The organism is Bacteroides sp. 14(A) (genome assembly GCF_000526555.1).
Taxonomy (GTDB): domain Bacteria; phylum Bacteroidota; class Bacteroidia; order Bacteroidales; family Bacteroidaceae; genus Bacteroides; species Bacteroides cellulosilyticus.
Genome location: NZ_JAGH01000005.1, coordinates 1 through 115,343, shown reverse-complemented (window position 1 = coordinate 115,343; position 115,343 = coordinate 1). Strand labels below are relative to the sequence as shown.

The following is a 115,343-nucleotide window of genomic DNA, read 5'->3' as shown; positions in this document are numbered from 1 at the left end:
AGAATAGCATATGATAAATATAGTTTATTGGTAATCTTCTTTTTTCTAATAATAATAGACAACACTATAAAAGGGAGAAGCAAAATTGTTACAATGACAAGTGATATTATTGGTTCAGTAATAATTGCCAATTTCCAAAATATGTATTGTGAACACCTGTTATTAAATACAAATTGAAAATTCTTGGGAATTCTACTATAAAAGAAATCTAGATTTCTGTTTTTTTTCTTATTAATATAGGCAATTATATTTGCATAGTGGCTAATGTACAATTTTATTGGATGTGAATTAATAAAATCAATTATTTTTCTATTTTTCAAAATATTCAACATATTCATTATATATGATTTACTAAATATATATTCGTTTCAACACATTCACAAAAACAACAATTATTCATTAAAGTACATCTAAAGTAAATTAAAAATAATTCAACCGCTTGTACTCTATTATAGGATCAAATACAGAATGATAGGGATAATATTGATCAATATACCTCATTGAAGATCCCTCATAGGGAATAAGATAATCGCTTAAGAAAAAATAAGAAATTATACAAATGACAGCTATTGACATCCATTTGGAAAAACACTTTAATTTAGGAATTTTAAATTCCTTAACAAATGCAGCAAGTATAATTAGATAACTAATATCAAAATAAATCCTAAAACGCCAAATAATTGGGAAAATACTCACTAAAATATTTATTACCAGATATGCAAATCCCATATAGGCTAATGGAGTATCCTTTGATTTAAAAAGAAAATATATCAATACAAAAGCTATACACAAACGTCTTATAGAAAAAATAGAGAATTCATCTCTTACTCCCAGATCCTCACTTTGCATATATCCTAAACCGATAGAAGAGATATTCGAATTAACAGATCCAGATGTAAAAAAGTCTGCCAAAAGTATACCTACATCTACAGTAGAAAGAAAATAAATAAATATAATTATCAAACTTAAGGTCATCCATAGCGTGATTTTATTAAATTTCAAGAACTCAACAAGCAATGGAAATATCAATATAAAAGCAGAATTATGAAACATAAACGCAGCAAACACACACAATAAATACTTAGCTATTTGCTTACTCCTTAAATAGGAATAACCATATAAAGCAAAACCTAAAGCAAAAGACTGGCGCAATAAATTAAAGTTTAATACCAAGTAGCTAATAAGTGCATAAAGAAATATACATAAAAAAACATTCTTGGTTTCCCTCCTAAAAAATGAGAAAACAGCCATATTTAGGAATACGGCTTGGATTATTTTAAAAAATACAAACTCACCAGTGAAGAATCTGCACACATACATCAAAAGAATCCATCCAGGCTGCCGTCTATCTTCTCCTCCTTCAAACAAATCGGAAAATCTAAAGTTATCGACATCAAACAGCTTATATTCCTTCATATAATGAGGAACATCAGTACCAACTTGAAACTGCAATGCTGATATGGTAATGAACCAAAATAATAAAATATGATACCAAGTATTTTTATATTTTGATTGACCTAAAATATCATACCATATCGCAATAAAAAGACAAAAAAGTAGAGAAAAGGTATATAACATTGGCTACCTAACAAAGCTTTTTGTGTATCTAAATAAGTCATTCACCTCATGTCTGAAAAATAACGCCGCAGTAAACGCAGCACCCAATAAAAGAGTATATTTTACACAAACATTTTCCACGAATAAGGTTATGATAGCACTGGCAGTAATAACCGTCACCGAAAAAAACATATACTTATACGAATCCACCACATGATAGTGTTTCTCGCCAAGGTATGTTTTTAGAATCATAGAGACTATAGCCGCCATTGATGTAGCAATAGCAATTCCAGGAATTCCCATCGGAATACGTAGCAACATACAGAAAAAGAGATTGACAAAAACAGAAACAATAAACACAGCTATATTCAAATAAGTCTTTTTTGAGATTCCAATACCCATCCCTGTCGTCTCACCGATAATATAACAGACCGGAGCCAAAATCAAGAAGGGAAAAAATGTCTTGGCAGCCCTATACTTCTCTCCAAGCAATAAAAAAATAGCATCTTGAGAAAGAACAATAAACAAGCCAAATAGAGTTAAGACACAAACTAAATAGCGATGAACTTTAAAAAATTGTCCGGTTTGTGTCTTATAATTTTCATAAGTATAAGGTACCCAAAAAGTATTAAATCCAGCTTGCACAAGTAGTATTATGTTTGCCAAAGCAACGGCAGAAGTAAAAATACCAACACTGTGATAGTCCATTGTATTTTGCATTACAATCTGCGGAATAGAAGAGTTAGCCCACATCAATACAGAAACAGGTATTAATGGAATAGCAAAAGAAAATATTTCTTTTGTAGCCTCTTTATCATACTTTTTTATTTTTTCAAAACGCTCTCCCTGTATAAATAAAAATGCTAACGCAAGAATAAGATGAGAGATCGTCAACACTATTAAAGCTGGCTTATAAGAAGAATCCCAAAAACCAACCCCGATGTAGAGAACCTTAGAAACTAAAGCCATTAAGACACCTTGTATAGTATACAACTTGATATCCTTCTCCATCCGATATGTCAAGTTCAAATATCTCAATGTAGCAGTACAAAAAACACTCAAAAAAAATAGCCACAACAGCAAATTGTCTTTCTCCTGAAACATCACTCGAGACAAAAAATCTCTAAATGGTATTGCAAGAATAACAAACAGTAAAATCAAAGAATAAGTCACTGCAAAACAAAATGTAAAAAGATATCCAATAGTTCTGTTATTAGGTCGTTCATAATAAAATCGAGCATAAGCCTGATCCAATCCTACTAAAATTAAAATCCCCCAAAGATTGGTATATGTATTAAATATATTTATCTTACCTAACACAGAAGGATCAAATAGCCGCGTAGATATAGGTGCAGATAAAAAACTTATAATAAAAGAAATCCAGGTCACAACAGAAAAACCCACAAATTTCTTAACAAAAGACTTACCAGTTTCTGCCATTAATCCACTATGTTTTCCTTAAGAGACCGAGCTATTCTTTCCTCATTATAACGCTCCAAAACAAGCTCCCTGTTTCGTTGCTTATCTTTAGTGGACAATGGAGTATCCAAATCCTCTCCTTTTGCTGTCTCTATTGCAAAAATGTTAAATCCACAATCCACAAACCACTTATATAAAGGACTTCTTTCTGACATAAAAACCTTAATACCCAGGTAAAGTCCCATAATTATCGTTCCTATAGACTCCTGCCTCCAGGCAGACATTACCATAGAGCGTACTTTAAGAAATATCTGATTATAAACCTGGAGTGGAAGATAATTTGTAAGTACTTCAACGTTTTGAGGAAAAGAGGAATTATAAGCATTTTCAACTTCACTCACATATTGTTTGCTACCACCATAAGACAAAACAAGAGTAAATTTCAGTTCATCTTTCAAATCCATTCTCTTCAGGAGATTCAGTACATACAAATGATTATTAGAGTAAGAAGCTGAGTTACCCACCATAATCGTATCACCGTCAAAAAAAGGAGTATCTATCAATTTTCCTAAGACTTCTGATAATGAATAATTAAAAACCTCATAAGAATGGATCTTTCTTGAAGCATACTGTTCTATAAGCGCTGCATCATAATAACAACAATGTTGAATACTATTTATTCGATGAGAAATATATTTAAATTGTCTATTAATTTGAAAGTTAAATTGATACTCATACCCTTTAACTTCAAGAGCCAGTTTAAATAAACATGGCAAATACCTCCTAAAGACTCTATATTTGTCATATCTCACAGGATTTGTATAGTATAATTTAAAACCATTTGGCTCCAAAAATTGATTATACAAATCAGCTCCATACACCTCCCAGCAAACATGAACATCTATGGGTGCTGACTTGATAAAGTCAATCATATCCATTGTTAAATAATGAGCAATGATATGAGTATAATCAGAAAAATCAAAAATTTTTCCTTCTTTTTCACCTTGATTTCGCAGAATTACTGGACATTCTTTATACTTATGCAAATGTTTGAAATTAGTAGTCAAACTAAATATAATAACATCATTATGATATGGAAAAACATTCTCATATACCCCAAGCATCCTCTCAATCACTTGATGATCTATAATTAAATGAAGTATTTTCATTAATCAATATTTTTAATATAATACCTACAGAACAAATTTGTTGTCTTTATGCCAAGCCAAAGTTTTAGAAATACCTTCTGCTAACGCTACAAATCTCACATCTCCTATTATAGATAACAATTTACTTATATCCAATGTAAAATCGACTACATCGCTTTGGTGACAACATGTATATTCCCATCCAAAAGAAGGCAATTGTTTATGAATGGTTTCAACTATATCATTTAAAGAATATACAGACCCAGAGCCAATATTAACAATCTCATTCTTGTAATTCATATTTATTAAAATAAATAGTATTCTGCAAAAATCTTCAATATAGATATAATCTTTACACCCTGTCCCATCTCCCCATATAGACAGTTTTTCACCTCTCAAAGCTTTTTGTATAGCAATATTTATAACTCCCTGCTTCGTTGAATAATGATATGGACCATATGGATTTGACAACCTGACAATTAGATAATCTAAGTCAAAGAGTCTTTTATAAAGATACATATAATTTTCAACAGCCAATTTGGTTATTCCATACGAAGATATCGGCTTAGCTACCTGATTTTCCGAATGAGCATCCGCCATGTCACCATAGATAGCCCCCCCAGAAGATAAATAGATTATTTTATGTGCCTTATATTTTTTGCACATTTCTAATAATTGAATAGTAGAAATCAAATTAGTTTCTATGTCATATCTATAGTCATTTGATGCAGCAGGAACTGTTGTGGTAACTAAATGCAAAACAACATCAAACTCAGCTTCATTCCTAAATATATTTTCTATGTCCAAAGTAGATGTTATATCGCCAGTATAAACCTTTGAAATAGAATTTATTTTCACTCCCTTAGGATGCTTATTTGTCCTATCAAATACTACAACTTCATACTGTCCAGAAAGATAATCATCAATAAACTTTAAAATATTTGTACCAATAAACCCAAAAGCTCCCAAAATCAATATCCGTATGTGCTCACCATGACTACGTAATCCACCAACAATAGAAAATTCTTGGTTTGGATTGACTACTTGTGAATAAATAGAATTCATTGTCTTACAATTTTATCCGTGAAAAATAGATAGAACTTTTCATTAAATCTCCTTGATAATATGAAATATAAAGTATTCCATCTTTTACAACTGCGCCAGGATACGCACTATCCATATCTGATGATAATTCAAGCAACATCACTAACTTGCCACTAGTTTGATCAACCTTAAATAGAGCTGTGCAATTCATTTTACCATTATAGGCACGCCCAACTGTATAAACGTTATCCTTATAAGTAAATAGTTTAGGACATCCGATCCGTATACCTCCATCTTTCCATTGCCATTGATCACCATCATTACTTATTCCCACATAAGCATTCTGTTTTCGCCGCACAACGGAGAAAAATTTATCCTTTAACTTCACCACCGATGCCTCTGTCGGAGAATTATCAATTGCAGGTTTATCTACAAGTTTATAGTTAATACCATCAGAAGATTTTACAAAAGCAAAATAAGGTGCATAAATATAGCCATAAGCTATTCCATCTATCCATGACACATCCCATAACCAATTCCAATCCATATTAGGTTTAAAACTTATAGGGACCAACTCTGTATGTGATTTATTGGAAGAGAAAAAGCTGACACATGATTTTCTTAAAACAGCCACTTTATTCTCATATTTTACTTCTTCTACCAACAGCATAACTTTTCCTTCCGGCGTTACTGTGAGTTTTGGATCCCGTAAATCTATACCATCTACACTATACGATAAAAAAGGCTGCCAACGTTTCCCGTTTTTTGAGTGTAAAATTCTAATAATCCCAACATCTTCTCCACTAGGATCATAATGTTTTTTTGCCTCTCGAAATGCACAATAAAAGCGTCCTTTATAATTAATCAATGATGTAAATGAAGCATAGGGTTTTCCCGTATATATTTTTTTTGTAGAAATGATGTATGGGGAAGAATCTTTCCCAGCACTAATACTCTCAGAATTCAAAACAATCATCAATAACAAAAGGAGTCTTACCATGTTATTCTCTACCATATTCTACGCTTCCATGACCAGGATATAAACTTAAGTTACGAGACAATTGTATTATTCGTTGCTGAGAGATTTCTGCATCAACTCGACTACTATTAGGAAAAGAAGCAATCACTTTCAAGCCTGGTATATATGAATCACCACTGAAGAAACAGCCACTTACTGTATAGCATAAACAGCTTTTATCATGCCCCGGAGTCGCATAAACCGACACAAAACTATCATTGTCAGTAAAGAGCCTCAATTTTTCCCCTTCATTAATAGTAATAATATTCTCTGGCCGACAGCAAACGATATCTTCTGCCTCCATGTGATAACGTGAACAATTCAATTTAGGTGACAATAAAGCTGTTTTTCCAAATTCATTTGTATAGAGAATCAACTCAGGATATTGCCTCAACAGTTCATTAATACCATAAATATGGTCATAATGAGTATGAGTAAACAATACACCAACTAACTTTTTTCCTTCGGGAATAGCGTCTATCACTTTATCCGCATCTCCCGCATCAACAAGCCAGCATTCACTACTATTCTTCGTGTAAAGCAGGAATGTATTGGAATTGTAAACAGAGTTAATTATCTGTTTTATCGCCAGCATATCTTATCAATTCAGGAAAAACCCCGTCCGTAGATGTATCCATAACCATAGTTCCCCATGCCAAACCTGTACCAAAGGCACTACACACAATTTTCTTCCCATTAAACTTTTCTCTAAGTTTACTAATGATCATTAATGGTATGGATGTAGATGATGTATTACCAAAATCTGTGATATTATATATACACTTAGAATCATCAACTTTCAGCCGCTTTTGAATAAACTTATTAATCATTTGATTTGCCTGATGAATCAAGAAATAGTCTACATCAGCCTTATCTACTGCTAGTTTAGATAAAAGTGCATTAATCTCTTTAGGAGCAGTATTTACTGCAAAAGAAAAAATACTATCTCCTTCCATATTCGCTTGAAGTCTATTTCTCAAAATATCATCCTTACACATTACATACTCAAAAGATTCTTTAGTTACAGGGTTTCTATATCCACCATCAGGAATAATCAATGATTTAAAATTACTTCCATCAGTATGCATATCAAAGATGATCGGTGAAGCTGATGTATTAAATTCAAGAGCCGTAGCTGTTCCAGCATCACCAGCCAACAAATTTACTCTGTCATAAGGAGATTTAGCTTTGGTAGATGTTTCCCCTACAAGCAATAGCCCTTTCTTAATTTTCCCAGCACTCAAAATTGCAGAGATTGCGGAAAGTCCGTAAATCCAACCAGGACAACTCATCGTGATATCAAAACTCATACAGTTAGAAGAAAGCTTTAATCTGTCTTGAAGGACACATGCTGTAGCTGGAAAAATATAATCCGGGGTTTGAGAGACAAATATCAAGCACTCAATTTCTTCCTTTTCCCAATCCAATTTCTCAATTAATCTTTCTGCTGCCTCTAAACACAAATCAGAAGAACAAATTCCCTCTTCGGCAATATATCTTCTTTTGACTCCGGTGGTTTCTATGTATTTCTCTAATTCTTTTTTATCTTCTATGAGAATAGAATCTATATTCTCAACTTGCTTCGGAGGCACGCAAGCAGAGATTCCTGCTATTTTTACATTATCTATCTTAAAAAATGCCATATTCGTTATCTAATTTCCGATAATTGATCTTGCCAGACTCATTTCGATAAATTTCATCTACACATTTTACAGTAAAGGATGTTAAAGGGAGCCCTGTTTTTATTGAAATGAGTTTTTTAACTTGTTCTTCTTTTCCTGCCTCTGTTACATACACAAACATTCTATCATCATTTCCACTACATGCACAATCAATAAATAATCCATCTGCTATTATTTTCTCACATTGGTCTAAACTAACTCGCAGTCCGAATAACTTTAAGAAACGTTTTTTCCTACCAATAATAAAATAACAGCCGTCCTCATCCCTAAAGGCTATGTCACCAGTACAATATTCACCTTTAAACTCATCGCCTTTCACCAGATCCTCTACAGACTCCGCATATCCCATTGTCACATTAGGACCTTGATAACACAATTCTCCCTCTACATTAGAATTGACTACAACTTTACCTTGGTCATCTTTTAATACAATAGTTCCTCCTGGAATTGCGAAACCTATACTAGCACATTTTTTAGTTGCCAACTCAGCTGGAAGATAAGCTAATCTAGCAGATGTTTCTGTAGTGCCAAAAGTTGCAATGAACCGCTTACCGTTATCAGAGGCATATTTTGAAAAATACTCAAATAGAGAATTTGAAAGTTTCCCCCCGCCCTCAGCCATTGTCTTGAGATATGGCAAATCCATTTGAGTAAATTTCATTTTCTTCAGGATTTCATAGCTATATGGAACTCCTGTAAAATTAGTTCCCCTTTGTTCCTTAATAAAATTCCAAAAGAGCGGGCTTAAGAGATGATTAGAAAGAAGCAAAACTGTTGCGCCAGCATATAAATGACTATTGATAACATTCAGCCCCATAGTATATTGCATTGGCAAATCACAGATCCCCCTTTCAGTAGTATTCCATCCAAATACATTTGCAACATTTTGAGCATTAATTTCTATGTTGCCATATTTATGACGTACTAATTTAGGACTTCCAGTAGTACCTGAGGTGGTTAATAACAAAGATAAATCAGGATTTAAAGCAGGTGTATCATTAGTTGTTCTATATAGTACATAGCCTAAATATTCTTCAATAATCTCCGTTTCCCCAATCCCTTCCATATTTGAAGGACACCATATATACTCAGGCTTATAGATATTATAAAGATTATCAAGTAATCCTTTCTCTATACTAGCATTAAGTAGTAAAGAAACATCTTTATTGTCATACAAAGCCAAAAATCCCGCCAATGATGGTGCAGTGTTTTTACATAAACAAAACACTAATTTTCTTTCAGGAATTTTCCTTTTCAAAGCATCACAAAAGATTGTTAAGTCTCCATATGTCAATCTATTCCCACTATCATCAATAATAGCGGTTGATAGCTTATTTTTTTTGTCTATATCAAAAATCATATAAACTAAAATTCGATATTACGCTTCCTCAAAATGTCCAAACCTGCCTGATAAGAAGTAAAAGCAATGATTTCATCAGGTTCAAATTCAATTTGAAACTCATCCTCAATAATTGCCATCAAACTCATTTGTCCAATAGAATCCCAACGTTCAACAGTATCCATCGTTGCACTTTCCACACTTTCACAGGGAAGTTCCAAACCTTCCACAAACGCATTTTGATATTTCTCTAAATTTGTCATAACTGATTATTTTAACAAAAACTCAATTTTACTAGCTATCTGTTCAGCTGTTAATCCATGCTGTTTCCAAATATATCTCAAAGAACCAAGTTCCCCGAATCGATCATTTACACCTATTCTTACTAATCTAGCATGTAAATTATTATCACACTTATATTCGGCAATGGAACTACCCAATCCTCCAATAATATTATGCTCTTCAACAGTAACAACCAAACGATGAGTAGAGAAGATAGTATCTAAAAGTCCTGTATCTAAAGGTTTAATAGTATACATATCCACCACAGTAGCATTAATATTCTTTTCTTTTAACATTTCAGCGGCATCCATAGCCTCTCGAACCATTAAACCAGTTGCAAGGATTGCAACATCTTCACCTTTTTTAATTATATTAGATTTACCAATGGTAAAATCACAATCTTTTTCATAAACAATAGGGCAATTTAATCCACCAGACAACCGTACATAGACCGGGCCTTTAATCAAAGAAGCAGCAATAACTAACTTAATTGCAGCCAAACAGTCAGAAGCTGAAAGAATAATTATATTAGGCAAAGCTCTTACAAGTGCAATATCTTCTGTAGCCCAATGAGACACAGCTAAGGTCTCCATTGCAAAACCAGCAGAATTTCCTATTAACTTAACATTAAATTGATGATAAGAGAGATTTTGACGTATCATCTCAACTGTTCTTGCAATAATAAATTCAGCATAAGTACAAGCAAACACATTACTACCAGATTCAGATGCTATACCAGCTGCAATACCTATCATATTTTGCTCGGCAATGCCCACATTAATGACTTTATCCGGATAGTTTGCATAAAATCTATCCAAGCTTGCAATAGCAATACTATCTGCAACTACAACTCTCAAATTAGGATCGCGTTTAGCTACTTCAAGCATACCAATGCCGGCAGCTGCTCCTTTTTGCCCTAATCTTGCATAAGCTTTTATAAGTGGAGTACTAATAACCATATACTCTATGAATTTAAAATTTCTGCGTAAGCTGTTTTATATTGCTCTTCTGACAATACAGCCTGATGCCATAATTTATTATTCTCCATAAACGAAACGCCTTTTCCTTTAACCGTTTCAGCTATCAAAGCATAAGGCTTATCAATTGGTCTATATTGTAATGAGTCTATCAACTGCTCAACACTATGTCCATTCACCGTTTTAGATTCCCAACCAAAAGATTTAAACTTAAGTTCCATATCCATTTGTGCCATCCAATCTTCTGTATTGCCATCTACTGCCATATAGTTCCTATCAACAATCACAGTTAGATTATCCAATTTATAATGTCCGGCTGTAAGGACAGCTTCCCAAATAGAACCTTCATTACATTCTGCATCTCCCAAAAGAACATATACATGATATGGAAGATTATTTTGTTTAGCATAAATAGATTTACCTACCGCAAAGGAAAGCTCCATACCCAGACTTAAGGAAGCATACTCTAAGCCTAAATCCAAATTCCTTTGATGACCAACTAACAAACCATTGTCTTCTTCATATGAGTTTAACTCTTCAATTGGGAAAAAACCCATTTCTGCCATTACAGGAAATTCAGCCAATCGAGCATGCTCTTTACCTGCAATAAAACGATCACGTCCTTCCCATCTTGGATTTGAAACATTATACTTTAAAATAGAACCATAAAGTACCGCATAGATTTCAATACAGGACAAGCTACCACTCAAATGGGCTCCTCGTCTTCCAGCAGCCAACGCCATATCTAAAGCATGAAGGCGCATTTTTCTACAAAGATTTATGAGTTCTTTAGAATCTAACTTACCACTTTCCATAATTATCGTCCTCCATCAACTTTAATAATCGCACCATTAATATATGAAGCTCGTTCCGATGCCAAGAATAAAGCTACTTGAGCAATTTCTTCCGTTTTACCCAAACGTCTTAACGACGACTCTACTGATAACTGCTTTAATTGCTCAGTATTATATTGTTGAATCATTTCAGTTTCTATCGGTCCAGGAGCTATGGCATTTACCCTAATTCCAAGAGGCCCCAATTCTTTCGCCAAACATTGGGTCATAAATAATACGGCAGCCTTACTACTTCCATACGCAATCTTACCTGGCTGTGGTTCAATACCTGCAATAGAGCCCATATTAATTATTACCCCACTCTTTTGTCTGACCATTTTTTTTGATATTTTCTGAATCATATTAAGCATTGAAAAATAATTAACATTAAACAACGCTTTAACCTCCTCAAGTTTACTTTTATTTAATAATTTCACAGTAGAAATACCAGCATTATTAATAAGTACATCAATTTTTATATTCTCATCAAGTATACTCTTGATTCCAATATCAAATGACTCACTATCAGTTATATCAAAACAGACCGTCTTTATCCAAACATTGTGTATGTGTTCCAGCTCTGATTTCCATGAAATAAAATCCTCATTTTCTTTTCGCATACAAGCCCAAATATTAGCACCAGCTTCTGCGAATACCTTTACAAGCTCCTTCCCAATACCACGGTTAGCCCCTGTTATGATAATATTTTCACCTTCCATTTACATGTTTTTCCTGTTCGTTTTTTAGGTAATTATTTCACTTTAAATTACGTCCGCCATCAATCACTAAATTGGTACCAGTAACCCAAGCTGACGCATCCGAGAGTAAATAAATGATAGCATAAGCAATCTCTTCCGGATTGCCATAACGTCTTAAAGGATATTGTTCTATATCTTTAATTACATCTTCTTTTGTTAACCAAGAACTTGAAATTAAAGGGGTATTAACCCTACCCGGATGTACAGCGTTACATCGAATGCCCTTTCCAGCTAATTCTAAAGCTGCAAATTTCATATAAGCACTCAACGCACTCTTTGAAGTTCCATAAATACCATTAGCAAGAGCTATATTATTATATCCAGAGATTGATGCAGTAAATACTACAGAAGAGGGATTTCTAAGTTTTTTTTTCTTCACTAAGTACTTCAACAGTAACATAGGAGAAAAACAATTAATTTGAAATACTTCATTTAAAACATTTGAAGAATAATATTGCAACGGTAGCATTTTACTTACCCCTGCATTACTAACACATCCATCTAACAATGGTAATTGAGCTACCAAATTTTCACAAGCCTCTTCATTTGTCAAATCAGCAACAATTATAGTATGTTCTTCATTTTGAATAGTTAATTGTTCTTTGGTCTCTTGCAAAGACAACTCCTTCCTACCAGTCAAAATCAAATTTGCTCCAAGTTTTGAACATTCTATAGCAGTAGCTCTTCCAATACCAGATGAAGCTCCCGTAACAAGTATCGTTTTTCCTTCTAAAGAAAATGGATTATAGCTCATCACTTAGATTTAAGAATCATATATAACTCTTCAATAGTCTTTGCCTGCTTAATTTCATCACTTGTGATAATAACACCATATTCCTCATCCACCATAGCTATTACAGATAGTGCCAGTAACGAATTCCACTCATCATTATCTTTAAAATCAGTCAATGCTGAAAAGTTACTAGTGTCAATGTCATCAAACAAATCTACTATGTTTTGAATAAAATTTTGTAATTCCATATTCTTAAATTATTTTATTATTAATATCAATATCACTTAACTGCAAAGGTTCTCCCATAGGAATGTATCTCTTTGCTATTTGCCCTAACATCTGTTCATAATAAACAGGCGATAAGCCATCAGCAGGTCTAAATGATTTTGTATTCTCAACGGTAAAAATATCACCTGGATTAATATCCACAATGGCATAAATGGCTCTTCTTTTAGCCCGTTCTCTATCCGAGATTTCTCTTTTTATCCCTCCTAATGCACTTTCCACATCTCTTACATCATCCACCATTTTCTTAAATTCTTGAGGTTCCATCGAAAAAGAAGAATCTGGTCCACCCAATGATCTATCTAAAATGAAATGCTTTTCTACAATTCTTGCACCTAACGCAACAGAAGTCATTGGAACCACACTCCCCATCGTATGATCTGAAACCCCAACTACAGTCTTAAAAGTAGCAATCATATCAGGAATTGTCAGAAGATTGGCTTGTTCTAACGACGCAGGATATTCAGACGTACATTTCAACAATGAAACATCTTTATTCCCCATTTCATAACAAGCATCAAGAGCGATCTTTATATCATTGTAATCGGCAACACCTGTAGACATAATTATAGGTTTGCCTACTTTAGCCACCTGCTTGATAAGAGGTATATCATTTATCTCAAAAGAAGCAATCTTATAGATAGGAATTTCCATCTTTTGCAAAAAAGCCACCCCTTCTAAATCAAATGGTGTAGAAAAGAAATCCAAACCTAACCGTTCTGATATATTCTTTAATTCCGGTTGCCATTCATAAGGCATATAAGCATCAGCATATAATTGATAACGGGTAACTCCTTTCCAAAGACCTGATTTTATCATACCGAAATGTTCGTTATTTATATCCATAACAAGCGAATCCGGCTTATATGTTTGTATTTTAACTGCATCAGCACCTGAAGCTGCCATCGCTTCAATCGTTTTCACAGCCAAATCAAAATTATGATTATGGTTGGCTGACAATTCAGCAATAATATAAACTCTATTCTCTTTTAGTTTCATAGAATCACCATTTAACGGGATTTTGTTTGTTGAATTTAACAAACTGATTTATTAATTTATCTCCTGATAGTTTTCGAAACTCAGTTGCAGGCGTATGCATTTTCACATATTTCCGACCATCAATTTCTATAATCTTATCCTCTATTGCTCCAAAGAACCTGGAAAGTTGATATGCATTAGTATTACCCCACAAAAGATGCCCAAAAAGATTTTCAAATCCCAATTCGTCAAAAAACAATTTTTTATAGTAATACTGCATTTCTATGCCTATACCAGAATTTGCCATATACGGTGAAAGGTAGTATCCAGGTTCTCCTTCTTTATGTTCATAATCTACGTTTATGATACTCAACACCCCTATTGGTATATTATCCCTATAAAATAGCCAATAATATGCATCATTCCTTTTTGACAAATTACGTACAAAAGTACAATGATTTTCAAACGGAATAATATCTTTTGTTATCATCCACTTACGTATATCCTCATGATTTCTCCACTCCCAAACTAACTTCACTTCTTCAAGAGTAAGACCTACAAAGTTTTTATACGTATAGTCATTTATTTGATAAATTTTATTTCGATCTATATTCATAACAAATGAAAGATTGAGATATATTTTTCTTTTTGTTTTGAATAATCAATAAAAGATGCTACGTTCAAATTATCACATGTTAAAGCCTCAGCCAACGAGTTTAGATAATTTTCATCAAGTAGATTTCCTAATGGTATAATGGAATTAGTCTTTAATAAAGCATTATACACACCTAACTGGTTATCAACATAATATCCAGAAAGAACCTTTGTCCCTCTTGATAACGCCTCATAACAAATCATACTACTTGATAATATCGCAAATTTTGATACGTCAAAAAGGTTAGCTATTTCTTGTGCGGAAGCATCTATGTGGACTGCTAACCCTTCTGACAAAAACTCACGAATTCTTTCAGTACCAATAACACTAGAAGCTATGAGATGAATTTCATATTGAAGTTTACAGTTTTTCAAATACCTAAATGTTTTTTCCGTCAGTAAATATTGATCTGTACCTCCAAAACATATTGTGATGATATTAGATGATATTTTTTTTTCTGATTTATATTTCCTAAATGGTGCACGAAGAATAACCCACTCAAACCCACATAATATTTTAGTATATGGTTCAACAGAATACTTTGAAAAATCCTCTTCTACATAATTAATTAGAACATCTGAATAGTGATGTATATTATATGGAGCCAAACAAACCAATTTACATCCCTTTCTCTTTATTTGTCTCTCATATTCAGATGTAAAGAAATAATTATCCAAAAAAACTATTTCATTACCGGAAAGACAAGAAAGAAATACATCAAATTTAGTTTCATCAGACGGAAGAGCTACAAGATCACAAACTTCACCAACTGCTCGCTTTTGATATTCTGCCGGTTCTTGAGTATAAAATACACACTCAAAATCATCTTTTAGCATATCTGCTAAAGCCAATGTACGAACAAAATGACCATAACCTATTTGGACATTAGCATCTGCTCTAAATAATATTCTTTTCTTCAATCTTTTATTATATAACAGTAATATGAATTAAGATTTCAGGCATTTACCCGCGAACATACAGCATTTTGTACTTAATTTCTGCCATCTTCCAATCTTGTTCTGTATCAATATCTTGCACTCGATCTTCGTCAACCACTATCCCTCCTCTTTTAATGTCACCAGAGAGCCAACGGTCAATCTTATGCCAATAGAATGTGCCTGAATCATGATAGGCAGATTCCAAATCCTGACTACGAGTTTTAGCATATTCCGGCCAATTGAAATAGATTTCCCCCTCACTGTTCATACCATATGAACGCAATATAGGATATGAGAACTGTACAATAGGTACTATAGACGAAAAATCCGAGTGAATCAATCTTTCATAGCCAACAACAATATCCTCATTCAGAAGTAATGGAGAAGTTGCCAGAATACAGCACATATTATCAAAAAAATCTCCTTGTTCTTTATATCTATCCAATACTTCTCGAATAACATCTGCTAATGTAGCATAATCATTTGCCGTTTCTTCTGTTCTCAAGAAAGGAACTGAAGCTCCATATTGTCGTGCCACTTCTGCTATTTCTAAATCATCCGTTGATACCATTACTTCATCAAAGAGATGCGTTGAAAGAGCTGTTTCAATGGAGTAGGCAATGATAGGTTTCCCCATAAAAGGCTTGATATTTTTATGAGGAATACGTTTGCTACCACCACGAGCAGGTATAATTGCTATGTTCCTCATCACCTTACAAATTCTAAAACCTTTTCAATAACCCAGTCCTGTTCTTCATTAGTAAGCGAAGGAAACATTGGTAATGCCAAACAGTTAGTGTAGTATTCCTCAGCAACAGGACAATCTCCTTCTTTCCATCCAAATTGTTTATAATATGGCATCAAGTGTGCCGGTGCATAAAGAACTTGGGCAAAGATGTTATTCTCACGCAAAAAGTCATACAAGGCTTTTCTATTATCAACCTGAATAATATATAAGTGAAACGCATGAAGGACATTATCTGCTCTAAAAGGAGTTTTAATAACGGTTCCTTCAAAAGCTTTATCATACTTCTTTGCAATCTCCCCACGACGAGAAATACTCCAATCCATCCTTCCTAACTGGGAGATTCCCAATGCTGCTTGAAATTCGGTAAAACGGTAGTTATAACCAAGCTCTTGCATTTCATAATACCATCCGCCATCATGCCTTGTTAACTTTTCCGAATCACGAGTAATACCATGAGTTCTATAAAGACATACTTTTTCGTACAGTTCTCTATTGTTAGTTGTAACAGCTCCCCCTTCACCCGTAGCAATATGCTTTACCGGATGAAAAGAAAAGACTGTAAGATCCGCATATGAACTATTACCAACTCGGTTTATTATCCCTTTACTATCAGTAAAGGTGGCTCCCGGAGCATGGCAAGCATCTTCCACAATAGCAAAACCATATTGGTCTGCAAGTTGCCTCATTCTCTCCCCATCAATCGGGTATCCAGCAAAATCTACAGGAACTACAGCTTTATACGTTCCTTTAGGCGAAGTTTTCAGAATAGTTTCCAATTTATCTAAATCCATCAAGAAAGTTTGAGGATGGATATCACAAAAAGTAATTTCCGCTCCTTGATAGCGAAAACCATTGGCACTAGCTACAAAAGTATTTGGGGTAGTAATAATCTTATCACCGGGCTTAATACCCAAAGCCATAGCACACAAATGCAAAGCTGCGGTACCATTACTCACCACACAAGCATATTTACTATTACAGAATTGAGCAAATACACTCTCAAATTTATTAATTTTTGGCCCCTGAGTAAGATAATCAGATTTAAGGGCCTCTACAACAGCCTGAATATCCTCGTCAGTAATATACTGGCGACCATAAGAAATAGTATGGTCTATCATATCATTATTTTACTTTAAAACTTGAACTTACATATTTACGTATCTTATCTCTCAATGATTCAACAGTCTCCCATTCTGTATTCGTATCTGAACCATAAACAAAATCTTCTGAAACTAATTCAGCATTGTAATGAGCAAGATAAGTCTCCTTGTTACGGTTATCGGTAAATGCTATTGCAGGAAGGATTGCATACGAATTACCTAAATCAATCGTATTTATTGCATCATCTTTCGTTATCATCTGTTCGTGCAACTTTTCGCTTGGACGAACACCTACTTCATTTTGCAAAAGATTAGGAGCTATTGCTATAGCCACATCAGTAATACGATATGACGGACACTTCGGAATAAAAATTTCTCCTCCTAAATGATTTTGTATAGCGAACATTACCATATCTACTGCAGATTGCTGTGTAACATTAAAACGGGTCATACGTTTATCCGTAATGGGAAGCTCCTTTGCCCCCATATCCCTACGTGCAATAAAATATGGAATAACAGAACCTCTTGCCCCCATTACATTGCCATAGCGGACCACAGAGAACTTAACATCTTTTCTTCCTTTTATATTATTGGCAGCCACAAAAAGCTTATCGGCTAACAACTGAGATGCTCCATATAAATTGATCGGTGCACATGCTTTATCTGATGATAATGAAATTATATTTTTTATATTACAAATAAGAGCTACATCTATCACATTTTGTGCTCCGATAACATTCGTCTTTACACACTCTTCCGGATTATATTCTGCCGTATCAGGTTGAGATATAGATGCGGCATGAATTAAAATATCAACCCCATCACACGCCCTTAACAAACGATCCTTATCTCTTACATCTCCTATAAAGAAACGCAACTGAGGATATTGTTTGTGGGGATATTGCTGCTGCATAGTATATTGAGCAGATTCTCCCCGAGAATAAACAATAATCTTTTTTACACCGGGATAATCCCGAAAAACCGTTTCTACAAACTTTTGTCCGAAAAAGCCTGTACCTCCAGTTATAAGTATAGATTTACCATTCAGCATATTTATTTTATTCTACAGGTTCAAAATATGTATCAGGACGATTGGGATCAAAGCAATCATTACTCCAAATAATAGTAACCATATCTTCTGTTTCAGAAAGATTAATCAAGTTGTGAGTGTATCCCGGGAGCATCTCTATTACTCTTAAATTACTACCATCCACACTATAACTGATAACTGGATATTTATTACCGTTCTCATCTACACCAACTTTTCGCAACTGAATAAGACCGCAGCCACTTACTACTAAAAAACGTTCAACACTATTATTATGCCAGTGTTGTCCCTTAGTTATGCCAGGTTTTGAAATATTAATAGATATCTGCCCATGATTTTCTGTTTTTATAAACTCTGTAAAACTCCCCCTTGTATCTATATTCATATTCAGAGCAAAAGATATTTTGGATTCCGGTAGATAAGATACAAATGTTGAGTAGAGAGCTTTCTTAAAAGAATCACTTACATAAGGCACTTGAAGAGAAGTTCTTCCTCTTTCAAAAGAATTCAACAAATCAACAATATCTCCTAATCTCACCCGATGCACGTTAGGCACATAACAGAATCGCCCTTCCCTATATTCGTCACCAGTCAACGCGTTAATTAATTCATCCACTACATCATCTATATAAACAAGATTCAGCATCACATTAGGATCATTTACCTGAATAGGCAAATCATTGGCTATGTTATTACAAAATGTTGCTATAACAGAATTATAATTAGGCCGGCACCATTTACCAAAAAGATTCGGGAAACGATATATTAACACTTTTGCACCTGTCTCTTCTGCATATTGAAACATCAAATCTTCTCCAGCTTTTTTCGACTGTCCATACGGATTATCTAATGCAGCTTGACTTGACGACGAAATCATAACAGGGCATTTATTTCCATATTTTTTCAAGGTATTAAGAAGCGTGAAAGTGAAATCAAAGTTCCCTTTCATGAACTCACTAACGTCTTTCGGTCTATTAGTTCCGGCCAAATTAAACACAAAGTCCGCTTTTTTGCAATAGGCTTCAAGTTGTTCAAATCCTGAATCAATATCATACTCCATTATGGTGATATTAGGATCTACTTTATACCAACGAGCTCTATTAGTAGCAATATTATTTAATTGCGCACAGAGATTCTTTCCAATAAAACCTTTAGCGCCTGTTATAAGTATATTCATTCTTCACACAATTATAAGATAATCTTTATCCAGATAAGCATTACTTACTTCATTTTAGGGTACACATTACTCTATTTAAAATCGTCAGTAAATTCTTCCCAAGGATAAGGATTTTCTTCTATATTTTTTAGCTCTTTCATTATCTCAATTTGATCCAAAGTCAAAGAAGACTTATCCCAAGAATTGATTATGCAATGAGCTTCTTGAATGAGTTCCTCATCATAAATTTCCCCATAACAATAAGTTAACAAACGCACCTTCAGCAATGACGCAGAAAGCTTCGGAAGCACCTCCCAGCTACGATCCAGAACATTCTGAATATATTCCTGCTTGCAGCCATTATCATAAATCGTTGCAGCGAAAGCCACTAACAAAGCAAGGCAAAGTTCAGCCTCCTCTTCGGCCGTAGCTCCATGAATGTTATAAAGTTCGATAGCCCGTTCGTAAACATCACGGTTCAAACGTGTAAATTGGTCCGCATAAATGGGACTTCCATCAAGCCCGTAGGTTAGAAGATCATGGGCTAAGGAAAATAATGATGAAGAATTAGAATTCATATTATTAAATGTTTTATTTCAAAAAGAGAAGATACTTCGAAAGATTTAAGAGGACACAATATTTATGTATCAACTAACGATTATTATCAACAACAATGCCAATCAATGATTAATGTCAATCAACAGAGTGTCAATCAACAGTTAACGGCTCAACAAGCGAAGGCGGGATAAAGGTAGTAGCTACAGCCATGACACCTTCAATATTGACTACCACACGGCGATCATGGCGAATACGGACAAACTCACCGATTACGCCCTTGAAAACACCATCAGTGATACGAACCTTCTGACCTTTTACCAAATTCAGTTCGGCTGCTTCCATATAAAGAATTGGCTCATCGTGACTACCGGCTACCAAAATAAAACTGCGCATCTGCACATCAGGAATAACTACCGGACGGCAATGTTCACGATTCATAATGAAACGTATAGGCATCGTTCCCTCAAGTTCGTCCTTCAAAGCATCAATACGTTTGCGCGTAGAATGAACGAAGACAAGATTATGTATGGCGGGCACCAATCTACGGACACGCTTACCACCTTTCATCACCATTCCATAGCACATAGGAATAAAGCTCTCTATGTTCTCTTTATCAAGAATAGACTTAAGAGTCAGTTCACGACTATAAGAGACACGAACAGCAAACCAATGGAGATTTTGAGAGTTGAAAGTTGAAAGCTGAGAGTGAGTACTTTCAGTCATGATATTTTCGCAAAGCAACTTCGCGTAAGGACATTTTTTAGGGACACCGGAGTAGTGAAATACCTACCGGTCAAATTATGTAATGCGATTATTTTTAATAACTTATGCTGCATTCATTTCATTTCAGAACTTCCTACCATCGCGGAAAAAGAAGCTGTGAAACATCTATGTGGAGCTTCTGGAGCCAAAAGCTATAAACGGGTGATTAAGGAAGATTAGTTGTCTTTTAATCGTTCGTTTAATGGGCGCAAAGGTAAAAGGTATTTTTTGAATGACCAAAATGTTTGATAAAAATATTTTTTCAGGCCCTCTTTTCCTCATGTAAGCATCTCATATATAAGATTTTATATTCTAAAAAAATATCATTAATATCTATTCAACTTGATGTTTTTATAAGAAACATTTTCTTTACAAATATTGGTGTCCATTAAACGAACGTTTTTTGAACACCTATCCGTTTTCACTCCAACAAATTATATATCAGTCAATTAAGCGTCGTAAAACAGTATATAAAATCAATATTATCCCAATTTTCTTGTCCACTCTTCTTTTTACACTTACCTTCGTAACTTGCAACATATTTTTTCATCACTAATTCTGACATAAAATCATTAGAAGTATGAAAAATAATAAAGCCAATAAAGCAGCAAAAAAAAACTGCAAAAGAGAACGAAAACAACAGTAAACAATCAATTAGACAAAGGATTAGGTTGAAAAGAGGCCCCAAAACAGGAGCTACCATTACGAGAATAATCGACCGCAGGGATATTATAGAAAAAGCATATTTGGAACTCTATATAACAAACTGTCTGGACGTATCTCCGGAAAACGGATTGACAACGCTTGCACGTTTTTTATATAAAAACGAAAAGTTTTTGAAAAATAATGGTAAACAGATAGCTGTCAATACCATAAGACAGGAATTGACAGATATTGCCAAAGAATGCGACTTCAAAAACCCAAGAGGTAAAAAGAGAAAATAATAACAAAATACAGGTATGAATTAGTGTTGAATAACATGTTGCAAAAGAGCCTATCTTTGCTCTCGCTTTAGCAAAGATTAAGCCCCGCTATGAGAAGATGCCGCTTTATCCCAAAGTGACATCTTCTCTTTTTTATGCCCGACAGACTGCCGAAGTAAATAAAAAAAATGAAAGTTACTCAACTAAGAAACAACGCAATGGAAAACATTTTCAGAATGTCGCTATTCATGCCTCCTATCTCACCGATAAGAGATAAAATTTCCGGAAAAAACCTGAGAAATGCCACACTAACCCCACTACGCACAGTGGATGTGAACGAAGTACACAAACTTATCACTTCAAACGCGAAACTTGCCGCACTCACCCACGAAGTACGAAACGCCGCACTGCTGGGTGATGACAATACCTGCCGCCTCCTGAAGCAGCAGACACTGCCCTACGTGACTCCCTGCGGAGTCTTCACCCGCCGGCGAAGTGACTGCATAGAAGAAGCCTCCGGACTGGTAGTAGTGGACATCGACCATCTTGAATCTACCGAAGAAGCCGAAAAACTGCGCCAACTGTTATTCGACGATCCCTATCTGTGCCCTGCCTTAGTGTTCGTCAGCCCCACCGGACAGGGTGTGAAAGCCTTCGTGCCCTGCGCCATAGGGCAAAGTGCTACAGATGGAATCCGCTGGGCCATGAACTATGTGCACTGTATGTACGACACCGACCACCAGCAATCGGGAAAAGGAGTGGATACGTCGGGAAAAGACCTCGTACGCTCCTGTTTCCTATGCCATGATCCGGGAGCGTTGATCAGAATTACAAATGGCGAGTAATAAATTACGAATTACAAATTACAAATTAAGCATTCAATGGAACCAATATCTTCATTACATCTCCTGACCGAAGCCGTCAGGAATGCGGGAGCAGACATCGCTCCCAGTTATCAAGAGTATATACAACTTGCCTTTGCCATCGCCACGGACTGCGGAGAGGCAGGCCGTCAGGATTTTCTCGCCTTGTGCAGCCTTTCATCAAAGTATGACCCGCAGGCAGCCGAAAAACTATTCAGCAACGCGCTGAAAACCGGACACAACGACGTACATATAGGCACAGCCTTCCACCTGGCCGAGTTGTGCGGCGTAAAAATTCAAGCCGAAATTCCATCCGGTGTTGGTACACTTGGTACACAAGGTTCACCCTCATCTTCCGCTTCACACACACGCGCACGTAAAGAAGGAGAAGAAGTAAGCATATGCGAAGAAGACACGGCAACGGGCAGCGACCCGATATCACCTCTACCCACTTTCGACGAACGCACCCGGTGGCCTTATCCCCTGGGACGTATCCTGAGCTGCGCTACCTCCCGCACACAATACGATATTCTTCTATTGGGAACGGTCACTGTGCTGGGGGCAAGTATGGGGCGGAACGTCCGGTGTGCTTATGGAGGAAAAATGACGTCGCCCTGCCTGCAAACTTTTGTCGTGGCACCATCCACATCGGGCAAAGGTATACTATCACTGGTACGCCTGTTGGTAGAGCCCTTTCATGATGAGATCCGAAAGCAGACGGCTGAAAGTATGGCATGCTACCGGCGTGAAAAATCAAAATACGAAGCGTTGGGCAAAGAACGGGCGAAGACCGAAGCGCCCATGATGCCTCCCGACAAGATGTTCCTCATCCCCGGTAACAATACGGGAACCGGCATCCTGCAAAACCTGATAGATTCCGACGGAACAGGCCTGATATGCGAAAGCGAAGCCGACACCATATCCACCGCTATCGGCTCAGAATACGGACATTGGAGCGACACCATGCGAAAGGCTTTCGACCACGACCGGATCTCCTACAACCGACGCACCGACCGGGAATACCGTGAAGTGAAAAAGGTGTTTCTTGCCGTACTCCTGTCCGGTACCCCCGCACAGGTAAAACCACTGATACCCACTACCGAAAACGGGCTATTCTCCCGAGAACTATTCTACTACATGCACGGTATACACCACTGGCAAGACCAGTTCGATCTCAACGACAATAATCTCGAAGAGACTTTCAACACGCTGGGCATGGAATGGAAAGAAAAACTAAAGGCTATCGTCATGGGCGGAACTTTCACACTACGCCTCACCGACGGACAGAAGAAGGATTTCAACCAACTGTTCTCCAATCTATTCACCCGTTCAGAACTGTCAAACGGCAGTGAAATGTCGAGCAGTGTGGCACGTCTGGCCATCAACATCTGCCGCATCATGGAGGTAGTGGCAATGCTCCGCGCATTGGAACAAGGGGAGATAACCCGTTCACCCAATGTATCGCCCGATCCCGGCACCAATCCCGACAATCTGAAAGACCATATCATCACCCTATGGGATCTCAGCATCACCCCCGACGATTTCCACGCTGTGCTGTCGCTCGCCGAAAGCCTCTACAGCCACGCCATCCACATACTCTCCTTCCTGCCCGCCACCCAAGTGACCAGTCGGGGAAATGCCGACCGCGATGCGCTTGTGCAATGCATGGGGGAGAGATTTACACGAGCTGAATTCATACATAGAGCCGAAGAGATGGGTATCAAGCCCGAAACCGCCTCCACCTGGCTGAAGCGCCTGCAGAAGCACGGTCTGGTGGAAAGTACGGACAGAAACGGCACTTATCGCAAGCCGGGTAAGCGGTAAGAAGTGGTGAGTGGTGAGGGATTAGTGATTAGCAGGGGGACTCACACATTATATACGCGCACGTGTGTGTGAAGCGAAAGGGAAGGGTGAACCTCTGTACCAAGTGTACCAACCTCACCATTACAAAGCCTCATCTCAGCTTTGTATTTCTCAATCTCAACCTTGCATCCCTCAACCTCAGCCTTGCATCTCCCAACCTCAGCTTCACACCGCTAAACCTCAGCTTTACGCCCCCAAACCTTAGCTTTAAGGTTCCCCCAGTGCGCCTACTATCAGGCTCACCTGGGCGGGCGTATAGGAGCGTGAACGGGGAGAAAGCCCCAGGGCGGACAGACTGGCACGCAGACCGGGATAAAGATCGATCCAATGTTTCAACTTACGGTAGGCAGACTCCGGACAGAGATCGGGACAATAGAGTTGGGCAAGTTCAGTACGCCCATAGGTACGGATTTCAAAAGAGTTCATATCTGATATTCATGTGTTATATTTCATCAAAGATAGACATAAATCATGACATTATCAAAGATATATATGTAAATAACAGACTAAAACAGACCTCAATCGACTCTAACAGTCTGAAAGTGACAAACGCCTATACCGACAATATTACCTTTGCATTGTTGAGTTCAACATCGTGAATCTTTTAAATTATAATTGTTTAATCTTTTAAATTATTTATCAAATTATGATTCGTTACAAAAAGTATCAAGTGACAGGCGAAAACAGCCTACTGAAAGGTCTCTGGTATGCGCGTCCCGTAATTGAAGAGACGTTCGACATTGAGAGACTTGCCAAACACATGTCCAACCACAATACTCCCTACTCAAGTGGCGTCATCAAGGGAGTGTTGACAGACATGGTTTCCTGCACCAAGGAACTTATTCTGGATGGCAAGAATGTAAAAATGGATGATCTGGCAATTTTCTCCGTAGGGATTGTCAGTAAAAAAGGCGCAAAATCTGCCGCCGACTTCTCATTGGCTAATAACGTAAAGGGATTGAAACTCCGCGCCCGTGCCACGGGTGAGCTGAGCAATGCTCAGATTAATCTGGAAGGGCAAATGAAGGAGGCTTCCATGTACACCGTGGGAGGAGGCAGCTCATCCGGTGACACTCCCGGCGGTGGTTCCGGAGGAGACGGCGGTGGTCTCGACGAAAATCCGTTGGGATAACTCCTGATTCACATAAATTATAAATCATCAATCATTATGAATGAAGAAAAGAAGTCAAAAAACGTGTGGGGCATTGTCCTCAAAGTAATCATCACCGTAGCCACCGCCATTGCGGGAGCTTTAGGGTTAGGCGCCTGCCAGTAGACATGCGCACGATTACCCTACTCATTATTCACTGCTCGGCCACGCCTCAGGGCGTGGGCCTGAGCTTCGAAGATTGCCGCCGCGATCACATTCGCCACCGCGGCTTCAGTGACATCGGCTATCACTTCTACGTGACTCGTGACGGTGAGATTCACCGTGGCCGCCCACCGGAAAAAATCGGAGCGCATTGCCTCAATCATAACCGACACTCCATCGGTATCTGTTATGAAGGAGGTTTGGATGCCGACAGTCAGCCATCCGACACTCGCACCTTAGAGCAAAAAGCATCGCTGCTTGCACTGCTCCGCGAATTGAAGCGCATCTTTCCACACGCTCTGATTGTAGGTCATCATGACCTGAATCCCATGAAACCTTGCCCTTGCTTCAATGCAGAAAGGGAATATAGGGGGCTGTAAGAAGGCTCCCTTTTTGGGGTTCGAAACGGGATAGAAAGGAATAAGACTCACCACAGATTACACAGATTGACACAGATTTTATTTTACTGATTATTAGATTAATAAATCTGTGTGAATCTGTGTAATCTGTGGTGAATTAATTCATAACGGAAAAGAAAAGAACAAAAGTGATTAGTGTTTGGTGATAAGTGATTAGCGCCATTTGGTATATTATTTTTTAGACGCGGATGACACGGATAACGCGGATTTAAAAGGCTGCGCTATAAAAGTGGATAAAAAAAGATCCGCGTTATCCGTGTCATCCGCGTCTAAAAGATTATTTATCATTTAGTTCATAACCCGTCCAAAAAGAATTAACCCTTCCTGGATTGATTCCTTTATTTTTCGTATCTTTGGCCCTCATTATTCAAAAAAACGACTCAACATGATACAGTTATTCCATCGCATGATTTCCGCCGCCCTCGGCATTTCCGAGAAGCAAATCGGCCATACACTTGATTTATTGGAAGACGGAGCTACCATTCCCTTCATCAGTCGCTACCGCAAAGAAGCTACCGGCGGACTGGATGAAGTGCAAATTGAAGCCATCAAAACACACTATGAGAAGCTGAACGAAACAGCCAAACGGAAAGAGACCATCATCAACACCATCAGCGAGCAGGGGAAAATGACTCCCGAACTGCAAAAACGTATTGATGAAACATGGGACAGCACCATTCTTGAAGACATCTACCTACCCTATAAACCCAAACGCCGCACACGTGCGGAAGTAGCCCGCCAGAAAGGACTGGAACCACTGGCGACATTACTGATGCTGCAACGGGAACCCAACCCCGAGAAACGTGCGGAAGCATACGTCAAAGGAGAAGTGAAAGATGCCGAAGACGCACTGAAAGGGGCACGAGACATCATTGCCGAACAGGTCAGTGAAGACGAACAGGCACGCAACACCGTGCGTTTTGCCTTCTCCCGGCAAGCCGTCATCACCGCCAAAGTAGTGAAAGGAAAAGAAACTGAAGCAGATAAATACCGGGATTACTTCGAATTCAGTAAACCACTGAAGAAATGTACCTCGCACCAGTTGCTCGCCATCCGTCGTGCCGAAGCCGAAGGTCTGCTGAAAGTCAGCATAAGTCCTGATGACGAGGAATGTGTAGAGCGTCTGGAACGCCGCTTTGTCCGTAGCAACAACGCTTGCGGAGAACAAGTGGCAGAGGCCGTACAAGATGCCTACAAACGCCTGTTGAAGTCGTCCATCGAAACTGAGTTTGCCGCACAAAGCAAGGAGCAGGCCGATGAAGAAGCTATCCGGGTATTCGTCCAGAACCTGCGCCAGCTATTGCTCGCTTCCCCGCTGGGACAAAAACGGGTAATGGGCATTGATCCGGGCTTCCGTACAGGCTGTAAGGTAATATGCCTGGACGCACAAGGCAATCTGCTCCACAATGAGAACATCTATCCGCATGCTCCGGTGCACAAAACCGCAGAGGCTGTATCCAAAATACAAAAAATGGTGGAAGCTTATCAGATAGAAGCCATCGCCGTAGGCAACGGAACCGCAAGTCGTGAAACCGAAGATTTTCTGAAACATCAAACTTTCAGACAGGACATTCAGGTATTTGTGGTGAGCGAACAGGGCGCCTCTATCTATTCCGCATCCAAAATTGCCCGGGATGAGTTCCCTGAATACGACGTCACGGTACGTGGAGCCGTATCTATTGCCCGCCGCCTGATGGACCCATTGGCCGAATTAGTGAAAATAGATCCGAAGTCCATTGGCGTGGGACAATACCAGCATGATGTGGATCAGACGAAATTAAAAAAATCACTGGATCTGACCGTAGAAAGCTGCGTAAATCTGGTTGGTGTAAACCTGAATACGGCAAGTAGCCACCTGCTGACGTATATTTCCGGTTTAGGCCCTCAGCTGGCACAAAACATCGTGAACTATCGTGCGGAAAACGGTGCATTTACCTCCCGCAAGCAACTGATGAAAGTACCGCGTATGGGAGCCAAAGCATTTGAGCAATGCGCCGGTTTCCTTCGTATTCCACAGGCTGAAAACCCCTTGGATAATACGGCCGTACACCCTGAGAGTTATTGCATCGTAGAGCAGATGGCAAAAGACCTGGGATGCAGCGTAGCAGAACTTATCGCCAGCAAGGAGCTCCGCCTGAAGATAAAACCGGAGAAATACCTCACTCCTACCGTGGGTATGCCGACATTAAAAGATATTCTGCAAGAATTGGAAAAACCCGGACGCGACCCGAGAGGTCCGATAAAGATTTTCGAGTTCGACAAGAATGTACGCACCATCAACGACCTGCGCGAAGGTATGGAACTCCCCGGTATTGTAGGCAATATCACCAACTTTGGCGCATTTGTCGACATAGGTATCAAAGAGAATGGTCTGATCCATCTTTCGCAGCTGGCCGACCGTTTCGTTTCAGACCCGAATGAGATTGTCTCTATTCACCAGCATGTCCGGGTCAAGGTGCTGAGTGTGGATATGGACCGCAAGCGGATTGCTTTGAAATTGGTTAGTGACGCTTCATGATACAATCATATCCAGATCACGCTATCTAATAAAATAGTATAATTCTCTATTTTTAAACCTTCTCAATATTGTAACCATTACAATATTAATTATCTTTGTTCCCGAATTGGTTCCGAATGGCTCTTCTGCCATTCGGATTAAAAGGGAATCGGGTGAAAGTCCCGGACAGTCCCGCTGCTGTGAAGCTCTATACAACTTTTCAATAACACCATAGCCACTGAATGTCTTGCAGTAGAAAAGAAGACATCGGGAAGGCATTGAAAACAAAGAGTCAGTCAGAAGACCTACCATTCATCAAAGGCTGTTTCTACTCGTGGGATTAGGGAAACAGTGCGAAATAATACAATAATTTTATACATAAACATCTCATGGAAATAACCAAGAGAAATGGAATGGCAGAGCCTTACAACAAGGAGAAGGTAGCCATTGCCATACGAAAAAGCTTCGCCAGCACCGGACAAAGTGTTACGGATGAAACAATACTCACGCTGGTAAATGAAGTGGAAAATTTCATCCTCAGTGACACCGGCAATCGCCACGTAGAACGGATCCAGGATGAAGTGGAGCGGTCCCTGATGGAACATGGCTTTTATGCCGAAGCCAAAAACTATATCCTTTATCGCTGGCAACGGACAGAACGGAGAAAAGCCCTCAACCACATAGTAAATGAAACTGGCGACGAAACAATAACGGACACCCTGAAAGGTATCGGGCAAGACTTCCCGCGCAATGAATACAGCCTGACCCTGCTTGCCGAAAAATTCTCCAGTTTCTACAAACCGGAAATGACACCGAACGAACGGTTAACGGCTCTTATAAAAGCGGCTGTAGAGCTAACTACCCAGGAAGCCCCCGACTGGGAGTTTATTGCCGCCCGATTACTCAATTTTCAGTTAAGCAAGAAATTGACTGAACAGGCAGAGTTCGCCGGTGTCCTGTCTTTCTATGAAAAGCTGCGTTATCTCACGGACGAAGGATTATACGGCAGTTATATTTTAACCTCCTATTCACCGGAAGAAATAGAAGAAGCAGCAGGATTTATATGTCCGGAGCGTGACAAGCTCTTCAACTATTCCGGACTGGATCTGCTTGTCAAACGCTACCTTATCCGTACACGCTCCCATGAACCGATTGAATCCGTACAAGAAATGTATTTGGGTATTGCCCTTCATCTTGCAATGCCGGAAAGGCACAGCCGTTTGCAATGGGTAAGAAAATTCTATGATCTGCTGAGTAAACTGGAGGTAACCATGGCTACCCCTACACTTGCCAATGCCCGAAAACCTTATCATCAATTGTCCAGTTGCTTCATCGACACCGTGCCCGACAGTCTGGAAGGTATATACCGAAGCATTGACAACTTCGCCATGGTCAGCAAGTTCGGTGGAGGTATGGGAATGTATTTCGGCAAAGTACGTGCGGCCGGTGGAAACATACGGGGTTTCAAAGGTGTGGCAGGAGGAGTTATCCGGTGGATGAAACTGGTGAACGACACAGCCGTTGCCGTAGATCAGTTGGGAATGAGACAAGGAGCGGTAGCCGTATATCTGGACGTATGGCACAAGGACCTGCCTGAATTTCTGCAACTGCGCACCAACAACGGGGATGACCGCATGAAAGCCCATGACATATTTCCGGCGGTATGCTATCCGGATTTATTCTGGCGGATGGCGAAAGAGGATTTGAACCAATCATGGTATTTATTCTGTCCGAATGAAATAATGACTATCAAAGGATATTGCCTGGAAGATTATTACGGAGAAGAATGGGAGAAAAGATATTTGGATTGCGTAAACGATTCCCGTCTTTCCAAACGCAGCATGAGCATTAAGGATATCGTCAGACTGGTGCTACGGTCAGCAGTAGAAACAGGCACACCTTTCACTTTCAACCGTGATGCCGTGAATCGCGCCAACCCCAACAATCACCGGGGAATCATCTACTGTTCCAACCTTTGTACGGAGATTGCACAGAACATGTCGGCCATAGAGACAGTTTCTACTGAGATACGCACGGAGGATGGGGATATGGCAGTGGTGAAAACAGTCCGTCCCGGCGACTTCGTGGTATGTAATCTCGCCAGTCTTTCATTGGGACATCTACCGTTGGAAGACGAGCAACAGATGAAAGAAAAAGTGGCAACAGTGGTCCGTGCACTCGACAATGTCATCGACCTCAATTTTTATCCGATCCCTTTTGCACAGATAACCAACCATCATTATCGCAGCATCGGTTTAGGAGTCAGCGGATATCACCATGCACTTGCCATCCGTGGCATACGCTGGGAAAGCGAGGAACATCTTAGCTTCATGGACAAGATCTTTGAACGTATCAATTACGCCGCCATCGAAGCGAGTGCCGAACTGGCCAAAGAAAAAGGACGGTACGACTACTTTGAAGGAAGCGACTGGCAAACCGGAGCTTACTTTACAAAACGCAATTATGACTCACCCGCATGGAAAGCACTGGCCGCAAAGGTTGCAGCATCCGGAATGAGAAATGCCTATCTGCTGGCCATAGCCCCTACCAGCAGCACCAGCATCATAGCCGGAACCACCGCAGGAACAGATCCGGTGATGAAACGCTTTTTCCTGGAAGAGAAGAAGGGAGCCATGTTGCCACGTGTAGCCCCGTCACTGTCTGACAAAACATTCTGGCTATACAAAGGTGCCTATCTGACGGATCAGCAATGGAGCATCCGTGCCGCCGGTGTCCGCCAGTTGCATATCGACCAGGCACAAAGCCTGAACCTTTACATCACCAATGAATTCACCATGCGCCAGGTGCTGAATCTCTACCTGCTGGCATGGGAGTGTGGAGTGAAAACAGTCTATTACGTCCGTAGCAAATCTCTGGAAGTAGAAGAGTGTGAAAGCTGCGCATCATAAAAACTTAAAAACTAAAATAATATGGAAGCAAAAAAACTAAAGAGAAATGCCCTGTTCAACCCTTCAGGTGATACGGAAATCCGCCTCAGAAAAATGATCGGTGGTAATACGACAAACCTGAATGATTTCAATAATATGCGATACAAATGGGTAAGCGACTGGTATCGCCAGGCTATGAACAATTTCTGGATTCCCGAAGAAATCAATCTCACTCAGGATACGAAGGATTATCCCCTGCTGGATGAAGCCGAACGGACTGCTTACGACAAAATCCTGAGTTTCCTGGTATTTCTGGATTCCCTGCAAAGCAACAATCTGCCCACTATCAGCGAATACATCACGGCCAACGAAGTAAATCTTTGCCTGCACATCCAGGCTTTTCAGGAATGTGTGCACAGTCAGAGTTACAGCTATATGCTCGACACAATCTGTAGTCCGGAGAAACGCAATGACATTCTTTACCAATGGAAAACGGATGAGCATTTATTAAAAAGAAATACCTTTATCGGCAACTGTTACAATGAATTCCAGGAAAGTCAGGATGGCTTTACGCTAATGAAGACTTTAATTGCCAACTATATTCTGGAGGGTATTTATTTTTATAGCGGTTTTATGTTTTTCTATAATCTGAGCCGGAACGGGAAGATGTCCGGCTCCGCTCAAGAAATCCGTTATATCAACCGGGATGAGAACACGCATCTCTGGTTGTTCCGCAGCATCATCCTGGAACTGAAAAAAGAAGAACCGGAATTATTTACCCCCGACAAAGTGCAGATATACGAGAATATGATGCGTGAAGGAGTGAAACAGGAAATTGAATGGGGACAATACGTTATAGGCGACAACATACAGGGACTCAACCGGCAAATGATTGCTGACTATATTCACTATCTGGGCAACCTACGCTGGAGCAGTCTGGGAAATCCTCCGCTATACGAGCACAACCGGAAAGAACCGGAAAGTATGCACTGGGTGTTGCAGTATTCAAACGCCAATATGGTGAAAACCGATTTCTTTGAAGCCAAAAGTACGGCTTACGCCAAGAGTACAGCGCTGGAAGATGACTTATAATCGTTGATTCACTTTCCGGCTTTGTATCTTCAGAATAATCGCAATAGCAATAATCATCAACGTGGTGCACAGGACAGAACCTTCGAACCCGAATGCACCGCCGTTGATGATATTCTCTTCCGGTAATTCTAAAGACAATAAAGTACCGCCCAAGCGTCCTCCGCTTACTTCGAAACCAAGAATCGGACCTTGCAGCCAATTCCAGAAAAGATGAAGAGCGATAGGAAACCATAAATTACGCGTATATATGTAGGTAGAACCTATTAAAATCCCTGCCAACAAAATATTCAGAAAAGCAATCAGAGAAAAGTTGGGATTAAAAATATGCATCAGGGAAAACAATGCAGACGAAAGAAACAATGCCACAAAACGATTGACACCTGCGGTCAGCAAATGCCCCAGGACAAAACCGCGAAAGGCAATCTCTTCTGCAAGGGCAACCAGCAACATTAATATCCAAGACAGCAGAAAATCGTACGCGCTAAAGTGTACGGCAGTAATTTCAATCTCTCCCAACCCATATAATATTCCAAATCCGACAGTATAGATAGCCAAGGCAACGAATGTACCCCAGAAGATGTCTTTAGCCCGCCCTTTCAGGGATAAACCCAAGTCTGTAATCGGAAGGTGGTCCCAATTCTTCAGCAGCACCCAAGCCGCCAGGAAAGTTCCCGCCAGAAAACTACTTTGCATGACAACTTCTTTCAAAATTCCATCTATCTTAAAAAAAGAGACCGCTTTGATGCAAACAGCCCCCAATACTCCGGCAAATCCCAGCATCAAAAGCATATAAACGATAACTTTTGCTGCAACAACCAGATAAATGACAAGTTTCGACTCTTGCGGGGCAATATTTATATTTTCGTTCATTGATTCCATATCCTTAGTTTCTATATGTTAATACCCCAGCAAAAATACCTATAAAATTAAAAATAGAAAGCAAATTCCTGCAAAAAGCGTATATTTGTCTAAACATATCTATTACTGTCATGAAACTAAAACAAACATTAGCCACTATAATGCTGGCTGCATGTACTTACGCAGCAGTTGCACAAAATGCAGGCACACCAGCTAATAATAAAACTTTTTTTGTAGCCAAGCCCGGCACTCTGGTATCCATGCTCACTGAGGATGAAGCCAACAGCGTCACCCATCTTACATTGACCGGAAAACTAAATGCCATTGACTTCAAACATCTGCGCGATGAATTCAAGAATCTGAAAGTGCTGGATATCTCCAACGCATCCATCAGTACATACGCAGGTAAAAGCGGCACTTACCCCGACCGTTTCTATATTTATCCGCCCAACTGTGTACCGGCTTATGCATTCTGCCAGCAGACCAGCGACAGTACTTTCACCGGAAAAGCAACTCTCCAGAAAATTATTCTTTCAGAGAAAATCAAGAACATAGAAGACGCAGCCTTCAAGGGTTGCGAAAATCTGAAAATATGCCAGTTGAGAAAGAAGACTGCTCCCAACCTGTTACCGGCCGCTTTGGCGGATAGCATAACGGCCATTTTCGTTCCGTTGGGTAGCAGCGACTCCTACCGTGGCAAAAAGCATTGGGAAACCTTTGCCGTGATAGAGGGAGAACCTGTAGAGGCTTTCGTACAAGTAGGCTTAATGGGAAGTCTTGCCAGTGAATTAGTGGCTGCGGGCTTGCAACCGAAAGATGTGAATTTCCTGACCGTAGAAGGGAAACTGGACGAAGCTGACTTCACCGTAATACGTGATTATATGCCCAATCTTGTGGCTGTTGATCTGAGCAAAAGTAACACTACGGTTATTCCCGAATATACATTTACCCAGAAAAAATATCTGTTGCGCATCCAGCTTCCCAAAGGTTTGAAAAGCATCGGACAACGTGCATTTAGTGGATGCGGTCGCTTGTGCGGTACGCTTGAATTGCCAGCCGGAGTGACTGCCATCGAATATGGTGCGTTTATGGGATGTGACAACCTGCGTTATGTTGTAGCTACAGGAAACAAGATTACGACTTTGGGAGATAGCCTGTTCGGAGAGGACGGGAGGAATAAGCTGATTTATAAATAAACATGGAAAAAACATCGCCTTGCAATATTCGGTTATTGCAAGGCGACATTTTTTTATTGAAAGAGCAGATATTTACTGTGCATACATCTTAGCTCTTAATTCCTTAATATGGTCAGAAGTGATGTATTCATCATATTCCATCATCTTATCAATAATACCGTTCGGAGTCAGCTCGATAATACGGTTGGCAACGGTCTGTATGAACTCGTGGTCATGAGAAGAGAACAGGATATTCCCTCTATACGTCTTCAGGTTATTATTGAATGCCTGGATGGACTCCAAATCAAGATGATTGGTAGGAGTATCTAAAATCAGACAGTTGGCATTGCGCAACTGCATACGGGCAATCATACAACGCATCTTTTCACCTCCCGACAGCACACTTGCTTTCTTCAAAACCTCTTCACCGGAGAACAGCATACGACCCAGGAAACTCTTCATATAAACTTCATTTCCTTCGCCAAACTGACTCAACCAGTCCACCAGGTTCAGATCCGTATTGAAATACTGAGTATTGTCCAGCGGCAAGTATGCAGTGGTAATAGTGACACCCCAACTGAAAGTTCCTGCATCCGGCTTCATTTCTTCATTTATAATCTCAAACAATGAAGTCATGGCACGGGGATCGCGGGAAAGGAATACCACCTTATCCCCTTTCTCTATATTGAAGTTTACATCGCGGAAAAGCACAGTGCCGTCTTCCAAAGTTTTGGTCAGCCCGGAAACTTCCAGAATCTGATTACCCGGTTCGCGCTCGGGAGTAAAGATAATGCCCGGATACTTACGCGAAGAAGGCTTGATTTCTTCCACATTCAGTTTCTCCAACATCTTCTTACGGCTGGTAGTCTGCTTGCTCTTTGCCACATTGGCACTGAAACGGCGAATAAATTCTTCCAACTCTTTCTTCTTCTCTTCTGCCTTAGCCTTCTGGTTCTGCTGCTGGCGCAGAGCTAACTGGCTTGATTCATACCAGAAACTATAGTTACCGGCAAACAGGTTAATCTTACCATAGTCAATGTCCACCGTGTGCGTGCAGACAGAGTCGAGGAAGTGACGGTCGTGACTCACAACCAACACCGTATGTTCAAAATTAGCCAGATAATCTTCCAGCCACATCACGGTTTCCATATCCAAGTCATTGGTAGGCTCATCCAGCAACAAGTTATCCGGATTACCGAACAAAGCCTGTGCCAACATCACACGCACCTTCTCCTTACCGCTGAGGTCACCCATCAGCACATAATGCTTATCTTCTTTAATGCCCAGACCGCTCAACAAAGCCGCCGCATCGCTTTCTGCATTCCAGCCGTCCAGTTCCGCAAATCTTTCTTCCAATTCGGAAACCTTCAGACCGTCCTCATCCGTGAAATCTTCTTTGGCATAGAGCACTTCGCGCTGCTTCATGATATCCCACAAAACAGTATGCCCCATCATCACGGTATCCATTACCGTAAGTGCATCCCACTTAAAGTGGTCCTGGCTTAATACGGAGAGGCGTTCGCCCGGACCTAACATAATAGAACCGGTCGTAGGGTCCAAATCACCGGATATGGCACGCAGGAAGGTAGATTTTCCGGCACCGTTGGCACCGATAATACCATAGCAGTTTCCACTTGTAAACTTCAAGTTTACATCATTAAATAACACCCTTTTTCCAAACTGTACGGAAACATTAGAGACTGTAATCATTGATTTATTTACTATTTATCGATTTACAATTTATACGAATGAATCGCTTTTTATTCACCACAGAGTGGCACAGAGTTTCACTGAGTCAAATTGAAATCAAATAAATAAGGCTCTGTGAGACTCTGTGCCACTCTGTGGTGAAAACTTCATTTGCGGGTGCAAAGATAGGCATTTTTCCATGAATACTCGTAGAAATGCGCTGTCAATCTGACATAAAAGTATTACCTTTGCGGCGTTTTAGACAAATGCTGCTTATTTGGCAAAGTTTTTGTTAGTAGAGCGATATACTAACTTAAACCCTTGACAGCAATGAAAACAAATCCTTTTTACAAGTATAATAAGAATAGAAATATGGACCCGAAAGAAAAAGAAAACATCAACGAAGAAGAGTTAATGTCCGAAGCTACGCAGGATGAAGCCGCGGAAAATGAAGAAATTCAAGAGGAGGACGTACAGGACAGTGCAGCTCCGGCAGAAGAGGAAAAGCTTGCCCAGGAACTGGAAGAAGCAAACAAAGTGATAGAAGAGCAGAAAGATAAATATCTGCGTCTCTCCGCCGAGTTTGACAACTACCGCAAACGCACCATGAAGGAAAAGGCCGAGCTGATTCTGAACGGTGCCGAAAAAACCATCAGCAGCATTCTTCCTATTGTAGACGACTTCGAACGCGCCCTGAAAAACATGGAAACTGCCACAGACGTAGCAGCCGTGAAAGAAGGAGTGGAATTGATTTATAATAAATTCATGTCTGTATTGGGACAGGACGGCGTGAAGGTGATTGAGACCAAAGAAAAACCTCTTGACACCGATTTTCACGAAGCAATTGCCGTTATCCCTGCACCGGACAAATCCCTGAAGGGAAAAATTCTGGATTGCGTACAGACCGGCTACACGCTAAACGACAAAGTAATCCGCCATGCCAAAGTGGTGGTAGGAGAATAACATAATATATATGGAAAAAAGAGATTACTACGAAGTACTGGAAGTCGAAAAGACAGCATCGGTAGAAGAAATTAAGAAAGCCTACCGCAAAAAAGCCATTCAATATCATCCTGACAAGAACCCGGGTGACAAAGTGGCGGAAGAAAAATTCAAAGAAGCGGCAGAAGCCTACGATGTACTAAGCAATGCGGACAAGCGTGCCCGTTATGACCAGTTCGGTCATGCCGGAATGAGTGGTGCTGCCGGAAACGGTGGACCGTTCGGTGGTTTCAGCGAGGGCATGTCTATGGATGATATCTTCTCTATGTTCGGAGATATTTTCGGTGGACGTGGCGGTGGCTTCGGAAGCGGATTCAGTGGTTTCGGAGGCGGATTCGGCGGTGGAAGTTCACAACGCCCGCGTTTCCGTGGTTCGGATTTGCGCGTAAAAGTAAAACTGAATCTGAAAGAGATTTCTACCGGAGTAGAAAAGAAATTCAAACTGAAAAAGTACGTTACATGTGATCACTGTCACGGTTCAGGGGCTGAGGGTAACGGCGGTTCGGAAACCTGCTCGACCTGTAAAGGTAGCGGTACGGTAATCCGTAACCAACAGACTATTCTTGGTACGATGCAGACACGTGCCACCTGTCCGACTTGTGGCGGTGAAGGCAAAATCATCAAGAATAAGTGTAAGGTATGTGCCGGAGAAGGTATCGTTTACGGCGAAGAAGTGGTAAGCGTAAATATTCCTAAAGGCGTAATGGAAGGCATGCAGCTTTCTATGAGCGGCAAAGGAAATGCCGGAAAACACAACGGCGTTCCGGGCGACTTACTGATTCTTGTAGAAGAAGAACAAGACAAAGAACTGATTCGCGACGAAAATGACTTGATTTACAACCTGCTTCTCAGCTTCCCGACAGCCGCTTTAGGTGGTGCGGTAGAAATACCAACCATTGACGGAAAGGTGAAAGTAAAGATCGAATCGGGTACACAGCCGGGCAAAGTGCTCCGCCTACGCGGAAAAGGTCTGCCAAGTGTAAACGGATACGGTACGGGAGATTTATTGGTAAATGTCAGCGTATATGTACCGGAAGCACTTAACAAAGACGAGAAAAAAGCACTTGAAGAAATGGAAAGCTCGGATAACTTCAAGCCCAATACTTCGATTAAGGAAAAGATTTTCAAGAAGTTCAAGAGTTTGTTTGACTAAACTGACTTTAAACTGAAAATGGATTCATGTCTGTATGGTTATGAATTAATTCACCACAGAGTAACACAGAGTTTCACGGAGTTCTATTCTTTTGATTTCAAATTGATTAAACTCTGTGAAACTCTGTGTTACTCTGTGGTGAAAACTTATTATCATACCATTTTAAACGATACTGTTTTTTATAATTGAAAGATTCTTTGCGTTATAAAAGAAAAAACGTCAAAACTAACCCTATTCATCTGGTAGCATAGTATAGTTTTACTATCTTTGCCGACACTTAATTCTATGAGTAGAATAGGTAACCTGATGATAATTGATATAACTGATGAGACTAAAAACAATTCTGCTAACTACAGTGGCTACAGGCACCTTGATGTGTGAACCTGTGATGGCGTATGCTGTAGATTCTACACCCGATTCTATGGGATGGTTCCGAAAGAAAAAGAAGAGTGAACCAAACGACAGTGTTAAATCCAAAAACGAGTACGAGAAACTGACCGGAGACGGTAGCATCATTCACCGTGGTATGTTCAATGTGTACCAGAAAAAGAACGACTATTATTTTGAGGTACCGGTGAACTTACTGGGCAGGGATATGTTGGTAGTGAACAAGCTTCAACGCGTTCCTTCCGAACTGAACGAGGCCGGAGTGAACCGTGGTACGAATTATGAAAACCAAATGGTACGCTTCGAACAGGATAAGGCGACGAATAAGTTGCTTATCCGTCAAAGCCGCCCTCTCCCCCTCGCTCCTGCCGGAGACGCAATCAGCCAGTCAGTACGTGACAACTACATCTCGCCATTGATAGCCGGCTTCAAGATTGAGGCATTCAATAATGACTCTACGACGATGGTTATCAAGGTGAATGATATTTATGATGGAACGGAGACGAGTATCAACAACGTATTTACCAATATTAATCTGGGAACGTCTTCCATCAAAAACCTTTCACGTATTCTTTCCATCAAAGCATTCGAGAATAATGTAGTGGCCACGTCCGAACTGACAACGAAAGTGACCGAAGGAACGACTTCCGTCTACGTAACCGTTGAAGTTAGTTCTTCACTGATGCTACTGCCGGAAACACCTATGACCGGTAGACTGGATAATGCTCGTGTAGGGTATTTTACCAATCCTTTGCTCAGTTACAGCGACGGACAACAACGGGTCAGCAAGCAACAGTTCATTACCCGCTGGCGCCTGGAACCTAAACCGGAAGACCGCGAACGTTATCTGCGTGGCGAATTGGTGGAACCGGCTAAACCGATTGTATTTTATATAGAAAACTCTACTCCGTATCGTTGGCGTAAGTATATCAAACAAGGCATTGAAGACTGGCAGGTGGCATTTGAACGTGCCGGATTCAAGAATGCCATTATCGCCAAAGAAATCACCGACAGCATGACGGTAGATATGGATGATGTGAATTACTCCGTACTGACCTATGCAGCCTCCACCAAAGCAAACGCTATGGGACCGTCTATTCTGGACCCCCGATCAGGGGAAATCCTGGAAGCGGATATCATGTGGTGGCACAATGTACTGAATATGCTTCAGGAATGGATCACCGTACAAACAGGTACTGTACGTCCGGAAGCCCGTGGCATCAAGTTATCCGATGAACTGATGGGAGATGCCATGCGTTTTGTAGCCTGTCACGAAGTAGGTCACTCTTTAGGGTTACGCCACAATATGATGGGATCATGGGCATTCCCCACCGATTCCCTGCGCTCCAAGTCATTCACCGACCGGATGAATTCGACCTCTTCTTCCATCATGGATTATGCCCGTTTCAACTACGTGGCACAACCCGGTGACGGAATAACCGCTCTTTCACCGCATATCGGTCCTTACGATATCTTCGCCATCGAATACGGTTACCGTTGGTATGGAAAAGAAAATCCGGAAGAAGAAAAGGATTTACTTTATGATTTCCTGAGCCGCCATACCGACCGTCTGTATAAATACAGCGAAGCGCAGGATGTGCGTGATGCCGTAGATCCCCGTGCACAGAACGAAGATCTGGGTGATGATGCTGTACGTTCTTCCCAATATGGTATTGCAAACCTGAAGCGGATCGTTCCCGAAATTATAAAATGGACGACGACCGGAGAAAAAGGACAGACTTATGAAGAAGCTTCCCGCTTATACTATGCCGTAATCAATCAATGGAATAATTATCTGTACCATGTACTCGCCAACATCGGTGGTATCTATATAGAAAATACAATTGTGGGTGACGGACAGAAGACTTATACTTTTGTAGAAAAAGAAAAGCAACAAGCTGCCCTGAAGTTCTTACTGGATGAGGTACTGACTTATCCGAAGTGGTTATTCGACACAGAAGTAGGTGAATATACCTATCTGCTTCGTAACACTCCGCTGGGTGTGGTAGAAAATGCACCGACGCAGATACTGAAGAATGCCCAGTCCTATATTCTGTGGGATCTTTTATCCAACAACCGCCTGGTACGTATGCTTGAAAACGAAGCGGTAAATGGTAAAAAGGCTTTTACTGCCGTAGAACTGATGGATGGTTTACATCGCAGCATTTTTGCCACAACAGAACGGGGAGCATTGCCTGACGTCATGACACGCACCTTGCAGAAAAACTTCCTGGATGCCTTGATTACGGCCGCTGCCGAAAGCGAAGGGGTAAAAATCAACAAGAAGCTTATGGACAATCATTTCCTGCTGGATAACCAGTTACCGCTTTGCAGTTGTGATGAACATGCTCATCGCTCGTTGGATGCAGACCGGATGGGTGCCCGTCGCGAATTGAACTTCTACGGCTCTCAACTAAACCGCATCTCAGATGCCATTTCCGTGAAGCGAGGTGAACTGTTACGGATCAAGGATCTGCTTCAAAGTCGCCTGGGAACATCGGATGTGGCAACCAAATATCATTATAAAGACATGATTCTCCGTATTAACACGGCATTAGGAATTTAGCAATGCTTAAAAAATAAGTTGGTACGAATGAATTCAATAACAGCAGTAACTCAGCTCTCCTCCTCCCGGGAGGAGGAGGGGAACTGAGTTACTTTTATTTGTGACATATTTTGTACCAAGTTATTTTTTTATCGTCACTTAGCTAAAAAACAGTTTTCAATTTAAGTATTAATTTTATTATTTTAACGGATGAAAAGACGCTTATCTGTCGCATTCCTATTACTAATAGGAACGTTCACGTACGCCCTTGCCGCAAACCGGCAGGTAGAGGGTGTAGTCATCTCTTCTGAGGATAATTTGCCTCTCATCGGCGCTTCTGTCTATGTGACAGCCGATGATTTGAAGAAAGTTGGGAATAATCAGTCCACCATTGGTGTCATTACTAATATTGACGGGCAATTCTCCATCTCCATTCCGGAGGGAGTTACCCGTTTTTATTGTAGTTACGTCGGCTATGATGTGCTGGAAGTAAAGCTCATACCGGGCAAGAATAAATATGATATTACTCTCCAACCTTCCGCCCACATGCTCGATGCGGTAGTTGTGACGGGATATCAGACTGTGGAACGCCGTAAGTTGACGGCCGCCGTATCGAAGATCGATATCTCGGATCAGATGATGGGTGCAACCAAGAGTATAGACCAAGCATTGGCCGGACAGATTGCCGGACTTTCCGTAAGCAACATTTCCGGTACTCCGGGTGCTCCTGCCAAAATCCGTATTCGCGGTACATCCTCCCTGAATGGTACGCAAGACCCTTTGTGGGTGCTGGACGGTATTCCATTGGAAGGAACGAACATTCCCAATATGGAAGTATTGAAAGACATCGATAACATAGGTCAAACCGCTATTGCCGGTCTGAATCCTGCCGACATCGATAATATCACCGTTCTGAAAGACGCTGCCGCAACTGCCATTTACGGTGCCCGTGCTGCCAATGGTGTAATCGTGATTACTACCAAGAAAGGTAAAGTGGGCAAACCGGTTATTAACTTCTCCACTAAACTGACCTATTCTCCGAAGTTGAATATAGACCGTTTGAACCTGTTGAACTCAGAAGAGAAGGTAGGTCTGGAACTTGACTTACTGGCATCCGGTTATCCATACAGGGAAACCAAAGGCGAGGTATACCGCATTATTTCCGGGTTGGGAGAACTCAACAATTTCAAAGACGGAGGGTGGAACGCCTTGTCATCCAGCGCTCAAAGTGCAATAAATAAACTGAAGGCAACAAACACAGACTGGAGTGATATCCTTTTCCGCGACGCATTCACACAAGAGTATAACCTGTCTCTTTCCGGTGGTAGTGAAAAGGCAACTTACTATACTTCTTTCGGATATATGAAAGAGAATGGTAACGTTCCGAATGTATCTGCCGAACGTCTGAACTTAGTGATGAAGACCAGTTATAAAGTGAACAGCATTCTGAAAGTAGGTGCTTCTATGTTTGCCAACCGCCGTAAGAATTCAAGTTATCTGCCGGATTCGGATGGTTTAACCAACCCGATATTCTATTCTCGCCTGGCTAACCCTTACTTCACGCCATACAACGAACACGGTAATTACAACTACGACATTGACGTGGAGAATGATGTGGATATGGACTTTGGATTCAACCCTTTTGAAGAACTAAAAAACACTACCAACGAAACCACTATCAATGGTCTCTCATCTATTTTTGATGCAGAGTTACGTTTTGACGACCGGTTCAAGTTTACCACCCAGCTCGGTTTACAACTTGACAAAACATCCATCGAGAAGATTGCCGATGAAGAATCTTTTGCCATGCGTAAAGAAAAGAAGAACCATCGCAGCAATGGCGTAACTTACCTACCCGCCGGAGGATTTCACAAGGCCAATGAAAATTCATTGTCCCAACTCACTTGGAAAGCGATGGGAGAATATCGCGATACCTACAACGACATCCATGAGTTCGAAGCAATGGTAGGAACGGAAATCCGGAAGACATGGGAAGAAAAGCTATACAGTGCCGGTTATGGATTTGACCGGAAGACGCTGACAACAAAGCCGATCATCTTCCCGGAAGAAAGTCAGGCATTCAAGTTACATGAGAAGGCTCATGTGGAGAATGCATACGTGTCCGCTTTCTCAACCCTGTCCTATTCTTTACTGAACCGCTATACATTGGGAGGAAGTATCCGTTTCGATGGTTCCGACCTTTTCGGTGTAGACAAGAAGTACCGTTATCTGCCATTATATTCAGTCAGTGGTTTGTGGCGCATTTCCCAAGAACCTTTTATGGCAAGTGCCAAATGGATAGACAACCTGGTAGTCCGTGCATCATACGGTTTGCAGGGAAACATTGACAAGAACACCTCTCCTTTCCTTTTGGGAAATTACAGAATTGAAAATATCCTGCCGGGAGGTTCAGAAGATATGATTGACGTTTCCGGTGCACCGAACAAAAAGCTGCGCTGGGAGAAAACACATTCCGTAAATGCAGGATTCGATTTTGCTGTATTGAATCAGGCTATCAACCTGAGTGTGGACTACTACTACAGAAAAGGTGTAGATTTGATCGGAACCCAGATGTTACCGCTGGAAACAGGTTTCGAAATGTTGACCGTCAACTGGGCCAGCATGCGAAATCAAGGTGTCGAAGTCGCTCTCAGCACACGCAATGTCCACACCAAGAATTTTATGTGGACCACTAACTTCAACTTCGCATACAATAACAATAAGGTACTGAAAGAAGCACTGCGTGAAGATGCCTTAGAACCGGGTCGTGAAGGATATCCCGCGGGAGCCTTGTTTGCCCTGAAAACAGCCGGACTGGATGAAGAAGGTTATCCGATGTTCCAGGACAAAGACGGAAAAGCCGTATCGGCCATGGAATTCTTTAAACTTCAGGAATGGGGATTTGGAGCAACCGACCTGACAGCCCGCGAGCGTCGTGAACTTTACACGTATGTTGGTACTGCTGACTGCCCTTATACAGGCGGTTTCAATAATACTTTCACCTACAAGGCTTTTGAACTGGGTGTTAACTTCAGCTTCGACTTCGGTGGAAAGGTACGCAGTCAACCCACCTACTCTATCGTTGATTTCGACAAAGGACGCAACACGAACCGTGATATCCTGAATCGTTGGACTCCGGAAAATACGGAAACGATCTTCCCGGTTCTGCTGAGTCAGAACGAACGTCTGGACGAATATATGTGGTATTCAAATCAGAATGAAATATACCGTAACCTGGATATTTGGATCAGAGACCTGAACTATGTGAGACTACAAAATATCCGGTTGGGCTATACATTGCCTACTAACTTCAGCCGCACGTTGGGAATGACTTCCGCCACAGTTGCCATAGAGGGACGCAACTTATTGGTATTCGGCTCAAGCTACAAAAATTATCTCGATCCGGAAACCATGTCCAATGCTTATGCAACACCGGCTCCCAAGTCCGTGACCTTAAGCCTGAACTTGATTTTTTAATTTTATAGAGAGTAACAACAATGAGAAAGATATATATCATGTTATTGATGAGCAGTGTAGTATTGCTGACTGCTTGCGATATGTTGGATATCCAGCCTACGGGAAAAGTGATCCCCCAGACCTTAGCTGAGTACAGAGCGCTGATTGCCACAGCATATAAAAACGTTCCCGATGCCAGAGGACTCGCCTGCTTCCGTTCTGATGAACTGTATGTAAAAGATGATAGTTGGGAACAGGACCGTTATGGTAAAATAGAATGTTGGGATGACTTCAGTGCTCCGGGACAGACTACTTCCTTTGAATGGAAGAATTTCTATAGCATCATGTTCACCGCAAACTATACCATAGAAGAGCGAAACTCAATCAATGAAGGAAGCGAAGAGGACATCGACCAATTGATCGGTGAATGTTATCTACTCCGTGCATACATGCATTTCCTGTTGGTAAATCTCTACGGACAGCCTTATACCCGTCCGGGAGCGTTAGAAACGAAAGCAGTGCCACTGAAGCTGAACAGCGATATCAACGAAATTCTGAAGAAAAATACCGTTGCACAGATTTACGAGGCTGTACTTTCGGATATCAATGAAGCTGAAAAACTGATTAATAAGGAATCCTGGGAACAGAAGTTTTCTTATCGTTTCACAACCCTATCTGTAAAAGCTCTGCGCGCCCGTGTATATTTGTATATGGGGCAATGGGAGAATGCGTATAAAGCCGCCGAAGCTGTTCTTACAGAAAAGAATACACTGGAAGATTTCAATGACGAAGCGTTCATTCTGCCAAACAACTACCAATCCGTAGAGAATATTACAGCCTTGGAACGCGGCATGAGCTCCAACTACACTCAGGCAGCGGTTCTGTCCGAAGCTTTAGCGTCTTCATACGGAGAAGGAGATTTGCGTCTGGATGCTTACTTCAAACCGGCTGACAAAAATGGCTATCGTTTCAGCCAGAAGAGTGGAAAAGATGATTTCCGTTGTTCTTTCCGTGTAGGTGAAATGTATCTGAATTCGGCAGAAGCAGCAGCACAATCGGACAAACTGTCCCTGGCACGCATCCGACTGCTGGAGCTAATGCAGAAACGCTATACCCCAGAAGCTTACGCAGCTAAAGCAACTGCGGTCAACGCAATGAATAAAAAAGCCTTGATACAAGAGATTCTGAATGAGCGTGCCCGTGAACTCGCTTTCGAAGGTCATCGTTGGTTCGACTTACGCCGTACTACCCGACCTCGTATTGAGAAAGTTCTCAAAGGAGGAACCTATGTGTTGGAACAGGATGACCAACGCTATACGATTCAGATTCCGAGAGAAGCGATAGCGGCTAATCCGGAGTTGTCTAATTAATACAAAGAGAGGGGTGCACTGAAATGTACCCCTCTCTTTTATTCTGATATTTACGTTCTAATAGTTATTCCGTGAACTTGGCTATGATCTCCTTCAGTTGGTCAGGATAATCAGTAGTAATGAGATCAACGCCCATAGCCATGAAATCCAGCATCTCTTGCGGAGAGTTAACGGTCCAGACATTGACTGTCATGCCTTTTTCATGTGCATTTTTAATCCATTCCGGATGCGCCCTTAAACTATTCATAGAATAATCTATGCAATTAATTCCATCTTCCATACTCTGCGGGTCCTTGTCACCGTTCAAGTATCCGATAACTGTTCCGGAAGGAATACTCTGATTCAATTTTTGACATACATAATAACTGAATGCGATATAATCGATCTGATCGCCTACTCCCTTTTCACTGACCATTTCAGTTACAGTTTTTACAATTCTGTCATGGCTTGCATTAGAACTGTGAGATTTGATTTCTATAATCAATTTCATTTCTGAATTTGCCTTCAGTTGTTCCAGATACGCTTCAAGTGTCGGTATCTTTTCACCATTGGCAAGTTGCTCATTCCGGATATCTGCATAATTGACATCTTCTATCTTTTTCCCATTAATAGTGGGATCATGATGACAGACTACAACATCGTCTTTCGTGATATAGAAATCGGTCTCCGAACCATATACACCCAATTTCTGAGCGGCAATAAACGATGCAAGTGAGTTTTCCGAAGCTTTATTGTCCGCAGTATGGAATCCACGATGCGCAATCACTTTCGGAACGACAAATCCGACCGGATTATCAGTAGAGGTAAGTGTAGCCATCCCTATCGGGTATTGGGCACTTTCACGCATCAATACCAACCTGTACTTTCCGGAAACGAAGCCGGAAGGTATTTCAGCATCAATATAACGGTCGGTGGCAGTTGTATTACAGATAAAGCTCTCCTTTGCATTATCCAACGATTCTATCTTGACCTTGTCTCCCGTCTTGAAACCTTTTCCCACTATTCTGTATTTGCTACCCGCTTTGACTTCAAAGTTAGCGAAAAACATCAAGTCCGATATGTCAATGGTATTTTGTGATTGTTTATCTTTCACTTTTTCCCATAGTCCGGTGACATCCTCTGCTGAAAGTGGATCATCATAGATTCGTGACAAAATTATTTCACCTCTCCAGGCTGCTTCAGCAGAACCGGCCGCTGCATCTCCACCGATACCAAACCATTGGCAAGTAGCAGGGGTAGGGAATTTAAAGTCTCCCTTGGCATCAATTGTACCTTTCAGTTCACCATTAACATAGACAGAAGCTTTCTGTGCTTCCTTATCCCATACACCTACCACATGGTAGTATTTGCCCCGTTCGGGAACCACTCCACTACGATTCCATTGCCATCCACCGGAAGTCAGGTTGGGGAGAAACGTAATTTCTCCTTTTTCTTTAGCCAGTAAGAATCCTGTACCACCGGCTTGCATGGAACTGAACATCTTGATCTCAGTGCCAGTCTGAGGCTCAGAGTCATACATGAACAGGGCTTCCAAAGTGTGTCCGTCTGCCAATGCATCCTTAAATGCCTGATTACTTTGGTAATCTACCTTATAGTAGCCAGAACTAATAGCCGTGCCCGGTGTATGATTGAAGCGAGCCACGTAACAGCCATAGCTATCATTATAGTAAGTCATCAAACTGGATCCTTCAAATGTCTGCACAGTGTGTTTCATCGGAGATGCATCAGTAGCTGTCCCATCATTATTGAATATAATATCCAGAAGAAGAGTTTTCTCTTTAATGGGTAAGTCTTGCGGTGCCTGCCGTACAGTCATAGAATGGATTTTTTTGTCATTCATATAGAAATCCACTATACTTTCGCGCGTTTCAGTCGTTTCATTGGCTTCAGCCGAGAAAGTAACGGAGCCGTCATTTTCTCCACTTACCGGAGTGATGGAAAGCCAGCCTGCCGTTTGCGGTTTGTCTATTTTCCAAGAGGCATTCGATTTAATGGAAATCGTTTCTGAATGTTTATCCGGCCCCATATCAAATGTAGTAGGATTGCTTTCACCGGAGATCTCAATTGTGAATGATGCTTCTGCTGTATCTTCTGAGCTATCACATGCATAGCCAATGAATGTCAGCAAAAAAAATAAAAGTAAATTCTTTTTCATAATATTAATTATTAATTAGTAGTTGGTTAATAATCGTTCAACATTACATGATAATATGATTTTCATCGTTTCGGTATGCGTTGTATGGCAGTGTTTGTAGTCGTTACTCCACAGGAGTAATTTTCACAAAAGAAACTCCGTGATAGGGAACCTGTGTCCGGAACTCCCCATTGTATTCCCCTAAATCTTTTTGCCGCCACAGATCGCGAACAGACACTTTGCCTGTAATTCCCAGTTGCTTGAGAGCTAATTCAAAATCATACGTCTTCATCTGGATAGTTTCAGCCTCATCCTGATCCCACAGGATAAAATAAGGATCTATCTGGAAGAATCCTACTGCATACGAGCCATCATATAGTTTCTTGTACCATATCTGCCCATTGTCAGTCAGCAATTTTGTGGCCGGTGCTGCCAACGGGTCCTGATTCACAGCAATCACTTCATTATTTGTCAGTAAACTCAATGTAAAATCATCTATATCGGACATATCACAACCGATCAATAACGGAGCGGAGAGAATGCACCATAGAGAGATATGGGAATATTGTTCATCAGGAGTCAGAGCCGATTCATGAACCTTCTCTCTCCAAGCCTTACCCAGTTTTCCTACCACCAGCATATCGGGATCATTATAGTTCCCCGGTGCAGTAGCCTGAGCACAAACATCCTGAAAACAACCAATGGCTGTCACAACATTCCATTCATCGGTAATGTCACGGGTGGTGCGCCACAGTTCACCTCCTGCTTCCCTTGCCCAGTTCCAGACATTGGGAGCACCATATCCCACACAATAGACAATATCCCGATTCACTTTATCCAATGCATCACGCATAACAATATAGGGTTCCCGGATTGTTTTCTCTTCAGAATCCTTCTGAACCGCATGATAGCCGCAATGATCATATTTGAGATAATCTACTCCCCATCTGCCCCAAGTCCGTGCATCTATTTCCTCATGCTGATAACTGCCCAGGTAATCACCACATGTTGTCGGTCCCGGTGAAGAATAAATACCGAATTTCAATCCCAGGGAATGAATATAATCAGCCAGGCCTTTAAAATCAGGGAATTTCTCATTAGAGAGCAGCTCTCCCTGCTTGGTGCGTTCGGCAGCTTCCCAGCCGTCATCAATGTTCACATACGTCCATCCGTATGCATGCAACTTTTCATTCATCATGCGGGCAGCCTCGCGCACTTTCTCATCATCTACAGAAAGTCCCCAGCAATTCCAACTGTTCCATCCCATCGGAGGAGTCAGAGCAATCCGGTCTCCTATTTTCAAGGTAATTTCTTTTTCGGCTACACCTTTTTCGTTCATGGCTTTCAGAAGCACTTTGAAATCTCCTCTAAGTTCGGTCTTTCCCGTAATAAAGCCGGTGGAAGTATCTAATTTCAGTCCGGCAGGGAGTCCTGACGCTTCAAAAGTCATTGGCCGGTTACCACTTGCCATAATCGTCATCAGGAACGGATTTCCCGGACGGGCACCATATACCAGAGGATTATTAATCCGTGGAGTTTCCGGAGCTTCCGGTGTCAGAATGTACTTCTCCTTAGCTACAGGCTTCGGCCAGGCAGGTATCGGGGTAATCTCTCCATGAGTCACAAACTTCACATTCACCCAGTCGGCATGGTCGTACATAATGCCATCGCCACATTCTTCCACCAATAGCAACACTTTATCAATACCGGAGAGGTTGACATTGAACTCTTTTACGGGATCGCCCTTCTGCATCACACCGCTTTTCCAAAGTTCTTTTTTATCTCCGATTATCTTGAACTGCAATTTACCGGCGTACAAGTTGTTATCATCGGCTCCAACCAAGCCACTCACTGAAACGGCTTTACCACCCAAATCATACAGCATACGGCTGATGGAATGAGCTCCGATCCCCCGTTCATACACAACACCATTTACCGTAAGCGGAGTCCATACCACAGACTGATTTATCTGCGGTATTCCCCAATCCTGCACAAAACAGGAATCCTTATAAACTTCATCCAACCAGAGTTCACGCTTCGGCCCGTTATTACAAGAGGAAACAAACCACAAGTTTGCCAAAAGAGCCAATGCGATAATTACTTTTGTTCCAAATTTCATAGTACTTTGCTTTTTATTCATAATACTTTGCTTTTTATTTCAGGACCGGATTAATAAACAACTCATCTATATATACCTGTTGCGGAGCTTCAAAAGCGACCTTTACATAGCGTACATTTTCATCCAGTTGGTCAAACAATATGCTTTCAATCCAGGCATCATGCTTGTTGTTCGGGAAATAAGGGGCGTCTTTTATGGAAGACAGATTATACTCTTTACCGTCTATTGAAGTATACAGATATGTCTTCACCGGCATACCTATCTTTTCCGGATTATAATTCAGCATACGCAACATAGCTTTCTGAACACGGGTTTTCTTTTGCAGATCCACTACAAATTCATGATAGCCAGCCTCAAACTTCACCCAGCGGGCATCCTTACTGTCCTCTTCAGCAACCTTACCATCCAGTAACGGTTGCAAACCTGCCTTTCCAAGCATCATTTCCGGAGTCGCTCCATTGACCAATTTCTCCATAAAAGCCGCTTCCATCAGTTTCCAATATTCCTTTCCGTTCTTCCAGTCCATATAGTCAGTATACACTTTGTTCGACCAGACAGGTTGCCCCAGTTGGTACTTTGACTCAGGATCCTCAATGATACCGTAGAACATAAATGAAATGATCTTATCAACCCCCGCCGCAGATGCTGCAACCTGCTGGGACAGCAGCCTCGGATAAGCAGCCGGAATCAAGGCAGAAGTACGGTCATTGGTACCCTCTTCCCAAGTGAAAGTCTCACAATTTGCCCACATTTCAATATTCAGGCGGTTATGAATATCACGCAATCTCTGCCAGTTCTTCTTCAGACGGGGAAGTGTGAACTGATCGCGTACACACCCCACTTCATCCTGATAGGCAATGATATCCACTTTTAGTTTTTGCATTTGCTTCTCATATTCCGGATTATCAAATTCTGACAATCCGATTCCATAAGGAGAAATCAGGGTTTTCTTGCCCGGAGCCAATTTTTTAGCCTTCTCTGATAAAGTATTTACCGACTGCACCGCATGCTCCGCAAAAATAGGACACAGACAATCTTCTACCGGTAAATACCAGCCATAAAAGGCCTTGTGGTTTTTATAAAGGGATGCCAACTCTTCCATAATCCGGAGCTGCCGTTCCTTAATTGCCGGATCAAGCAGATTATCATCCTGATCCTTTGCCCAACCACTACTCATGAAAATCTTCATATTATGTTTGGCCGCTTCATCCAGAATAGCATCCACAGGACTTTTCTTATCCTTATTATACCACCAAGGCATTATTTGCGAAGGATAATAAGATTTTCCTTCATTGGCAACCTCCATTAATACCAGATATTCGATACCCATAGCCGACAATTCACGTACTTTAGCCTCCCACAATTTCGGGTCCATATTATCGAAGCTCTGAGGATTCGTATATTTATTACGTACATCCTTGTATGCCAGATTGATCCAGCTACCTGTAACAGGTTTCACACCCAAAGCCGACTCGGTGGTTTTCTCTTTTTTCTGCTTGCCGGAAGCGGCATTATCCGCACCCACCGTAACTACCGGCAGCGTAACCAATAAAACTGACAGAGCAAATCCTATCATTTGAAATTTCTTCTTCATAGTACACATTTATAAATCTATAATTAAGTTATCAACTTCCTCCAGACACTATAATCAGTACCAAACCGGAGATAAAAAGAATAAGCATCAGCGTAAGCAACAGATTAGTAGACTTTGATGCCCCCTTAAACTCTTTCCAGATGAAGAGGCCCCATAAGGCGGCTACCATCGTTGCCCCTTGCCCTAGTGCATAGGAAATAGCCGCACCGGCTTTTCCGGCAGCGATATAGCTGCAAGCAGTTCCCAATGCCCAGATTATACCGCCCAACACACCCACCAGATGCGTATTGAAGTTTCCTTTGAAATACTGGCTGTAGGACACAGGTTCTCCCATAAAAGGTTTCTTCATCACCAGTGTATTGAACAGGAAATTACTGATAAAGATACCTATTGCAAACACGAACAAAGCAGAATAAGGAGTCATCATGCCTGCTGTGGGTGCTTCCAGATTTTCCAGGTCCATAGCTGCCGCCACAAAACGGTAAAAGAACGCCATCAGGATACCGGCGCATACAGCAACCAGGATACCTTTCTTACGGGTGCTCTGACCGGATGCCTTGGAAACTTTTCCGGATGCTATTCCATTAAAGATAATAGCCAGCACAATCAGGAAAACGCCCAGGAAAAGAATGACGGGATCTCCCTTCGGAACACTGAAATAATTGACAAATACACCCAGCACCAATGCCAGCCCCACCCCTACAGGAAAAGCAACCGACATCCCTGCCAATGACATAGAAGCCGATAGCAGAATATTAGAAGCATTGAATATCACACCACCCAGGAAAGCACTCCAGAAGTTCTCCGGACTCACTTGCAACAAGTCCTGTATAAATCCTCGCCCGGCCTCTCCCGTGCTGCCTAAAGTCAATCCCCAGATCAGAGAGAAAAGAACGATGCCAATCACGTAATCCCAATAGAACAACTCATAACGCCAGGTCTTTGCCGCCAACTTCTGAGTATTTCCCCACGATCCCCAGCAAAGCATCGTAACCCAGCACAACGCCACTGCCAATCCGTAACTTTCAACTATAAACATAATCGGTATTTTTAGAGGTTAATTTATTCATTCAGGTCCAGTTCTTTACGATGAGGAATAGAAGACTGCGCTCCCATTCTTGTCACGGCAACAGATGAAGCTTTAGAAGCCATTACAGCAGCTTGCCTCAAGTTCATGCCTTCTGCCAGTCCCACACATAAAGCACCATTGAAAGTATCACCGGCAGCCGTTGTATCAACAGGTTCCACTTTAAAAGCATCCACACAATATGAAGTATCGCCTTCTCTCACCAAGCATCCCTTCGAACCCAAGGTTACAATTATATTCCGTACTCCCATCGCACTGATTTCTTTTGCAACCCGTTCCGCATCAGCATCATTCACAATCTTTATACCGGTAAGCATTTCAGCTTCAATCCGGTTGGGAGTAATCATAAACAAGTATCTGAGTAACTCTTTCGGAAGGCTCCGGGCAGGGGCCGGATTCAAGACTACCTTCACCCCTTTTTCAAAAGCTCTCCTGGCAGCATATTCCACCGTTTGAATCGGAATTTCCAGTTGCATCAACAAGATGTCTCCTTCGCACATTTCCTCCACAACTTTATCCACATCCTGCTCGTTCAGCAACATATTGGCTCCGGAAGCTACCACTATACTATTCTCCGCATGATCGTCCACACTGATCAAAGCAACTCCGGAAGCAGAGTTTTCATCAAGAGTGATATATTTTGTATCTATTCCCTCTTTCTTGAAATAATCCACTGACTGCTGTCCCAGTATATCATTCCCCAACTTCGCTACAAAGATCAGATTACCACCCAGCCTTTTCACTGCAACTGCCTGATTGGCTCCTTTACCGCCCTGGTTCATAAAGAATTCACCACCCAGAATGGTTTCACCGGGAGCCGGCAGATGAGAGGTCCTCACCACCATATCTATATTGGAACTGCCAATTACTATAATTTTCTTCATGGTACTATATTTTAAATAAATAAATGCATGTATGTATCACCGTGACAGAACGAACGTAGGAGCAACGCCCCCTGCATCCGATACTGCTACACGGGCTGTTATCACCTTCTCATCTCCCGGAAAGAGTGTAATGAAGTTATCACTCCAGAACACCGGATTAATCTCCTCTCCCCGGGCATCCTGCAAAGTCAGGTGGTTGAAGTGTGATAATCGGGCAGATTCGTTCTTCAAACAAATAGAAAAAACATATTCTCCTTCCTCTTTGCTTACTTTAACCTCTTTCTTCAATTCCGGTTTTTCCATAGAAGTAAACCAGAAAAAGTCCATGTGCTGTGAGTAGAACCAATATAAATTCTCCGACAACAGCTTTCCTGCTTTATCGTGAAGTTCCAGCTTCACAAAGTAGTTATAAGAATACTTGCCATGCTGAGGCACTGTAATAATCTCTTTATAGCAATCGGGAGAAACCGTCAGCTGCTGAGAATGTTGCCAAGCCACCCTCATATCATTATTGATTACTTTCGCCGTCACCTTTACATCATCCAGCACCCGGTGGGACGCATTAATGACCGATATCTTAAAATCATTGGCGTTCAACTGTACGTGTACCGGCTCCATCGCTTTCCTTGCAAAATAGTAAGAAGCGTTCGGCGCCAGATACCAGTCATAAATCTGCCAGCACACATCGGGCCAGCAGGAATTAATCTTCCAGATCATCACGCCGGAAGTTATATCCCACATCCGATGATTGGCTGCCTCAAACATAGCACGATAACCGTCAGCACTCAGGAACTGGGCATTATCGGCATATTCTTTCGCTGTCTTCGGATCACCAAACATCGTGCGGATGGCATTGTCATAAGAACGGTAGCAATAATTACTCACATCCCAGGCGCCATGTTCCGCCCAAATGCTATCCAACGGGAAGATGGGGCTGTTTACATTGGCTGTACTCTCTGCGGTAGGAATGAATTTCCGGAGACTGTTGTACATCGGCACCGAAGGCATACCCAATTCATTACGGAACATCTGCAAATAAACCTCACGTACTTTATCGAAGAAGTAAGAGGAAGGCGCCCAGTTATAGTCGGGTGCACCGTCATCCGTGGTTCCGGTGGGCAGGTCTTCCTTCAGATAGGGAGTCAGAGCATCCACATCCCAGTGGTAACTGGTGGTAGGGATGTATATACGTGTAGTATCAAGGCTCTTCACTTTCTCTTTCGTCAGCCTGTATAAGTTTTCATTCATCAATACTTCATTGACGCCTACCCACGAAATAATGGAAGGGTGGTTACGATACCGAAGCATCATATCTTCCACACAAGCAATCGCCAGATTATGATCCAGGGGATTGTTTTCGGTTTCAGTGCCGGGAGTCATGCGATAGCATTGATAGAAAACATGCCACCACATAAGGCCGTACTTATCAAAACTCTCAAACCACGTTTCGGAAGGAGAAGGCATATCTTCACTGCCTATCAGGTTGATGTTAGCCTCCGCCATCAGGCGTGCCTCATCATAAATACGCTTATCCGATTCCTCCAGCAGAATGTCCGGCTGAATCCAGCCGCCTTTGCAGAACACTCTTTTGCCATTCACATAGTAGACACGGCCGTACTCAACCTCAGCTTTGTCCCCGTCAACCTCAACTCTGTTCAGCCCAACCTCAACTTCACGGATGCCAAAGTCGAACTCTTTTGTATCGGATACTTTTCCACCTGTATTATATGACAACTTGATGTGATGCAGATATTGTTCACCATATCCGTTGGGATACCACAGGTAAGGATTCTTTATCAACAGGGAAGGGAAATCTTCGGAAGTCAGTTCCACGACTTTCTTTTCACCTGCACCCAGGCTAACTTTCTTTGTAATCTTTATAGGCTTCAGATAACCTTCCATGTGTTTGGTATAGGTGGGGAACTGCACATCGTTTACCAGGGTAATCAAAGCATTCACTTTTCCCTCTATCGCTTTTCCTGAGGTATTCTTTACCTCCAGTTTGATGTTCACATCCGCCAGCGAAGTATCCTGTTTGGGTAAAGTAGTAACAATGAAAGGATTCTCGATCACGACTTCATCGGTAGCCTCTATCGTTACCTTCTGATAGATACCCATATTCCGGTCTCTTACCACCGGAGCACAGTCCCATCCACCGGATATCTTTAAAGTCTCATCCTTAAAAATGTCATAAGAATGTCCACGCACAGGGCCGAACACTTTCAGCTGGGTACCCGGAGTAGGAACACCCGGATGATCCACCTGATATATCTTCACAGCAACACAATTGTTCGCTCCAGGAAGGGCATAGTCCGTAATATCGAGCTTGAAACGGCGGAACATTCCCACAATATCATTTTTATCGGCTACAAGCCGGCCATTAACCCAGACGTCCGCCCGATAGTTAATGCCGTAAAGGGTCAGCCATACTTTCTTACCTTTATAAGATTTGGGCAGAGTGATTTCCGTACGATACCAATAAGGGTCCTGCCAAGGGTTTCTTCCACTCTTCAGATAGTTATATTTAGCCAGATCCATCCGGGCATTGAACTCGTCCGAAACATCGGGGATTAAATAATTATTGAGTCCGATACGCGGGTCGGGATATACATTCTCTTTCACCAAAGCATTCAGCACAGTAGTGGGAACTGTAGCCTGATACCACCCGGTTGTTGGATAGGATGGTTGCGAAACCTTGGCATCCGCATCGGCTATCTCGGATGAGTTTATAATTCTCCAATGCTCCAGTTCCAGAGATTGGGCTTTCAGCAACATGACATTGCAAAGTAGCAGGATAAATAATATGTTTCTCATAATTTCTGTTATTCTATTGCGGTAACCTTTGCACCATGCGTAAAACTACCGGGCACTAATTTCATTTCCTCCGCCCACGCATTTACCATCAGCTGCACGGGAATAATGGATGGAATGGCAAATAAGTCAGAACGCTCACAACGAACGTGCACTTCCAGCAAGTCCGGACTTTCAATGCCGGAAGCCGCATCCGATATGAGAATCACTTTACCTTTAAAACTCAACACATCCTCCACAAGTCTGATACTTGGATGATAAGCGCCGGATTGTGAATGAGCATAAACAATGCAGATAAAATCAGGTCCTACCATTTCCAAGGGACCGTGCCGAAACTCCCCGCCCAATAAGGCGGAAGCGGGAATTTTGGTGGCTTCCATAAACATCAGGGCAGTTTGGGCAACGGCAGCGAAAACCGTTCCCCTGCCTATCACTTGCACAAACGAATGTCCCTTCAGGAAAGTGAGCGAACGAGATAAATACGTATCTCTTTCCGCCAGCTGACGTTCAACTTCACGGATTATTCCGTCTAAAGCCTCCTCATTCACTTCATGCCTCTTCAGGGATTCTGCGAGCAGATAAACCGCCAGATAGGTTGTAATAAAAGTTTTCGTGGAGGTCATCTCTTCTTTGCCTGCCTTGCACAGCAGGCAATGAGTAGCCATTACAGCCAAAGAACTTCCGGATTCGTTCGTGATTCCGATCACCGTTATTGGCAACCGACGCTGCTTTTTAAGCAATTCAATCACTTCATAGCTTTCACCCGACTGTGAAACGGCAATCAGCAAAGTGCGTTCCGTCAACGAAGGAGATTGAAAATGAAGCAATTCTCCGGCATTAATCGCAGAAGCGGGTATGGAAGCAGATGAGATCATTGTCGCAGCTGCCTGCGATATAAAGTAGGAACTTCCCATGCCGGTAAATACGATCCTGTCATATTCACCGGATTTCCATAAGGCACAGACAGTCTTCAAGCTTTTCTTCCCTTCTTCCGAACGGTAATAGCAGAAAGTCTGTTTCAATGCTTCCGGTTGTTCCTGTATTTCTTCTAAAAACTTATTCATAATAAAGTATTTCCCGTTTACTGATTGAGCATACCACGAGTTTCTTTCAGTTTCACCCGGTGAAACTGAGAGTTTCATGCTTTGGAACCAGGAGTTTCATCCCTTGAAACAAAGGGTTTCATTGCTTGAAACTCTTTGTTCCATCCGATGAAACTTTGCTTTTAATAGGGTTGCTTATTTTCCTTCAAGGTATTTCTTATACCCTTCATAGGTATCTGTTCCCGGTTTGAAGGTAGCCCAACTGAAATTCGTAATATGATCAGTAAACATTCCGGCTACTCTCAGCTGTTCCTCCAGCTCGGTCCAGGGTTTGGTCCGCATGGTAATTCTCGGGCACCAGCACTCTTTGAACGACTCTATATCTACTCCGAAAATCACTCCGTTAGCATCGCAGGCTTTCTTTATTTCGGCAAACCAGTTGGGCAGGTCTACATCAAAATCTACCAGACAACGTCCGCCTATATCCTGAAGATAAAGCACATCTATATCGGGAGTCTGGGCAAATATCTTACCAAACCATTTTCCGCAGAGGTCAGCGGGCATTCCCCTCCACAAAGCAGGAGCTATGCAGACTTCTTTCGGAGACTTCGACTTCACATAAGCCGCCACTGTCTGCAAATAATTAGCCAGCATAGACAAGGCAGGTTCCTGCTGCCAGCCTACCGGATACGAACCGTCATGAAATTCTTCGGTTATGTACCATCCCGCCAGACTGGGATGATTCCCCCAAAGGGCAAACAGTTCATCGAATACTTGTTTATTACGCTCCACCAGAAATTCATATTGTTCCGGTTTTGTGGTATCTTCCTTGCTGTAATCACCGGGGTATAGTCCGACAATCAGCTTCATCCCGTTACGCTCGGCAGCATCGAACATTCGGTTCATGATATCATATTGCTTGGTCACCCACGGCAGATTTGTCGGCGAATAGAAAGAAGATTTTTCATTCGTGCGGTCATTGAAACCTTCGGCATACTGGATAATCCAAGTGTCAATGCCCACTTCACGGCTTGCTTTGAATTCTTCATCCCAGTTTGTCTCTTTATAGACGCCATTCAGCTGAATGAAAACACTGGAGAACTTGGGAGTTCCCTTGAATTCAGGAGTATAAGAGGTCAGTTGCTCCAGATTGTCGATGCAAAACTCACCTGTACATGTGCTGTTATCATCGTTCGTGATTTCAAGACGATAACCTTCAAGGCGGTTCAGAACCAGTTTGTTTTCGCCCAGATCACGCCCTTTGGCAAAAGTAAAGGCCTCATAAGGCATCACTACACGTGTCCATTCTTCCTTGGTCAGTACATCCTTATCCACATACTCGAAGAACTGCCAGCGATCTTTCTCATGAAGCGCATCCTGCGTAAACTGATCCACATCCTGAATAAGCATGAAACGGAATGTACCTTTATTATTCTTATTACCTTTCACCCAGATGGAAAGTCCCAACGGATGGAAAGACAAGTCACTGCGATAGTCTCCCCCACTCTGCTGGATATATACGGATTCGGTTCCGGACGCATTGCCGGAGAAAGAGTATTTAAGCTCGAAGCTTCCCGTTCCCTCCACACAGTCATCGCTGATAAAACGGTCTATCGAGGTTTGCGGTGACTCGGGAAGTCCTTTCATTTCGTACACCACACAGCTCATCTCGTCGTAAGCATTCAAAGTCTTTACCGCACGTGCTTTCGCTACTATCTCCTCTGCTGTGGGGGCCTGCTTACTACCGCAAGCCGCCAACACAAGCAGCAGAGAAGAAATACTGATTAGGGATAGTATATTTTTCATATTTATTTCGTTGTATAGATTATTACTTCGGTTATCCATATTTTCCCGTTCGATACGGGATTTTTCCATTTAAAAGTTACAGTGTGCTTCCCTACAGGACGATCATAGCAGAAGAACAATTCACACTTCCGGTGATTGATATATTGGGGCAAGGCGGTTGTTTCATAGAACTGCCCATCGATATATACATCCATTTCCGCCGTATAGTCCGCCGGAAGCCCACCTGCCACATATCCTTTTACAACCAGTCCGGTTCCTTCGAAAGAGAAGGGATTTACATCATCTATGGATTTCTCTATTGTAAGTTTATCGCTCACTTTCAGATTCTCAAAAGCTACTTCCAAAGCAACAGGTCTGATGTTCTCCCGTCTGATTATGAAGTCTGTTCCTACCTTCCCGTTTCCATGCTTCTGCAACATCTCGCTGGCATGTCTGTACGTCATGTCATAGGCTTTATTCAGACTGATATCCGTATTGGAGAAAGGTATGTCTTCTACTTCATACAAAGCTTCTTTCCAGGATTCGGGGATGTTGCTGTATCCTATCATGGTTCCCAAGATGCCTGCGGCTGAAGCCGGATTACAATCAGAGTCCTGACCGGCACGCGTGGCGATATCTATGGTCTTTGTGAAATCCCCCTGTCCGTAAAGCAAGCCCAGGAGTATATAGGCACCGTTTATCTTCGTACCGATATTAAAGGAATTATGAATGCCTTCGGGACAGCTGATTTCTTCGCTCCACTTGTTCTGCAACTCGAACCAGGTTCGTTTCCAGTCTTTCGGATATTTCCTGTGCCAGCGAATTACGTCCGACATACACTTGTGGAAATCGCTTTCTTCCGGTATCACCTTCAGCGCTTCTTTTACGATATATTCTATATCATTGCTGACATAAGCCAGAGAGTACATGGCTGCCACATAAACTCCGCCATACCATCCTTCACCATAGGACATGATATGCCCTACCCTATCGCAGATTTCAGCGGCCTGATTAGGCATTCCCGGTGACATAATCCCGGCAAAATCCGCTTCAATCTGGAAGTCGATGCAATGTGCATGAGGGTTATTCTTCCAGTAACCGCTCTGAGGTGCTTTCACTCCCTGCAACAGATTGTAGCGGGCTACTTGGTTGGCATGCCACAACGGATATTCTGTCCGTCCGAAAGCCGTCGCAAAAGAATCAACCGGAGCATCCAGCCCGCATCTTTCGAAGACTTCCACAAAAGTCAGATCCACATAAACATCATCATACAAACCGGGAAAGGTATCATACCAATTCTTGACCGTATGCTTATCCCAGGGAATGGGAATATAATCCTGAATGATAGTTCCCAGGAATTTAAACTCAGTAGGTCCTCCGTAACTGCATCCCAAGGTCTGACCCGCCCAGGCACCTTTCACTTTATCACGCAGGCTCTGTTCGGACAGAACCACTTCTTTCTTTCCTTTATGAACGGCGGCAGCCAGATCGGCTATAAAGAAGAAAGCCATCAGGAGCCATATTATATTTCTTTTCGACATACTCATTTCTTGTTTTTATACTGGTTGTACCACGCACTGTATTGTTCATACAGACGCAGGGAATCCGGATGTCCGGCAATAATATCAGTACCGGGCTTATTCATGATACCGATATACTGATAACAGAGAATCTTATCTACAAACGGAGAGATATTCTCCATCTGCCTGATAATGCGTTTGTTGAAGTCGGCAGGCAACAGATTGCCTCCGTCCCCATCTTCAAAATAGAACAGTTCCATATCAGCCCATAGTCTTGCTCTGGAAGCTTTCTCATGAGCCTTGTACAAGATTTCATAGAATCTGGCGGAATCTTCCAATGCGGTATGGTTCACTCCCACTCCATCCTGGTAAGCAATGATATCGATATTCATTTTCTCTAACTGGCGGACAAAATAATCATCGAAACGTGCTTCTTTAATGAAGTACGGGGCTATCAGATTGACACAGTTCGGAGTTAACCTTTGGGCAAAGTCCGCACAATCATTGACGTACTTCACGCACTCATCAATGAAATAGGGTTGCAACTGGGCTTCGTTCGGGAAATACCACCCGTAGAAACTTTCGTGATGGGAATATTTTTGAGCCACCTCTTCCATAGAACGAAAACGTAACTTCTGCACGCCTTTGTCTATCATCATGGTATAAGCATCCAACTCTCCCCAAAAATCATTGCTCACAAAGAACTTGATGCCACATTCATCGGCAGCAGCAAGTACCGCCTCCAAAGGATCTTCACATCCCATCGGGATTTGAGGAGCTATCTGTGAAGGATAGAACGGCTTTCCATCCAGAGCTACACCCATCATAACCAGATACTCCATTCCAATCTCACGCATTTCGAAAATCTTCCGCCGCCATTGGTCGGCAGTAAAATGCGTCAATGCTTTATTCCAGTTTCCCCCTTCCGAAGCCGAATGCCGGAACTCAAACCAGGAACCGGAAATAGGTTTCAGCTTTTTGCATGAAGATGACACTGCAACGGCAGAAGAGTTTGCACGTATAGATTGAGGCATGGCTAGCATGGCAACGCCCCCTAATCCCAGGTATTTTATAAAGTCACGTCTTCGCATCTCTTGTTTTTTTCAGGTTTATTCAATCACTTTATCCGTCAGATCCCAGCCCATAATCGTAGAGATATAAGGAATTATCCACATCGCCATTTTCTTATGTCCCGAATATCCGGGATGCCATGCAGCCCCCAGGTCGGTAGTCCGGTTATAGAGATTCTTATCCAGTTTCAGTAGAAAGACTTTCGGATCATTCACTTCGTTTATTATCGCTTCATAATAACTGAATACAGGGGCCTGCATAGCTACAGGGTAAATGCACAATATGGGAATATCTCCATAATGCTCACGCAGTTGTGCAAGAATCTGTTTGTACGCTTTGGTGAATTCGCTTTTGTAAGGATGAGGCTCCGTTGAGAAATCATTGGAACCTAAATTGATAACTACCAGATCCGGACGATATTCCTTAAAATTCCATTTATGGGTGAGGTCTTCGTCAAAGGTATTCAGCATCCGGTCTTTCATCGTAACCTTCGACACGCGTACCGAATCACCATAATTGCGAGCGGCTCCTCTACCGGAATGGGCAATCAGTGTATAGTCCGCATCATAATAACGGGCTACCATAGAGGCAAATGTGAGATTACAATTTTCCGTCTCTACCAGGAAAGGTTCATCGCGATGTTTCCCGTCTGTGCCATATCCGCAGGTGAGTGAGTTTCCGATAAACTCGATATGCCGTGTACGCACTGCCGGCTCTTCCGCCAGGCGTCCCGAACCGGACAAGACAAACTGATGGACAGTTGTCTTGCCGAATTCGCCTTCGGAACGTTTCTGTATCTTCAAACTATGAATGCGCTTGTCTATGCCCGATACCAGATGGATCAATGTATCCGTTCCGCATACTTTCACGACTTTATGCAGTTTGCCATCAACAAATACATTATAATAGCTCGTTCCTGTTTCAGAAACTTTCACTGACAGCTTTCCACCAGTAAAGCGGGTTTCCAGATAAGTACCTACCCAGTCGAAAGCTACCGAACCATCGGGAGAAACCAACGTTCTGCCGGTATATCGCACGGCAGGATCATTCCCTTTGTAAACAGTTCCATTTTTTTGAGCTTTCAGTTCCGCAGAGCAACTTATCCCTATCAGGATAAACAGATATAGACAATAACGTTTCATCATTTTCTTTATTTACGTTTCTTATTTTTAGCTTTCAATTCTTTCAGGTATTTCATGTATCCGTTGAACAAGTCGATAGTACGTGCTTCGCCCACACGGATAGACATCTTCGGATCATTGAATACCCCCGGGAACTGATAGCAAAGAATCTTCTCGAAGTTATCAAACAGATTCAAGTCACGGATGATTTCTTCTACCGGACGGGGATAGAGGGAGTTATCCGGATTGAACAGGAATACTTCCAGGTCGAACCACAAATGAGCTTTAGCCTCATCACAAACTTTCTGCAACATATTAGCCGCTTCCTTACCGGTCAGATCACCGTCCGGCATACGGGCAAATCCGAATGGGCACAAGATATCCAGATGCTCCATAAGTGCCGGATATGTATCCATTCCGTTGGGAACTTCAAAACTGTTGGTAGCCAGCATTATCGGTTTGTCCGGTGCAAGTGCGTTACAGTAAGCCTTAAACTCTTTGAAGAAATTCACGATATCGTCTTTTCTCTTTTTACGCATCTCGGGGCGTTGTTCCCAGTTATCCAGACCGCCGCCACTCTCTTCGGATACATAGAAGGCATAAAAGGATTCGTGGTGACCATACATATCCCACAGTTCTTTAGCCACCCGTTTGTGCCATTCCAAAGATTCGGGGGTAAAGTCGAACCAGGCAAACATACCCACTCCCATCAGTACGTTCATGCCCTGTTTATCGGCTTCCGTCAGGATGGCTTCAATCGGGTCTTTGGCTGTAAGTTCCATACGGCCGGGATACAGTTTGGAAGGATAGAAGGCTTTACCTACATAGTTATCCACATTGGTAGTATGTTTGCCTACATATTCTTCATTGCGGAAAACTTCCTGAATGACCACCATATTCATTTCCAGCTTATTCATGGAACGGATCAACTCTCTCCATTGATCGTCGGTCATCTTCTTGATATCCTGATTCCAATGTTTTCCTTCGATTTCGCTCCAGTGATAGATGCCCGTCCAAGCACCGGATATCTGTTGGATAGAGCGAATATCCGATTCAATCACTTCTATATCTTTTGTCTTCCGATAGGCCTTGCCTTCATTAGCCACTTTGAAGATCACTTTATTCTTCCCCACCCGGTCCTTGGTAGGTATAACCACTTTAACCGTTTCGGCCTTTCCGGCAGGGATTGTCACAACCGTTTCGTATAACAGTGCATCTTTATTCTCTTTATTCCAATACAAAGCTACCTGATAAGTCTGTTGTGAAGCACTTTCGTTCACAATGCCACCGCGGATATCCAGATCGACCTTATTAGTGATTTTTCCCGGAGGTATTAAAGTTAAGCTCACTTTATTCTCCGCCTGCAAACTTACCAGACTGAACAAAGAAAAAAGAAGTAAAAAAGTACGTTTCATAATCATCTTTTTAAATTAGAATTAGTTAAAACTACCCGGATAAGAAATCCGTGATTCAATCTCGCCACCGGCCAGACGAATATAGGAATCGAACTTACGCTCTCCCTCTTGCAATATGATTACACGGGCACCGTTAGCCAAATTATTGTACACCGTATTTCCACCAGAATAACGCCCATAGGCCAATAACACCTCCTTATACATAACTGCATAATCATTGTTATGATCGTGACCGACAAATGTCCCCATAACATCTCCACACTCCTTAATAGAAGTAAACAGACCTGAATTAGTGGTAGGGCAAGCAACTCCTTCACCTCTCACTCCAAACAATCTGTTCTTATCTTCCATCACAGCATCTTTGTATTCGGGTATGGGAATGTGGAAGAAAGCCAATGCAGGAAGAGGGATATCATTATTCTGCTTCGTAAACTCCTTGCTTTGATTTCTGTACCAGGCAATCTGGTCAAACTTAATCCAGTCATATCCGGGTACTGACTTTATCTGCGTGTATGCATGAGAATCAATGCAATATAGAAGAGCCGCATTTTTATCCTTATCCTTTGACGACTTCACCGTCAAAACATAATCGGGAGCAACTTCGCCCTCACGTGCAGGCATCATACTGCCTTTCTTTTGTGAGAGATAATCATACAGTTCCGCCCGGGTGCGATCATACTCATCATCATGATTGCCAAATATCACTCCAAACGGAATATTGCGTCTGATGCAAGGCTCCAAAACAATGTCCAGCCCCTTAAAAGCTTCATTAGAAACAACCACATCTCCCGTAAACATGACGAAATCAGGACGTTCGGCATCCAATACTTCGTTTATACGATCCAGAGATATTTGTGAATTCGCCTGATCATCATATTTATAATGAACATCCGTAAACTGTACAATCTTAAACTTACCGTCACGATTGAATTTCAATACTTCTTTCTGGCCCAAAACCGTAAGAGCATTGAATAATACCATTAAGCATAAAGCAATTTTCTTACACATCATATCTTTTATTTTAAACTGTCTATAATCTTCAATAATAATTCAGGTTCATCTGTAGTAATATAGTCTACTCCCAACAAATAATATTGTTGTAGCTCTTCCGCATTATTCACCGTCCAGACATTGGTAAGCAAACCGACTTCCCTGGCTTTTTGAGTCAGATTCTTATCCTGCCTGTATGCATAGTAAGAATAATCAATTCCTGAGATGCGGTCGTTCACCAAGTCTTTCAGTTCCTTCTTACCTTCCCATAAGTAAAGAGTTCTGGCTGTAGGGTCCAGTTCGCGGATACGTTTCAAGACTTCATAATTGAAACTGATATATTCCACATATCCCTGCATTTTCATGCGATGAACAATATTCACCACTGAGTCTGTCAACTGCAACGTACGTTCCAAACCTTTTTGGGAATCTTTTATTTCAATAATAGGATGGGTACTATTCTGTGCCCTTGCAGCTATCAAGAGTTCCTGAAGTGAAGGCACCGGGTCTTTCTCATTAATCGTTTGTTGAAATAACTGCAATGAGGTGATATTTTCAACTTCCAATCCATATACATGCGGATCATGAGAAAGAACAACTCTATTGTCGGCAGTTAACCAAACGTCCAATTCAGACCCCTGACATCCCAATTCTACCGCATTCTGAAAAGAACGAACAGAATTTTGCAACACCCCTTTTTGTCTCCAGGCACCCCGATGAGCCACCACTCTGTTCTTACTGAAGCCGTCTTTCAATAATTCAAACTCACACTGCTGCCCATCAATCAAAAGTGTTATGCCGTATCTGTAACTCGTCTGCCCTGCTGATAATGCCCTATTCTTTTTCAGACAGATTGATTTCTCTTTAAGATCAATCCGGAAAAGAGAAGAAGTATCACTCAACAAACGAACATTGGAGGGCGTGGGATATATCCGGCCCACCACACTCCCCGACTGTCCCACGGGAATCAGATAATTATCCAGCACATACTTCGAAATATCTCCGGCCCTTATGACAAAGGAGCTAAGAAGCATTCCTGCTATAAAGATTGCATTTTTCATTCTATTTTAGTCTACAATAAATATATACATAAATAAAATCCATATTAGATATCCGGATAAAGATTGCGAACAACACCCCTGTCCGTATATAGTTGTGGCGATGATTTAAGCGGGCTACACCCTTTTAATGAAGAGGCTACACCCTTTTGTCCGGATAGCTACACCCTTTCACCCTTATGGTGTAGCCCTTTTCTATTTACCACTACACCTTCGGGTATTAGAGTCTCCTTTATTTACAAAAGTCCGTTATCTTCCAGATACTTTTTATAACTTGTGTAATTGTTTGTACCCTTCTTAAAAGTAACCCAACTGAAATTCGTGATATATTCGGTAAACAACCCTGCTACGAATAGTTGCTCCTTTAGTTCACTCCAGTTCTTTTCCCGATAAGGGACATTCGGACACCAGCAACTCTGGAATGATTCTATATCAACACCAAAATGTACGCCGTTGGCATCACATGCTTTTTTAATCTCAGCAAACCAATTAGGCAGGTCTACATCCACGTCCACAAGGCAACGTCCGCCAAGGTCCTGAATGTATAAATAATCAATATTGGGCGTCTGGGCGAAAATCCGTCCGAACCATTGGCCACAAAGATCAGCTGGCATACCTCGCCATAAAGCCGGAGCAATAGAAACGGGCTTATCCGATTTTGTCTTGATATAAGATGCCACTCCTTCAAGATATTTAGCCAACATGGATAAAGAGGGTTCTTGCTGCCAGCCTACAGGATAAGAACCGTCGTGAAATTCTTCGGTTATATACCAGCCTTCAAGGCAAGGGTGATTGCCAAATTGCTCATACAGCTCATCGAACACCATCTTATTTCTCTCTAAATTGAGATTATATTTCTCCGGTGATGCCGTATTCGTTTTACTGTAATCACCGGGATAAAGGCCTACAATCAGTTTTATGCCATTGCGCTCGGCAGCCTCGAACATTTGGTCGACAAAGTCATACTTCTCGGTAATCCAAGGCATATTGGTATTCTTATAGAACGAAATGCTGGTGTTTTCTCCGTCTGTAAACTGCTCCGCGTACTGGATAATCCAGGTGTCAATGCCGATGGCACGGCTATCCTGAAACTGTTTATCCCAGTCTTCGTTGACATAAGCGGTATTCAATTGTACAAAAATACTAGAGAACTTGGGCTTTCCGCTTTTCAGTTCATAAGAGGTCAATTGCTCCAACGCGTCGATACTTACCTCGCCGGTGCAAACTTCATGTTTCGTATTTACGATTTCAATCCTGAATCCTTCAAAACGGTTTAGCAATAAGCCGTCAGCCGTAGCCCCCTGCCCCTTTTTATACAATTTGAACGCACTGTAGGGCATAACCAGACGGTTCCAACCTTCTTTGGATAATATTTCTTCGTCTTCGAAAGCATAATATTGCCATCTCTTACGTGTACTGTCATGCGGTTTGTCGGCGCTGAATTGCTTCTCATCCTCCATAATGATGAAGCGGAAAACACCTTTGTTACCTTTTTGACCTTTCACCCAAATGGAAAGTCCCAAAGGATAGAAAGACAGGTCGGGGCGATAATCTCCCCATGTTTCTTCGAAATAGACATACTCAGGATTTGAAGTCATAGGCTTACCGGAAAAACTGTATTTCAGCTTAAAACTTCCCACTCCTTCTTTATAGTCATCACCTAAATCATAGTCAATAGTGGCATTGGTAGGTTCTTCGGCACTGGTAGGACCAGTACGATAAATTTCGCACCCCAATTCATCGAAAGGGTTAATATTTTTAGTAGCTTTCGTGCTATTCAATATTTTGCGTATCTCTTCTTGCAGGTTATAGTCACCATCCTGACCGTTTCCTCCTCCGTTATGATCATCACTTCCACAGGAAGCCAAAATAAAACAGAACAGACTTACCAATATAGCAGTTGTTTTCATAAGGCATTAGTTTTAAAAGAGAGTGCCGCCGGATTAGCGGCACTCCCGATTTGAATTAATCAATGTGTATTATTGACGGAAATAACTCATCTTATACATTCTTACAATAGACTGTGATAAATCAAAGCCAACAACAGAGGTTGCAATGTACACATCATATCCGGTTGAGGTTGCTTCTTTGTAGACAGCAACGTCTCCCCAGCTAAAGTAATTCTGCCCCCATGCGGACATATCGCTTGTAAATACACAGAAGTCACCATATCCGTCATCGTCCGGTCCCAGTTCCATCTTAGAGGTATTGGTAATGTCGAATACCTTGAGGGTGGCACCACCACCGGCCCATTGGTCAGCACCTTGGTCATTGAGTGCCAAATAGGTATCATTTTCCACCTTAAATACATTGAAGCCAAGCAAGCGGTATTCGTGAGCAGCCGCATTCAAAGCTGTAACTTCCATGGATGTCGTAAAAATATTGAAGCGACTCTTCAAAGCCTCATCACTGTTTCCGTTTACCCACTTCGTATAACTGATGTAATGATCCGAATCGTCGGCCAATGAAGCACGCTGTATGGCAGGTGCGGCAGTCCAAGAACTTCCGGCCGGTCCGTAACGCAATTTATTAGGCTGATTGGCAGGAGTTACTAACTGACCATCCTGTAATTTCCAATAATAAATAGTCATATCATTAGGACCTGTACCATAAATATAAGCTGTACCGCTGGTTACATCACCTGCCACGCTCATGTTATATCCCAAATCTCCCGGACAACCATCACCGGCAGTATAGTCAAGCAGCAACTTATGTTCCTGATCTGCTTCAGAATAATAGAAGACCATGAAACCTGCACCGTAAATATTTTCACGGGAAGTAATCAAGTGGCCGGCATCATCCGTACGAGCCTTCATCATAAACGATCTTGCTGCATCTATAGTCTTAACCGCTGCTCCCGTCTTCATGTCATACAGGTAGATAGGACCATTATATTCCTGAACTGCCAGATATTGACCGTATATTGCTAAGCCTGTATTATTGCGGCTTGCCAATCCCAGATCGGTACAGTTCTTTTCCCACACTTTGGAGAACTTGGTTTTAGGCGGTGTCGGTACCACACGAATCGTATTGTTATGACGATTTCCCAATGCATCGATTACTGTTATTTTATAAGGCTCAGTGAAATCCATTTCACCCCCAACTCCCGGAACAACATAACAATTATGCTCCACACTTACGGTGCAAATCAGACGGCTTACATCGAGCGGGTCTTCATCCGTGGTAGGAACTTTCACCGTAATTTCTTCTCCCTCTTCATAAGGACCTTTCTTGGTAGCATAAAACTCCGTCGGATTATCAGGTATCTGAATGGTTACATTAAGTAGACCATTCACTTGGCTTTCATGTGCTGTGCTCAAGTCAGGAGACTCACAGGAAACCAAGAGCACTGCCCCAAACAAACACGCTGTTGCTGCAATTCTATTAAGTATTTTCATAGCTTCATTTTTTTAATTATTTCCATTCGTCAAACTGTTCACAAGCAGGGTTCTGCTGAATTTCTGCAATAGGAATAGGGAAGCGATTGTATTTCTCCAGATAAACACGCGTTTTACCAGCATCACAATCCACAACATTGTATTCATATCCATCACCTACTTTTGTCGGCTTCACTCCTTCCATGTGAGTACCATTCAGGACTGTAGTTGCCAATCCCCAACGACGGAGATCCCAAAAACGATGTCCTTCAAAAGCTAACTCTACCATTCTTTCGTGGCGGAGAAGTTTCATGAATTCAGTTTTTGTACTGGCTGATACTGCCGGCAAATCAACTCTGTCTCTTACTTCATTCAATGCTTCCAATGCTTCAGTAAGTTTATCTTGCATTGCCATTGCTTCCGCATAGATCAATAGAACTTCAGCATAACGCATATAATAGAAAGTCAGATCAGTTCTACGCATTTGGCTCTTACTAATTTCCGGATCAAACAACTTACGCATATAGTAACCTGTGCAAGTAGTACCACCACCTAAACCATAGCCATCCACACTACCTTCGTATGTGTAAAGTGTTTCTCCTTTCCATTGACAACCATTATAAAGGATGGAAGCATAGAAACGTGGTTCACGGCCTTCATAGGGATTGGCAGCCATTTCAGGATTGTTCCAATCAAACTCTTTACCATCAGCCATCTGATAAGCCGATACCAACGTCTCTGTCGGACTGATTTCAGCATAACCACCATCACTGGGCGGACAATTGAAATAATCAAAAGAATAATCCAACGTCTCGTAAACATAACCAAACTCTATGACACTTTCATTATTTGCAACCGGTTTCGCTCTTCTATTCAGAAACAACTTCCCATAATCCTCATACAGTTCATACCCTTGCTTTTTCAATTCGGCAGCAGCATCGGAAGCATCTTTCCAACGCTCAGCATAGAGCATAGCACGAGCTTTCATTCCATAAGCTGCACCACTTGTCAACTTACCGGCCTCTACAGTACCTCTCAGAGGCAAATTTTTAGCTGCAAAGTCTAAATCCTCTGCTATGAAATCCCAACATTCATCCGGTGTACAACGCGCATGCTCCTTTTGTCCAAGTTCAGGTAACTGCTTGTACAGGATAAAACTAGCTCCATACCGCTTCGCCAAATCAAAATTAGCCACTGCACGGAAAAAACGGAATTCCGCCTCTGCACGTTTGGCAACCTCTTCAGTAAAGTTTTCACGGTGTTTTTCCAATCCTTCCAAAGCACGGCAACAAGTCAATTGCCAGGAATGCCTATTATTCCAGTTGTCAAAAAGATTACTGGCAGAAGTAATAGGAGTAGAACCGAATACAAACAAATTAGTATTGGCAGCCGGATTATTGGCTTTCAAAAGATCAGCGCATGCATCATCAGTGATTGAATAATATCCTCCGATCAAAGAATAAAAGCCATTAATATACAATTGCAGATTCGTTTCATTCGACCAAGTGATATCGTCAGGATAACTACTTGTCAGAACAGGATCAATATCACAACTACTCAGCGTGAAGCAAGCAGAAGCAAATACTGTTATTATCTTATTTACTGATTTCATTGTATTAGTTTTTTAGAAAGTTACATTTAATCCAAATTCATACGTACGCTGTTGAGGATAATATCCCTGATTTACACTTGGCATTTCAGGATCCATATGCTCCAGATGAGATAAAGTAAACAGGTTACCACCGGCTACATAAGCACGAATTCTTTCAAAGCCAGCCTTTTTACTCCATTTCTTTGGTATGGTATATCCCAACTGAATAGATTTCAGACGTACATAAGAACCATCTTCTACCCACCAGGAAGAGAATTTTCCACCATTTGATCTTGACTCGATTCCTAAACGAGGATATTTAGCATCAGTATGATCGGGACGCCAAGCACCTTCCACCAAATAATAAGGAGTATTTCCATCAGCATAGAAAGGACGTGTATAGAATGTATCATCACGAATTCCACTACTATACAATCCGCATAAATTTACATCAAACAGAGCTGCACCTTGCAACAACATATTGAAATCAAAACCTTTCCATTCAGCACCCAGATTCAAACCAAACATCATTTCCGGTGTATTGCTACGACCAATTGGAACCATATCCTGATCCCAGGTAATCTTACCATCACCATTAATATCTTTCAGTTTGATATCACCGGGTAATGTCGGACCGAAAACAGCACTATGAGCTATTTCTTCTTCCGACTGGAATAAACCATCTGCAACAAATCCCCAGTATCTTCCCATCGGGCCACCAGTAGCACGTTTATAATCAGGCACATTGGCATCTTCCGTCATTTTCAACACTTTGTTACGAGCCCAGGAAAGATTACCTCTTACATGATAAGTAAAATCTCTTATATGATTATTATGAGACAATACGAGCTCAAAACCACGATTATCATGAGAACCATAATTGATATACGTTGGATAGTAAGATCCCAGCGATGGCGGGAAGTTTGCCGACTGAGACTCCAATGAACGGGTGGTCTTCATATAGAACACATCCAATTCAACACCCAATAAACCATTCCACATACTAGATTCGATACCAACATTATAAGTATCAGTCAACTGCCACTTCAAAAAAGGATTTACCGGGCTGCTCAATCCCAAATATTTCTGGGGACTGGTACCGAATAATACTGTCGGGTCAGCCGATAAAGTGGCTGTAGAGAAATAAGTCATCGTATTACTAATGGCACGATCGCTACCTAAACGTCCTACAGATGCACGGATCTTCAGGTTTTCCATAAAAGGAACGGCTTCCTTAAAGAAATCTTCCTGAGAAAGTCTCCATCCTACTGAAACACCCGGGAATACACCCCATCTGTACTTTTTGGGAAGTGCTGTAGAAGCATCAATTCTGCTGGTGAACTCTAATAAATACTTATCATCATAAGAATAGTTCAGACGAATTACATAGCCGGCACGTTTAGCCTGACTGTGTCCGCCTTTTACCAAATCTTTATTCACCTCAAGACCATAGTTCAAATCCATGATATCAGTTATAGGAAAATCCGTTCTACCGGCAGACATACTGGACTCGTCTGTTCTGGAAAATTCATATAAGAATAATCCGGATATAGCATGCTTACCAAATTTATTTGAGTACTCAAGAGCCGGTTGAATCGTATAACCTTCACTTTCCGTGAACCACTGATTCAAAGAAACTTTATTAGCAATTCGGCCAGTCTCTACATTACCTTGACGGGTAGTCTGATTCCAACCGTACACATCATAAGTCAAGAAGTACTTCTTCTGCATAGTATAATTCTTCAGATAAGAAGCATTCAACTTAACAGACAGCCCTTTCACAAAAGGCAGCTGATACTTCATAGCAATATTGCCCTGGAAATATGTCTTCTTAACATTATTGTTACCAGACAAATCTCTTGCCGCAATAGGATTGTTATTTCCATTACCAGCCGTATTTATACTGGCTATAGGCATTCCATCAGCCGTATAAGGCTTCAAGTAAGGATATGACAACAATGCTTGCTGGAAAATAGAAGCATACGAACCTACACCTGCAGAAGCACCTGGCTCATCCTGCTCGGAAACATAACCGGATAAATCAAGAGACAAATCAAAGTTATCAGTAATCTTTGCATCCATATTAGAACGGAAATTATACTTATCATAAGAAGTACGTTTAATAATACCCTCCTGATTGTATGCACCGACTGAAGCAAAGAACTTAATTTTTTCCGTACCACCGGAAACTGAAACATTATTTGTATAAGTAGGAGCTGTATTACGGAATAACAAATCAAACCAGTCTGTATTTCCATAAATGTGCTCATTCTCTCCCGGATTAGTAATACGGTCTATTTCTTCAGGTGAGAATCTCAAGTTTTCCTCTGCAACTCCGTCCAAGAGTTGAGCCTTATTATACCAATAAGCATAATCCGGTCCATTCAGGAACTTCGGAAAATCAGTATTCTGACTCAACGTAAGTGATCCGTTATACGTTACGGTAGGCTTCTGAACAGCACCACGCTTCGTCGTAATCAAGATTACACCAGCAGCAGCGCGCACACCATAAACAGCCGCAGCAGTCGCATCTTTCAAAATAGTGATAGATTCTACTTCATCAGGAGAAAATGATGGAAAGTAATCGGTAATAACACCATCGATTACAATCAACGGGCTACCATCTCCGGCACCATTACCACGGATGTACAAGTTAGCACCGTCGGCACCTGGCTGTCCACTGCTCTGTTTGGAAATCAAACCGGGCAAACGGCCGGCCAGCATACCGGAAAGGCTTCCGCTCGGTGCCATCTTCAGTTCCTTGTTATCCACCTGTGCAATAGCACCAGTCACATTTATTTTCTTCTGTGTACCGTAGCCTACTACTACAACTTCATCCAACAAATTAGCATCTTCCCTCAGAATGATCTTCAGAAGTTTTTTTCCTTTCAACTGCACTTTCTGAGTGATGTAGCCCACATAAGAGAAAGTCAAATGCGAATTCGCATTAGATACCATAAGTGAAAAATGACCATTTAAATCAGTAATAGCACCATTTGTCCCTCCCTCGGCAACAACTGATACACCAATCAACGGAGTGTCATTCTCATCAAACACATTACCCTCTACCTTTATCTGAGCATGTGCACTCATACTTACTAGAGAGAATAATAAAAATAGCAAACAAAGATACTTGTTTTTCATATTACCAAAATTTAAAATTAGGAATTGTTATTCTCGTTTCATACGACCTTAGTTATATCTTCTAAAATTTGCCAGCACTGGTAAAGTCCTCTGGGAACATGGAAACAACCTTTCCACTTTCCACCTTTCAGAGGCAATAACACCTCACCTCTTCTATTCAGATAACCATACCATTCCGGATATTCATTATCTTTGAAATGGCTCCATGTATATTCATGTACCTTTTCAAACCAATCAAGACATTGCTTATCTCCGGTCAGTTGATAACCTTTGAGCAATGAAATCAGAGTTTCAATATGAACCCACCACAATTTCTGATCCCATTCCAATTGTTGGGGTGGACATCCTTTACGATCCATGAAATAGTAGATACCGCCAAATTCTTTGTCCCAACCATAATCAAGCATCGTCAAAGTAATGTTCTTCGCCTTTTCAATCAAATCCGGACGGTTCAGACGTTTCCCAAGATCCATAATGAACCACATGGCCTCAATATCATGGCCCGGAGTAACCTGACGTCCTTCGAAAGAATCGGAAAGTTCTCCATTTGCCAGAACATTCTCTACAATAATGCCTCCAAGTTCCGGACGATAAAAGACTTCCATAACTTCATGGATACATACTTCCATCGTCTTTTCCAGACAACCCTTATCCAGCAAATGCTCTATTTCCATAGCCAAATTACATAGGATCATCGGTAAGGCAAAATTCTTCAAATCACGTGTGCCCGAATAAAGCTTATTCCATTTTCCCTTAGGATTGTTGGTCTTCGATAATACAATATCGAAAGTCTTCATTGCTATATCCGCATACTCCTGGTTTCCCGTAGCCAGGCTAAGTTGTCCAAATGCCATTACAGCAAAGGTGTATGAGAAGATATTATAAGGCTCCACCAAGGGACGTCCTGTACGATCAAGAGAAAAATACCAGTTATAATTTCCATCATGACCATATTTTTTCAGGAACTCACCTCCCTGAATAGCACAGTCCAACCACTCCTGGCGTTTCTCTACCTTATTATAAAGCATTGAAAACAACCATACTTCCCGGCCCTGTAACCAAATAAATTTGTCTGTGTCAAAAACATTCCCTTTCCGGTCCAGACAGGTAAAATACCCACCATGCTCGTGATCCTGGGAGTGCTCTAACCAGAAAGGAAGAACATTATCCAACAGTTCATCCTTATACTGATCCGCTAATTTCTTCAAATCCATAATTCTATTATTTTTTTAGATGAGAAACTGGAAACGTTTTTTATCCGGCATGCATATAAACCAGTTTCTCAATATATTGATACCTATTTATCTGTTGTATAAGTAATTACATCTCTTACCCAAATATCTGCTCCTTTCACTGGATTAGTCCATTTACAAGTCACTTTATATTTTCCGTAAGGCTGTTCGTAATTAAAAAACAGCTCATGTTTGCGATGGTTATACTTCAACGGTAACTTGCAGACTTCTACCAATTTATCATTGAAATATACTTCTAACTCTGCAACATAATCTTCAGGAACATTATCACCCTTGAGTTCTCCTTTAATAACAGCCCCTATACCGTCGAACTCCACAGTCGGAAAGTTAGCAATCCAATTATCCACAGTCACCTTCTTATCAAGTTTCAAACCTTCAAAGCTGATTTCCAATTTAGCAGGAACAGGCTTCTGAAAGTTAATTTTAACTTCATTCTCACCCACTTTTCCACCTTCTCTTTCTATCATCTGCAAAGCCTGTCCGTAACTCAACTCAGAACCTTTATTAAAGCTCACAGTATTATTGAAAGGCATATCTTCAACAATTGCCATTTCGGCCTTATATTTCTCCGGAAGGCGATTATAGCCAAGCATGGTTCCTAAAATGCCTCCGGAAGAAGCCGGATTACAGTCGGAATCTTGTCCCGCACGTGTAGAAATATCAATTGTTTTTTCAAAGTCGCCCTGACCGTAAAGCAATCCCAAAATGATATAGGCTCCGTTTACATAGGTTTCAATATTAAAAGGTACTTCAACACCATCTGGGCAGGCTATGTCATTAGTTCCCCATTTTTTCTCAATCTCTTCCCAGCACTTTTTCCAATCATCTGGATATTGTTTGTGCCAGTTTATAACATCGGTCATGCATGCATAAAAACGACTTTGCTGGGGGATCGCTTTCAAACCTTCCGTCACGATGTATTCAATATCATCACTTACATAAGCTAAAGAATACATGGCAGCTACGTATACTCCGCCATACCATCCATCACCGTAAGCCATGATATGTCCGATACGGTCACAAAAATCCACTGCACTATTCACCATACCCGGCGACATAATACCTGCAAAGTCAGCTTCAATCTGAAAATCCAAGCAATTGGCATGAGGATTGTTTTTCCAATATCCACTGGCATGGGGGGACAAACCTTGCAACAGGTTATAACGAGCCTGCTGGTTTGCATGACACAACGGATATTCTTTAGCTAAGAATGCTGCCGCAAAAGAATCGACAGGAGCATCCAATCCACACCTTTCAAAAGTCTCTACAAATGTCAGATCTACGTAAACATCATCATAAAGACCACCTCCACCATCAAACCATTTCTTGATTTCCCCATTTCCCCATGGTATAACCACAGAATCAGGAATCATGGTTGACAAATACTGAAACTCTGTTGGACCGCCATAGGTACATCCCAAGATTTGTCCGGCCCAAGCCCCTTTTACCTTATCGAATAACGTGTCTTTCGATAGGGTGAGGTTCAGGTTCTCCTTCTGAGAAGTACCGCACGAACACAATGCTGCTATAAGACAGCCACTCAATAAATAATTTCTAATCTTCATTATATATAATATTAAGGTCAATTTTTATTTTTCATCCAATAGCGTTCAATCTCTTCCAAAGACTTTCCTGTGGTCTCGGGAACAAGTTTCCAAACTATCAGCATATAGGGTACACACATGATTGCAAACAGAATGAATGTTCCGGCGGGGGTAAGATTCTGGAGCATCCAGGGGGTTAACTGTCCAATCAAGTATGTACCTATCCATAAAGCAAAGCCGGCAATGGACATGGCAAGCCCGCGTACCCGGGTCGGATACATTTCAGAAAGAAGCACAAATACCACAGCACATATAGACACTGCACAACAAAATACATAGAAGAGGAAAAAGATTAAAAGGAAAATGCTGGAGATACCCCAGGACTCACCATAAATAAAGTAAGTTGCAATCAGTACTAAAGAAATCACCATACCTGATACGCCATAATAAACCAACTTTTTACGCCCTACTTTATCAATAATAACAAGAGCCAATACAGTAGTCAATGTATTCACCAATCCCACTAAAACCTGATAGAACAAAGAATCACCTCCGGATAAACCTGCATTTTCAAAAATAGAAGGTCCATAATATAAAACGGCATTCACACCCATAAACTGTCCCAACACAGCAATACATACACCGATAATAACAGCTTTCCTTATACCAGGTTGCAACAAGAGCTTCCATTCTGATTTAGACTCGGATGATAGTACAGACTTAGTCTCTGTCAATTGAAATAAAGCTTCCTTAGAAGAGGTATAAATTCTCTCAAGAATATTTGTAGCTTTTTCTTCTTTCCCTTTCAGTATCAGCCAGCGAGGACTCTCAGGTATGAAAAAGATTATAATGAAAAACATGATTGCAGGCAATGTTTCCATACCTAACATACCTCTCCACACCTCCGATACAAATACCAGGTTCCACCATCCTGTACTAACATCCGGATTACTCATAGAATAGCCTAAAAGCTGGTAATTAACGAGATAAGCTCCTAAGAAACCGATTGTAACCGCCAATTGATACAGAGAAACCAAACGTCCGCGATATTGCGCTACAGCCACTTCTGAAATATAAAGTGGAGAAATGATAGAAACAACCCCTATCCCAACACCACCTATAATCCGATAGATAACCAGTTGATTAAAGTCTGTAGATACAGCACAACCAATAGCCGATGTAGAGAATAAAATAGCTGAAAGGATCATAGTAGATTTTCGCCCAAACTTATCACTCAAAATACCAGCAAAAAGCACCCCAATGATAGAACCGATCAATGCACATCCTACATACCATCCTTGTTGCAAAGCATCCAACCCGAACTGTTCTGTTACCTGCGCAATGGTACCGGAAATTACGGCAGTGTCATATCCAAACAGAAAACCGCCCAAAGCCGCTACTACCGAAAGGAAAACTAAATAACCTAAATTAATTGTCGACTTCATATTTATTTTATATTAAAGTATTCTTTATATCTATCATACAAGTGTCCCGCCTGTAAGTAAGCTGATTGTGGACTCATAAAGTGAGAAAATTCAAAAGTTATGGCTTTATCATAGCCGGCCCGTTTTGCAGCTTCCAACTTCATCCGGAGTTTATCAAACTTTATCGGTAAGAAGTTGATTGGCATATCACGGTCAAATGTTTCTGCATTCGTCCAACATTTCATACCATATTTATCCGCCAGCTTTTTATTCACTGTAAAAAAAGCATCCAATTCATCATAGTCAATGTGCCCATCCTGAAAAGCACAAGCATCAACTACTTCGTGAATCCCATCAAAAATCTCATTCCACTCTCTTTCATGTTCCTGAACTGAAACTGCATCTTCTTTAGTTAACTTGTCAGTCCCCATCACAGCCTTTTTTCCGTCAATCCAAGGAGAAATAAAAGTAGGAAGACCTCCAGAGACATCCTTGCATTGTTTTCCCATTGCCCTGAAAGCATCAATAGCCCCTTTAGTCTTACGGCTGATCTCGCCACTGATATACCATCCGCCAAAACTCTTGTATTTTTCACCGTATTGTTTCCAGACTTCATCAATAACGTATTTATTATCTTCAATCTCCCAAGATAAATCACCCGTATCCCAATACTTCCCGGAATCATACAAACCGAAATAAAATTTCATCTGATATTTTTCCGCCAAACGGAGATACATATCGACCAAGTCGAAAGATGGCATATAGCATCCTTTACCAAGCAAATATTTAGAAGGATAAGTAATAAACTTGCGATAACCGGAACGAATCATAATAACAGTATCAATCCCAATACTTTTCATGTGGCGAAAATCCTGCTCCCACTCTCTTTCACTCCAATTCTGATGAGGAATATCATGAGAAATTTCATCTAAGAAGGTTCCTGTTATTTTCAATCCATTATTCTTAGGAATAATAAATTTATCAGTTTCACCACCGGGCGATGAAGAGAAAGATATCACTTCTTTCTCTTCAGTTGCCAGCAATCCAGGAGCTACTAAGGCGGAAGCTCCTGCCAGTGCGGCCTTTTTCAAAAAATCTCTGCGATTGCCTGTTTTCATAGCTTTCTTCTGTATAATATATATGTTAACCTATTGAATTCTAAGTTTAACCTTTATTATTATAGAGGTTATTATATTTATAACACAGTGCAAATATAGATATATTTATTAAATAAACAATAGATAATAAATTATTTTATTATTAAATTCTTATTATTCGATGCATTTAATTATATATAGCCATATTATTAATTAATAATAACGAGGTAAAAGAAAAGAAACGCAAACTAAAGATAAAAAAGGAATAAGGAAAAAGGAGAGTTCAGCAATTATCAACTAAATAAAAAGAAGAAATAATATTCTTTTTCACATAGAAAGGTTGATATTAATAAAATTATTAAGTATCTTTGTTGACAATAATGAAATTAACAAAGAGTATGTATCAGCAATTCCTAAAAGAAATAGAAATGGGGTCTAAAAATGCCCTTATAAAAAAAAGGATTATCACCTATTATATATATAACGGTAGTTCTACAATTCCTGATCTCTCTAAGGAGTTAGATCTGAGTATCCCTACTGTCACTAAATTAATAGGTGAAATGTTCGATGAAGGTTATATAAATGATTATGGGAAACTGGAAACAAGCGGAGGACGCCACCCGCATCTATACGGCTTGAATCCTCAATCCGGTTACTTTATTGGAGTAGATATAAAAAAATTCTCCATCAATATCGGATTAATCAATTTCAAAGGAGATATGGTAGATCTCAAAATGGACATTCCTTATAATTTTGAGAACTCTTTGGAAGGAATGAACGAGCTTTGTAGCCTTATTCTCAATTTCATCAAGAAACTTTCAATTGACACTGAAAAGATTCTTAATATCAATGTCAATGTATCAGGTCGGGTAAACCCAGAATCCGGATATAGTTTCAGCCAGTTTAATTTTGAAGAACGTCCTCTTGCAGATGTATTAAGTGAAAGACTAGGATATACTGTCACAATCGACAATGATACACGAGCAATGACCTATGGAGAATACATGCAAGGATGCGTTAAAGGAGAAAAAGATATTATTTTCGTAAATGTCAGCTGGGGATTAGGAATCGGAATCATTATAGATGGAAAAATCTACAAAGGAAAATCAGGATTCTCAGGAGAATTTGGGCATATCAGCACATTTGATAATGAAATCATCTGCCACTGTGGAAAGAAAGGTTGTCTGGAAACAGAAGCTTCCGGCTCAGCATTACACCGTACTCTGCTGGAACGAATAAAGAAAGGAGAAAATTCTATTTTATCCGAACGGATTAATATGGAAAACCCATTAACATTAGATGAGATTATAGCAGCAGTAAACAAGGAAGATGTGCTATGCATTGAAATTGTCGAAGAAATCGGGCAAAAATTAGGTAAACAAATTGCCGGTCTTATAAATATCTTTAATCCCGAGTTAGTAATAATCGGAGGAACATTATCTCTAACCGGAGACTACATTACGCAACCTATAAAAACAGCAGTACGAAAATACTCCTTAAACCTCGTGAATAAAGACTCAGTTATCACGACATCCAAGTTAAAAGATAAGGCCGGCATTGTAGGTGCATGCATGCTGGCACGAAGCCGAATGTTTGAAGGTGCTAATTAAACCTCCAACATTCGTTTCATAAACACAGCCGCACCTTCCAAGTCGGAGGGTGCAGGCGCCCATGGCGCAATATCTTCGGGAGGAAGTGGTTTATAAGGGCCACTTTTGATTTCAAAAATCACAGTGCCTGGCTCTAAAGCAATAATACTATGCCAAGTACCGGAAGGAATCTCCACCCCATAGACTCCAGCCGACGGATTTAGGTTAACTTTTTCTATTACATTACCTAAATCATCATAAAAGAAAGTCAACAGACTTCCACGTAATACTACATAAGTCTCCTCTTTATCAGTATGACGATGAGGAGGAAGATACGTTCCCGGCTCTAATGCGTTAAGCAAGCGATGAATAGGTGAGTCCAATGATTCATGAAAATTATAATTCATACGCAAACGAGAACTTTCTCGTGCTTCATGGGACACACTATCCAACAGTTCTTCTGAAATCAACTTCATCATTACTTCAATAATTGGGCAAACTTTCCTGGAAGGTTTGCCTTATCAGATACTATAGTAAGCTCTTTACCATCAGCATTCACTAAAAATGCCGCTTTTTGAGAAGCTACAACAGGAGTCATATCCTTAAGATCTCCCTCTACAAAAACACAACCGGAGAAAAAAGGAACAATAATTTCCTTTGTCTTTCCATTCCAGTTCACATAAATTGTTTGCATAGGACAATAAGTCTTATATCCGGCAACAGTAAGGTGTTGCATCAATTTACGTTCCAATCTTGGCGCTGTGTACAATACATACCAGCTACGCGAATTTTCATCCATCATCATATCGTTGTTTGCTTTTTCCATCCTTTTAATAAATCCTTTATAAACAATATCCATCCAACACTACCGACACCAGCCAAAAATACGAAACCTATCAGAATCATGGGCTTGCTAGGCTTAGACGGACGCAAAGGAACCGTCGCTGGCTGAACAACAGTATATACCGGAGTAATTTCTTGTACTTTAGCTTTTGCCATCTGTAACTGTTGGGCAACTTGAGTATATACATTATATGCTAAACTCATCTCATTTTGCAAACGCTCCTGCTCAGCACGATAACTTAACAAAATAATATTTTGATTGGCATCTACAAAAGATGCATACTTACTTTGGGCATCCGTATAGTTAGCTTTTGCTTCTGTATATAATTTCTCGGTAAAAGCCAAATCATGACGAGCTTTATTAGTTCGATATTCAGTTATATAATTCTGAAGGCGGTGCATTACTGTATCGGTTAATGAAGCAGAAATTAAAGGATCCTGCATTGTTACCGTCAAGGTAGTAACACCTGTCTTCTTATCAACAGAGACAGCAATACGTTTACTTAGCGCTTCGGCAATGTCTGCTTCATCTTTTGTTAATCTAAAAGGATCCAGTGTGCCAGTTCCTTCTACTTCATCATCCTTAAATAAAGAGATGGTCCAACCCAAAACTTTAAAAGGAGCAGAAATAATAGCACTCCACCAAGGAGCACGCTGATGTTCGTCCAAGTAAACATACAGTGTAGTATCTACCTTTTCTTTATCATCTTTGACCTTTACATCAAACAACTCAGTCAGAAACGGAGTAGAACTTACGATATCCGGATAAAGATCCGGATAAAGAGCATCTTCTCCAACAGAAGAGCCCATATTGATTCCAGCCATAGCAGCCAACGCTCCCATGCTACCTCCTGAAGTTTTCCCAGTGCTTTCTGGTGCTAACGTTACGCTAGTGGAATATTCTCTGGGAATGCTAAATGCAACAACCAGTCCTATTAACGCAGCATATCCACACGCTTTAAAAACCAATTTTCGCTCTGCCCAAACTTTCTTGGCAAGTTCAATCAAGTCTATTTCCTGTTCCTCTGGTTGTTGAGGAAGTGTATTCAGTTTTTTTTCTTCACCCATAATCCAAATTACTTAAAAGCGTTAGCCATAGTTGCTACCATTGCTGCAATTGTAGCAGTTGTACTACTAATACCCAAAATTTCAGCCATCGCCATATGCTTCTTTTCAGCCTTGCTGGGAACGATAATTTCACATCCCGGTTCTATAGCACTGGCATTTCTTGCCTTCAGACGAGATACCGTACCATTCATGTAAACCACATAAACTTTCTTCTTCTTTGCCATATTGCCATAACCACCCGCCTGATTAATGTAGAATTTCAGATTCTTTCCTTTCTGATACACTACGGTATTAGGATACATGACCGAACCACTGATTTTCACAGTATTCACATATTCCGGAATATACAGTACATCTCCCTCACGCAAAACCAAATCAAAATCAGACTTTGGATTGGCTAAAGCTTTCTCCAGATCAATACCTACAGTATAGGTCTCTGACAGATTTAATTTCTGTATAGATATGGAGTCCTTTCCCTCACCATTCTGAGCCATACGGATAGCGTCATTCTGACGACGTCTTTCCTCATCGGACAATTTACGGATTAAACGAGCTCCTTTTACATAAGCATCCGGAGTTACACCACCAGCCTTGCTAACCAAGTCAGACAAGCGTTCATTCTTCTTCAATAAAGAATAGCTACCAGAGAAAAGTACTTCACCAGCAACAACCACATTCTGTTGCCTACGATAAGCAGGACTTCTACGAATATAAACAGCATCAAAGGGCTCTAAATAGAAGTTCTCCGCATTTCCTCCAACAATAAAACCATCTTTTATATCAAAAGTAAATGTTTTACCTAAAACACTACTGAATGAAGTGCTCTTAGGATCTTTAATACGACGAGTTACCTCAACCCTTGTTGTAGCAGCTTCTTCCAACAAACCACCTGCCTGAACAAGTAAATCTTCAATAGTCATATTCTTAGAAAAAAGGAAAGTACCCGGATTAGCAACTTCACCATAAATTGCAACCGTTTCTTCTTCTTTCAGGTCAGTAATACTTGGGATATACAGAATATCATTTTTCTGCAAAGGAATATCAGCAATTGTCCCATTTAATAGTCCTCCTAAATCAATAGCAATGATTTCATGAGACAGGTCTTCATGCTCTCTATCTATAATTACTCTATTCAGGAAAGCATCTCCACGCAATCCTTCAGCTTTCTTTATTAATTGTTTCACCGTATTTACTGTACCGTCTAGTTGATATAAACCGGCACGATAAACAGCACCACGAACTTCTACACGATTTTCAAAACGATCCAGTACAGCATCTATCGTAATCATATCTCCATCATCCAAACGGAAAACAGAGTAATCCATTTCATCTACATTAAAGACCTGATGTTCACGTCCACTCTTACGCACAAGACGAATGGCTTTTTTATAAGCATCGCCAGTAAAACCACCTGCATAATTTAATATGGTAGCAACAGTCTCTGTAGGTTTCATCTCATAAAACATCGGTCTTTTGACTTTACCCACAATCTCAACCAGAGACTGATAAGGATCTACAATGATCACGTCACCTTCCTGAAGGCGTATATCATCCTTCATTTTACCTTTCATTATAAAGTCGTAAACATCCAGATCAGCAAAGGTTTTACCATCGCGTACCACTTTAATACTACGTAAACTACCGATACGGTTTACACCACCAGCACGATATAAAGCGTGAAATACAGTGGAAAATGCAGATAAGGTATAAGTTCCCGGTACAGAAACCTCACCCATAATATTAATTTGTATCGTACGAATGTCACCCAATGTCAATTTTATCTCAGAGTTAGGCTCAGTACCTGAAATTCCAGAATAGATCTTAGAAAACTCACGTTGCAAAAAAGAGTTCGCCTCTTTTACAGTCATACCACTAAGATGAACGGGACCTAAACCACGGACTAAAATAGTTCCTTCGGGAGAAATCGTCTGACGAATTGTATTTTCTGAAGCCCCCCAGATATCTATAATAACTTCATCACCCGGGCCTAAATGGTAATTTACCGGAGTAGCCAGATTTGCACTCGGCTCAAAAGAAAGGTTTCTATTAGAAAATAAACTATGACCAAAAATATTGCTTCCTGGTGCTTCAGGAGTAGCTTTCGCATCACGTTTTAAATCAATTATTTCTTTCTGTTCTTCTAATTCTGCTTCTTCATAAGAAGTACCTCTAATAGCTTTCCCGTCTGTCATTAAAGAAGTACGTTCACGAAGTTGAGAGGGTTTGTTTTCTACTCCATCTGCAGCAGTACTATGCTCGGCATATTTTTTTTGTATACGAGCAACCTGTTCTTTGGTTACTCCTCTACGCAATAGCTCAGTAGTCATTTGCTTTTGCGATTTGCCAGTTCTCTGTGCTTCTTTCACATATTGAACCACCTGATCATCCGACATTTGCTGGGCCATAACGCCCCCTACAAGGATGAAGATTGAAAAGAATAGTGCTATTAATCTACGCATAAGATATTTGATTAATCTTTAAAATTCCTACAGTTAAATATAAATCGGGCACAAAGGTAGCACATTATTTCAGAACGCCCATTTATTTTACATCGAAATTTCGGAAAAAGAATTAAAAACTCCATTCAGCCGTTCAGGCATCCGCACAAGACTCAGAAAAATATGAGATTATTTTTTTCATTTTGTTAATTATTACCGCTGAATCCTGCATGCAATTATTTTCCGTTAAAGTATTAATCTGCTCGCAAATCATAGTATAATCAATGAAATATCCTTTGCTTTTCCTTATTTTTTCATAGCTGGTGGGCAGTGTATCTTCTACTGCATCATCTTCAAACACATAGATTTCACCATTCTCACCCAAATTCCCCGTTTCCAATATCAACTGACAAGCTTCCGATACAGTCATTAAACTGCGAGGGGCATCAGGATATACATCACTGAAGCGAACTACAAATAATTTAGTAAGACTATTTTCCTGCACTACTTTGCGAGATAATCCCTGTACGTACATTTCAGCCAAACATTTACTATACCCCATAGCATGCACCGGACAGAAAGCATGATCTGTAGAAATTATCATACATTTTTTAATTTTGTATTTTACAGACAAATCCGCAACAGTCTTTGTTCCTAAAATATTCACCTGTATAGCTTCAGAAGCATAATCTTCAAGCATGGCAACGTGTTTATATGCTGCAGCATGAAAGACTAACTGCGGCATACACTCTCTGAAAATAGCCTCCATACGAGTATAATTTGTAACATCTGCTACTAATACCCGTACTTCGAGATTCTTCCAATGGTCAGACAATTCCAATTGAATATCATACAAAGGAGATTCAGCCTGATCAACCAATATCAACTGATATGGATTTAGCGCCGCCAACTGGCGAACGATTTCCCGCCCTACAGTACCAGCAACACCGGTTATCAATATTCGATGTCCCTCAACATAAGCCGCTATTTTACGGATATCAACCTGAATTGGTTCACGACGAAGCCAATCTTCTATATGGATATCTTTTATAATTCCATCATCCAAACAATCGCTCAAGGGAGGCACTGTCATCACATGAATATCCTGAGCTAACATTTGTGCTACTATACCAGACTGTTCCAAATCCACCAACTTATCAGGTGAAGCAATAATCGTACGTACATTCTTCCTTTTTAAGTGTTCAAATAACATCTTATCATTAGCATATACCCTACATCCCATGGTGTGTTTGCCTATCATCCACGGCTCATCAGAAATAAAACCACATACACGATAATGATTATTTCTACTTACACGCATAGATTTTGCTATATTCACTCCAGTTCCACGAAAGCCATAAATAAACACATTCACACAATGCCGAATATCAAAAGACAAAACTTCATGCAACATTTTCACCAAAATGCGCAGACATGCCATGAATATGAAGTTAAGAATATATGCTATAAAAATTATTCCACTGGGTAATGTTTCTCCCAAACCAAAAGCTGACCAGCAAAAATTTCCTACCCCCAGTACTCCATAGCTCAATGTAAGAGATATAAACACTCTATAGATATCCACAAACGAAGAAAAACGAATAACTCCAACATATGTATGAAAGACAGAAAAGAAACACAGATTACAAAACAAAGAGAAAAAAATCATCCATACATACAATGACATCTTATATATTATAGAAGATACCCCGAGCTGAAGGATACATGCTAAAAGCATGGAAATCATTATCAAACAAATATCAATAGCCAATATAGTCCACTTGGAGGCAATACGGGATGAAAGATTCTTATAATATATCTTCAAATTCATAATTATTGTCAGATTTTAGGTTGACAGTAAGATTTGCAAAGATGTATTTTTTATATTGATAAAACAATTATTTTAGAAGGAAAAATGACAGAGCAAATATAGAAAACCATTTTAAGAAAGATTTTTTCAAAAAAAAACCTTTTTCTTTTCGTAATTTCAAAGAAAGATGTAATTTTGCACCCCGTAAATGAAAAGTCACTGCCGCTATAGCTCAGTTGGTAGAGCAACGCATTCGTAACGCGTAGGTCGCCAGTTCAAGTCTGGCTAGCGGCTCAACAGTAAAACGCTGATTATAAATATTTTAATCAGCGTTTTTTCTTTTAAAAAGTCTCATCTGAATAAAAAAAAGCACATTTCGGGTCAGTCCGAAAACCCTGTGGGTATGTTATGTTAATACGCGAAAGTGAACTATCTTTGTGTTCAAATTAAAATAATCTGTCCAATGCCTTCCAATCGCAACCTACATAAGTTACTACGAGTCATCTTCCCCGAAGTTTTAATGACGTATTTCGAGATCTCCGGTTGGCATGACGACTCCGTCAAAATCGAAGTTTGGCTTGATGAAAAAAACTACATGGAACGTTCTGATTACAAGAGTGGGACTGTGATATCACATGGTTTCACAGATGAGAAAGTGATTCAGGACTTTCCTCTGCGTGGCAAACCTGTTTATCTCCACGTAAGACGTCGTCGCTGGTATGACAAAGCTACAGGGGAAACGTTTTCCTATACCTACGATGATCTTACGGCCGAAGGGACGAAACTCACTCCTGAGTTCGTTGCTTTTTTAAAAGAAGAAGATTGAAACTACCGCGGCTAGCATAAGCTCCATAGCAGATGCTTATGGGGTAAACGGTAAACTGTTGACTTCACAGTACAAGGAGTTTATCAGCGCATACAGACAGTGGGACCAGTTAGATCATGCCTCAGAATATGTCCTGTTCAAACATAACATAGGTCCTAGCCTTTGTATTGACGAGACTTCTTTGAGCTGCGGAGAATTATATACTGTTGTCACTAACCGTGCGGGACGTGGTGGCAAAGGTACACTTGTGGCCATGATACGTGGTACGAAGTCTGAAGACGTCATAAAGGTGCTTGAAATGATTCATGTCTCCAAGCGCAAGACAGTCAAAGAGGTCACTTTAGATCTTTCGCCGACCATGATGCGAATTGTCCGAACGGCTTTTCCAAACGCCACTATGACAAATGACCGGTTTCATGTACAGAAGCTCTTTTATGAGGCAATTGATGAACTCAGGATTACTTATCGCTGGCTGGCACGGGATTTAGAGAACGATGAAATTCAGAGGTGCAGAGAGCAACATATAGAGTATGTTCCGTTTCGATATACCAATGGCGATACCCGTAGGCAGCTGCTGGCAAGGGCTAAACATGTACTTGTCAAGCATTTTAGTAAATGGACTGAATCTCAAAGAATACGTGCGGAAATCATATTCGAACATTATCCGGAATTGAAATCAGTTTACGACTTAGCTATAGAATTGACCAACGTGTATAATAAGCACTATGACAAGGATGTGGCACGTGGAAAGCTTGCCTTGTGGTACAATAAAATAGAAAAGCTTGGATATGGATGTTTCAGAACCGTAACAAATACCATGCAGAACTATTATGAAACGATACTAAACTATTTCGTTAACAGGGAAACGAATGTATTTGCAGAATCATTCAATGCAAAAATTAAAGCGTTCAGGGCACAGTTTAGGGGAGTCGGAGATATACCATTCTTTATTTTTAGATTATGCAAACTAACAGTGTAAATTTAACATACCCACAGGGTTTTCGGACTGACCCCACATTTCTGCAAATATATATGGCTAAAGTTGTATAGTAGAATTGTGTTTGATTATTCAGCTTATGGCAACAATCAGATTAACAGTATTAAGTTCCATTAAGGAACAAGATGGCAGACTGCCGATCTTAGTCTGTATCTCCCAAAAGAAACAGCGGGCTTACATCAAAACAACCTTTCTATTGGATGATATCGCAGAATTCGAAAATGGAAAGGTCGCATATCGCAAAGATGCAAGTGTAATGAACAAACGATTAGAGTTTGTATTCTCACAATATAAAGATAAATTTGACTCCATAGAAAACATTGAGTATCTCTCTGCTATGCAGATCAAACAGATAATTATTTCTAAAGAACGTCCATCCCATATTTCATTCTTAGAATATTGGAAGAAACGAGTTGGTGAATTCAAAGAAGAAGGAAGAGAAAGTTATGCAAAAATGAATGAGGAAACAATACGCATCTTTACTATTGCTGAAGGAGACGTACCTATTCCTGCCATTAATACCATAATGATTGAACACTTCAAAAAGTGGATGATGAGAAAAGGTTATGCAAATGGAAATATCGGATTAAGACTTACCCATTTGAAAGCAAGAATCAACGAATTAATCAAAGCCGGCATTCTTAAACAAGATGTACACCCCTTTGCTTATACCAAAATCCCAACTGCCGAACCCAAGGAGTGCGATCTAACAATAGAGGAGTTTCAAAGAATACGAAATACCGAATTAGAAGGGAAGAGGATTAGTTTAGGAAAAGACATGCTTCTACTATCTTTCTATTTATGCGGAATAAATCTGAAAGACCTATTATCAGTAAATCTATCATCAGACATTCTTTCTTTCGAAAGAACTAAGACACTACATGCAAAGACAGGAAAAGCAAATATTACAATACCGATACATCCAGAAGCAAGAGCTATAATAAATAAGTATATTAATAAAAAAGGCATGCTGGATTTAGGGTATTCTTACACGTATTCTAATCTACAGAAGTATATAAACCTTTGCATGAGAGAGCTGAAAGACCGTTTAGGAATCAAGCAAACACTATGCTTCTATTCCGCTCGCAAAACTTTTGCTCAATTTGCATCAGAACTTGGCATACCAGACGGTGTGATAGACTACTGTCTAGGACATTCGGACAAAAGCAAAGGAATTATTAGGTTCTATACAAAAGTCAAACAAAAGCAAGCTGAAATAGCAATCAACCGGGTGATCGATTACGTGAACAACCCCGAAAAATATAAAGACTACATCGAAATGAGAGCAGATATTATGATGATGAAAGGGTAATTGTGGTTCAGATACTATCCCCGTAGTTGGGCTACTATGGGGATTTCTCATTTTTTTGTGTCAGGACTAAACTTTTTAAAAGCTCATTAGTAATAGCACATGAAGACCAAGCAAGAGCTGTGGATGCGTGCTGATGAGCTTGGTAGTCCAGGAGGCAGTCTTACGGCTGCCTTCCAGAATAAAACAAACAAATATAGACAACTAATCATCAAACGTCTTCATACAAATATTATGTCAACAAACATAAAACTAAATATTGTATATCTCAAAGAATAACAATAATTTCGTTATAATATTTACATTACAAACTATATAACAATGAAAATTAAAAATCATCTAGCTAAATTTTACAAATCACTTTGTAAACCTTTAACGCACTCACCTTTGAAACAAGTCGTCTATATTCTTTCACATGGCGGAGCGCACTTAATACTGCTTTTTGCACTAAGTATATCTATTTGGCGCTGCCATGAAGTATCGACAACTGAAATAGGACCAGAATATCACGAAGTTCAAATAAGCTTATCTAATGAATTGAAATGGCTTCAAATTGTAGCAGAAGTAGCAAGTGATAGTGTCTATACCAATTATGGTTATTCACAAGCAATACAAATAAGGTATGGATTACAAGAAAATGAAAGGCATATTAATAAATTAAGTTTTCCACTTTATCCCTACTCTACAACATTTAATATCGCAAGATATCCGCATCAAACAGAATGGGCGTTTAGTGACAATATTCAACGATTACATGCAGGAGATAGCATTCAGCATGAAAAAAATGCCTATCATATTAATGAATTAAATGATTCAACATTATCTATAAAAGTACACTCGAAAGGTATAAATGGAATAGCTACCTCTTACGGTTGGTCAACTTTCGATATTTACGGGAATGAGTTATTCTCGCCGGATAAAGAGAAAGAAAATCCATATTATTACTTCTCGCTACGATTAGATGGTGATTACAGAAATTATGACTATTCCAATACCAACATACTTATTAAGTTCGGAGATTTTGCAAGAAATGGAAAAGATGTTAGAATGACCAAACCATTAAAATATCAATATATATTTCCAGAGCCAGACATGATTACCTCTGGAAGTATTATGTATTCTTCCCAGCAAAAAATAAAAGAAGTTATAGATAATAGAGGTATCATAGTTCAAGCTGAAGATATTAACGTAAAAAATAAAGGAGATCGCGAGGCATTCATAAATGCTATTATTTTAGGAGCGATGATTGCATTTTGGTTAGATATATTCGTTAATCTTGTTATCAAGTGGAGAAATCTCAACCTTAAAGAACACAAAGATAATATTTAATCGAATTGCCACTATTTCACTTAGATAAAAAAGAAAAGACAGCACTAATCTGCTGTCTTTTTCACAAATGCCTTCAAACGATAAAATCGGTCAATAGCCGGATTATAGAATGCATCCGGATAGTGCTATTTAATGTCATTGATATTCACATAGACTCTTATATCCATAGTGTATTCGGCTGACTTTTCAATAAGCCATTAAATTTAATTTAACCTAACAATGTTCATTTTTCAATTAAAAACTTATATTTGCAATGGTATAAAGAAATTATAATGAACATGAGCAAAAATATTAAAAGAAGACTCCCAATAGTTGTGGTTAATGCTATAGAACCTATTGTTGAAAAATATCGTAATATTATTGCGTTTAAAGACAGAGATAACGCCTTACTACATATCATAGATAATGAAGATTTGAATTTCTATTTTACAATAAAAAACAGAGAAAACACATCAAGTGGATTTAAAAACAAAATAGAGTTGTCTCCATTAGATGATACAATAGGGATACATTCATTTTTATTAAACGAGCAACAATTATCCGATTATTTAACCAGTTGGTGTAAGCGAATAGAATTTTACCATAGAGAATCTATCTTGGATGATCCAATACTCAATGCTTATAACAAAGAGATTAAAGATGAATTTAATAAAATACAATTAATTGACGAAGACGCTAATTCAATTCCATTCAATATAAGCCAACAAAGGTTTTTGGTCTCTTTCCTAAAAGAAACGGATACCTTACTAGAAGAAAACAAATCTGATTTAGAAGAAATAGACTACAAAGATATCAGAAAAAGTATAACAAATACAATAAGATCAATTTCCAAAGAGACTAAACAACAAATCTTAAATCGAATAAGTGAAATTCTTGCTAAAAGTAGAAAATCAAGCTTTGAGTTTGGAGAGAAATGTGTCACATCATTCTTTAAAGCTATAGCGTCCGAGGCTGGTAAAGCTGTATTTAAGGCTGTGGCAGGTTGTTTATCGGGTACTACATGAAAAAGGCAGCTTATTCGGCTGCCTTGATTTGTTGTACTTCAAACTTCGATTCACGATGTAATGAGTCTACTACAGTTTCCGTTTGCCCAATCTTATCTATTACTGATTGACTAGTTTTTGATAAAGTAAAAACCAATATAACATATATGGCTATTAAAACTATGCCAGCTATGCAACGACCAGTTTTTAAATATTGACGCCAATTTATCCTCTGAATTAACAATGGCGAAATGAATAAATATAAAGATGCAAAAAGTAATAACAATATTCCAAAGCCAATCGTATTAGCTATTAATTGATACAAATTCAAAGCTGTATTATTTATAAAAATATTCACAATACCAAAGAGGAAAGTGATAGCAGCTGTAAAGATCGCTATTAAATCATAAGCTTTCTTATCAGAAGTTTTAATATCATTTTTTATTTGAGTTATTTCTTTTCTTTCTATTGACAAATCACAACGGAACCTTAAATACTCTTTCGTTCTATTAAATTGTTCCAACCGTTCTTTCAATGTGTTATAGTCAATATACTTCGCATAAGCCGAAGGTACAAACAATTTAATAGATCCATTATCTACACAATACATAGACTCTTCAAATGGCAATTGAAAAGGAAAAAACTGATGAGATCGACTCCACTCATAAGATTCTCTATATAAAATAATCACGCGACTAAGTTCTTCAAGTTTATCTTCTATTAACCTATCATCAAAATCTTCTTTTTCTATGTGAAGTTCAATACATTTAGTGATAGCTTCTATAGCCTTTTCATATGGATGAAAATTTTTCACTCCTGTTTTTGCTTGTATATTCTCTATATGTCTAAGTTCTTCTTTTATTTGCTTTAGACTAGGTTCACATTTTTGTGTATAAAACGAAAAACGGCAATTATGCAAAAAATTCAGCACCGAATTTAATGAAAATTTATTATATTCTTCTATCAAATTGCCAGGATTTATAAACTCTCTCGAATTTCGTTTTATCTGATAAATATCCGAAAACTTTCCAAGAACAAAGTCCATCTTAACAATATCAGACTTGTTAGCAAGATTCTGTTTATAGTATTTCATCAACAAAACAAATGATTTTAGTTCAGGATTTATCCCACTAATATCCTCCAAAAGTTCATTTGCTTTTGATTCAGAATCACATTCTTTTGCAATAAATCCATCATAATACCCAACATCTAAATCTTTAGGATTTATGCATATAGCACTTGATTCAGTATTAATATAAAAAGGAGATTCTTTAATATTGTATATTATAAAATGGCATTTGTGGAGCAATACAGCTAAAACAGACCTTCTTTCAGAGCTACCTTCAGAGATGCATTCCTTCAATCTATCTCTACTTATAAGGAGATTATGAAATTCATCTTCACCAATGGGAAACCGGTAATCAAACAAACATAAAGGAATTGTTATCTCTGAAAATAATTTAAGAATTTTGTCGGTCGACTTAATATTTTTCAATTTGTAGAAACCATATTTGTATTGGTTTCCCTCAGTATTAAATTTATTTTTCGAAATTGTTACAAAATAATTATAATGTTGCAATGCATTATAGATTGAGTAATTCAAATCTCTATATCGTGATAGTAACCTGTCAACCCTTTCACTTCCAGACTCCGAAAGTGATGGAGGAGCATATTCCACTGTCGTCTTGGCTAGAAAGTTATTTAATACATCAAGGAAATTAGGAACATTAATATATTCCCCACTAATAATTGACCTACTTAACAGTATAAAACATGTCTCAAAAAAAAATTCAATTTGAGCACTTTTATCAAAAAAGACAGATTCCTCCTCGCTACTATTGGGAAGCCAAGATTCTGGGAACTCCTCTATGAATTGATTATAACATTGCTCTAATATAAAACTCATCCTTTATTTATTCAAAGTATTTATTCCTATCGTTCCTAATCGATTCTATAGTCATTTTGTAACTTGACATTTCCATTAACCTAGCAAAAGCTATGGATTGTCTCCAACTTTCCCATTTATGTGTAATCTCCACCAAAGAAAAAGCATTTAATAATATAAGATATTTATTTTTCTCTTTTAAGGTATCAACAGCATCCTTTATCCGAGTGTAATCTTCTATTTTATAAGGTAATATCGCATTTTCCTTTTTAACAACAGATCTTTCTGTTACAATATAAGATGGTAATCTTTTATCTTGAATAGCATTATATATATCACTCTCTACTGGCCCATAAGGCAATGCATGAAAATTATTAAAAACATCTAATAAATCACTTGCTCCTTCCCTCTTTGGTGCGGCAGTTAAAAACAAAAGTTTGAGTACGGATAACTTTGAACAGTTCTGAAAATTCATGAATTCTTTACCCTCTTCTTTATACCATTGTTCAAAGAGAGACAACATATAATCAAAGGCAAATATTTTATCCATAATAAAGACTGTATTAAGTTCGTTATTGTAATGCTTATACTATAGTTTTAGTTTGCAAATAAAGCAATTATTCTTTCTTGTTCTATTTTTTGTTAACATTCTTAAGCAAATACTAACATCGCAACTATTAAACATACATACTTGAATCTACCATTGCCATAAATTATAGCTTACTCCAGTACCTATATAAAATCCTCTGGGATAGCCATAACCAACCTGTAGTCCCAATCCCCATCTACGCTTATCTTTCACTTTGACGGTGTGGTATATATCATTCGTCACCGTCTGATATACAGTCTTCGGAAATATCTGCAAACTATCTAACCTCGGCCGATATCCGCTCACCCATGCCCGGTAAAGACTATCCTCGTAATAAGCCTGCTCACGATGAACAACAGTGTCGCCGATACGCATAGTATCTGTTAACCGGAAGACCACTAAAGGGGCCATAGGTGGCGAAATAAGTAAGGTCTCGATCTGGACTACCGTATTTACCTTTGTCTCGGTACGTATTTCTACCGGGAGAGGCTCTTGCGGGCGGAACCAGGCAACCACACAAACCACTGCCAGCAATATAACTAATATCCAAGGCAACTTTTTCATGGCCGTACAACTACATTACGGAGAAAGTTAGAGAACTCACTACGTACATCAAAGCAAGGACACGCCTTAATATACTCTGCTAGCTCAACTTCGCCGCTACCATCAAGGTCTGGCGAAGTGTCCCGGTGACCAAGAAGCTCAATAATCTGGTATTCCTTACAAAGTTTGGCAACCAGTTCTCGAAGTGCGGCCTTTTGTTCAGGCGTCCGGGTATCGGTTGGTTTCCCGTTTGCATCCAGACCACCAATATAACAGATACCAACCGAATGTTTGTTGTATGACACATTCGAGAATCCTTTAGTATTACAATGCGCCCCGTCGACAGAGAGAGGGCGTCCAGTCTCCACAGTCCCATCAAGGTCAATCACAAAGTTATAACCAATCTGATTAAAACCACGCGCCCGGTGCATCTGATCAATGTCTTTGGCCCGTAGGTCCTGCCCGGCACGTGTGGCCGAGCAATGGATGATAATTGCATCAATTGTTCTCATTTCTGTACCTCCTTTATTTTTTCAATTAATTCTAAAGCATCCTTCTCCGATGCACACTTTACGATATTGGCTATCACACCAGGCAACTCTGCCGCATGGCTCCGCTTTCTCTTATTATGTTCCCATACGCTCCGAAACTCAATAATCAAAACTCCAACTGTGATGATAATTGTCATATATGGTAAAATGTACCAAGTGAATAGTAAGCCAAGCGTATCAAACATCAACCCAAATAACATCATACGCCAATAGTCACCAGCTTTGGCAAAGGTCCTGCGGAAACCTTTGCTGTTGATTGGCTCTTTCAAGACACGAGCAGTCTGCACACCATCCCACATGTCGATCAATACAGAGATAAACATTACCAGCCAGCACATCAATGTAACACCAATATGCCGGTAGAAATTAGTCAAGTCTAAAGAGTGTAGAAAATTCCAAATTTCTTCCATTTTTGTCACTTTTGAAATATAAATATTAATACTAATTTTGCATCACTCACAGTAGTTATTAAACTACAAAATCCCGATCCAGCTTGTGAAAGTAGGACGGGATTTATTAAAACAAAAAGCCCATCAACAACACCTAATACGGGCTGTCAATGGGCATAATCGTATATCGCAAAGGTACTAATTATCTTCTAATTTACAAGACTTTTCCTCCATTCTTATAAGATGATTATTAAGGGTTACCAAGTGGCATTTAAGTTTGCGGCAGATAGCAGCCTTTGACTTTCCTTCAGCAAGCATCTTATCAATAAGTTCCGCTTTCTTATCAAGCTTATAGTGAGTGTTTTTTTCACCAGCTTGCCGGCCTAACTTCTTTCCGGAAGCTTTACGCCAGGCCAGTGCTTCTTTAGTTCGTTGGCTAATTAGGTCGCGTTCGATCTGAGCTGACAGTCCGAAAGCAAAAGCGAGTACCTGACTGTTGATATTATTACCAAGCTCATACTTCTCTTTTACAGTCAACACAAAGGTTTCCTTCGTCATGCAAAGATTGAGCATCGACATAATACTCATCAAGTTTCTACCCAAGCGGCTGATTTCAGAGATAACCAAAGTATCCCCTTTCTTCATTTTCCTAAGTAGTGGACCAAGACGACGTTCTTTCGCAGACTTGGTTCCCGTCACCTGTTCTGATACCCATAAATCTATTTTTAAACCTTTCGATTCTGCGAATTTTTCAATCTCGAAACGCTGATTCTCTTTAATCTGTTTATCGGTTGAGATTCGAATGTATGCGTAAATCATTTTTGCCTGTGAAGATAGTGATATCATACAGGGTAAACAAACAATGAATCAAACGTCCGTTAAAAGTGAATAGGATATGAAACTGAATGAAGCGACAAAGGTGAATACTATCAATAATGAGTATATCACCTTACTGGATGCCTCCGGTAATCCTTTACTGATTAATAAATCAGATTTATCTAAGGCTATAAAAAGTCTGATGTTTCCTTCTTGGCAGGTTACATTAGCTCCAGACGAAGAATATGATTTAAAAGTCTCCCATTACGGATTATATATAGTAAGGTCAGGAGATTTAGGCTCAACAGGCTTATTCGTTATTGGTGCAAGACCTGGAGCTGCAATACTCGGATATGATGATTATATATTTTCTTCCGACTTTAATTCTACAGGTAAAATAGTTCTGAGTAAGAAGATACTTAACGGAACTATATTTTTGAAAAATACAAGGGGAAACAATACGAATGTATTCGTAATGCAAATTACAAACTATTTATAGGGGCATTATGCCCCTATAATTATGTAACGTCAATATACGTTGCAGCATCAACTTCATCCTGATTGGCAGCAGTAAAAGAAATACCATCCGAGGAAGATTGGAAAGTATTTAGAATTTTAGCATACACGCCAACGGTATACTGTATTCGTTCCAATATAACTTTAAAAGCTCCAGTATTTTCGTCAGCCCATAACTTAAATTTGGGGACATTAGAGGAAGAAGACCCGCCTATACGGTTTAAAACTATAGTAGGTCTTTTCAGACTCTCAGAGGCCCTATTAATGGACATTAGATAATGACTCATGACACCTCCACCAGATGCGGCTACGGATATTAAGAGGCTTGTGGATTTTGGATTTGTAGAAACCTCAGGTTCGAATATTATCAATGAATTGGAAGCACTCAATCTCTTTTCCATTCTCACTTCATTGGCGGGTTTTAGTCCATTTTTCTCAGTTGTAGCTTCGCTCATTACATTACGAATGGCTTCGGCAAGATTATTCTTGCTGATTCGTACCGGTAGCCCATTACTATCTGTAAGTAGCACAAACTCGCTGCCTATAGTGTTCACTTGGGTGGTTTCGTTTAATTTTCCCATACCTATTCACTTTTAACGGACGTATTTTTATCACTGAATTTTACCCTCAAAACTGTCGGCATAATTCAGAGTAAAAATACATGAATTTGTATGTCCGTTAAAAGTGAATAGGTATGAAAGAGAACGAGATAGCCAGCGGTGTTGCAATAAAGGTGCGAGGCTTAGATACAAACGGCAATAGTATTGTGACAAGTCCTCAGCAAATTGTAGACAATACCAGTTGTCTGCAACTGAAGCAGCTATATGGTACTTATGCTGAGTCATATTACTGCAAGATCGCAACAATGACCCTATCTGGCAGTACAGAAGGCAACCTTGATAATATTGTTTTGGAAATAATCGGAGGTAACGCATACACTGTGCCTAATAGTTTATTATACTTATCGCTGGTATGCCATAGAGAGACGGTAAAGGCCAGCAAGAATAGCATAATAGGTACTTTGAGTATTGGTTATGTCAAAAACGATACTTCGATAGATATATGGGTAAAAACAGCTTCATATTCTAATTCAATTTATGTCTCTATTCTTGGCAGACAAGATCGAAATGCCCTTATAAAAAACGTATATCAAAAGGATGTGCCAGAAGGATATATAGAGATTAATTAATAGGGGCACAATGCCCCTATACTTTAATCAATCCCTCAGGGACTTCATTATTCGTTTCCAACTTAATTATTCCCCCATGATTATCAATAACAGATAAATTGAGCGATCCACCGGAACTCGATTCATATCCCCATACTTCCCGTGTCTCATTTACGTCTCTGTAATACAATCTAAAAGTTGTATTAGCCCCTTGTACATTGATTAATTCCGGTAAGTAACCCTTTCGACAAGATATCATTCCAAGAGGTAACTTTCCTAGAGGACTACCGCTTGCTATAAGAAACTGGCAATTAGCATAATAAACCGTTAAGTTACATAGGTGAATATATTTTTCTGCTAAATAATATTGCATACTTCGTTTAAACAGGTCAACGGATGCCAATCCCTTTTGTTCCTTTGTAGCTTCAGACATTACCAACCTAATTACTTCAGCAAGGTCAGCTCTATTTATACGTACTGGATTACCATTAGGATCTATTAAGGCGATATATTCACTATTGATACTATTTACCTGTGTACTTTCATTTAATTTCATACCATTCACTTTTAACGGACGATAGGTATGAAGCAATTAGGGGATATTTAAGCTTCCACTTTTTAGAATGTAAATTCTTTGACATAGTATTCCGCATCCGGTTCTTCTGAAACTTCTACCGGTGTCTGAAAAGTAAATCCAATATTATTGCTGTAAGCAAAGTCTATATCGTTCTTTCCATTCGAACAGATATAAATGTCAAGCATTCCATTTTCTGTAGTCGAACTTTTGTATAGTAATCGCACTTTACTAATACATTTACTGGAGACTCCTAATTGAACAACGTTCTGCAATTTGCTGTAGCCATCTAACGCAATGTAGAATAATTGGGAACAAGGAGCATTATTCGTATATCGACTTCCTACATTGAGCAATACTGAGCTTGCCATATAACATCTACGACTTATAGCGATTCTATACCACTTGCCATTAAGAGCACCTGCCATAGAGAATGTACCGCATCCTCCTGACTTTGCAATTTCTTTAGGGGTGGTCACTATACTGTTGCCATTAGCGTCTATTCCTCGCACCTTAGTAGCTGTACCATTATTCAATTCATTCTCTTTCATACCATTCAGTTTTAACGGACGACAGAATGGATAATATTCCAGAGGCAGATGTAAGATGAAAGTATGTAATAAAAATCTTTACCATATAGGCTGTATTGCATCTTCCGGTGGTGTTTCAATAATCATCGGAAATTCTGCATTACCATGTAAGATGGTTATACATGATGCCTTACTACTAACGCAGGAATCTTTGGCCCATATGGATATTGTTCCATTCTCATTTCTGTATTTTACATTGGGATTATACAATTCACCGGCTTTCCCTATAAGTTGCTTAAAATCAGAATGCATGATCTGATCATCATAATTAACTGCATATCCCACAATTATACTTGCCGGTTGATTAGTATAACATATCATATTTAACAGAAACGAGCAATTCATACCACGCTTTATTTCCATTATTTTGAGCCATCGGGCACCAGTTCCAAAAGGAAAGAAAATCCGTTTAAACATTCCTATGCTTTCTAATGCAGTCATTAACTCACTTGGAGTTGACACTATACTATTACCATTAGCGTCTATTCCTCGTATCTTGGTAGGTACACCACTACTTAACTCATTTTCCTTCATACCATATACTTTTAACGGACGTCTAAATTATATCAAAAAACGCCCAAATTCAACATTTAATTTTTAATCTCGTTTTGTTTAATTTTATTCCAATTAAGAAGTGGGATAACTTTTTGTAACTACCCCATCTCTTAAAAAAGTAATCCCAGATATAGGACTTATCGTCATATCATAAAAGACATCTATTCCCTTAGCCCTAAGAGCTATTGATCCGGGAGAAACGTCGGCTAAAGCTGTTACGACACCAGAAGACATAATCCTTTGCATACGTAGCCTTGGTATACTTGTTATCTCTCCGTTCCATTCTGAATCCATGAATGACATAGTCAGAACCTCCTGCTCGGACTGATTATACATTTTGATGGAATTTGTTTCAGGATCAATTACAACACGCTTACCGTTAAACGAAGTTTCGATACGACCAACGATTTCAATATCACCGTTTTCCTTTATTTTGAAACTATTGTTTGGAGAGCGGATATTCTTGAAAACACCTCCATTCACTTCGACATTATTACCCTTAAACAAACCAATGGCAAAATCCAGAAGAAGATTAGGAGTAAAAGTTCCCATATAGAACTCTTTATAATTCGAAGTCGAATTACCGTCAGCATCAACACCTTGTTGTGAGAACATATAATCTCCTGAAAAGACAGCACTCGCCAATTTTGCGAAGTTAGCCATCAATATTTCTACATAAATAGCCTTATAACTTTCAAAAGGTATCCAAGTGGCTTTGGTGCCATTGACTGCATAATCCTTTTGAGGATTATTAATATTTGATGGAACACCATGACCGATCCAGGTGGTAATCTGATTCATCACATAATAGATACCATTATATAGTACATAAGGGGCGACCATATCCGTACATATATAATCCGTATGTAAGTCGTATTCACCTGCCGGATAAGGAAGCTGGCCACGAGAACCTTTTGCACCATCCTCAGGAGCTGCTGTAACATTAAAGGTTGATGCTACTATCTGTTTCTTTGCCATAAGATTTAAGATTTAGTTCCTTGTACATAGCCGGTAATATTACCCCCTGCACCCTTCACATCGGTATAGGTAAGTTTACATCCGGTTGTGGTAGGCGCATTGGCCGGAGTAAAAGCGGTACCGTCAGCTTTCGTAAAAGTAGTCTTGAATGTAAAGCCGGTTACTTCTTCACCTGTACCAGTCTTCTTAACCTTATATGTCGCAGTTACCTCACTGGTAGCACCGCTGCTGGTAAGAAACGTAGGCCCACTGAAATTAACAGCCAAGAATAACGGATCAGTTTCATCACTCACTTCACCGATTGCAATAGCAACCACCTCACCACTGATAATAAATTCAGCTCTTATACTTAGCTTGGAATCGATATCATCAGCCACTAATGAAACACTGTTAGCGGTTGACCATGCTGTGGTGGAAGGCATCTTATACCATTTCAGGGAGTAGTTACTTTGGGGAACTAATGAACCGCCTTTATAGAGTTCCTGATCCACTTTAACGGTAGCTGTATCACCATCAATAATACCACCATCGGAAGGATAAAGGAAACCGTAATAGGCAGAATTACTAAATTCTGAGATGGCAAGAGGTATCTCAGAAGTGTAGCCAAGATTATGCCCGGAAGCCTCAATCTCACCATCCATGCGGATAGTATCTGCATCCATGTTAGAAGCGGAAGCAAGATTTCCTACGATCTTCAGAGCCGGTACATTCACGGAGCCATTATTGTAAGTAGTGGTTTGCATCTTACCGGCTACGGCAGCCGGAGCGGTAGCTAACCCGGAAGCGTTGAATGTTATAAGTGTATTGTTATAATACCATTTCTCGGAACCAGAAACAATCGACTTGATCACATTCTCATTGCCTGAGCGCATGACCGGATAGATGATAGGTTGATTAGCCGCTACACTCCAGTCCGGTACGCACTTACCCGTATCCTTCTGATACATCTGTACAAGCGGCTTCGTAGATCGAATATTCCCCTGTGCACTATCACCATCAATAATCATACCGATATAAAAAGAACCCGCAACATCACTCATCCTGTACCTCCTCTCCGTTAATTGAGTTATCTTCCGCCACAGGTTCTTTATCACTGTCCTGAACCGGCAAAGAATCCTCAGCAGGTAATTCACTATTGTTTTCATTCTGTACCTCCTCTCCAATTTTATTTCCACCGGCTTCGATTAGCTTGGCGGCTTCCTGTTCAGTAAGAACCTGCCCGGCAATGCCTTTCACATATTCTTCCGGCTCGAACCTGACCATGCGCAGATCACTTTCGTTAATGATAAACTCCCCGTCAGCAGTCCGATGGCGGACATCAATCACACCGGCACGACGGGCGATATCGGCGGACACTTTTAAATACTTCATTTCTCTCATACCCATATAAATTAAATTGTTAGCCTCTGGCTATTATTACTTCATTGGCGCCTGTACGGATGGGATCACCACTCTTGGTAGTAAGCACCGTATAAGGGCCTATCTCGTAGACTTCAGGATAAACAGACATCTGCAGGCCACCACTCAGGCGTAAGCTGCCGGCTGTAACCGATATCGAACTACCGTGTCCGATTTCCGTAGCAGTCGCACCCGCAGCAGACGACTTCTTAAACCACTTCACAAAAAAGTATTTATTGATCTGGTCCGTTGTCAGCTCCTCTTTATTCGTCAGTATCTTCACATAAAAAGTCATGTTGGCCATTCCCTGACGAATGGTATTGCCATTCGGACTATAGACAAATGCCTTAATCGGAGGAATCTTATAAACTATGGCCGTCTCAGCCATCAAAGTATCATCCGTAGGAGCTGACGGCTTGGTTCCGGTATAATAAGCCGCGCGGCAGCGGATAACGCTCATATATGTATTGTCAGCATCAATACGCAAAGTATTGGTACCCTGACCGGATACATATTCAATATTCAGGTCAGAAGAGTTGATAAGGGTTTCCTCTCCGTTCTCGACTTTGTACCACCAATATGCTACATTGGCATCCGCTACCGTCTCGCTGCCCATTTTCAATACAGCAGTGATATCTATGTATTGGTTATCCTTCAAAGGATTATAGGTTATCTTGGCAGGTTGGTTAACACTCAATGAAAGCTGGTCATCACTCTTCTGTATAGAGTTCAGAGTGAATGTATCGGTATATACCAACGTGTTTTTATTTCTGGAATCCACATAGGTAGCCCGGCAAAGAATCTGCACAGGAGTAGTTGGCGAAACATTCTTCTTCACAAGCAATGTTCCGTCAGCATTCAGTGTATAATTGCTATTCTCCGAGGTAATCTGAGTGCTCTCACTGTTTTCATACCAGGTGACAGTCAGCTGACTACTTTTATCCCCATTACTGATAATCTTATCCGGATCGACAATACTGAGGAATGCCTTTAGCTTCATCGGGGTAATGGTTCGATTCGGGATGAAGGTGTTAGCATTCGTGTAATAAAACTGTGTCTTACTACCTCCACCATCTATTACAATACAAAAACTCGCCTTCAGAGGCGTATAACTGGTTCTGACCGGCTGCGGTTGAACCGCGGTTTTAATTTTCATACAATTATGCTATTTTCGATATTAATACTCTCAATACCGTCACGGACGTATGCCGTACAGGTGAATTTCACTTTTCTTGTAGCACCCCAATTGGAAGGCATGTCCTCGTTTGTCAGGTGCAGTACCCGCCCGTTATTGGCGTGAGCGACCGACCAGGCATTATCTTCCGTCACCTGACCACTATCACGAGTCCATGACCAGTCACCGGGCAACACATCCGCAGAGATATCATTATAGCCCCAATAGACAATAGGGGTAAATTCCGCATTGACCTTACCGGCAAAGAAGTTATAACCGTTACTGGATGAGAATTCAAGGGTTAGTTCTGAGTTACCTTCAATCTGCGCCCAGTCGGTTGCATTCCATTTGGGTTCTTGAAGTGTGCCGGTAGACAGACACATCCATTTACAGCCGACATGATAGACCGCATCATAAACTGTGTCTGTAGACTGATAGGGATTGTTCACAGCATCCTCAGATGACCACGGACCCCGATTATTCTCAGAACGAACTGGTGTACCCTGATAGTCTATACGCAATAAGTCCTGTATAGCGATACCACGACAATAGATATAGCTATGTCGGTAGTTTATAGGCAGGTTGTCAAATAGTGACAACTGCTTTAACTTGCCTATAATGATGGCATAGTTATTCTCTTCCAGTATAGGTTTCGTTACTCCATCGAGCATACAGATACACTTCTCACGGGAAGATAGGTACCAATATGCCTGACGATCTTCGTTCACCGGATTACCACGATGAGATAATATCATTAGCGGCTCCGGCGGGTAGTTTTTGCCTCCTGGAACTTCATCGTCCGGATACATGACCGCAGTGATGGTATTAGATACTGTATTCACGTTAAGGACACGCAGCCAGGAAGTATAGTAATCTCCGGTACCTGAAGCAAGATTATTCACCATGCCGTAAACTACATCATTCTCGTCCAAGGCTGTGAAATCATTCTCCCAACGTTTACGAAGCGGTAAACGATAGGTACCATCTTCTAATAGTTCGACACTCTCAATCGTGCCAGATTCGGAAAATGAATAATCACTTTCCATAGCTGAAAGGCGATTAAAAATTATCTCCAAAACGGTCAGCGATGACCGCAACTCCATGCGGTCAGCCTGTATCCTCCCTTTATTATCCGCGATTATGCCCTTGCCCGCAGTTAGTGAGTCTATGGCTTCGCCAACCTCTAGTCCTCCTAATAACCTCAATAGGTAATTAGTGAAATCTAGTTTATCTTTACGAAGAAACATTGATAACGAACGCAATGCCGAGAACACATTGCTGTCAGTTGCAGGAGTGGAGTCATTCCTTCTTATCACATATACACCACTACCGCTTCCACCTGTATAAACCTGTCCTTTGAGAGTGAGATTTTCCACCTTGTCCTCTAGTTCCCCGATGCGGGAATAGGCAGCAGTTTCCCCGACAGTATATACGGGGGAATCATAAGGCTTATCAAGGTTGAATTCGAACCCGATAACCCTCGACAGCCTTCCGTTTTCGAAATAGGCTTTGTTTATGAGGTTCACCCTTTGACCGATACCGTAGAGATTATGCATTCCATCCTCGCTGTATGCGTTATCGGACATCATCGTGCAGTTGTAGGTGTTCGGGTCTATCTTAGATTTGGCAATGTACTTTTCAGCCTCTTCCTTCAGTTCCCGTTCGGCAGCGGATACAAGTCCTAATTCTGTTATTTTGGTTGAATCCCAACCTGACAAAACGTAGGTATCGCCGTCTTCGGGGATGAGCACCTCATCGGGTAACGGGCGACCGTAATCCTCGTTTCGGACAATTTCCCAAAGCTGTTCATCCTTACCGTCGGGATCAAAGGTTACAGCGAACACCATACCGTTCAATTTACCCGACTGGAAGATGATTGTCAATTCCTCACCGGGGAGGATATAATCTTTGGAGAAAGTTATCCCTGTGTCCTTGAAACGGTAAGCGTCCCACTTCTTTTCGGTAGTCGTTCCATCAGCATTCTCAATGGTTTCGGTATATTCCTTGGTAGTGATGTCCGACATAGTTCCAACTCTCCGGGGATAGACTTCATCGAAGATAACCACTTGCTCGATAGCTTCCTCTGTACTCATTTTCGGATAAGCATCTATGTACGGAGTTCCTTCGGGTAGCATCAATCTTTTTTGCACCACACCATTTACCACCACCGCTTCGTCAACGGGACGGTAGTTGGCAGGAATGTTCCTTGTCGAGCCGAAAGTATAGATACGGGTGGCATAGGTTGACTGGGATTCGGAGCGTGACATTTCCCCCACGTTCTTAGCGATTTCCATATTCACGTAGTCGCCAAACTCGCATTTACCGAAGTGGATAATATTGTCTGTCATCCAGCACTCGCAATCCCATTTCTTCGCCATTTCAAAACAGGCATCTAAGATATTGGTGTTATCATAAGTCATTAACAGAGACTTGTTCTCGACCGTACTGTCAATGGAAAAATCAAAATCCTGTCCTTTGTAAGTATAACCAAGAGCTTTCAAGTTTCTCAGGACTATACTTGCTTGTACGTTGAGTGGAGCAGTCAGACTCCAGGACGCTTCCTGCCCAGATGTCTCCGGGGTATATTTGAAGATTTTATTTTTCCATTTCCAGTAGTGAGCATCAAGTCTTAGTTCATAATCATAGCCTGCGTTATCGGTATTGAAGGTAGGACTCTGCAAATCGCACACTTCAAATAGTCCAAAGTCGCATTCAACGTAAGTTCCGAGCTTGAAGTATATGGGATTCTCCAAAGAGAATTTCAAAAGTATGTAATCCTCTTTTTGGAGCGTAAGCTTCCGCTTGCAACCTTCGTTGGGAGGGGTTGAAAGAAGAATGGCACTGGATATGTCTTTGATATCTATCATACCTCAAAGGTCGGAAATAAAAGAAAGAAGCCCTAACTTTTAGGGCTTCCTGTTGTGACATTAGAAATAAGGTCACAAATTAAGTTCTATTTGCCGGATTCGGCTCCGAAAATTTACTTGAAATCTTACCAAAAGTCCTATCTAAGCTCTGAGCATAAGTGACACTCTTGCCAGTATAAATAAGATGGTAAACCTCGCTACTATTGGTTGGGACTTGAATATCAACCGCACCTTTATACAGTTCATCAAAGAAAGCTTTCTTCTTTGCTTGATAATCTGACTGAGAATTACCCTCGATAGTGAACGAAAGAGTTATTTCCCGCTCATCAACCTTAGGATTATTGATTATTACCCGTTTCCCATGTTCAAGTCGGCTTTTATTCTCAATAAAGTCTTTCATGGGGACGGCTGCCCCAATTACATCAAGAAACCCCTCTCCCATTCTTACACCCCATGTTGTGTAAGCATCCTTGTTGTTGATTAACAGCTCATTCATTAGTAAATCTGCCATAACTTATAATTTTGATGTATTCTTTTTTACTTCTACTATTTCAGAAATCATTCTAGGACTATTCTTAGAAACAACTTGTATCCCTTCTCTTATCTCCTGTCTATCAAGATTGCCTTCAACTTGTAAAGTCCTCATTTCATTAACAATACCCCTTAGAGCAGAGACTTCCAATGTCAAAACATCTATTTTTTCATCCGGAAATACAATATTAACTTGCGACTGATAGCCACTTGCGATACTTTCTCTCGTTTGTCCTGCAATATCAGGTACATTAGCCATTAATCTTGGAATATCTTCATTTGTCAAGTCAAGTAATGACATTTTTTCATTGATGGATGAAAGTAGGCCAGTTTGTGCTATTGATTGATTCTTTATTTCTTCCCCTGCAATCTGTAAAGCAGTAAACCGACCGTTTAATTCTTCGCCAGTATCTTGAGACATGGTTTGAAATCCCCGGGAAGAAGAATCTTGTGAAGTAGAAATATCGGAACTCCATCCAAAAGCATCAGCCATTGCATCACGTTCAGCCATAATTTGCTCAGCTAACGCTTTTTGGGAGGCTTTCAATTCTGCCGATTCTTTAACAGTCAGGTCAAAAACACCATCTCCATCACTATCTGATTTTGCAGCCCAATCATTATATAAGGCTTCGATTTTAGCACGGTACTTATTCGCCACAAGGTTTTCTAAAATGGCATTCTTCAAGTATTCTCCGAAATCATCAGCCATATCTTTACTACTCTTATTCATATCGGAAAGAGTAGAAACAAAACTGTCATAGAAAGAATCGAAAGAAACTCCGGTCATTGTTTCCTGAAGTTTTGTCTTCATATCCTCTATCTCGTCAGAACAGTCAATAATGTTTTGCAAATACCCTTGTACATCACTGTCCAACTTCGCCCAGAACGTAGGCGCTTCTTCCTGTAGACGTTCCAATTGTTCCGCTGTAAGAGAAAATAGCCCAGTCATACGACCGTCAGCAACCGAGTTGTAATCGAATCCAATAGACTGTGCCGCTTTACGAAGTTCATCCCACCCTTGGCTTGACATTCCTTTTCTCTGACGAACGCCAATGGAGTGAGAACCTGCACTCGCCCCTGCATTAAGCCTCTCTACTCCAAGTGCAACATTGCTTTGAGCTTTCTTATTCAATAAGTCCAGAACTTCTTGCCCAGCCTTACGTGCTTCATCGCCATAAGATATATCTATATATTTCTGCTTTTTACTAATAAGCGTGTCCCAAACATCAATAAGTGCCCCATATTCTTCTTTCATTTTATTATAGGCAGAATAATCAGCACCAAGGATACCGATTAATCCTGATGCCATGCCTATTGCTCCACCAATAACTGCTCCCCAAGGTCCACCTACAGACGCACCTGTTGCCGCATAAGAAGCGGTACTACTTAAAACAGAAGTAACCTTACCAGCCGTACTGTCTGATTTTACACCCAAATCTCCAAGAACGCCATCCAACTCTCTCACAGCTGATGCTATACCACTGAACCCCTTAGAGGTACTTTCAAAATCATTATTCTTAAATCCCTCTTGAATCTGCTTGAATGGATTATCCTTATCAAGCATCTTTTTGAATTTGTTTACTTGAGAGGAAAGATTTGACGTAAACTTGTTTAAGGAAGAAGGGTCAGACATAGCATCATTTATTGCTTTCACAGTCTTCTCATTATCCTTAAATAAGTCGGGTATTTTTGCTCCCTCCACCCCATTCATGTAATCAACAAGTTCTTGAATATCCTCTATTATACTCCTTATTGACGATGAAGAACGATTTGAGAAATCTGTGAAAAATTTACTCCATAATTCTGAATCTTTCATCAATTCATCATCCAGACTATCAAGATCTTCTTTTCTCTGGGCAATAAAAGTGGATTTTTCAACACTCCCCTCTTCTGCGTCCGCAATCTGCTTATCATATTTATCCATGATAGCTTTGCGTTTTTCCTGATATTCTCCATACTTAATATAATACTCATTCCAAGCATCATCTTGCTTATCTTGATACTCTTTTAAGTTCTTTTCGAAAGCGGCTATTCCACCTTTATACAATTCATTAAATGGTGTATTCTCATCCTTAGATAGTGTAATCCCACTTCCATCAAAGAACTTTCCTTTATTTTCCGGATTAGCATCCCATGCAGTACGGGCATCCTCAATCTTCTTCCGCAAAGCATCCTCTTTCTGTCGGTCGATAGTTTGCATCTCCTTTTCAAAGTTGAGTTCCATTTCAGCAATGGTCTTGGCCGAACCTTCATCCATTGCTTTTATACGGGCTTCATCAACTTTCATTTGTAAGTCTTCAGCAGAGCGTTGTTGCTCTAACGCTTGTTTGTCGAGAAGAACTTTGTATTTCTCTTGCTCCTTACGAAGCTTTTCGGCAGCAGATTCTTGCTTGGATGCATTATTGTCATAAACATCTATTCCCGCCTTCTTTAAGATATCATTGATTTCCTTCTCAACTCCAATCTGAAGCTCACTCCATTTTTCAGCTTCATCTTTTAGTGCTTTAATTGTCGCATCTTCATCTATAGAGTTTTCCAAAAGTTGCCTTGTTTCATCTGCTTTATTTTTATCGAAAGACAGCTTTCTGATAGGTATCCCATTCTCATATTCAATATTGCTAGATATTGCTGATATTCCACTTTGTAATGTTATGTTATTTTCTCTCTCTTTGAAATATTGCTCCCATTTCTCCTGCGCAATCTTACCTATAGCTGCAGCTTTTGCCCTCTGCATTATTGCATTTGTTACCGCATCAGATTGATTTATGAAGATATTCTCTGCATCAGATACACCATTAACAGCCAATCCGAGCAGACGGAACGAATCCTTATTCTCTAAAATGAATTTTTGCTTATCTTTTAAACTGCTCCCCAACAATTCATATTCTTTTTTTAGTTTTTGGTATGTAGTCATTTGAGTTGAAGCAGTTGATGCAAATGATTGCATATAAGATTCTTGCATTGCTTTTGCTGCTTCCACCTTTCTATTAATTTCTTCCTGTGCTTTAGCTCCTTCTTTATTAGCTTTGATAAGCAAAAGCCATTCCTCCTACAAGTGTTAAAATTGCCGTCCCAAGTAGAATATACGGGTTCACTTTTGCCACTGCATTTAATGCTTTTTGAGCTACCACCTCCGACCATGTAAGCGCTATGAGTTGTGATTTAGCTTTAGCTTCCAAGGCTTGTGAGGCAATTAATGCTTTTGTCTGTAAATCCTCAACAGCACGCATTAATATACCAGTTTTCTTAACCGTGTTATAAGTGGTTTCCAATCCTACAATAATACCTAACAAAGACTGAATCTTGGTTTGAAGCATTATCATCTCTTCGCTTTTCTGATTAAAAAAGCCCATTATCCCTACAACTAAAACTTGCAGAACCAGCTATTCCTTGCAGTCCGGTTTTCAATACCAAAAGATTCTTATTTGGATTAGAAAGATACTCCATTTCCGCATTAACAAGAGCCATTTGTGTACGCATTTTTGCGACTTCTTGCCCTACTTTGTTGATATTGAGCTGTATCTTGCAGCCCAGCAGAGCGCATCTGCACCAATTGCTCTCGCGCATCCAAAATAAGAGCGCGAGTACGAGCATGTTTCTCATTGCCTTGCTCTATTACAGTATTCAGTTCAGCTTGTCTCTTTCTCTGTTCTGAAATTTGCGATGCTATCTCTTTACTCTTTTGGCTTACACCATCAAGTAGTGGTTTGAATCTTTCTAATTCGCTTGAAATAAGAGCCGTTGCCCCATCACCAATAGGGACACGTGTCATACCTTTCTCTTGTGCTGTATATAATCTATCAAGTATAGATTTATAAGATGCTATTTGCGCCGCTAATGTATCGTAATACTTGATATTTTCGTTTAAATCCTTTATCAAACCTTTCAGCTCCGTTTTGGCACTCTTGACAGCATCAGAAAGAAGAGTTTGTAGCTTGCTTGTATTGTTCAATAGCGCTTACATTGTTTGTCTTTATTGCCATTGCCAACTTATTCCATTCTTCTTGCTGCTGTCTAATTTCCTCTTTTTGAACACGAAGTTGTTCAGTCAATTCGGTATTTTTAATGCGAAGGTCTTCCAATTGTTGTATTGGCACATTATTAGAAGTAGAGCCATCAATGCCTGCCTTTACCGACTTGTAATAAAGAAGACATAGATTCCACTTTGCCAATAATTCATCAAAATACTTATTGAGGTTATTACACATCTTCATTAGTTCCGCATCGAATGAAATTAACGATCTGACGATATTCCGTTTATTGCTTCAGAGACTTTTTGTTTTTGCAATCATCATTTCACCTTCCACTTTAGCAATTTTCTGTACCAAAGTGTCATATTGTTCCATGAGAGATTTTAATCGAGCTTCGAAATTTTCTTTAATATCAAGATTTACCCTAATATCAATGCTCTTTAATTCCTTTTTAACACCAGCTATTCAGCTTTCACCTGCTGCAACTTTTTAATGTCCTCAGACATGTCCGCAATTATTCCCGCCATAATTTATTTAATTAATTTCCATAACATTAAAACTCCTGAATCAAGACATTGAACCCCTTGCTTGACACATGATTTGCATATTCCATCCCAGCAACCAGAACGAAAGAATACCCAGATGAACTAACTTTTCGACCTTGCGAACTCCAAACCTTCCTTAGAACCATGGGAACCATCACCGAATTTTCCTTTAGCCCCAAAATGAAAACCTTGTTTTTCCATCTTTGGTGGTAAATTCCACCTTTTGCATATTGTTTACCACGCCCTTGAATCTTATAGAAAACCACCTTCTTTGATGATTTTCCCGTTATATGCAATAACATATCCGATGGAACTCCTTAAATCACCTGTAATATTTTGATAGTTTCCATCCACAACAGCCTTACTGAACAGCTGCTTCACCAGCTTGTATAAGACGGTCAATGTAGTACTGCTCAATCCTCTTTTCAAGTTCATTCAGTCCTGTTATATCTCCTTTAAATTCCATAGGCCTTTTATCTTCAAAATTACTATACTCATTAATCCATGATGAATTTTCATTCATCGAATCCATGACATTCAGGAAAAAGGTCACAAATCTATTTCAGACATTCAAAATCAAACCTCTCTCCTACCGATTCTTCTTAATTCTTTACCCCAATGCCAAACAACCAGACGATGTTACAGATTTCCTCAAAAGTAATCACTCAACAACTTTACTATAAGAATTTCCAACCCAAAGATTTCACTACAACCGAGCTGTGAAAGAATTGGTATAAAAGTAAAGGAAGCAAGTTTTAAAAAACCTTTTTAGAACGAACTATATACGACAATAAAAGAATTGTCGTGAAATAATTTGGGAGTAAATAGATTTTGAAGTAAATTTGTAAATTGTTTAATTAAAAATATACGATTATGGAAAACATGCAAAATTTTATTGGATGGATAATAATTATTTTTGGCGTTTTACAAATTATCCTGTTCTTCAAATATGGATAATGACAGATGATGTGACTAAAATAAAAAATACAATTCAAGCAAAATGGATACCCTAATGGGATTTCCCCAGCTAAATTTGAGCTCGCAATGGGGAATATAGAAAAAGCTAAAGAATTTAGCAACAAGAGAGTTTATTTCAGATATTTATAAAATATATTCAAAATGTATTAAAGTCTGAAAATGAAGAATATGTTAAGCGCTTTAATGTTATAGAGCAAGAATACAGAGCCAAATTCGATAACATTTCATCTTTTAATTGACTTTTGAAAAATTTTCCACATACGATAAAGCCCAAAAGATATTTTGTTAAAATAACAATAGCGCATACCAACCTAATGACATACATTCTGTTAAAAGGCAGCCCTTGATGTCGTGCAGAGACTGCCTTTTGATAATCGTGTTAGGTCGTCAGAACCCCCAACCTCTACTTGTGTATAATCATTGCCAATAATATAGCTTACATCACGAGAACATTCATTCAGCCTTGAAACTGTATCATCTAAGCAGTCCCATTGTCCGGCATCCCTTAGTTCTTTTTCATCCATTGCATCCGAAACAATATTTCGAGCTTGGCTTATTAGGCACATTGCTTTCAATAATTCAGAGTGAATAGCGTTGTTCTTTACTTCTTCGATGTTGATTTCTGTTGCCATAACCGTTTATTTTTTATGTGTTAGTACTTTACAAACTCTATCATAGACATGTGTCTTCTCAAATCTATTCAGTATTGATGCTTTCCCAGCCCCAAAAGCCAATTCACCATTTTTAAACTGATATACGTTAATCCAACCGCCTACTGTATTATACCGGTAAATTCTTACTTCTTGGTTTTCAGCTATTAACTCTAACATAACCGTTATATTTTATGTGTTTATATTTTTAATGGAAAAAATCTCTCATTTGTTACTTCTGAACAGCCTGTAACCGATGTACAGGCTGCCGATAATCAGTGTCATTTCGATCATGCTGATTGATTTTGCTT

General features: G+C 40.3%; 100 protein-coding genes, 1 tRNA gene and 1 riboswitch (1 of these 102 running past the window's edge). Of the genes, 24 read left to right on the top strand and 77 right to left on the bottom strand.

The window, feature by feature from the left end:
- The 24 genes from K429_RS0123180 to K429_RS0123065 all read right to left on the bottom strand — a co-directional run.
- Positions 1–332: the 5' portion of a hypothetical protein gene (locus tag K429_RS0123180; RefSeq protein ID WP_155923472.1), read on the bottom strand. 853 nt of this gene lie to the left of the window's left edge; only the first 332 of its 1,185 coding nucleotides appear in the window; it begins with the start codon at positions 330–332; the stop codon falls past the left edge of the window.
- A gap of 88 nt (positions 333–420) precedes the next feature.
- Positions 421–1,578 (bottom strand): EpsG family protein, encoded by a 1,158-nt coding sequence (locus tag K429_RS0123175; protein WP_029328257.1) that lies wholly within the window; start codon positions 1,576–1,578, stop codon positions 421–423.
- Between the two features lie 3 nt (positions 1,579–1,581).
- On the bottom strand, positions 1,582–2,997 hold the full coding sequence (locus K429_RS0123170; RefSeq protein WP_029328256.1) for a lipopolysaccharide biosynthesis protein: 1,416 nt from the start codon (positions 2,995–2,997) through the stop codon (positions 1,582–1,584).
- On the bottom strand, positions 2,997–4,145 hold the full coding sequence (locus tag K429_RS0123165) for a TDP-N-acetylfucosamine:lipid II N-acetylfucosaminyltransferase (protein WP_029328255.1): 1,149 nt from the start codon (positions 4,143–4,145) through the stop codon (positions 2,997–2,999). The genes K429_RS0123170 and K429_RS0123165 overlap by 1 nt, the downstream gene beginning before the upstream one ends.
- A 24-nt stretch (positions 4,146–4,169) precedes the next feature.
- Positions 4,170–5,189, bottom strand: coding sequence for an NAD-dependent epimerase/dehydratase family protein (locus K429_RS0123160; RefSeq protein ID WP_029328254.1), 1,020 nt, complete (start codon positions 5,187–5,189; stop codon positions 4,170–4,172).
- A gap of 4 nt (positions 5,190–5,193) precedes the next feature.
- Positions 5,194–6,183, bottom strand: a complete 990-nt coding sequence (locus K429_RS0123155; protein ID WP_029328253.1) for a hypothetical protein — start codon at positions 6,181–6,183, stop codon at positions 5,194–5,196.
- Entirely contained in the window at positions 6,170–6,781 is a 612-nt protein-coding gene (locus K429_RS0123150) for an MBL fold metallo-hydrolase (protein ID WP_029328252.1), read from the bottom strand. Before K429_RS0123150 ends, K429_RS0123155 begins: the two co-directional genes overlap by 14 nt.
- On the bottom strand, positions 6,756–7,829 hold the full coding sequence (locus K429_RS0123145; protein WP_009129074.1) for a 3-oxoacyl-ACP synthase III family protein: 1,074 nt from the start codon (positions 7,827–7,829) through the stop codon (positions 6,756–6,758). Before K429_RS0123145 ends, K429_RS0123150 begins: the two co-directional genes overlap by 26 nt.
- Positions 7,816–9,228: an AMP-binding protein gene (locus K429_RS0123140; RefSeq protein WP_029328251.1), complete on the bottom strand. Its 1,413-nt coding sequence runs from the start codon at positions 9,226–9,228 to the stop codon at positions 7,816–7,818. The genes K429_RS0123145 and K429_RS0123140 overlap by 14 nt, the downstream gene beginning before the upstream one ends.
- Before the next feature lie 5 nt (positions 9,229–9,233).
- Positions 9,234–9,470, bottom strand: a complete 237-nt coding sequence (locus K429_RS0123135) for a phosphopantetheine-binding protein (RefSeq protein ID WP_007663580.1) — start codon at positions 9,468–9,470, stop codon at positions 9,234–9,236.
- Between the two features lie 6 nt (positions 9,471–9,476).
- Positions 9,477–10,448, bottom strand: coding sequence for a transketolase family protein (locus tag K429_RS0123130; protein ID WP_029328250.1), 972 nt, complete (start codon positions 10,446–10,448; stop codon positions 9,477–9,479).
- 5 nt (positions 10,449–10,453) lie between these two features.
- The gene (locus tag K429_RS0123125) at positions 10,454–11,281 is read right to left on the bottom strand and encodes a transketolase (protein ID WP_029328249.1); all 828 of its coding nucleotides are present in this window, start codon (positions 11,279–11,281) and stop codon (positions 10,454–10,456) included.
- A 2-nt stretch (positions 11,282–11,283) separates the two neighbouring features.
- Positions 11,284–12,018: an SDR family NAD(P)-dependent oxidoreductase gene (locus K429_RS0123120; RefSeq protein WP_029328248.1), complete on the bottom strand. Its 735-nt coding sequence runs from the start codon at positions 12,016–12,018 to the stop codon at positions 11,284–11,286.
- A gap of 37 nt (positions 12,019–12,055) precedes the next feature.
- A complete protein-coding gene (locus K429_RS0123115; protein WP_029328247.1) occupies positions 12,056–12,811 on the bottom strand; it encodes an SDR family NAD(P)-dependent oxidoreductase in 756 nt (251 codons plus the stop codon).
- Positions 12,811–13,038, bottom strand: a complete 228-nt coding sequence (locus K429_RS0123110) for a phosphopantetheine-binding protein (RefSeq protein WP_029328246.1) — start codon at positions 13,036–13,038, stop codon at positions 12,811–12,813. The genes K429_RS0123115 and K429_RS0123110 overlap by 1 nt, the downstream gene beginning before the upstream one ends.
- 4 nt (positions 13,039–13,042) lie before the next feature.
- The gene (gene pseI, locus K429_RS0123105; RefSeq protein WP_029328245.1) at positions 13,043–14,074 is read right to left on the bottom strand and encodes a pseudaminic acid synthase; all 1,032 of its coding nucleotides are present in this window, start codon (positions 14,072–14,074) and stop codon (positions 13,043–13,045) included.
- Between the two features lie 4 nt (positions 14,075–14,078).
- The gene (gene pseH / locus K429_RS0123100; RefSeq protein WP_029328244.1) at positions 14,079–14,669 is read right to left on the bottom strand and encodes a UDP-4-amino-4,6-dideoxy-N-acetyl-beta-L-altrosamine N-acetyltransferase; all 591 of its coding nucleotides are present in this window, start codon (positions 14,667–14,669) and stop codon (positions 14,079–14,081) included.
- Positions 14,666–15,628, bottom strand: a complete 963-nt coding sequence (locus K429_RS0123095; protein WP_029328243.1) for a hypothetical protein — start codon at positions 15,626–15,628, stop codon at positions 14,666–14,668. The genes pseH and K429_RS0123095 overlap by 4 nt, the downstream gene beginning before the upstream one ends.
- A 43-nt stretch (positions 15,629–15,671) precedes the next feature.
- Positions 15,672–16,355 (bottom strand): pseudaminic acid cytidylyltransferase, encoded by a 684-nt coding sequence (gene pseF / locus K429_RS0123090; RefSeq protein WP_029328242.1) that lies wholly within the window; start codon positions 16,353–16,355, stop codon positions 15,672–15,674.
- Positions 16,355–17,512 carry a UDP-4-amino-4,6-dideoxy-N-acetyl-beta-L-altrosamine transaminase gene (gene pseC, locus K429_RS0123085; protein WP_029328241.1) on the bottom strand — a complete coding sequence of 386 codons (1,158 nt, stop codon included), beginning with the start codon at positions 17,510–17,512 and terminating at the stop codon, positions 16,355–16,357. Before pseC ends, pseF begins: the two co-directional genes overlap by 1 nt.
- A 4-nt stretch (positions 17,513–17,516) precedes the next feature.
- Positions 17,517–18,545, bottom strand: a complete 1,029-nt coding sequence (gene pseB, locus K429_RS0123080) for a UDP-N-acetylglucosamine 4,6-dehydratase (inverting) (RefSeq protein WP_029328240.1) — start codon at positions 18,543–18,545, stop codon at positions 17,517–17,519.
- Between the two features lie 7 nt (positions 18,546–18,552).
- Positions 18,553–19,719: a capsular polysaccharide biosynthesis protein CapF gene (locus K429_RS0123075; protein ID WP_029328239.1), complete on the bottom strand. Its 1,167-nt coding sequence runs from the start codon at positions 19,717–19,719 to the stop codon at positions 18,553–18,555.
- Between the two features lie 71 nt (positions 19,720–19,790).
- Complete coding sequence (locus tag K429_RS0123070; RefSeq protein WP_029328238.1) at positions 19,791–20,276, bottom strand: UpxZ family transcription anti-terminator antagonist; 486 nt, start codon at positions 20,274–20,276, stop codon at positions 19,791–19,793.
- 130 nt (positions 20,277–20,406) lie between these two features.
- Positions 20,407–20,979, bottom strand: a complete 573-nt coding sequence (locus tag K429_RS0123065) for a UpxY family transcription antiterminator (protein ID WP_007213507.1) — start codon at positions 20,977–20,979, stop codon at positions 20,407–20,409.
- Positions 20,980–21,689: 710 nt separating this feature from the next.
- Here K429_RS0123065 and K429_RS0123060 point away from each other — a divergent pair.
- The 3 genes from K429_RS0123060 (at position 21,690) to K429_RS0123050 (ending at position 24,628) form a co-directional block, all read left to right on the top strand.
- Positions 21,690–21,962, top strand: a complete 273-nt coding sequence (locus K429_RS0123060; protein ID WP_007213503.1) for a hypothetical protein — start codon at positions 21,690–21,692, stop codon at positions 21,960–21,962.
- 197 nt (positions 21,963–22,159) lie between these two features.
- Positions 22,160–22,786 carry a BT4734/BF3469 family protein gene (locus K429_RS0123055; RefSeq protein ID WP_029328237.1) on the top strand — a complete coding sequence of 209 codons (627 nt, stop codon included), beginning with the start codon at positions 22,160–22,162 and terminating at the stop codon, positions 22,784–22,786.
- A 36-nt stretch (positions 22,787–22,822) separates the two neighbouring features.
- Positions 22,823–24,628 carry a DUF3987 domain-containing protein gene (locus tag K429_RS0123050; RefSeq protein WP_029328236.1) on the top strand — a complete coding sequence of 602 codons (1,806 nt, stop codon included), beginning with the start codon at positions 22,823–22,825 and terminating at the stop codon, positions 24,626–24,628.
- Between the two features lie 246 nt (positions 24,629–24,874).
- On the opposite strand, the gene K429_RS0123045 is transcribed toward K429_RS0123050, so the two are convergent.
- On the bottom strand, positions 24,875–25,093 hold the full coding sequence (locus K429_RS0123045) for a DUF4248 domain-containing protein (protein ID WP_029328235.1): 219 nt from the start codon (positions 25,091–25,093) through the stop codon (positions 24,875–24,877).
- A 220-nt stretch (positions 25,094–25,313) separates the two neighbouring features.
- On the opposite strand from K429_RS0123045, the gene K429_RS0123040 reads away from it, so the two are divergent.
- From K429_RS0123040 to K429_RS0123015, 6 genes are all read left to right on the top strand, one after another.
- Positions 25,314–25,799: a DNA-binding protein gene (locus tag K429_RS0123040; protein WP_029328234.1), complete on the top strand. Its 486-nt coding sequence runs from the start codon at positions 25,314–25,316 to the stop codon at positions 25,797–25,799.
- Between the two features lie 36 nt (positions 25,800–25,835).
- A complete protein-coding gene (locus K429_RS31340; protein WP_149920649.1) occupies positions 25,836–25,943 on the top strand; it encodes a smalltalk protein in 108 nt (35 codons plus the stop codon).
- 2 nt (positions 25,944–25,945) lie between these two features.
- On the top strand, positions 25,946–26,359 hold the full coding sequence (locus K429_RS0123030) for an N-acetylmuramoyl-L-alanine amidase (protein ID WP_029328233.1): 414 nt from the start codon (positions 25,946–25,948) through the stop codon (positions 26,357–26,359).
- Between the two features lie 424 nt (positions 26,360–26,783).
- Positions 26,784–28,916, top strand: a complete 2,133-nt coding sequence (locus K429_RS0123025; RefSeq protein WP_029328231.1) for a Tex family protein — start codon at positions 26,784–26,786, stop codon at positions 28,914–28,916.
- Between the two features lie 90 nt (positions 28,917–29,006).
- A riboswitch (cobalamin riboswitch) is annotated at positions 29,007–29,223 on the top strand.
- A 61-nt stretch (positions 29,224–29,284) separates the two neighbouring features.
- Entirely contained in the window at positions 29,285–31,804 is a 2,520-nt protein-coding gene (locus K429_RS0123020) for a ribonucleoside-diphosphate reductase subunit alpha (protein WP_029328230.1), read from the top strand.
- A 21-nt stretch (positions 31,805–31,825) separates the two neighbouring features.
- A complete protein-coding gene (locus tag K429_RS0123015; protein ID WP_007213491.1) occupies positions 31,826–32,875 on the top strand; it encodes a ribonucleotide-diphosphate reductase subunit beta in 1,050 nt (349 codons plus the stop codon).
- Here K429_RS0123015 and K429_RS0123010 read toward each other — a convergent pair.
- Positions 32,870–33,754 (bottom strand): CPBP family intramembrane glutamic endopeptidase, encoded by an 885-nt coding sequence (locus tag K429_RS0123010; protein ID WP_029328229.1) that lies wholly within the window; start codon positions 33,752–33,754, stop codon positions 32,870–32,872. The genes K429_RS0123015 and K429_RS0123010 overlap by 6 nt on opposite strands.
- Positions 33,755–33,864: 110 nt before the next feature.
- On the opposite strand from K429_RS0123010, the gene K429_RS0123005 reads away from it, so the two are divergent.
- The gene (locus K429_RS0123005) at positions 33,865–34,929 is read left to right on the top strand and encodes a leucine-rich repeat domain-containing protein (RefSeq protein WP_029328228.1); all 1,065 of its coding nucleotides are present in this window, start codon (positions 33,865–33,867) and stop codon (positions 34,927–34,929) included.
- Positions 34,930–35,001: 72 nt separating this feature from the next.
- Here K429_RS0123005 and K429_RS0123000 read toward each other — a convergent pair whose 3' ends face one another.
- Positions 35,002–36,618: an ABC-F family ATP-binding cassette domain-containing protein gene (locus tag K429_RS0123000; RefSeq protein WP_007213487.1), complete on the bottom strand. Its 1,617-nt coding sequence runs from the start codon at positions 36,616–36,618 to the stop codon at positions 35,002–35,004.
- Between the two features lie 309 nt (positions 36,619–36,927).
- Here K429_RS0123000 and K429_RS0122995 point away from each other — a divergent pair, with 309 nt between their 5' ends.
- The 5 genes from K429_RS0122995 to K429_RS0122975 all read left to right on the top strand — a co-directional run bounded on the left by K429_RS0122995 (position 36,928) and on the right by K429_RS0122975 (position 46,510).
- A complete protein-coding gene (locus K429_RS0122995) occupies positions 36,928–37,560 on the top strand; it encodes a nucleotide exchange factor GrpE (protein WP_029328227.1) in 633 nt (210 codons plus the stop codon).
- Positions 37,561–37,570: 10 nt separating this feature from the next.
- Complete coding sequence (gene dnaJ, locus K429_RS0122990) at positions 37,571–38,752, top strand: molecular chaperone DnaJ (protein ID WP_029328226.1); 1,182 nt, start codon at positions 37,571–37,573, stop codon at positions 38,750–38,752.
- A 325-nt stretch (positions 38,753–39,077) separates the two neighbouring features.
- Entirely contained in the window at positions 39,078–41,705 is a 2,628-nt protein-coding gene (locus tag K429_RS0122985) for a zinc-dependent metalloprotease (protein WP_007217819.1), read from the top strand.
- 189 nt (positions 41,706–41,894) lie between these two features.
- Positions 41,895–45,161: a SusC/RagA family TonB-linked outer membrane protein gene (locus K429_RS0122980; protein ID WP_022209457.1), complete on the top strand. Its 3,267-nt coding sequence runs from the start codon at positions 41,895–41,897 to the stop codon at positions 45,159–45,161.
- Between the two features lie 20 nt (positions 45,162–45,181).
- Positions 45,182–46,510 (top strand): RagB/SusD family nutrient uptake outer membrane protein, encoded by a 1,329-nt coding sequence (locus K429_RS0122975; RefSeq protein ID WP_029328225.1) that lies wholly within the window; start codon positions 45,182–45,184, stop codon positions 46,508–46,510.
- A 64-nt stretch (positions 46,511–46,574) separates the two neighbouring features.
- On the opposite strand, the gene K429_RS29550 is transcribed toward K429_RS0122975, so the two are convergent.
- From K429_RS29550 to K429_RS0122865, 22 genes are all read right to left on the bottom strand, one after another.
- A complete protein-coding gene (locus tag K429_RS29550; protein WP_022209459.1) occupies positions 46,575–48,665 on the bottom strand; it encodes a glycerophosphodiester phosphodiesterase family protein in 2,091 nt (696 codons plus the stop codon).
- Positions 48,666–48,768: 103 nt separating this feature from the next.
- Positions 48,769–50,763, bottom strand: a complete 1,995-nt coding sequence (locus K429_RS0122965) for an NPCBM/NEW2 domain-containing protein (RefSeq protein ID WP_029328224.1) — start codon at positions 50,761–50,763, stop codon at positions 48,769–48,771.
- 34 nt (positions 50,764–50,797) lie between these two features.
- Positions 50,798–52,357 carry a DUF4434 domain-containing protein gene (locus K429_RS0122960; RefSeq protein ID WP_029328223.1) on the bottom strand — a complete coding sequence of 520 codons (1,560 nt, stop codon included), beginning with the start codon at positions 52,355–52,357 and terminating at the stop codon, positions 50,798–50,800.
- Positions 52,358–52,388: 31 nt separating this feature from the next.
- On the bottom strand, positions 52,389–53,396 hold the full coding sequence (locus K429_RS0122955; protein ID WP_007213478.1) for a GRP family sugar transporter: 1,008 nt from the start codon (positions 53,394–53,396) through the stop codon (positions 52,389–52,391).
- Positions 53,397–53,419: 23 nt separating this feature from the next.
- The gene (gene rbsK, locus K429_RS0122950) at positions 53,420–54,328 is read right to left on the bottom strand and encodes a ribokinase (RefSeq protein WP_029328222.1); all 909 of its coding nucleotides are present in this window, start codon (positions 54,326–54,328) and stop codon (positions 53,420–53,422) included.
- A 36-nt stretch (positions 54,329–54,364) separates the two neighbouring features.
- Entirely contained in the window at positions 54,365–57,142 is a 2,778-nt protein-coding gene (locus K429_RS0122945; RefSeq protein ID WP_029328221.1) for a glycoside hydrolase family 2, read from the bottom strand.
- Between the two features lie 8 nt (positions 57,143–57,150).
- Positions 57,151–58,203, bottom strand: a complete 1,053-nt coding sequence (locus K429_RS0122940; RefSeq protein WP_029328220.1) for an SIS domain-containing protein — start codon at positions 58,201–58,203, stop codon at positions 57,151–57,153.
- 174 nt (positions 58,204–58,377) lie between these two features.
- Positions 58,378–59,988: a DUF4434 domain-containing protein gene (locus tag K429_RS0122935; RefSeq protein ID WP_029328219.1), complete on the bottom strand. Its 1,611-nt coding sequence runs from the start codon at positions 59,986–59,988 to the stop codon at positions 58,378–58,380.
- 2 nt (positions 59,989–59,990) lie between these two features.
- Entirely contained in the window at positions 59,991–61,514 is a 1,524-nt protein-coding gene (locus tag K429_RS0122930) for an ADP-ribosylglycohydrolase family protein (RefSeq protein WP_081679883.1), read from the bottom strand.
- Entirely contained in the window at positions 61,511–62,578 is a 1,068-nt protein-coding gene (locus tag K429_RS0122925) for a DUF4434 domain-containing protein (RefSeq protein WP_029328217.1), read from the bottom strand. The genes K429_RS0122930 and K429_RS0122925 overlap by 4 nt, the downstream gene beginning before the upstream one ends.
- Before the next feature lie 18 nt (positions 62,579–62,596).
- Entirely contained in the window at positions 62,597–63,703 is a 1,107-nt protein-coding gene (locus K429_RS0122920) for an SGNH/GDSL hydrolase family protein (protein WP_007213470.1), read from the bottom strand.
- A 5-nt stretch (positions 63,704–63,708) separates the two neighbouring features.
- Positions 63,709–65,094, bottom strand: a complete 1,386-nt coding sequence (locus tag K429_RS0122915) for a DUF4434 domain-containing protein (protein WP_022209470.1) — start codon at positions 65,092–65,094, stop codon at positions 63,709–63,711.
- 21 nt (positions 65,095–65,115) lie between these two features.
- Positions 65,116–66,105 carry a metallophosphoesterase family protein gene (locus tag K429_RS0122910; protein WP_081750932.1) on the bottom strand — a complete coding sequence of 330 codons (990 nt, stop codon included), beginning with the start codon at positions 66,103–66,105 and terminating at the stop codon, positions 65,116–65,118.
- Between the two features lie 5 nt (positions 66,106–66,110).
- Entirely contained in the window at positions 66,111–67,145 is a 1,035-nt protein-coding gene (locus K429_RS0122905; RefSeq protein WP_029328215.1) for a glycerophosphodiester phosphodiesterase family protein, read from the bottom strand.
- A 233-nt stretch (positions 67,146–67,378) separates the two neighbouring features.
- On the bottom strand, positions 67,379–69,052 hold the full coding sequence (locus K429_RS0122900) for a DUF4434 domain-containing protein (RefSeq protein WP_029328214.1): 1,674 nt from the start codon (positions 69,050–69,052) through the stop codon (positions 67,379–67,381).
- Positions 69,053–69,121: 69 nt separating this feature from the next.
- Complete coding sequence (locus K429_RS0122895) at positions 69,122–70,540, bottom strand: DUF5018 domain-containing protein (protein WP_007213411.1); 1,419 nt, start codon at positions 70,538–70,540, stop codon at positions 69,122–69,124.
- Between the two features lie 16 nt (positions 70,541–70,556).
- Complete coding sequence (locus K429_RS0122890; RefSeq protein WP_007213410.1) at positions 70,557–72,131, bottom strand: RagB/SusD family nutrient uptake outer membrane protein; 1,575 nt, start codon at positions 72,129–72,131, stop codon at positions 70,557–70,559.
- Positions 72,132–72,143: 12 nt separating this feature from the next.
- Positions 72,144–75,254 carry a TonB-dependent receptor gene (locus K429_RS0122885; RefSeq protein ID WP_022209473.1) on the bottom strand — a complete coding sequence of 1,037 codons (3,111 nt, stop codon included), beginning with the start codon at positions 75,252–75,254 and terminating at the stop codon, positions 72,144–72,146.
- A 38-nt stretch (positions 75,255–75,292) separates the two neighbouring features.
- A complete protein-coding gene (locus K429_RS0122880) occupies positions 75,293–76,468 on the bottom strand; it encodes an AGE family epimerase/isomerase (RefSeq protein ID WP_029328212.1) in 1,176 nt (391 codons plus the stop codon).
- 83 nt (positions 76,469–76,551) lie between these two features.
- Entirely contained in the window at positions 76,552–78,072 is a 1,521-nt protein-coding gene (locus K429_RS0122875; RefSeq protein WP_007213407.1) for an ADP-ribosylglycohydrolase family protein, read from the bottom strand.
- 17 nt (positions 78,073–78,089) lie between these two features.
- The gene (locus K429_RS0122870; protein ID WP_022209475.1) at positions 78,090–79,496 is read right to left on the bottom strand and encodes a sugar porter family MFS transporter; all 1,407 of its coding nucleotides are present in this window, start codon (positions 79,494–79,496) and stop codon (positions 78,090–78,092) included.
- 2 nt (positions 79,497–79,498) lie between these two features.
- The gene (locus K429_RS0122865; protein ID WP_029328211.1) at positions 79,499–80,593 is read right to left on the bottom strand and encodes a DUF4434 domain-containing protein; all 1,095 of its coding nucleotides are present in this window, start codon (positions 80,591–80,593) and stop codon (positions 79,499–79,501) included.
- Positions 80,594–80,970: 377 nt separating this feature from the next.
- Between K429_RS0122865 and K429_RS0122860 the strand changes: the two genes are divergently transcribed.
- Entirely contained in the window at positions 80,971–82,182 is a 1,212-nt protein-coding gene (locus K429_RS0122860) for an ROK family transcriptional regulator (protein WP_007217797.1), read from the top strand.
- Here K429_RS0122860 and K429_RS0122855 read toward each other — a convergent pair.
- The 5 genes from K429_RS0122855 to K429_RS0122835 all read right to left on the bottom strand — a co-directional run bounded on the left by K429_RS0122855 (position 82,179) and on the right by K429_RS0122835 (position 88,341).
- A complete protein-coding gene (locus tag K429_RS0122855; protein ID WP_007214282.1) occupies positions 82,179–82,640 on the bottom strand; it encodes a WbuC family cupin fold metalloprotein in 462 nt (153 codons plus the stop codon). The two genes, K429_RS0122860 and K429_RS0122855, sit on opposite strands and share 4 nt — an antisense overlap.
- Positions 82,640–82,987, bottom strand: a complete 348-nt coding sequence (locus tag K429_RS0122850; RefSeq protein WP_029328209.1) for a UpxY family transcription antiterminator — start codon at positions 82,985–82,987, stop codon at positions 82,640–82,642. Before K429_RS0122850 ends, K429_RS0122855 begins: the two co-directional genes overlap by 1 nt.
- Entirely contained in the window at positions 82,963–84,072 is a 1,110-nt protein-coding gene (locus K429_RS0122845; protein WP_029328208.1) for a Wzz/FepE/Etk N-terminal domain-containing protein, read from the bottom strand. Before K429_RS0122845 ends, K429_RS0122850 begins: the two co-directional genes overlap by 25 nt.
- A gap of 8 nt (positions 84,073–84,080) precedes the next feature.
- Positions 84,081–86,531 (bottom strand): SLBB domain-containing protein, encoded by a 2,451-nt coding sequence (locus K429_RS0122840; RefSeq protein ID WP_029328207.1) that lies wholly within the window; start codon positions 86,529–86,531, stop codon positions 84,081–84,083.
- A 133-nt stretch (positions 86,532–86,664) separates the two neighbouring features.
- On the bottom strand, positions 86,665–88,341 hold the full coding sequence (locus tag K429_RS0122835) for a polysaccharide biosynthesis protein (RefSeq protein WP_029328206.1): 1,677 nt from the start codon (positions 88,339–88,341) through the stop codon (positions 86,665–86,667).
- 200 nt (positions 88,342–88,541) lie between these two features.
- On the opposite strand from K429_RS0122835, the gene K429_RS0122830 reads away from it, so the two are divergent.
- From K429_RS0122830 to K429_RS0122800, 6 genes are all read left to right on the top strand, one after another.
- A tRNA-Thr gene (locus K429_RS0122830) sits at positions 88,542–88,614 on the top strand.
- A gap of 169 nt (positions 88,615–88,783) precedes the next feature.
- A complete protein-coding gene (locus K429_RS0122825) occupies positions 88,784–89,146 on the top strand; it encodes a transposase family protein (protein ID WP_044096339.1) in 363 nt (120 codons plus the stop codon).
- A 133-nt stretch (positions 89,147–89,279) separates the two neighbouring features.
- On the top strand, positions 89,280–90,125 hold the full coding sequence (locus K429_RS0122820; protein ID WP_029328205.1) for a transposase: 846 nt from the start codon (positions 89,280–89,282) through the stop codon (positions 90,123–90,125).
- Between the two features lie 97 nt (positions 90,126–90,222).
- A complete protein-coding gene (locus tag K429_RS0122815) occupies positions 90,223–91,455 on the top strand; it encodes a phage integrase SAM-like domain-containing protein (RefSeq protein WP_029328204.1) in 1,233 nt (410 codons plus the stop codon).
- Positions 91,456–91,773: 318 nt separating this feature from the next.
- On the top strand, positions 91,774–92,781 hold the full coding sequence (locus tag K429_RS0122805; protein WP_029328203.1) for a hypothetical protein: 1,008 nt from the start codon (positions 91,774–91,776) through the stop codon (positions 92,779–92,781).
- 278 nt (positions 92,782–93,059) lie between these two features.
- Positions 93,060–93,785: a hypothetical protein gene (locus tag K429_RS0122800; protein WP_155923471.1), complete on the top strand. Its 726-nt coding sequence runs from the start codon at positions 93,060–93,062 to the stop codon at positions 93,783–93,785.
- Between the two features lie 10 nt (positions 93,786–93,795).
- On the opposite strand, the gene K429_RS0122795 is transcribed toward K429_RS0122800, so the two are convergent.
- From K429_RS0122795 to K429_RS0122770, 6 genes are all read right to left on the bottom strand, one after another.
- Positions 93,796–95,670 (bottom strand): hypothetical protein, encoded by a 1,875-nt coding sequence (locus tag K429_RS0122795; RefSeq protein ID WP_029328201.1) that lies wholly within the window; start codon positions 95,668–95,670, stop codon positions 93,796–93,798.
- 7 nt (positions 95,671–95,677) lie between these two features.
- Positions 95,678–96,199: a type II toxin-antitoxin system antitoxin SocA domain-containing protein gene (locus K429_RS0122790; protein WP_029328200.1), complete on the bottom strand. Its 522-nt coding sequence runs from the start codon at positions 96,197–96,199 to the stop codon at positions 95,678–95,680.
- 147 nt (positions 96,200–96,346) lie between these two features.
- Positions 96,347–96,802: a DUF6808 domain-containing protein gene (locus K429_RS0122785; RefSeq protein WP_029328199.1), complete on the bottom strand. Its 456-nt coding sequence runs from the start codon at positions 96,800–96,802 to the stop codon at positions 96,347–96,349.
- Positions 96,799–97,293, bottom strand: a complete 495-nt coding sequence (locus tag K429_RS0122780) for an N-acetylmuramoyl-L-alanine amidase (protein WP_029328198.1) — start codon at positions 97,291–97,293, stop codon at positions 96,799–96,801. The genes K429_RS0122785 and K429_RS0122780 overlap by 4 nt, the downstream gene beginning before the upstream one ends.
- Positions 97,290–97,742, bottom strand: a complete 453-nt coding sequence (locus tag K429_RS0122775; protein WP_029328197.1) for a phage holin family protein — start codon at positions 97,740–97,742, stop codon at positions 97,290–97,292. The genes K429_RS0122780 and K429_RS0122775 overlap by 4 nt, the downstream gene beginning before the upstream one ends.
- A 177-nt stretch (positions 97,743–97,919) precedes the next feature.
- Positions 97,920–98,540, bottom strand: coding sequence for a master DNA invertase Mpi family serine-type recombinase (locus K429_RS0122770; protein WP_029328196.1), 621 nt, complete (start codon positions 98,538–98,540; stop codon positions 97,920–97,922).
- A gap of 76 nt (positions 98,541–98,616) precedes the next feature.
- On the opposite strand from K429_RS0122770, the gene K429_RS0122765 reads away from it, so the two are divergent.
- Positions 98,617–99,036: a hypothetical protein gene (locus K429_RS0122765; protein WP_029328195.1), complete on the top strand. Its 420-nt coding sequence runs from the start codon at positions 98,617–98,619 to the stop codon at positions 99,034–99,036.
- Positions 99,037–99,055: 19 nt separating this feature from the next.
- Here the strand turns inward: K429_RS0122765 and K429_RS0122760 are convergent, their stop codons facing one another.
- The gene (locus K429_RS0122760) at positions 99,056–99,634 is read right to left on the bottom strand and encodes a hypothetical protein (protein ID WP_029328193.1); all 579 of its coding nucleotides are present in this window, start codon (positions 99,632–99,634) and stop codon (positions 99,056–99,058) included.
- Between the two features lie 113 nt (positions 99,635–99,747).
- On the opposite strand from K429_RS0122760, the gene K429_RS0122755 reads away from it, so the two are divergent.
- Positions 99,748–100,242 carry a hypothetical protein gene (locus tag K429_RS0122755; protein WP_029328192.1) on the top strand — a complete coding sequence of 165 codons (495 nt, stop codon included), beginning with the start codon at positions 99,748–99,750 and terminating at the stop codon, positions 100,240–100,242.
- A 16-nt stretch (positions 100,243–100,258) separates the two neighbouring features.
- Here the strand turns inward: K429_RS0122755 and K429_RS0122750 are convergent, their stop codons facing one another.
- The 16 genes from K429_RS0122750 to K429_RS0122655 form a co-directional block, all read right to left on the bottom strand.
- The gene (locus K429_RS0122750) at positions 100,259–100,777 is read right to left on the bottom strand and encodes a hypothetical protein (RefSeq protein WP_029328191.1); all 519 of its coding nucleotides are present in this window, start codon (positions 100,775–100,777) and stop codon (positions 100,259–100,261) included.
- 62 nt (positions 100,778–100,839) lie between these two features.
- Complete coding sequence (locus K429_RS0122745) at positions 100,840–101,346, bottom strand: hypothetical protein (RefSeq protein WP_029328190.1); 507 nt, start codon at positions 101,344–101,346, stop codon at positions 100,840–100,842.
- Positions 101,347–101,424: 78 nt separating this feature from the next.
- The gene (locus tag K429_RS0122740) at positions 101,425–101,919 is read right to left on the bottom strand and encodes a hypothetical protein (protein ID WP_029328189.1); all 495 of its coding nucleotides are present in this window, start codon (positions 101,917–101,919) and stop codon (positions 101,425–101,427) included.
- Between the two features lie 93 nt (positions 101,920–102,012).
- Entirely contained in the window at positions 102,013–102,918 is a 906-nt protein-coding gene (locus K429_RS0122735; RefSeq protein WP_029328188.1) for a hypothetical protein, read from the bottom strand.
- 5 nt (positions 102,919–102,923) lie between these two features.
- Positions 102,924–103,958: a hypothetical protein gene (locus K429_RS0122730; protein ID WP_029328187.1), complete on the bottom strand. Its 1,035-nt coding sequence runs from the start codon at positions 103,956–103,958 to the stop codon at positions 102,924–102,926.
- Entirely contained in the window at positions 103,951–104,298 is a 348-nt protein-coding gene (locus K429_RS0122725; protein ID WP_197031252.1) for a hypothetical protein, read from the bottom strand. The genes K429_RS0122730 and K429_RS0122725 overlap by 8 nt, the downstream gene beginning before the upstream one ends.
- A gap of 19 nt (positions 104,299–104,317) precedes the next feature.
- Entirely contained in the window at positions 104,318–105,472 is a 1,155-nt protein-coding gene (locus tag K429_RS0122720; RefSeq protein WP_029328185.1) for a hypothetical protein, read from the bottom strand.
- The gene (locus tag K429_RS0122715; protein ID WP_029328184.1) at positions 105,469–108,357 is read right to left on the bottom strand and encodes a hypothetical protein; all 2,889 of its coding nucleotides are present in this window, start codon (positions 108,355–108,357) and stop codon (positions 105,469–105,471) included. The genes K429_RS0122720 and K429_RS0122715 overlap by 4 nt, the downstream gene beginning before the upstream one ends.
- A gap of 79 nt (positions 108,358–108,436) precedes the next feature.
- Positions 108,437–108,853, bottom strand: a complete 417-nt coding sequence (locus tag K429_RS0122710; RefSeq protein ID WP_029328183.1) for a hypothetical protein — start codon at positions 108,851–108,853, stop codon at positions 108,437–108,439.
- 18 nt (positions 108,854–108,871) lie between these two features.
- Complete coding sequence (locus K429_RS29090) at positions 108,872–111,925, bottom strand: bacteriocin class II family protein (protein WP_029328182.1); 3,054 nt, start codon at positions 111,923–111,925, stop codon at positions 108,872–108,874.
- On the bottom strand, positions 111,909–112,241 hold the full coding sequence (locus K429_RS0122700) for a hypothetical protein (protein ID WP_029328181.1): 333 nt from the start codon (positions 112,239–112,241) through the stop codon (positions 111,909–111,911). The genes K429_RS29090 and K429_RS0122700 overlap by 17 nt, the downstream gene beginning before the upstream one ends.
- A gap of 101 nt (positions 112,242–112,342) precedes the next feature.
- Complete coding sequence (locus K429_RS0122690; protein ID WP_029328180.1) at positions 112,343–112,840, bottom strand: hypothetical protein; 498 nt, start codon at positions 112,838–112,840, stop codon at positions 112,343–112,345.
- On the bottom strand, positions 112,803–113,096 hold the full coding sequence (locus tag K429_RS0122685; RefSeq protein ID WP_155923470.1) for a hypothetical protein: 294 nt from the start codon (positions 113,094–113,096) through the stop codon (positions 112,803–112,805). Before K429_RS0122685 ends, K429_RS0122690 begins: the two co-directional genes overlap by 38 nt.
- A gap of 560 nt (positions 113,097–113,656) precedes the next feature.
- Entirely contained in the window at positions 113,657–113,839 is a 183-nt protein-coding gene (locus K429_RS30470) for a hypothetical protein (protein WP_155923469.1), read from the bottom strand.
- Positions 113,840–114,711: 872 nt separating this feature from the next.
- Positions 114,712–115,014, bottom strand: coding sequence for a hypothetical protein (locus K429_RS0122660; RefSeq protein ID WP_029328176.1), 303 nt, complete (start codon positions 115,012–115,014; stop codon positions 114,712–114,714).
- Between the two features lie 6 nt (positions 115,015–115,020).
- Positions 115,021–115,212 carry a hypothetical protein gene (locus K429_RS0122655; protein ID WP_025726592.1) on the bottom strand — a complete coding sequence of 64 codons (192 nt, stop codon included), beginning with the start codon at positions 115,210–115,212 and terminating at the stop codon, positions 115,021–115,023.
- Positions 115,213–115,343: the final 131 nt, after the last annotated feature.

Coding starts and splice junctions, on each gene's coding strand:
- K429_RS0122880 (WP_029328212.1), bottom strand. CDS start 76,468: ATGGATTTGAAGAAATTAGCGGATCAGTATAAGGATGAACTGTTGGAT.
- pseF (WP_029328242.1), bottom strand. CDS start 16,355: ATGAGGAACATAGCAATTATACCTGCTCGTGGTGGTAGCAAACGTATT.
- K429_RS0122795 (WP_029328201.1), bottom strand. CDS start 95,670: ATGAGTTTTATATTAGAGCAATGTTATAATCAATTCATAGAGGAGTTC.
- K429_RS0122985 (WP_007217819.1), top strand. CDS start 39,078: ATGAGACTAAAAACAATTCTGCTAACTACAGTGGCTACAGGCACCTTG.
- K429_RS0122860 (WP_007217797.1), top strand. CDS start 80,971: ATGTATCAGCAATTCCTAAAAGAAATAGAAATGGGGTCTAAAAATGCC.
- K429_RS0122685 (WP_155923470.1), bottom strand. CDS start 113,096: ATGTGTAATAACCTCAATAAGTATTTTGATGAATTATTGGCAAAGTGG.
- K429_RS0122900 (WP_029328214.1), bottom strand. CDS start 69,052: ATGAAAACAACTGCTATATTGGTAAGTCTGTTCTGTTTTATTTTGGCT.
- K429_RS0123170 (WP_029328256.1), bottom strand. CDS start 2,997: ATGGCAGAAACTGGTAAGTCTTTTGTTAAGAAATTTGTGGGTTTTTCT.
- K429_RS0122975 (WP_029328225.1), top strand. CDS start 45,182: ATGAGAAAGATATATATCATGTTATTGATGAGCAGTGTAGTATTGCTG.
- K429_RS0122660 (WP_029328176.1), bottom strand. CDS start 115,014: ATGGCAACAGAAATCAACATCGAAGAAGTAAAGAACAACGCTATTCAC.
- K429_RS0123160 (WP_029328254.1), bottom strand. CDS start 5,189: ATGAATTCTATTTATTCACAAGTAGTCAATCCAAACCAAGAATTTTCT.
- K429_RS0122655 (WP_025726592.1), bottom strand. CDS start 115,212: ATGTTAGAGTTAATAGCTGAAAACCAAGAAGTAAGAATTTACCGGTAT.
- K429_RS0123000 (WP_007213487.1), bottom strand. CDS start 36,618: ATGATTACAGTCTCTAATGTTTCCGTACAGTTTGGAAAAAGGGTGTTA.
- K429_RS0122730 (WP_029328187.1), bottom strand. CDS start 103,958: ATGAGTGATGTTGCGGGTTCTTTTTATATCGGTATGATTATTGATGGT.
- K429_RS0122805 (WP_029328203.1), top strand. CDS start 91,774: ATGAAAATTAAAAATCATCTAGCTAAATTTTACAAATCACTTTGTAAA.
- K429_RS0123030 (WP_029328233.1), top strand. CDS start 25,946: ATGCGCACGATTACCCTACTCATTATTCACTGCTCGGCCACGCCTCAG.
- K429_RS0122925 (WP_029328217.1), bottom strand. CDS start 62,578: ATGCGAAGACGTGACTTTATAAAATACCTGGGATTAGGGGGCGTTGCC.
- dnaJ (WP_029328226.1), top strand. CDS start 37,571: ATGGAAAAAAGAGATTACTACGAAGTACTGGAAGTCGAAAAGACAGCA.
- K429_RS0123165 (WP_029328255.1), bottom strand. CDS start 4,145: ATGAAAATACTTCATTTAATTATAGATCATCAAGTGATTGAGAGGATG.
- K429_RS0122770 (WP_029328196.1), bottom strand. CDS start 98,540: ATGATTTACGCATACATTCGAATCTCAACCGATAAACAGATTAAAGAG.
- K429_RS0123065 (WP_007213507.1), bottom strand. CDS start 20,979: ATGACTGAAAGTACTCACTCTCAGCTTTCAACTTTCAACTCTCAAAAT.
- K429_RS0122845 (WP_029328208.1), bottom strand. CDS start 84,072: ATGGGTGAAGAAAAAAAACTGAATACACTTCCTCAACAACCAGAGGAA.
- K429_RS0123145 (WP_009129074.1), bottom strand. CDS start 7,829: ATGGCATTTTTTAAGATAGATAATGTAAAAATAGCAGGAATCTCTGCT.
- K429_RS0122980 (WP_022209457.1), top strand. CDS start 41,895: ATGAAAAGACGCTTATCTGTCGCATTCCTATTACTAATAGGAACGTTC.
- K429_RS0122735 (WP_029328188.1), bottom strand. CDS start 102,918: ATGGCAAAGAAACAGATAGTAGCATCAACCTTTAATGTTACAGCAGCT.
- K429_RS30470 (WP_155923469.1), bottom strand. CDS start 113,839: ATGAACTTGAAAAGAGGATTGAGCAGTACTACATTGACCGTCTTATAC.
- K429_RS29550 (WP_022209459.1), bottom strand. CDS start 48,665: ATGAAAAAGAATTTACTTTTATTTTTTTTGCTGACATTCATTGGCTAT.
- K429_RS0122915 (WP_022209470.1), bottom strand. CDS start 65,094: ATGAAACGTACTTTTTTACTTCTTTTTTCTTTGTTCAGTCTGGTAAGT.
- K429_RS0123055 (WP_029328237.1), top strand. CDS start 22,160: ATGGAAAACATTTTCAGAATGTCGCTATTCATGCCTCCTATCTCACCG.
- K429_RS0122765 (WP_029328195.1), top strand. CDS start 98,617: ATGAAACTGAATGAAGCGACAAAGGTGAATACTATCAATAATGAGTAT.
- K429_RS0122755 (WP_029328192.1), top strand. CDS start 99,748: ATGAAAGAGAACGAGATAGCCAGCGGTGTTGCAATAAAGGTGCGAGGC.
- pseC (WP_029328241.1), bottom strand. CDS start 17,512: ATGATAGACCATACTATTTCTTATGGTCGCCAGTATATTACTGACGAG.
- K429_RS0122890 (WP_007213410.1), bottom strand. CDS start 72,131: ATGAAATCAGTAAATAAGATAATAACAGTATTTGCTTCTGCTTGCTTC.
- K429_RS0123140 (WP_029328251.1), bottom strand. CDS start 9,228: ATGATTTTTGATATAGACAAAAAAAATAAGCTATCAACCGCTATTATT.
- K429_RS0122905 (WP_029328215.1), bottom strand. CDS start 67,145: ATGAAAAATGCAATCTTTATAGCAGGAATGCTTCTTAGCTCCTTTGTC.
- K429_RS0122800 (WP_155923471.1), top strand. CDS start 93,060: ATGAGCAAAAATATTAAAAGAAGACTCCCAATAGTTGTGGTTAATGCT.
- pseH (WP_029328244.1), bottom strand. CDS start 14,669: ATGAATATAGATCGAAATAAAATTTATCAAATAAATGACTATACGTAT.
- K429_RS0122745 (WP_029328190.1), bottom strand. CDS start 101,346: ATGAAAGAGAATGAATTGAATAATGGTACAGCTACTAAGGTGCGAGGA.
- K429_RS0123070 (WP_029328238.1), bottom strand. CDS start 20,276: ATGAATTCTAATTCTTCATCATTATTTTCCTTAGCCCATGATCTTCTA.
- K429_RS0123175 (WP_029328257.1), bottom strand. CDS start 1,578: ATGTTATATACCTTTTCTCTACTTTTTTGTCTTTTTATTGCGATATGG.
- K429_RS0122955 (WP_007213478.1), bottom strand. CDS start 53,396: ATGTTTATAGTTGAAAGTTACGGATTGGCAGTGGCGTTGTGCTGGGTT.
- K429_RS0122920 (WP_007213470.1), bottom strand. CDS start 63,703: ATGATGAAACGTTATTGTCTATATCTGTTTATCCTGATAGGGATAAGT.
- K429_RS0122760 (WP_029328193.1), bottom strand. CDS start 99,634: ATGGGAAAATTAAACGAAACCACCCAAGTGAACACTATAGGCAGCGAG.
- K429_RS0122720 (WP_029328185.1), bottom strand. CDS start 105,472: ATGAAAATTAAAACCGCGGTTCAACCGCAGCCGGTCAGAACCAGTTAT.
- K429_RS0123155 (WP_029328253.1), bottom strand. CDS start 6,183: ATGGTAGAGAATAACATGGTAAGACTCCTTTTGTTATTGATGATTGTT.
- K429_RS0122875 (WP_007213407.1), bottom strand. CDS start 78,072: ATGAAGATTAGAAATTATTTATTGAGTGGCTGTCTTATAGCAGCATTG.
- K429_RS0123120 (WP_029328248.1), bottom strand. CDS start 12,018: ATGGAAGGTGAAAATATTATCATAACAGGGGCTAACCGTGGTATTGGG.
- K429_RS0122910 (WP_081750932.1), bottom strand. CDS start 66,105: ATGATGTGTAAGAAAATTGCTTTATGCTTAATGGTATTATTCAATGCT.
- K429_RS0123005 (WP_029328228.1), top strand. CDS start 33,865: ATGAAACTAAAACAAACATTAGCCACTATAATGCTGGCTGCATGTACT.
- K429_RS0123025 (WP_029328231.1), top strand. CDS start 26,784: ATGATACAGTTATTCCATCGCATGATTTCCGCCGCCCTCGGCATTTCC.
- K429_RS0122715 (WP_029328184.1), bottom strand. CDS start 108,357: ATGATAGATATCAAAGACATATCCAGTGCCATTCTTCTTTCAACCCCT.
- K429_RS0123125 (WP_029328249.1), bottom strand. CDS start 11,281: ATGGAAAGTGGTAAGTTAGATTCTAAAGAACTCATAAATCTTTGTAGA.
- K429_RS0122835 (WP_029328206.1), bottom strand. CDS start 88,341: ATGAATTTGAAGATATATTATAAGAATCTTTCATCCCGTATTGCCTCC.
- K429_RS0122930 (WP_081679883.1), bottom strand. CDS start 61,514: ATGAGTATGTCGAAAAGAAATATAATATGGCTCCTGATGGCTTTCTTC.
- K429_RS0122960 (WP_029328223.1), bottom strand. CDS start 52,357: ATGAAGAAGAAATTTCAAATGATAGGATTTGCTCTGTCAGTTTTATTG.
- K429_RS0123075 (WP_029328239.1), bottom strand. CDS start 19,719: ATGAATATACTTATAACAGGCGCTAAAGGTTTTATTGGAAAGAATCTC.
- K429_RS0122825 (WP_044096339.1), top strand. CDS start 88,784: ATGCCTTCCAATCGCAACCTACATAAGTTACTACGAGTCATCTTCCCC.
- pseB (WP_029328240.1), bottom strand. CDS start 18,545: ATGCTGAATGGTAAATCTATACTTATAACTGGAGGTACAGGCTTTTTC.
- K429_RS0122945 (WP_029328221.1), bottom strand. CDS start 57,142: ATGAGAAACATATTATTTATCCTGCTACTTTGCAATGTCATGTTGCTG.
- K429_RS0122710 (WP_029328183.1), bottom strand. CDS start 108,853: ATGAATGAGCTGTTAATCAACAACAAGGATGCTTACACAACATGGGGT.
- K429_RS0123115 (WP_029328247.1), bottom strand. CDS start 12,811: ATGAGCTATAATCCATTTTCTTTAGAAGGAAAAACGATACTTGTTACG.
- K429_RS0123135 (WP_007663580.1), bottom strand. CDS start 9,470: ATGACAAATTTAGAGAAATATCAAAATGCGTTTGTGGAAGGTTTGGAA.
- rbsK (WP_029328222.1), bottom strand. CDS start 54,328: ATGAAGAAAATTATAGTAATTGGCAGTTCCAATATAGATATGGTGGTG.
- K429_RS0123130 (WP_029328250.1), bottom strand. CDS start 10,448: ATGGTTATTAGTACTCCACTTATAAAAGCTTATGCAAGATTAGGGCAA.
- K429_RS0122870 (WP_022209475.1), bottom strand. CDS start 79,496: ATGAAGTCGACAATTAATTTAGGTTATTTAGTTTTCCTTTCGGTAGTA.
- K429_RS0122815 (WP_029328204.1), top strand. CDS start 90,223: ATGGCAACAATCAGATTAACAGTATTAAGTTCCATTAAGGAACAAGAT.
- K429_RS0122850 (WP_029328209.1), bottom strand. CDS start 82,987: ATGGAAAAAGCAAACAACGATATGATGATGGATGAAAATTCGCGTAGC.
- K429_RS0122750 (WP_029328191.1), bottom strand. CDS start 100,777: ATGAAATTAAATGAAAGTACACAGGTAAATAGTATCAATAGTGAATAT.
- K429_RS0122855 (WP_007214282.1), bottom strand. CDS start 82,640: ATGATGAAGTTGATTTCAGAAGAACTGTTGGATAGTGTGTCCCATGAA.
- K429_RS0123040 (WP_029328234.1), top strand. CDS start 25,314: ATGATTCGTTACAAAAAGTATCAAGTGACAGGCGAAAACAGCCTACTG.
- pseI (WP_029328245.1), bottom strand. CDS start 14,074: ATGAAACTAAAAGAGAATAGAGTTTATATTATTGCTGAATTGTCAGCC.
- K429_RS31340 (WP_149920649.1), top strand. CDS start 25,836: ATGAATGAAGAAAAGAAGTCAAAAAACGTGTGGGGCATTGTCCTCAAA.
- K429_RS0122790 (WP_029328200.1), bottom strand. CDS start 96,199: ATGGATAAAATATTTGCCTTTGATTATATGTTGTCTCTCTTTGAACAA.
- K429_RS0122885 (WP_022209473.1), bottom strand. CDS start 75,254: ATGAAAAACAAGTATCTTTGTTTGCTATTTTTATTATTCTCTCTAGTA.
- K429_RS0123020 (WP_029328230.1), top strand. CDS start 29,285: ATGGAAATAACCAAGAGAAATGGAATGGCAGAGCCTTACAACAAGGAG.
- K429_RS0123150 (WP_029328252.1), bottom strand. CDS start 6,781: ATGCTGGCGATAAAACAGATAATTAACTCTGTTTACAATTCCAATACA.
- K429_RS0122700 (WP_029328181.1), bottom strand. CDS start 112,241: ATGGGCTTTTTTAATCAGAAAAGCGAAGAGATGATAATGCTTCAAACC.
- K429_RS0122965 (WP_029328224.1), bottom strand. CDS start 50,763: ATGAAATTTGGAACAAAAGTAATTATCGCATTGGCTCTTTTGGCAAAC.
- K429_RS0123015 (WP_007213491.1), top strand. CDS start 31,826: ATGGAAGCAAAAAAACTAAAGAGAAATGCCCTGTTCAACCCTTCAGGT.
- K429_RS0122775 (WP_029328197.1), bottom strand. CDS start 97,742: ATGGAAGAAATTTGGAATTTTCTACACTCTTTAGACTTGACTAATTTC.
- K429_RS0123045 (WP_029328235.1), bottom strand. CDS start 25,093: ATGAACTCTTTTGAAATCCGTACCTATGGGCGTACTGAACTTGCCCAA.
- K429_RS0122865 (WP_029328211.1), bottom strand. CDS start 80,593: ATGAAAACAGGCAATCGCAGAGATTTTTTGAAAAAGGCCGCACTGGCA.
- K429_RS0122785 (WP_029328199.1), bottom strand. CDS start 96,802: ATGAAAAAGTTGCCTTGGATATTAGTTATATTGCTGGCAGTGGTTTGT.
- K429_RS0123010 (WP_029328229.1), bottom strand. CDS start 33,754: ATGGAATCAATGAACGAAAATATAAATATTGCCCCGCAAGAGTCGAAA.
- K429_RS0122995 (WP_029328227.1), top strand. CDS start 36,928: ATGAAAACAAATCCTTTTTACAAGTATAATAAGAATAGAAATATGGAC.
- K429_RS0122725 (WP_197031252.1), bottom strand. CDS start 104,298: ATGAGAGAAATGAAGTATTTAAAAGTGTCCGCCGATATCGCCCGTCGT.
- K429_RS0122895 (WP_007213411.1), bottom strand. CDS start 70,540: ATGAAAATACTTAATAGAATTGCAGCAACAGCGTGTTTGTTTGGGGCA.
- K429_RS0122940 (WP_029328220.1), bottom strand. CDS start 58,203: ATGAATAAGTTTTTAGAAGAAATACAGGAACAACCGGAAGCATTGAAA.
- K429_RS0123050 (WP_029328236.1), top strand. CDS start 22,823: ATGGAACCAATATCTTCATTACATCTCCTGACCGAAGCCGTCAGGAAT.
- K429_RS0122935 (WP_029328219.1), bottom strand. CDS start 59,988: ATGAAAAATATACTATCCCTAATCAGTATTTCTTCTCTGCTGCTTGTG.
- K429_RS0122780 (WP_029328198.1), bottom strand. CDS start 97,293: ATGAGAACAATTGATGCAATTATCATCCATTGCTCGGCCACACGTGCC.
- K429_RS0123110 (WP_029328246.1), bottom strand. CDS start 13,038: ATGGAATTACAAAATTTTATTCAAAACATAGTAGATTTGTTTGATGAC.
- K429_RS0122840 (WP_029328207.1), bottom strand. CDS start 86,531: ATGCGTAGATTAATAGCACTATTCTTTTCAATCTTCATCCTTGTAGGG.
- K429_RS0122740 (WP_029328189.1), bottom strand. CDS start 101,919: ATGAAGGAAAATGAGTTAAGTAGTGGTGTACCTACCAAGATACGAGGA.